The sequence below is a fragment of the Pseudomonas paracarnis genome, assembly GCF_904063055.1.
GTDB lineage: Bacteria > Pseudomonadota > Gammaproteobacteria > Pseudomonadales > Pseudomonadaceae > Aquipseudomonas > Aquipseudomonas paracarnis.
In genome coordinates this window covers 230687-344817 of record NZ_CAJFCN010000006.1, presented here as the reverse complement: position 1 = coordinate 344817, position 114131 = coordinate 230687, and the positions used below count along the sequence as shown (strand labels likewise).

The 114131-nt window shown below is 60.9% G+C and carries 97 protein-coding genes and 1 other RNA gene (2 of these 98 running past the window's edge); 48 read left to right on the top strand and 50 right to left on the bottom strand.

What is annotated here, in order from left to right:
* Together prpF and prpD are read left to right on the top strand one after the other, a co-directional pair.
* Positions 1-597: the 3' portion of a 2-methylaconitate cis-trans isomerase PrpF gene (prpF, locus tag JMV15_RS15690; RefSeq protein ID WP_020302624.1), read on the top strand. 594 nt of this gene lie to the left of the window's left edge; only the last 597 of its 1191 coding nucleotides appear in the window; its start codon lies off the left edge, out of view; the stop codon is at positions 595-597.
* A 155-nt stretch (positions 598-752) separates the two neighbouring features.
* On the top strand, positions 753-2237 hold the full coding sequence (prpD, locus tag JMV15_RS15685; protein ID WP_069868690.1) for a 2-methylcitrate dehydratase: 1485 nt from the start codon (positions 753-755) through the stop codon (positions 2235-2237).
* Positions 2238-2367: 130 nt separating this feature from the next.
* On the opposite strand, the gene JMV15_RS15680 is transcribed toward prpD, so the two are convergent.
* The 5 genes from JMV15_RS15680 to JMV15_RS15660 are packed head-to-tail and all read right to left on the bottom strand — an operon-like array spanning position 2368 to position 7890.
* Positions 2368-3096: an alanyl-tRNA editing protein gene (locus JMV15_RS15680; protein WP_014719495.1), complete on the bottom strand. Its 729-nt coding sequence runs from the start codon at positions 3094-3096 to the stop codon at positions 2368-2370.
* Between the two features lie 2 nt (positions 3097-3098).
* On the bottom strand, positions 3099-4091 hold the full coding sequence (locus tag JMV15_RS15675) for a serine O-acetyltransferase (RefSeq protein WP_069868688.1): 993 nt from the start codon (positions 4089-4091) through the stop codon (positions 3099-3101).
* Positions 4092-4128: 37 nt separating this feature from the next.
* Positions 4129-5043, bottom strand: a complete 915-nt coding sequence (locus tag JMV15_RS15670) for a PLP-dependent cysteine synthase family protein (protein ID WP_003193306.1) — start codon at positions 5041-5043, stop codon at positions 4129-4131.
* Between the two features lie 16 nt (positions 5044-5059).
* Positions 5060-6922 (bottom strand): molybdopterin-synthase adenylyltransferase MoeB, encoded by a 1863-nt coding sequence (gene moeB, locus JMV15_RS15665; RefSeq protein WP_019820550.1) that lies wholly within the window; start codon positions 6920-6922, stop codon positions 5060-5062.
* A 23-nt stretch (positions 6923-6945) separates the two neighbouring features.
* On the bottom strand, positions 6946-7890 hold the full coding sequence (locus JMV15_RS15660) for a DMT family transporter (protein WP_019820549.1): 945 nt from the start codon (positions 7888-7890) through the stop codon (positions 6946-6948).
* Between the two features lie 109 nt (positions 7891-7999).
* Here JMV15_RS15660 and JMV15_RS15655 point away from each other — a divergent pair, with 109 nt between their 5' ends.
* Complete coding sequence (locus JMV15_RS15655; protein ID WP_014719490.1) at positions 8000-9424, top strand: aminotransferase-like domain-containing protein; 1425 nt, start codon at positions 8000-8002, stop codon at positions 9422-9424.
* 140 nt (positions 9425-9564) lie between these two features.
* On the opposite strand, the gene ppsR is transcribed toward JMV15_RS15655, so the two are convergent.
* The gene (ppsR, locus tag JMV15_RS15650) at positions 9565-10383 is read right to left on the bottom strand and encodes a posphoenolpyruvate synthetase regulatory kinase/phosphorylase PpsR (protein WP_003193298.1); all 819 of its coding nucleotides are present in this window, start codon (positions 10381-10383) and stop codon (positions 9565-9567) included.
* Positions 10384-10561: 178 nt separating this feature from the next.
* Between ppsR and ppsA the strand changes: the two genes are divergently transcribed.
* The 8 genes from ppsA (at position 10562) to JMV15_RS15610 (ending at position 18700) form a co-directional block, all read left to right on the top strand.
* Positions 10562-12937: a phosphoenolpyruvate synthase gene (gene ppsA, locus JMV15_RS15645; RefSeq protein ID WP_003193296.1), complete on the top strand. Its 2376-nt coding sequence runs from the start codon at positions 10562-10564 to the stop codon at positions 12935-12937.
* Positions 12938-13043: 106 nt separating this feature from the next.
* On the top strand, positions 13044-14033 hold the full coding sequence (locus tag JMV15_RS15640; protein ID WP_019820545.1) for an alpha/beta fold hydrolase: 990 nt from the start codon (positions 13044-13046) through the stop codon (positions 14031-14033).
* A gap of 229 nt (positions 14034-14262) precedes the next feature.
* Positions 14263-14754 carry a ribonuclease E activity regulator RraA gene (gene rraA, locus JMV15_RS15635; protein WP_019820544.1) on the top strand — a complete coding sequence of 164 codons (492 nt, stop codon included), beginning with the start codon at positions 14263-14265 and terminating at the stop codon, positions 14752-14754.
* Between the two features lie 25 nt (positions 14755-14779).
* Positions 14780-15775 carry a zinc transporter ZntB gene (locus JMV15_RS15630; RefSeq protein ID WP_014719487.1) on the top strand — a complete coding sequence of 332 codons (996 nt, stop codon included), beginning with the start codon at positions 14780-14782 and terminating at the stop codon, positions 15773-15775.
* Between the two features lie 86 nt (positions 15776-15861).
* A complete protein-coding gene (locus tag JMV15_RS15625) occupies positions 15862-16107 on the top strand; it encodes a hypothetical protein (protein ID WP_014719486.1) in 246 nt (81 codons plus the stop codon).
* A 2-nt stretch (positions 16108-16109) separates the two neighbouring features.
* The gene (locus tag JMV15_RS15620) at positions 16110-16934 is read left to right on the top strand and encodes a mechanosensitive ion channel family protein (protein WP_003193288.1); all 825 of its coding nucleotides are present in this window, start codon (positions 16110-16112) and stop codon (positions 16932-16934) included.
* A gap of 87 nt (positions 16935-17021) precedes the next feature.
* Positions 17022-17612, top strand: a complete 591-nt coding sequence (sigX, locus tag JMV15_RS15615) for an RNA polymerase sigma factor SigX (protein WP_003193286.1) — start codon at positions 17022-17024, stop codon at positions 17610-17612.
* Positions 17613-17719: 107 nt separating this feature from the next.
* On the top strand, positions 17720-18700 hold the full coding sequence (locus JMV15_RS15610) for an OmpA family protein (protein ID WP_019820540.1): 981 nt from the start codon (positions 17720-17722) through the stop codon (positions 18698-18700).
* A gap of 60 nt (positions 18701-18760) precedes the next feature.
* Here the strand turns inward: JMV15_RS15610 and cobA are convergent, their stop codons facing one another.
* The 8 genes from cobA to JMV15_RS15570 all read right to left on the bottom strand — a co-directional run bounded on the left by cobA (position 18761) and on the right by JMV15_RS15570 (position 30164).
* Complete coding sequence (gene cobA / locus JMV15_RS15605; protein WP_019820539.1) at positions 18761-19504, bottom strand: uroporphyrinogen-III C-methyltransferase; 744 nt, start codon at positions 19502-19504, stop codon at positions 18761-18763.
* A gap of 10 nt (positions 19505-19514) precedes the next feature.
* Positions 19515-22223 carry a nitrate reductase gene (locus JMV15_RS15600; RefSeq protein WP_201491732.1) on the bottom strand — a complete coding sequence of 903 codons (2709 nt, stop codon included), beginning with the start codon at positions 22221-22223 and terminating at the stop codon, positions 19515-19517.
* Positions 22223-22540: a nitrite reductase small subunit NirD gene (nirD, locus tag JMV15_RS15595; RefSeq protein ID WP_014719483.1), complete on the bottom strand. Its 318-nt coding sequence runs from the start codon at positions 22538-22540 to the stop codon at positions 22223-22225. The genes JMV15_RS15600 and nirD overlap by 1 nt, the downstream gene beginning before the upstream one ends.
* Positions 22537-24990: a nitrite reductase large subunit NirB gene (nirB, locus tag JMV15_RS15590; RefSeq protein WP_038451125.1), complete on the bottom strand. Its 2454-nt coding sequence runs from the start codon at positions 24988-24990 to the stop codon at positions 22537-22539. The genes nirD and nirB overlap by 4 nt, the downstream gene beginning before the upstream one ends.
* 234 nt (positions 24991-25224) lie before the next feature.
* Positions 25225-26892, bottom strand: coding sequence for a bifunctional protein-serine/threonine kinase/phosphatase (locus JMV15_RS15585; protein WP_201491730.1), 1668 nt, complete (start codon positions 26890-26892; stop codon positions 25225-25227).
* Positions 26892-28103, bottom strand: a complete 1212-nt coding sequence (locus JMV15_RS15580) for a nitrate/nitrite transporter (RefSeq protein ID WP_014719480.1) — start codon at positions 28101-28103, stop codon at positions 26892-26894. Before JMV15_RS15580 ends, JMV15_RS15585 begins: the two co-directional genes overlap by 1 nt.
* A gap of 272 nt (positions 28104-28375) precedes the next feature.
* Positions 28376-28951, bottom strand: a complete 576-nt coding sequence (locus JMV15_RS15575) for an ANTAR domain-containing response regulator (protein WP_003193274.1) — start codon at positions 28949-28951, stop codon at positions 28376-28378.
* 13 nt (positions 28952-28964) lie between these two features.
* Positions 28965-30164: a CmpA/NrtA family ABC transporter substrate-binding protein gene (locus JMV15_RS15570; RefSeq protein ID WP_014719479.1), complete on the bottom strand. Its 1200-nt coding sequence runs from the start codon at positions 30162-30164 to the stop codon at positions 28965-28967.
* 246 nt (positions 30165-30410) lie between these two features.
* Here JMV15_RS15570 and JMV15_RS15565 point away from each other — a divergent pair, with 246 nt between their 5' ends.
* From JMV15_RS15565 to JMV15_RS15545, 5 genes are all read left to right on the top strand, one after another.
* Entirely contained in the window at positions 30411-31142 is a 732-nt protein-coding gene (locus tag JMV15_RS15565; protein ID WP_014719478.1) for a secretin N-terminal domain-containing protein, read from the top strand.
* Positions 31143-31157: 15 nt separating this feature from the next.
* Positions 31158-31373: a FliM/FliN family flagellar motor switch protein gene (locus JMV15_RS15560; protein WP_014719477.1), complete on the top strand. Its 216-nt coding sequence runs from the start codon at positions 31158-31160 to the stop codon at positions 31371-31373.
* Positions 31374-31537: 164 nt separating this feature from the next.
* Entirely contained in the window at positions 31538-31927 is a 390-nt protein-coding gene (locus JMV15_RS15555; protein WP_014719476.1) for a winged helix-turn-helix domain-containing protein, read from the top strand.
* The gene (locus JMV15_RS15550; RefSeq protein WP_014719475.1) at positions 31914-32381 is read left to right on the top strand and encodes a transglycosylase SLT domain-containing protein; all 468 of its coding nucleotides are present in this window, start codon (positions 31914-31916) and stop codon (positions 32379-32381) included. The genes JMV15_RS15555 and JMV15_RS15550 overlap by 14 nt, the downstream gene beginning before the upstream one ends.
* A gap of 85 nt (positions 32382-32466) precedes the next feature.
* Positions 32467-33486 carry a quinone-dependent dihydroorotate dehydrogenase gene (locus tag JMV15_RS15545; RefSeq protein ID WP_014719474.1) on the top strand — a complete coding sequence of 340 codons (1020 nt, stop codon included), beginning with the start codon at positions 32467-32469 and terminating at the stop codon, positions 33484-33486.
* A gap of 121 nt (positions 33487-33607) precedes the next feature.
* Here JMV15_RS15545 and rmf read toward each other — a convergent pair whose 3' ends face one another.
* On the bottom strand, positions 33608-33823 hold the full coding sequence (rmf, locus tag JMV15_RS15540; protein WP_002553055.1) for a ribosome modulation factor: 216 nt from the start codon (positions 33821-33823) through the stop codon (positions 33608-33610).
* 532 nt (positions 33824-34355) lie between these two features.
* Here rmf and rlmKL point away from each other — a divergent pair.
* Positions 34356-36620, top strand: a complete 2265-nt coding sequence (gene rlmKL / locus JMV15_RS15535; protein ID WP_014719473.1) for a bifunctional 23S rRNA (guanine(2069)-N(7))-methyltransferase RlmK/23S rRNA (guanine(2445)-N(2))-methyltransferase RlmL — start codon at positions 34356-34358, stop codon at positions 36618-36620.
* A gap of 200 nt (positions 36621-36820) precedes the next feature.
* The gene (locus JMV15_RS15530) at positions 36821-39205 is read left to right on the top strand and encodes a sensor domain-containing diguanylate cyclase (protein ID WP_201491728.1); all 2385 of its coding nucleotides are present in this window, start codon (positions 36821-36823) and stop codon (positions 39203-39205) included.
* A gap of 130 nt (positions 39206-39335) precedes the next feature.
* Here JMV15_RS15530 and dacB read toward each other — a convergent pair whose 3' ends face one another.
* The gene (dacB, locus tag JMV15_RS15525) at positions 39336-40796 is read right to left on the bottom strand and encodes a D-alanyl-D-alanine carboxypeptidase/D-alanyl-D-alanine endopeptidase (RefSeq protein WP_014719471.1); all 1461 of its coding nucleotides are present in this window, start codon (positions 40794-40796) and stop codon (positions 39336-39338) included.
* A 236-nt stretch (positions 40797-41032) separates the two neighbouring features.
* Between dacB and JMV15_RS15520 the strand changes: the two genes are divergently transcribed.
* A complete protein-coding gene (locus tag JMV15_RS15520) occupies positions 41033-41377 on the top strand; it encodes a YggL family protein (protein WP_003193255.1) in 345 nt (114 codons plus the stop codon).
* A gap of 37 nt (positions 41378-41414) precedes the next feature.
* Here the strand turns inward: JMV15_RS15520 and JMV15_RS15515 are convergent, their stop codons facing one another.
* On the bottom strand, positions 41415-42605 hold the full coding sequence (locus JMV15_RS15515; RefSeq protein WP_019820510.1) for a benzoate/H(+) symporter BenE family transporter: 1191 nt from the start codon (positions 42603-42605) through the stop codon (positions 41415-41417).
* Positions 42606-42827: 222 nt separating this feature from the next.
* On the opposite strand from JMV15_RS15515, the gene JMV15_RS15510 reads away from it, so the two are divergent.
* A complete protein-coding gene (locus JMV15_RS15510; protein ID WP_014719469.1) occupies positions 42828-43592 on the top strand; it encodes a GntR family transcriptional regulator in 765 nt (254 codons plus the stop codon).
* A gap of 154 nt (positions 43593-43746) precedes the next feature.
* Here the strand turns inward: JMV15_RS15510 and guaD are convergent, their stop codons facing one another.
* The 4 genes from guaD to xdhA form a co-directional block, all read right to left on the bottom strand.
* Positions 43747-45051 carry a guanine deaminase gene (gene guaD, locus JMV15_RS15505; RefSeq protein ID WP_014719468.1) on the bottom strand — a complete coding sequence of 435 codons (1305 nt, stop codon included), beginning with the start codon at positions 45049-45051 and terminating at the stop codon, positions 43747-43749.
* 12 nt (positions 45052-45063) lie between these two features.
* On the bottom strand, positions 45064-45903 hold the full coding sequence (gene xdhC, locus JMV15_RS15500; protein WP_014719467.1) for a xanthine dehydrogenase accessory protein XdhC: 840 nt from the start codon (positions 45901-45903) through the stop codon (positions 45064-45066).
* 123 nt (positions 45904-46026) lie between these two features.
* Positions 46027-48426 (bottom strand): xanthine dehydrogenase molybdopterin binding subunit, encoded by a 2400-nt coding sequence (gene xdhB / locus JMV15_RS15495; protein ID WP_019820507.1) that lies wholly within the window; start codon positions 48424-48426, stop codon positions 46027-46029.
* Positions 48419-49867, bottom strand: coding sequence for a xanthine dehydrogenase small subunit (gene xdhA / locus JMV15_RS15490; protein WP_014719465.1), 1449 nt, complete (start codon positions 49865-49867; stop codon positions 48419-48421). Before xdhA ends, xdhB begins: the two co-directional genes overlap by 8 nt.
* 279 nt (positions 49868-50146) lie before the next feature.
* Between xdhA and JMV15_RS15485 the strand changes: the two genes are divergently transcribed.
* The 9 genes from JMV15_RS15485 (at position 50147) to JMV15_RS15445 (ending at position 63306) form a co-directional block, all read left to right on the top strand.
* The gene (locus JMV15_RS15485; protein WP_014719464.1) at positions 50147-50806 is read left to right on the top strand and encodes a GntR family transcriptional regulator; all 660 of its coding nucleotides are present in this window, start codon (positions 50147-50149) and stop codon (positions 50804-50806) included.
* A gap of 2 nt (positions 50807-50808) precedes the next feature.
* The gene (gene smc / locus JMV15_RS15480; protein ID WP_038451120.1) at positions 50809-54297 is read left to right on the top strand and encodes a chromosome segregation protein SMC; all 3489 of its coding nucleotides are present in this window, start codon (positions 50809-50811) and stop codon (positions 54295-54297) included.
* Between the two features lie 259 nt (positions 54298-54556).
* Complete coding sequence (gene zipA, locus JMV15_RS15475; RefSeq protein WP_038451118.1) at positions 54557-55420, top strand: cell division protein ZipA; 864 nt, start codon at positions 54557-54559, stop codon at positions 55418-55420.
* An 87-nt stretch (positions 55421-55507) separates the two neighbouring features.
* Positions 55508-57874 (top strand): NAD-dependent DNA ligase LigA, encoded by a 2367-nt coding sequence (gene ligA / locus JMV15_RS15470; RefSeq protein WP_020302651.1) that lies wholly within the window; start codon positions 55508-55510, stop codon positions 57872-57874.
* Between the two features lie 161 nt (positions 57875-58035).
* Entirely contained in the window at positions 58036-59202 is a 1167-nt protein-coding gene (locus JMV15_RS15465; protein ID WP_014719460.1) for a zinc-binding metallopeptidase family protein, read from the top strand.
* Between the two features lie 98 nt (positions 59203-59300).
* Positions 59301-59397: signal recognition particle sRNA small type (ffs, locus tag JMV15_RS15460), an RNA gene on the top strand.
* Positions 59398-59547: 150 nt separating this feature from the next.
* Positions 59548-61509, top strand: a complete 1962-nt coding sequence (locus tag JMV15_RS15455) for a hypothetical protein (RefSeq protein ID WP_038451116.1) — start codon at positions 59548-59550, stop codon at positions 61507-61509.
* A 158-nt stretch (positions 61510-61667) separates the two neighbouring features.
* Entirely contained in the window at positions 61668-62714 is a 1047-nt protein-coding gene (locus JMV15_RS15450) for an N-acetylmuramidase family protein (RefSeq protein WP_014719458.1), read from the top strand.
* A gap of 1 nt (position 62715) precedes the next feature.
* Positions 62716-63306: a hypothetical protein gene (locus JMV15_RS15445; protein ID WP_014719457.1), complete on the top strand. Its 591-nt coding sequence runs from the start codon at positions 62716-62718 to the stop codon at positions 63304-63306.
* A gap of 18 nt (positions 63307-63324) precedes the next feature.
* Here JMV15_RS15445 and JMV15_RS15440 read toward each other — a convergent pair whose 3' ends face one another.
* Complete coding sequence (locus JMV15_RS15440) at positions 63325-64188, bottom strand: LysR family transcriptional regulator (protein WP_014719456.1); 864 nt, start codon at positions 64186-64188, stop codon at positions 63325-63327.
* A gap of 98 nt (positions 64189-64286) precedes the next feature.
* Between JMV15_RS15440 and JMV15_RS15435 the strand changes: the two genes are divergently transcribed.
* The 6 genes from JMV15_RS15435 to JMV15_RS15410 all read left to right on the top strand — a co-directional run bounded on the left by JMV15_RS15435 (position 64287) and on the right by JMV15_RS15410 (position 70972).
* Positions 64287-65228, top strand: coding sequence for a DMT family transporter (locus JMV15_RS15435; RefSeq protein WP_038451114.1), 942 nt, complete (start codon positions 64287-64289; stop codon positions 65226-65228).
* A 77-nt stretch (positions 65229-65305) separates the two neighbouring features.
* Complete coding sequence (dnaX, locus tag JMV15_RS15430) at positions 65306-67387, top strand: DNA polymerase III subunit gamma/tau (protein WP_014719454.1); 2082 nt, start codon at positions 65306-65308, stop codon at positions 67385-67387.
* Between the two features lie 43 nt (positions 67388-67430).
* Positions 67431-67769 (top strand): YbaB/EbfC family nucleoid-associated protein, encoded by a 339-nt coding sequence (locus JMV15_RS15425; protein WP_003193199.1) that lies wholly within the window; start codon positions 67431-67433, stop codon positions 67767-67769.
* Positions 67770-67908: 139 nt separating this feature from the next.
* Positions 67909-68943, top strand: coding sequence for an NADP-dependent oxidoreductase (locus JMV15_RS15420; protein WP_003193196.1), 1035 nt, complete (start codon positions 67909-67911; stop codon positions 68941-68943).
* Between the two features lie 66 nt (positions 68944-69009).
* Positions 69010-69612 (top strand): recombination mediator RecR, encoded by a 603-nt coding sequence (gene recR / locus JMV15_RS15415; RefSeq protein ID WP_014719453.1) that lies wholly within the window; start codon positions 69010-69012, stop codon positions 69610-69612.
* A 211-nt stretch (positions 69613-69823) separates the two neighbouring features.
* Complete coding sequence (locus JMV15_RS15410; RefSeq protein ID WP_201491720.1) at positions 69824-70972, top strand: acyl-CoA dehydrogenase family protein; 1149 nt, start codon at positions 69824-69826, stop codon at positions 70970-70972.
* Positions 70973-71081: 109 nt separating this feature from the next.
* Here JMV15_RS15410 and JMV15_RS15405 read toward each other — a convergent pair whose 3' ends face one another.
* Positions 71082-71630, bottom strand: a complete 549-nt coding sequence (locus tag JMV15_RS15405) for an adenine phosphoribosyltransferase (RefSeq protein ID WP_003193191.1) — start codon at positions 71628-71630, stop codon at positions 71082-71084.
* Between the two features lie 76 nt (positions 71631-71706).
* On the bottom strand, positions 71707-72441 hold the full coding sequence (fnr, locus tag JMV15_RS15400; protein WP_005790290.1) for a fumarate/nitrate reduction transcriptional regulator Fnr: 735 nt from the start codon (positions 72439-72441) through the stop codon (positions 71707-71709).
* Positions 72442-72596: 155 nt separating this feature from the next.
* On the opposite strand from fnr, the gene JMV15_RS15395 reads away from it, so the two are divergent.
* Positions 72597-73058, top strand: coding sequence for a hypothetical protein (locus JMV15_RS15395; RefSeq protein ID WP_014719451.1), 462 nt, complete (start codon positions 72597-72599; stop codon positions 73056-73058).
* A 6-nt stretch (positions 73059-73064) separates the two neighbouring features.
* On the opposite strand, the gene hemN is transcribed toward JMV15_RS15395, so the two are convergent.
* From hemN to ccoN (JMV15_RS15325), 14 genes are all read right to left on the bottom strand, one after another.
* A complete protein-coding gene (gene hemN / locus JMV15_RS15390) occupies positions 73065-74447 on the bottom strand; it encodes an oxygen-independent coproporphyrinogen III oxidase (RefSeq protein ID WP_019820495.1) in 1383 nt (460 codons plus the stop codon).
* A 103-nt stretch (positions 74448-74550) separates the two neighbouring features.
* Positions 74551-75234, bottom strand: coding sequence for a sulfite exporter TauE/SafE family protein (locus tag JMV15_RS15385; protein ID WP_038451110.1), 684 nt, complete (start codon positions 75232-75234; stop codon positions 74551-74553).
* Positions 75227-75439, bottom strand: a complete 213-nt coding sequence (ccoS, locus tag JMV15_RS15380; protein ID WP_014719448.1) for a cbb3-type cytochrome oxidase assembly protein CcoS — start codon at positions 75437-75439, stop codon at positions 75227-75229. The genes JMV15_RS15385 and ccoS overlap by 8 nt, the downstream gene beginning before the upstream one ends.
* 22 nt (positions 75440-75461) lie before the next feature.
* On the bottom strand, positions 75462-77912 hold the full coding sequence (locus JMV15_RS15375) for a heavy metal translocating P-type ATPase (protein WP_038451108.1): 2451 nt from the start codon (positions 77910-77912) through the stop codon (positions 75462-75464).
* A 125-nt stretch (positions 77913-78037) separates the two neighbouring features.
* Positions 78038-78577 (bottom strand): FixH family protein, encoded by a 540-nt coding sequence (locus tag JMV15_RS15370; protein WP_014719446.1) that lies wholly within the window; start codon positions 78575-78577, stop codon positions 78038-78040.
* Between the two features lie 14 nt (positions 78578-78591).
* Entirely contained in the window at positions 78592-79995 is a 1404-nt protein-coding gene (ccoG, locus tag JMV15_RS15365) for a cytochrome c oxidase accessory protein CcoG (RefSeq protein ID WP_019820489.1), read from the bottom strand.
* Between the two features lie 429 nt (positions 79996-80424).
* The gene (gene ccoP, locus JMV15_RS15360; RefSeq protein WP_014719444.1) at positions 80425-81402 is read right to left on the bottom strand and encodes a cytochrome-c oxidase, cbb3-type subunit III; all 978 of its coding nucleotides are present in this window, start codon (positions 81400-81402) and stop codon (positions 80425-80427) included.
* Complete coding sequence (locus JMV15_RS15355; RefSeq protein ID WP_003193169.1) at positions 81399-81584, bottom strand: CcoQ/FixQ family Cbb3-type cytochrome c oxidase assembly chaperone; 186 nt, start codon at positions 81582-81584, stop codon at positions 81399-81401. The genes ccoP (JMV15_RS15360) and JMV15_RS15355 overlap by 4 nt, the downstream gene beginning before the upstream one ends.
* A gap of 5 nt (positions 81585-81589) precedes the next feature.
* The gene (gene ccoO, locus JMV15_RS15350) at positions 81590-82198 is read right to left on the bottom strand and encodes a cytochrome-c oxidase, cbb3-type subunit II (protein WP_003193167.1); all 609 of its coding nucleotides are present in this window, start codon (positions 82196-82198) and stop codon (positions 81590-81592) included.
* On the bottom strand, positions 82198-83640 hold the full coding sequence (gene ccoN / locus JMV15_RS15345; RefSeq protein WP_014719443.1) for a cytochrome-c oxidase, cbb3-type subunit I: 1443 nt from the start codon (positions 83638-83640) through the stop codon (positions 82198-82200). The genes ccoO (JMV15_RS15350) and ccoN (JMV15_RS15345) overlap by 1 nt, the downstream gene beginning before the upstream one ends.
* A gap of 353 nt (positions 83641-83993) precedes the next feature.
* The gene (gene ccoP, locus JMV15_RS15340) at positions 83994-84941 is read right to left on the bottom strand and encodes a cytochrome-c oxidase, cbb3-type subunit III (RefSeq protein ID WP_014719442.1); all 948 of its coding nucleotides are present in this window, start codon (positions 84939-84941) and stop codon (positions 83994-83996) included.
* Positions 84938-85138 carry a cbb3-type cytochrome oxidase subunit 3 gene (locus JMV15_RS15335; protein WP_003193161.1) on the bottom strand — a complete coding sequence of 67 codons (201 nt, stop codon included), beginning with the start codon at positions 85136-85138 and terminating at the stop codon, positions 84938-84940. The genes ccoP (JMV15_RS15340) and JMV15_RS15335 overlap by 4 nt, the downstream gene beginning before the upstream one ends.
* A gap of 3 nt (positions 85139-85141) precedes the next feature.
* Positions 85142-85750, bottom strand: a complete 609-nt coding sequence (gene ccoO, locus JMV15_RS15330; protein ID WP_003193159.1) for a cytochrome-c oxidase, cbb3-type subunit II — start codon at positions 85748-85750, stop codon at positions 85142-85144.
* A 10-nt stretch (positions 85751-85760) separates the two neighbouring features.
* The gene (ccoN, locus tag JMV15_RS15325) at positions 85761-87185 is read right to left on the bottom strand and encodes a cytochrome-c oxidase, cbb3-type subunit I (protein ID WP_019820482.1); all 1425 of its coding nucleotides are present in this window, start codon (positions 87183-87185) and stop codon (positions 85761-85763) included.
* Positions 87186-87264: 79 nt separating this feature from the next.
* On the opposite strand from ccoN (JMV15_RS15325), the gene JMV15_RS15320 reads away from it, so the two are divergent.
* Positions 87265-87957, top strand: a complete 693-nt coding sequence (locus JMV15_RS15320; RefSeq protein ID WP_014719441.1) for an alpha/beta family hydrolase — start codon at positions 87265-87267, stop codon at positions 87955-87957.
* 102 nt (positions 87958-88059) lie between these two features.
* On the opposite strand, the gene JMV15_RS15315 is transcribed toward JMV15_RS15320, so the two are convergent.
* Positions 88060-89625 (bottom strand): methyl-accepting chemotaxis protein, encoded by a 1566-nt coding sequence (locus JMV15_RS15315; protein ID WP_014719440.1) that lies wholly within the window; start codon positions 89623-89625, stop codon positions 88060-88062.
* A gap of 108 nt (positions 89626-89733) precedes the next feature.
* Positions 89734-90525 (bottom strand): CPBP family intramembrane glutamic endopeptidase, encoded by a 792-nt coding sequence (locus tag JMV15_RS15310; protein WP_019820478.1) that lies wholly within the window; start codon positions 90523-90525, stop codon positions 89734-89736.
* A 419-nt stretch (positions 90526-90944) separates the two neighbouring features.
* On the opposite strand from JMV15_RS15310, the gene JMV15_RS15305 reads away from it, so the two are divergent.
* Entirely contained in the window at positions 90945-91805 is an 861-nt protein-coding gene (locus JMV15_RS15305) for a DMT family transporter (protein ID WP_014719438.1), read from the top strand.
* A gap of 32 nt (positions 91806-91837) precedes the next feature.
* Here the strand turns inward: JMV15_RS15305 and JMV15_RS15300 are convergent, their stop codons facing one another.
* The gene (locus tag JMV15_RS15300; RefSeq protein ID WP_038451105.1) at positions 91838-92722 is read right to left on the bottom strand and encodes a DMT family transporter; all 885 of its coding nucleotides are present in this window, start codon (positions 92720-92722) and stop codon (positions 91838-91840) included.
* A 162-nt stretch (positions 92723-92884) separates the two neighbouring features.
* Here JMV15_RS15300 and aceK point away from each other — a divergent pair, with 162 nt between their 5' ends.
* The 5 genes from aceK (at position 92885) to JMV15_RS15275 (ending at position 101007) form a co-directional block, all read left to right on the top strand.
* Entirely contained in the window at positions 92885-94594 is a 1710-nt protein-coding gene (gene aceK / locus JMV15_RS15295) for a bifunctional isocitrate dehydrogenase kinase/phosphatase (protein WP_014719436.1), read from the top strand.
* A 205-nt stretch (positions 94595-94799) separates the two neighbouring features.
* Positions 94800-98711 (top strand): ATP-dependent RNA helicase HrpA, encoded by a 3912-nt coding sequence (hrpA, locus tag JMV15_RS15290; protein WP_069868686.1) that lies wholly within the window; start codon positions 94800-94802, stop codon positions 98709-98711.
* A 184-nt stretch (positions 98712-98895) separates the two neighbouring features.
* Positions 98896-100017, top strand: a complete 1122-nt coding sequence (locus tag JMV15_RS15285; RefSeq protein WP_201491712.1) for a beta-ketoacyl-ACP synthase III — start codon at positions 98896-98898, stop codon at positions 100015-100017.
* 145 nt (positions 100018-100162) lie between these two features.
* On the top strand, positions 100163-100777 hold the full coding sequence (locus JMV15_RS15280) for an RNA polymerase sigma factor (RefSeq protein WP_014719433.1): 615 nt from the start codon (positions 100163-100165) through the stop codon (positions 100775-100777).
* Positions 100771-101007 carry an anti-sigma factor family protein gene (locus tag JMV15_RS15275; protein ID WP_020302662.1) on the top strand — a complete coding sequence of 79 codons (237 nt, stop codon included), beginning with the start codon at positions 100771-100773 and terminating at the stop codon, positions 101005-101007. The genes JMV15_RS15280 and JMV15_RS15275 overlap by 7 nt, the downstream gene beginning before the upstream one ends.
* 32 nt (positions 101008-101039) lie before the next feature.
* Here JMV15_RS15275 and JMV15_RS15270 read toward each other — a convergent pair whose 3' ends face one another.
* On the bottom strand, positions 101040-102362 hold the full coding sequence (locus JMV15_RS15270; protein ID WP_003193136.1) for a putative porin: 1323 nt from the start codon (positions 102360-102362) through the stop codon (positions 101040-101042).
* A 285-nt stretch (positions 102363-102647) separates the two neighbouring features.
* Between JMV15_RS15270 and JMV15_RS15265 the strand changes: the two genes are divergently transcribed.
* On the top strand, positions 102648-103781 hold the full coding sequence (locus JMV15_RS15265; RefSeq protein ID WP_014719431.1) for a GNAT family N-acetyltransferase: 1134 nt from the start codon (positions 102648-102650) through the stop codon (positions 103779-103781).
* Between the two features lie 44 nt (positions 103782-103825).
* Here JMV15_RS15265 and aqpZ read toward each other — a convergent pair whose 3' ends face one another.
* The 5 genes from aqpZ to JMV15_RS15240 all read right to left on the bottom strand — a co-directional run bounded on the left by aqpZ (position 103826) and on the right by JMV15_RS15240 (position 108926).
* Positions 103826-104527 carry an aquaporin Z gene (aqpZ, locus tag JMV15_RS15260; RefSeq protein WP_019820470.1) on the bottom strand — a complete coding sequence of 234 codons (702 nt, stop codon included), beginning with the start codon at positions 104525-104527 and terminating at the stop codon, positions 103826-103828.
* A gap of 175 nt (positions 104528-104702) precedes the next feature.
* Positions 104703-106535: an ABC transporter ATP-binding protein gene (locus tag JMV15_RS15255; protein ID WP_019820468.1), complete on the bottom strand. Its 1833-nt coding sequence runs from the start codon at positions 106533-106535 to the stop codon at positions 104703-104705.
* 82 nt (positions 106536-106617) lie between these two features.
* Positions 106618-107181: a peptidylprolyl isomerase A gene (locus JMV15_RS15250; RefSeq protein WP_014719428.1), complete on the bottom strand. Its 564-nt coding sequence runs from the start codon at positions 107179-107181 to the stop codon at positions 106618-106620.
* Between the two features lie 3 nt (positions 107182-107184).
* Positions 107185-107988, bottom strand: a complete 804-nt coding sequence (locus JMV15_RS15245; RefSeq protein ID WP_020302664.1) for an alpha/beta fold hydrolase — start codon at positions 107986-107988, stop codon at positions 107185-107187.
* 14 nt (positions 107989-108002) lie between these two features.
* A complete protein-coding gene (locus JMV15_RS15240) occupies positions 108003-108926 on the bottom strand; it encodes a LysR family transcriptional regulator (RefSeq protein WP_014719426.1) in 924 nt (307 codons plus the stop codon).
* A 49-nt stretch (positions 108927-108975) separates the two neighbouring features.
* Between JMV15_RS15240 and JMV15_RS15235 the strand changes: the two genes are divergently transcribed.
* The 3 genes from JMV15_RS15235 (at position 108976) to JMV15_RS15225 (ending at position 111113) form a co-directional block, all read left to right on the top strand.
* Positions 108976-109290, top strand: coding sequence for a 3-phosphoglycerate kinase (locus JMV15_RS15235; RefSeq protein ID WP_038451101.1), 315 nt, complete (start codon positions 108976-108978; stop codon positions 109288-109290).
* Between the two features lie 151 nt (positions 109291-109441).
* The gene (locus tag JMV15_RS15230) at positions 109442-110041 is read left to right on the top strand and encodes an FMN-dependent NADH-azoreductase (protein ID WP_014719424.1); all 600 of its coding nucleotides are present in this window, start codon (positions 109442-109444) and stop codon (positions 110039-110041) included.
* Between the two features lie 202 nt (positions 110042-110243).
* A complete protein-coding gene (locus JMV15_RS15225) occupies positions 110244-111113 on the top strand; it encodes a carboxylate/amino acid/amine transporter (protein ID WP_034136149.1) in 870 nt (289 codons plus the stop codon).
* On the opposite strand, the gene JMV15_RS15220 is transcribed toward JMV15_RS15225, so the two are convergent.
* Together JMV15_RS15220 and JMV15_RS15215 are read right to left on the bottom strand one after the other, a co-directional pair.
* Positions 111070-112098, bottom strand: a complete 1029-nt coding sequence (locus tag JMV15_RS15220; protein WP_038451097.1) for an NADP-dependent oxidoreductase — start codon at positions 112096-112098, stop codon at positions 111070-111072. The two genes, JMV15_RS15225 and JMV15_RS15220, sit on opposite strands and share 44 nt — an antisense overlap.
* A 62-nt stretch (positions 112099-112160) precedes the next feature.
* Positions 112161-112949 carry an SDR family NAD(P)-dependent oxidoreductase gene (locus JMV15_RS15215; RefSeq protein ID WP_014719421.1) on the bottom strand — a complete coding sequence of 263 codons (789 nt, stop codon included), beginning with the start codon at positions 112947-112949 and terminating at the stop codon, positions 112161-112163.
* A 125-nt stretch (positions 112950-113074) separates the two neighbouring features.
* Between JMV15_RS15215 and JMV15_RS15210 the strand changes: the two genes are divergently transcribed.
* Positions 113075-113641, top strand: coding sequence for a TetR/AcrR family transcriptional regulator (locus JMV15_RS15210; protein WP_038451095.1), 567 nt, complete (start codon positions 113075-113077; stop codon positions 113639-113641).
* A gap of 16 nt (positions 113642-113657) precedes the next feature.
* Here JMV15_RS15210 and JMV15_RS15205 read toward each other — a convergent pair whose 3' ends face one another.
* Positions 113658-114131, bottom strand: partial view of a mechanosensitive ion channel family protein gene (locus JMV15_RS15205; protein ID WP_014719419.1) — the final stretch only. Its footprint extends 819 nt past the window's final position; 474 of the gene's 1293 nt are visible here — the last part of the coding sequence; its start codon lies off the right edge, out of view — the gene reads right to left on this strand; it ends in the stop codon at positions 113658-113660.

Here is a 114131-nt window from a genome sequence, read left to right as displayed (position 1 = left end):
GTCGACGACCTGGAGGTACCCGGCGTCGGTACCTTCAAGGCCACGTTGATCAACGCCGGTATCCCGACGATTTTCATCAACGCCCAAGACCTCGGCTACACCGGTACCGAGCTGCAAGGCGCGATCAACAGCGACCCCAAGGCCCTGGCGATGTTCGAGACCGTGCGGGCGTATGGCGCGTTGCGCATGGGCCTGATCAAACACCTGGACGAAGCCGCCCAGCGCCAGCACACGCCCAAGGTGGCATTCGTGGCCAAACCTGCCGATTACGTGGCCTCCAGCGGCAAGGCGATCAAGGCCGGCGATGTGGACCTGCTGGTGCGCGCCTTGTCGATGGGCAAACTTCACCACGCGATGATGGGCACCGCGGCGGTAGCGATTGGCACCGCCGCGGCGATTTCCGGCACCTTGGTCAACCTGGCGGCGGGCGGCGTAGAGCGCAATGCCGTGCGCTTCGGGCATCCGTCCGGCACCTTGCGCGTGGGGGCTGAGGCCAGCCAGGTGGACGGTGAATGGGTGGTGAAGAAAGCCATCATGAGCCGCAGCGCACGGGTGTTAATGGAAGGCTATGTGCGCATCCCCGGCGACGCTTTCTAGCTTGATCGTTCCCACGCTCCGCGTGGGAACGCCGCCTGGGACGCTCTGCGTCCTGCTGTGACGCAGAGCGTCACGGGATGCATTCCCACGCGGAGCGTGGGAACGATCAAACCCTGACCCTGAGGATGGAACAACCAACTTTTAGGAGAACCGCCATGAGCGCCAACGTCGACCAGAACAACCGTCCCGACTACGACCCGGTGTTGCAGGACATCGCCGACTACGTCCTCAACTACCGCATCGACTCCCAGGACGCCCTGGATACCGCCCGCAACTGCCTGATGGACACCCTCGGCTGTGGCCTGCTGGCCCTGCGCTTCCCCGAGTGCACCAAGCACCTGGGGCCGATGGTAGAGGGTACCGTGGTGCCGTTTGGCGCACGGGTGCCGGGCACTTCGTTCCGCCTGGACCCGGTCAAGGCCGCCTGGGATATCGGTTGCATCGTGCGCTGGCTCGACTACAACGACACCTGGCTCGCTGCTGAATGGGGCCACCCTTCGGACAACCTGGGCGGCATCCTCGCCGTGGCCGATCACCTGTCGCAAAAGCGCCTGGCCAATGGCGACGCGCCGTTGACCGTGCGTGCAGTGCTGGAAGCGATGATCATGGCCCACGAAATCCAAGGTGTGATTGCCTTGGAAAACTCCTTCAACCGGGTAGGCCTCGACCATGTGTTGCTGGTGAAAGTCGCTACCACGGCGGTCACCGCCAAGCTGATGGGCGCCAACCGCGAGCAACTGCTATCGGCGTTGTCACACGCTTTTGTCGATGGCCAGGCGCTGCGCACCTATCGCCATGCACCGAATGCCGGCTCGCGCAAATCCTGGGCCGCAGGCGATGCATCGAGCCGCGGCGTACGCCTGGCAGACATCGCCTTGCGTGGCGAAATGGGCATCCCCGGTGTATTGAGTGCGCCGCAGTGGGGCTTCTACGACGTGCTGTTCAGCCACACCAACAAGGACTTGGCGCTCAAGCCCGAGGATAAGCGCGCGTTCAGCCTGCCCCAACCCTACGGCACCTACGTGATGGAGAACGTGCTGTTCAAGATCAGCTTCCCGGCCGAGTTTCACGCGCAAACGGCCTGTGAAGCGGCAGTCGCCCTGCACCCGCAGCTCAAGCATCGCCTGCATGAAATCGAGCGCATCGTGATCACTACCCACGAGTCGGCGATTCGCATTATTTCCAAGGTCGGCCCGTTGGCCAACGCCGCTGATCGCGACCACTGCCTGCAATACATGACCGCCGTGCCGTTGGCGTTCGGCAACCTGGTGGCCGAGCAGTATGAAGATGATTTCCACGCGGCCCACCCGATCATTGATCAGCTGCGCGACAAGATGGTCATCGTCGAAGACCCGCGCTACAGCCGCGAATACCTGGAGGCCGACAAGCGCTCCATTGCCAATGCGGTGCAGGTGTTTTTCACGGATGGCACCTGCACCGAGCAGGTGGCGGTGGAGTATCCGATTGGCCATCGTCGCCGTCGGGTGGACGGCATTCCACTGCTGGAAGACAAGTTCAAGGCCAACCTAGCCACGCGGTTCACTGCGCAACGCAGCGCCGAAATCTTTGCGTTGTGCAAGGATCAGGCACGGCTTGAGGCGACGCCAGTCAACCGTTTCATGGACCTGCTCACGATCTGAAAAACAACGCGGTTAATGTGGGAGCTGGCTTGCCTGCGATAGCGGTGTGTCAGCCCCACATGAATTGACTGGATGTCAGCTATCGCAGGCAAGCCAGCTCCCACAGTTGATTGAAGTTCTGCTTCAGAATCTATTCAAACCGCAGTATCACCCGGCGGTTGTGCTTGCTCTTCTTCTCGATCTTTTCGCAGAACACCCGGCCGATTTCCTCGGTATTGAGCACATGGGTACCGCCGCAGGGCTGGATATCGATGCCGGGGATTTCAATCACCCGGACCGAACCGGAGACCACCGGCGGCGCAACCGCCTGGGTGCGGGTGATCTGCAGCAGGGTCGCGTACTCGGTGGCGGGCATCGACAGAGTTTTGACCGCGTGGGCTTGTTCGATAAGGGCGTTGAGGTCTTGGGTGAGGCGGTCTTTGTCCAAGGTCATTTCTGGCAGGTCGAAATCCAGGCGGCCTTTATCTGCGCTGATGCTGCAACCGGTCACGGGCGCGTCGATGAGCGAACACAGCAAGTGCAGGCAAGTGTGCATCTTCATGTGCTGGTAGCGCCGCTCCCAATCCAGCCCAGCGTCGACCTGGACGCCAGCGGCCAACTGTTCGGGGTAGTGGTCCACCTGGTGCCAGATGATCGAGCGCAACACCGGATCGCGCACGGTGCCGGTCACTTGCACCCGTGTGCCATCGGCCAGAGTGAGGTGACCGGTATCGCCTGGTTGCCCGCCGCCGGTGGGGTAGAACAGGGTGTGCTCCAGGGCGATACCCTGTTCGCTGATGGCAATCACCCGGGCGCTGAAGGCGTTCTGGTAGGGCGCGCTGTCAAACAGCGCCAGGGTTTCCATGGTATGCACAGACATGTTCAACCTCCGACGATCAATGGGGTGGCTTGCAAGAGGTGGCGCACCAGTGCGCTCAAGCCAGGGGGAGAGAGCAGGGTGATTTCAAATTCCGGCCCGCATACCTTCAGGTTCAGCGGCAGGCGTGGCAGTTGTTCGCCGGTGTCGAGGCGACGCAGACGAAACTGCAGGTGATGCCGCTCTTTCACCGTGGGTTCAAGCATCAGCCCTTGCAGGGGATGAAAGTCGGCGTCCAGCACGGTGACCTTGTGGCCGGCACTCACTTCGCCCACCACGTGCAAGCGCTCATCCAGGGCAAAGGCGCCGAGGTAGTTGCTGTGGTCCGATTCATCGTTTTTTTGCAGTTGGATCTGGTTGACCACCTTGACCTTGGTGCCTGCCGGCACGTCTTGGGTAATCACGCAGGAGGGGCTGATAAACACGTTATCGCCGATCGAAACATAGCCCAGCACCCGGGCGCCGGCGCCGACTTCGACGTTGTTGCCCAGGCGCGGGTGGCGTTTGCCGTCCGGGTTGTTGGCAATACCGCGCGCACCCAGGGTCACGCCGCAGAGGATGTAGCAGTCGTTGCCGATCACGCAGGTTTCGCCGATGACGGTGCCGTAGCCATGGTCCAGCACAAAGCGGCGGCCGATGCGCGCTGCCGGGTGAATCTCGGCACCGGAGAGGATCTTGCCCTGGTTACTCAGCTTGAGGGCCATGCGCGAAAAATCGCCGTGGTCTGCGCCCTGGAAATGCCAGACCAGGTGCGCAAGGCGGTAGAACAGCACGGCCTTGAACGAGGCGTAGGATTCCAGGATCAACTCACCGCGCCCACGGGACGCGGGGTCGCGATAGGCATAGGCAATCAGGTCCTCGGCCACCGCCTGGGCGGCGTTCTGAATCAACGGCGCCAGGTGCGGCTCCAGCTGCTTCATCTGTCTGGGCGTGAGGGTGGTGATGAGGTGGGTGAGCAACTCATCGTGCAGCTGTTGCATGTCGATAAAGCCCCCCATGGAGACACCCCCGTATGTTGGATGGTTAAAAACCCGGTTACTCGAAACTGGGCAGGTAGCTGTCGGCATTGTCGTAGACCATGGTCAACACCACCGTTTCAGGCGGCAGTTCGGGGGCGAGTTGGGCGATGGCGACCATGTTGGCGGCCGAAGACAGCCCCAGGCTGATGGCATCGGTGCGCATGATGCGTTTGATCATGTCCAGGCAATCGGCGTGCGACACCTTGAGCATGCCGTCGATCACGTCCAGGTTGAGGATGCTGGGGATCAGGCCGATCGACAGGCCCTGGATCCCGTGCGCCGCGTGCCGGTCTTTGAGCAGGTCGCATTCTTCCGGTTCTACGCCCATCACTCGCAGCGCGGGCCAGGCGGCCTTGAGGGTTTCGCCGATACCGGTGATATGGCCCCCGGTGCCAATGCCGCTGACGAAGTAATCCACGCGCTGTTCACCGAAGGCGCGAAGGATTTCCGGGGCGGTGGTGTCACGGTGGGTTTGGGGGTTGGCGCCATTGCGTTGCTGGTTGAGCATCACATAGTTGGGGTTCTCCAACTGCAGCTCCATGCACTTTTCGCCGTGGGAGTTATTGCCCAGGCGACTGTCGGACAGCACTACCCTGGCGCCGTACAGACGCAGCAGCTTCTGTTTTTCCGGGCTGTAGTTGTCAGGGATCACCAGCACCACTTTGTAGCCCAGCACATTGCCGGCCATTACCAAGCCAATGCCGGTGTTGCCGCCACTGGGTTCGATGATGGTCTGCCCGGAATCACGGATCAGCACACCGCGGCGCTCGGCATCCAGAATCATGCCCAGGGCGATGCGCGCCTTGTGGCTGCCACCGGGGTTGAGCGACTCCAGCTTGGCGTAGACCTCGATGCCGAGGTCTTCGGAAAACTGGGCCAGACGCACGATCGGCGTCTGGCCGATCACGTCGAGAATGGAGTTATGCAGCATCAGCACGTCCCCACTCTCAGTACAGCGGCATGTCAGGTTCGACGTCGCGAACCCAATGTTTCATGCCACCCTGCAGGACTTTGGTGTTGGCAAAGCCAGCGGCCAACAGGGTGCTGGCGGCTTGCTCGGCGCGGGTGCCTGCGTAGCAGATCAGGTAGTGGGTGTTGTCGCGGCTCAGACTGGCGAGCTGCCCATCCAGTTCTGCCAGCGGGATATGCACCACGCCCGGTAATTTGCACACTTCCAGTTCGCTGGCGTCGCGCACGTCCAGCAATACATCGGCGCTGCTAGGGTGTTCGAGCACTTGCTTGAGCACCTGGGGCTTGATGTAGCGTTCCGCGGCCAGGGAGGGCTGGCTCGGTAAGGCATCGGCGCAGGTGGCCGGCGCGACGGTTTCGCTGTGGCGCAGGTCCGAGCAGCAGGGGCAGTCAGCGCGGCGCTTGAAGCGGATCTCGCTGAACTTCATCGCCAGCGCGTCGAAGCGCATCAAGCGGCCGGACAAGGGTTCGCCAATGCCGATCAGTAATTTGATCGCCTCGGTGGCCTGGATCATACCGACCACGCCCGGCAACACGCCGATCACACCGCCCGCGCTGCAATTGGGCGCCAGCTCTGCGGGTGGGGCCTTGGGGAACAGGCAGCGATAGCACGGCCCACCTTTATAGTTGAGCACGCTGATCTGCCCGTCGAAACGGTAGATGGCGCCGTACACCAAGGGTTTACCCAGCTGCACACAGGCGTCGTTGACCAGGTAGCGGGTGTCGAAATTGTCGGTGCCGTCGATCACCAGGTCATAGGCGCCCACCAGTGCCAGGGCGTTGTCGCTGTTGAGCGCGGTGTTGTACGCGTTGATCTGGATATGCGGATTGAGGTCCAGCAGGCGCTGCTTGGCGGACTCGACCTTGGGCATGCCCAGGGTGCTGTTGCCATGTACGATCTGGCGTTGCAGGTTGCTGCTTTCCACCACATCAAAGTCCACCAGCCCCAGGGTGCCGATGCCGGCCGCCGCCAGGTACAGGCTGATGGGCGAGCCCAGGCCGCCGGTACCGATGACCAGCACCTTGGCTTTCTTCAGGTTCAATTGGCCTTCGCGGCCGACGCCTGGCAGGGTGATGTGGCGCACATAGCGCTGCACTTCTTCGTTGCTCAGGGCATCGATGTCCATGCCACCTGAAGTGGCGAGCAACACTTCGATCCGGGCTTTTGCTGGCAGGGGTTCATCGGCGTCGATCAACGCCTCCTCGGCGGTAAACAGGAAGTGTTCCTTGAGCTGGTCGTTCTTTTCATGGAACAGGTGCTGACGCAATTGGGGGTGATGGGTGCAGAGATTTTCAATGACTTCGCGCAATGTCGATCCGGCGCCCTCAAGGGTCGATTCCGGCAGCTTGGCCACGCGAACCAGAATGTCGGGGAAAGAGACAGCGTTCATGGACAACTCCGTGTGCAGGTCGTTGAAAGGTTGAAGGGAGAAATGCTTGCCATCCCAGGCAAACAGCTTGGAGCCCAGGGCCTGGCCCTGGCGGACATCCACCACCAAGTAGCTGACGGGGAAGATCGGCTCGCCCAGGAACAGTGCCTTGTCCTGGTCTTCGTCACTGAAATAGGCGCCCACATCCGGGTGTGAGTGGTAAATCACTACCACCGGGTTGTCACTGCGAAACGCCTTGTTCATCAGCAGGGTGTCGGCCACCGAAAAGGTGTAGCCATTGGCCGCGCTGCGTGGGTACATCTCGGGGTTCTTGCGGTGCAGTTCATTCTGGATATTGCTGCCCAGGTACACGCTGCCGTCGGCGAAGACGAAACCACAGCACTCCTCGGGGTAGCTGCGGCTGGCGTGGGCGTAGATCTGTTCCAGGGCGATGGGGCGGAGGACGTCCATGTTTCTCTCGCGTTGGTTGAGGGTCACTTTTTCTTGGCCATGAGTTTTTCAATCGGCAACTTGGTGATCGCAAAGCCGGCCAGCAGGATCGCCGAGTACAGCATCAGGTCGCGGGAAATTTCCACGCCTTCGTACCAGGCACCGATGATGACCGCGAACACCGGGAAGATGATGAACACGAACGACAGGATGATCGGGCTCAGGCGCTTGAGCAGCATGAAATACACAATGAACCCGCCCACCGAGGCCACCAGCCCCAGGTAGAACAGCGCGCTCCAGGAGCGCAGGGTAATGGCGTCGAACGTCGGTGTTTCAAACCACAGGCCGGCCAGGAACAGCATCAGCCCGGCAATGCCGATGGGCAGGGTGTTGTAGGTGATGACGCTGATGGCGCTGCCTTTTTGCTTGGTAATGACATAGCACAAGGCGTGCATGATCGCGGCGCTCAGAATGGCCAGTACCCCGAAGAACTCGGCGTGGTCCAGGTGCAGGCCCTGGCTCTTGATGATCATGTAAAGGCTGCCGAAACCGATGCCTATGCCGACCACCTGGGAAAAATAGATGCGCTCGCGCAGGAACAGCGCCGAGAAGATCAGGATGAATACCGGCATGCAACTGAACAGCAGGGCGGTGAGGCCCGACGACACATGCATTTCGCCGTAGTTGAGCAAATAGTAGGGAACGCTGAAGTAAGACAGGGTCACAAACACGAAGAACCAGCGGCTTTCCCGGGGAAACAGGATCGGCTCACGGCGCACCATGGCAAAACACAGGAACAGCGGAAACGCGATGAGAAAGCGCAGGCCGGCGGATGTCAGCGGCGGCACGCTCTCGACGGCGATCTTGATGCCCAGCCACGTGGTGCCCCAACTCAGGCACACGATCAGGAACATCACGCTGGTCACCAGCCCGGCGAGCCACTGTTTTTGCGTTTTTGTTTTTGCAGTGTTTTCGAGAACGGCGGACATTGGCATCGTTTATTGCTTCCCTGAGCCGGAATTGAACTCTATATTGAACTTGTAATGAGTTATGTTTATCGGCGATTGAACCCGTAAAAGCACACTATTAGGGCGAAAGATGGCTGTCAAAACAAATATTGACATGGTGTCAATTATGCGTGAGGGCTTGTCCAACGGGCAGGGCGTGAAGTACAAGCGCCTGTCCGATGTGATGGAACGGGGCATCCTCGAAGGCTTGATTGAACCGGGACGAAAACTGCCGCCCCATCGGGTGCTTTCCGACAATTTAGGCGTGACCATCGGCACCATCAGCCGGGCTTACGGTGAATTGGAGCGCCTGGGCCTGGTGGTTGCACGGGTGGGTGACGGCACCTTCGTGCGCAAGCGTGGGATGGAGCGCCAGCGTGATGAGGGCTTTCGTAATTTCAGCGAGGAGCCGCGCCAGTACTTCGACATGAGCCGCAACATGCACATTCCCGGGCAAGAGACGGTGTTTCTCGCCCAGAGCTTTCAAACCCTGTCGAATAATGCCAAGTTCCTCCAGGACATCAGCGCCTACACCCCCGACGCCGGCCTGCCGCGTTACCGTGAAGCGGGCGCGCAATGGCTGGTGCAGCGCGAGTTTCATCCGATTCCCGAGCAGGTCATCTGCGTCAACGGCGGTCAGCATGGCTTGCTGTGCGCGATGATGGCGCTGCTGCGTGCTGGCGATACGGTGGTCACCGAGCAGTTGACTTATCCCGGGCTGATTACCGCTGCGCGTATGCTGGGGGTGCGGCTGATCGGCCTGGAGATGGACGAGGAAGGTGTGCTGCCCACGGCGCTGGATGAGGTCTGTCGCAATCACCGGATTTCGGCGTTGTATTGCACGCCGACTATCCAGAATCCGACCACCGCCGTGTTGTCGGTGGCGCGCCGCGAAGCCTTGGCCAGGGTGTGTCGCGAACATAACCTGCTGATTCTGGAGGACGAAGCCCACGGTGTGCTGGTGGAGGACCGTCCGCCGCCCCTCAGCTACTTCGCGCCTGAGCGTACGATCTTGATCAGCAGCCTGAGCAAGGCGGTGTCGGCTGGTTTGCGGGTGGGCTACGTGCATGCGCCGCCGGCGCTGGTCAGTCGCATCTCGGCGGCGCTACGTTCGACCTGCTGGATGGCCACACCTGTGACTCTGGAGTTGGCGACCCAGTGGATTGAAAACGGCACGGCGGAATATTTGTTGCGTCAGCAGATCAACGAGATCAGCCGCCGCAAGACGTTAGTCGAAGATTTATTGAACGGCTTGGCCTATCGCACCCACCTCAACAGCCCGCACTTCTGGATCGAAGTACCGGAGCCCTGGCGGGCCTCGGAAATCGAGGCGGAGCTCAAGCAGAACAATTACCTGATCGCCACCGCCGAGGCTTTTGCCGTGGGGCAGACGGCGGTGCCGCAGTTTATTCGGGCGAGTATCTGCAACACGTCGGGCGATGATCAGTTATTGCGCGAGGGGTTTGACGCGCTGGCGACGGCGCTGGGGCAGGGGGGCGGGCGGTTTCATCTGTAAATCCGCGTTACCGTTGCTCGTTCCCACGCTCTGCATGGGAATGCATCTTGCGACGCTCCGCGTCGCTATTGCGGGACGCGGAGCGTCCCAGGCGGCGTTCCCACGCAGAGCGTGGGAACGATCAGATCAGGCGACAGAGATCACTTGAAGCGCCGCTCCACACCCTTCTCCACCAGAATCTTCGCCGAAATCTCTTCCACCGAAAAATGCGTGGAATTGATGTGCGCAATATTTTCGCGACGGAACAGATTTTCTACTTCCCGCACTTCAAATTCGCACTGGGCATAGCTGGAGTAGCGGCTGTTGGGCTTGCGTTCGTTGCGGATGGCGGTCAGCCGGTCCGGGTCGATGGTCAGGCCGAACAGTTTGTGTGAGTGCGCGCGCAAGGCGGCGGGCAGGGTCAGGTGTTCCATGTCATCTTCGGTCAGCGGATAGTTGGCCGCACGAATACCGAATTGCATGGCCATGTACAGGCAGGTGGGGGTCTTGCCGCAACGCGACACGCCCACCAGGATCAGGTCGGCCTTGTCGTAGTAGTGGGTGCGGGCGCCGTCGTCGTTGTCGAGGGCGAAGTTCACCGCCTCGATGCGCTCCATATAGTTGGAGTTATGCCCGATGGAATGGGACTTTCCGACGGAATAGGAGGAGTGTTCACTCAGCTCCTGTTCCAACGGCGCCAGGAAGGTAGAGAAAATGTCGATCATGAAACCATTCGACGTTGCGAGAATCTCACGAATGTCTTGATTGACGATGGTGTCGAAAATGATCGGGCGAAAACCGTCTTTTTCAGCCGCCAGATTGATTTGTTGTACCATGGCCCGCGCTTTATCCACGCTGTCTATATAAGGCCGGGTGAATTTGGCGAAGGTAATGTTTTCGAACTGCGCGAGCAGGCTCTGGCCCAATGTTTCGGCTGTGATGCCGGTGCCGTCGGAAATAAAGAAAGCAGATCGTTTCATTTGAGCCCTGGGCCTTAAGCTGATGGCGAATCTTGGATATGATAGGCGCGATTTTGCCGTCCCGCAGTGGGCCGCATTCTCACTTATTTTCCAGGTCCAGGCCACAAGCGCTGGCGTTAGCTCCTACTGAGCAACCCGCGTCCTGAGCTTTTCCAACACAGAAAGTGGAGAGATCACCTTGGTAGAGTACGTAGTTTCCCTCGATAAGCTCGGCGTCCATGATGTAGAGCATGTGGGGGGCAAGAACGCATCCCTCGGCGAGATGATCAGTAATCTTGCAGGCGCTGGTGTCTCGGTGCCCGGTGGTTTCGCCACCACGGCCCAGGCTTACCGCGACTTCCTAGAGCTGAGCGGCCTCAACGCCCAGATCCACGCCGCGCTGGACGCCCTGGACGTCGATGACGTCAACGCCCTGGCCAAGACCGGCGCCCAGATCCGCCAGTGGATCATGGAAGCCGAGTTCCCCGAGAAGCTCAACGAAGAAATTCGCACCGCCTTCGCCACCCTGTCGGCCGGTAACCCGGACATGGCCGTCGCCGTGCGTTCCTCGGCCACCGCCGAAGACTTGCCGGACGCCTCCTTTGCCGGCCAGCAGGAAACCTTCCTCAACATTCGCGGCGTCGAAAACGTGATCCGCGCGGCCAAGGAAGTGTTTGCCTCCCTCTTTAACGACCGTGCGATCTCCTACCGCGTACACCAGGGTTTCGACCACAAGCTGGTGGCCCTGTCTGCCGGCGTGCAGCGCATGGTGCGTTCGGAAACCGGCACTGCCGGTGTGATGTTCACCCTGGATACCGAATCCGGTTTCCGTGACGTGGTGTTTATCACCGGCGCCTACGGCCTGGGCGAAACCGTCGTACAAGGCGCGGTCAACCCGGACGAATTCTACGTACACAAGGGCACCCTCGAAGCGGGCCGCCCGGCCATCCTGCGCCGTAACCTGGGCAGCAAGGCCATCAAGATGATCTACGGCGACGAGGCCAAGGCCGGTCGCTCGGTCAAAACCGTTGAAGTCGACAAGGCCGAGCGTGCGCGTTTCTGCCTGACCGACGCTGAAGTCAGCGAGTTGGCCAAACAAGCGATGATCATCGAAAAGCACTACAAGTGCCCGATGGACATCGAGTGGGCCAAGGACGGTGACGACGGCAAGCTGTACATCGTGCAGGCTCGCCCGGAAACCGTGAAGAGCCGCACTTCGGCCAACGTCATGGAGCGCTACCTGCTCAAGGAAACCGGCACCGTGCTGGTAGAAGGCCGTGCCATTGGCCAGCGCATTGGCGCAGGCAAGGTGCGGATCATCAAGGACGTGTCCGAGATGGACAAGGTCCAGCCGGGTGACGTACTGGTTTCCGACATGACCGACCCGGATTGGGAACCGGTGATGAAGCGCGCCAGTGCCATTGTCACCAACCGTGGCGGGCGTACCTGCCACGCGGCGATCATTGCCCGTGAGCTGGGGATTCCGGCAGTCGTGGGTTGCGGCAACGCCACCCAACTGCTCAAGGATGGCCAGGGTGTGACCGTGTCCTGCGCCGAAGGCGATACCGGCTTTATCTTCGAAGGTGAGCTGGGCTTCGATATCAAGCAAAACTCCATCGACGCCATGCCCGACCTGCCGTTCAAGATCATGATGAACGTCGGCAACCCGGACCGTGCCTTTGATTTCGCCCAGTTGCCGAACGCCGGCGTGGGCCTGGCCCGCCTGGAATTCATCATCAACCGCATGATCGGCGTGCACCCCAAGGCACTGCTGAACTATGACGGCCTGCCGCTGGACATCAAGGAAAGCGTCGACAAGCGCATCGCCGGCTACAACGACCCGGTAGGTTTCTACGTCGAGAAACTGGTCGAAGGCATCAGCACCCTGGCTGCGGCGTTCTACCCGAAAAAGGTGATCGTGCGCCTGTCGGACTTCAAGTCCAATGAATACGCGAACCTGATCGGCGGCAAGCTCTACGAGCCGGAAGAAGAAAACCCGATGCTGGGTTTCCGCGGCGCCTCGCGTTACATCAGCGAAGCCTTCCGTGACTGCTTCGAGCTTGAATGCCGTGCGCTCAAGCGCGTGCGCAACGAGATGGGCCTGACCAACGTCGAGATCATGGTGCCCTTCGTGCGCACCCTGGGCGAAGCGAGCCAGGTGGTGGACCTGCTGGCAGAAAACGGCCTGACCCGTGGCGAGAACGGCCTGCGCGTGATCATGATGTGCGAATTGCCGTCCAACGCCATCTTGGCTGAAGAGTTCCTGGAGTTCTTCGACGGTTTCTCCATCGGCTCCAACGACCTGACGCAGTTGACCCTGGGCCTGGACCGCGACTCGGGGATCATTGCCCACCTGTTCGACGAGCGTAACCCAGCGGTCAAGAAGCTGCTGGCCAACGCCATCCAGGCCTGTAACAAGGCTGGCAAGTACATCGGTATCTGCGGCCAAGGCCCTTCGGACCACCCGGACCTGGCCAAATGGCTGATGGAGCAGGGGATCGAGAGCGTCTCGCTGAACCCCGATTCCGTGCTGGAAACCTGGTTCTTCCTGGCTGAAGGCCAAGCGTCCGCCTAAGATCGCGTGGTCAAAAGTGCCGGTCACTCGTTGCGGGTGACCGGCATTCTTATCTGTACAGGGCGGGAATCCTTGCGGACGCCGCCCTTTTTTGTGCAAGAGCATTATGCAAAGCAGCAGCCATCTGTTTCCTGTCGCCCTGATCAGCGCTGAACGTCGGGGCGACCTGAGTGAAGACGTCTACCGACTCAAACCCGGTAACAGCCCGGACGGCACCGTCGAGCTGGCGGTTACCCGTTTGGGCCTGGCCGATGTCCCGGAAAACCGGGGCACGCCGATTATTTTGTTGCATGGCAGTTTTTCCAATCGACGTTTCTGGTATTCGCCAAAAGGAATTGGCCTGGGGGCTTACCTCGCACGTCGCGGATTTGATGTGTGGATCCCGGAAATGCGCGGCCATGGTTTGTCCAAGCGCAATCACGACTACGCCAGTAACCGCGTCGCCGATTATGCGCGCTACGATTTGCCGGCCGTGGGGGCGTTTGTGTGTGAGCAAAGCGGGCAGATTCCGCACTGGATCGGGCATTCCCTCGGTGCCACCACCCTGGCTGCGGCCTTGGGTGGGCAGCACTTGGATGCATCAGCGGTGGCGTCGGTGGCGTTGTTCGGCTGCCAGGTCAGTCGCACCCACTGGCCGTTGAAAATTCCACCGGTGGAGTGGGGCGCTCGCTTTATCCTCAAGCGCCTTGCCCATCTGTCGGGCCCGCGCTTCAAGCGTGGGCCCGAGGACGAGCCGGCCGGCGTGATGATCGAAGCGATGCGTTGGAACGGCCTGTTCGGCCGGTTTGGCGATGCCGAGCATGACTGGTGGAAAGGCTTGGCGCAGGTCGATGTGCCGCTGTTGGCGGTGAGCGCAGCGGGCGACCGGCAAGACCCGGACTGGGCCTGCCGCAAGCTCTTCGAGCAAGTGGGCAGCGAGCATCGCCAGTACCTGTGCCTGGGACGTCAGCAAGGTTTCAGCGAGGATTTCGGCCATGTGCAGATGCTGGTCAGTAAAGCGGCCCAGGCCCAAGTGTGGCCTTTGGTCGAGCGCTGGTTGAACGACCCGCTGACACCCTTATTCGGTACGCAATCCGAAGTGTCCGCAGCGGTTTGACGAAACGCTCTACCAAGGGCGTTTCACTCTTGAATGGTTGCGGCTAAGATATGACGCGCCACGCGGTTCTGGTCATATTCAGTCGCGCAACGTGTATTGCGTTACGCTGAACCGGGTTTGATCATGGCCGCCGCCAACGCCCAGGCACTTAAAGAATGCCTGTCGCGGGGCGTTTTCTTGATGTACACCGTGGATGTTCGACCTCTTCTTTGATGACAGGAGTTTCTCGATGAACCATTACGTGACCCCCGACCTGTGTGACGCCTACCCGGAGCTGGTGCAGGTAGTGGAGCCGATGTTCAGCAACTTCGGTGGCCGAGACTCCTTTGGTGGCGAGATTGTCACCCTCAAATGCTTCGAGGATAACTCCCTGGTCAAGGCGCAGGCTGACCTGCCGGGCGTTGGCAAAGTGCTGGTGGTCGACGGTGGTGGTTCCCTGCGCTGCGCGTTGCTGGGTGACATGATTGCCGAGAAAGCCGCGAAAAATGGTTGGGAAGGGCTGGTGATCTACGGGTGCATCCGTGACGTCGACGTCATCGCTCAGACCGACCTGGGTGTGCAGGCCCTGGCCTCTCATCCGAAAAAAACCGACAAGCGCGGCCTTGGCGACCTGAACGTGCCGGTGACATTCGCAGGCGTGACGTTCCGCCCCGGTGAGTACATTTATGCCGATAACAACGGGGTGATCGTGTCACCCAGCCCGCTGAAAATGCCTGAATAAACTGCCGCAACCGATCGGGGTGAGGATGTTCGAAGAAGAAAACGCGCAATGGGGGCTGGTGCATGCCCTGGTGCTGGACGGTAAAGGCGGTGCGCGTTCGATTGCCCGGACTGAGCTCGACGATTTGCAGTTGCAGCCCCAGGAAAGCCTGTGGCTGCACTGGGATCGCAGCCATCCTCAAACCCAGACCTGGCTGCGCAAATCCAGCGGCCTGAGCGAGTTTGCCTGTGACCTGCTGCTGGAGGAAAACACCCGTCCACGGCTGTTGCCGCTGCCGGACGCCGAATTGCTGCTGTTTCTGCGCGGGATCAATCTCAACCCAGGCGCGGAGCCGGAAGACATGGTGTCGGTGCGCATTTTCGCCGCCGCCAACCGAGTGATTTCCCTGCGTTTGCGCCCCTTGCGCGCTACCGATGAGTTGCTGGTGCAACTGGCAGACGGCAAAGGCCCCAAGACGGCGTCTGAACTCATCCTTTATATGGCTCAGTACCTGACCAACAAAGTGCAGGATCTGGTCGCCGGCTTGTCTGAAATCGTCGATTCCGAGGAAGAAAAACTCGATGCCGACGAACGGTATACTCCGGAGCACGGCAGCGTTTTGCAGATCCGTCGAAGAGCCGCCGGACTCAAGCGCTTCCTGGCCCCCCAGCGGGATATTTTCGCCCAGCTGACACGAATCAAATTGGCGTGGTTCTGCGACGACGATGCGGACTATTGGAACGAACTGCACAACAGCCTGACCCGTTACCTGGAAGAGCTGGAATTGGCCAGAGAGCGCGTGGGGCTTGTGCTGGAGGCTGAAGACCGGCGCTTGAGCCTGCGCATGAACCGCACCATGTACCGCTTCGGGATCATCACCGGGATCTTCTTGCCGATGAGTTTTCTTACCGGTTTGCTCGGTATCAATGTGGGCGGCATTCCGTTCTCTGCCAGCCCTTATGGATTCATGATCGCGTGCCTGTTGATGGTGTCTGTGGCACTGGGGCAATGGTGGTTATTTCGACGATTGCGCTGGGTTTGACCTGAATATGACCTGAACGTAAGAAAGGGCCGATGTGACCCGATGAATTTTACCCTCGTCTTTTAAATCACTTGCGAGAGGTCTCTATGCACGATCCGTTCGAACAGTCTTTGCGTGACATGCTCAATGCTTCGCCATCCAACCGTGATGACGATGCCTGCCTGGGCCGCGTACTGAAAACCGCCAACCGTCAGGTAGGGGCGGGTGACCTGTTCGGTCTGCTCGGGCGTTGGTTGCCGGCGTTGATGATGGCCCTGAACAACGGTTCGGCCCATGTGTCACCGGTTTCCCGTCGTAAACCTCTTGCTAGCACTGCTGATAAGGCTGATTGAATATGGAACTTGATCTCTGGACCCAGAGCCTGGTCACCGCGATGACCGCATTGTGGACCAAGGTGGCGAATTTCATTCCCAACCTGTTTGGTGCCCTGGTCCTGGTATTGCTGGGTTTTGTCGTGGCCAAGCTGCTCGATACCCTGCTGTCCAAATTGCTCGCCAAACTGGGGCTCGATCGCCTGATGGCTGGCACTGGCCTGACCAAATTGCTCGGCCGCGCGGGGTTGCAAGTACCGATTTCGACTCTGATCGGCAAGATCGTCTATTGGTTCGTTCTACTTATTTTTCTGGTTTCTGCAGCGCAGTCCCTTGGACTTGAGCGAGTTTCAGCTACGCTCGACATGCTGGCACTGTATTTGCCGAAAGTTTTCGGCGGCGCGCTGGTGCTGCTGGTGGGGGTTCTACTCGCGCAACTGGCCAACGGGCTGGTGCGCGGGGCCGCCGAAGGCGTGGGGTTGGACTACGCAGCGGGCCTGGGACGAATTGCCCAGGGGCTGGTGATCATCATCAGTATTTCCGTCGCGATCAGCCAGCTGGAGGTCAAAACTGACCTGCTCAACCACGTGATTGTGATTGTTTTGATTACCGTTGGTCTGGCAGTTGCGCTGGCCATGGGGTTGGGAAGCCGGGAAATTGCCGGTCAGATTCTTGCGGGAATCTATGTGCGTGAGCTGTATCAAGTTGGGCAACAGGTGCGTGTGGGCGAGGTCGAAGGGCAAATCGAGGAGATCGGCACAGTCAAGACGACCGTGCTGACCGATGACGGGGAACTGGTGTCGCTGTCCAACCGGATTCTCCTGGAGCAGCAGGTCAGTAGCCGCTAATCCGGCAAATCCTGCTAATGTACGCCGCCGCAAACCCGGGTGACCGGGTTGCAGCGGACATTGACCTGACTGTCGGCACGACTTGTTTTGAATAAAGCCCAAACGCTGTCCACGCGCTATGACCCCCGTGAGCTCTCTGATGAGGAGTTGGTCGCGCGCTCGCACACGGAGCTGTTTCACGTAACACGCGCGTACGAAGAATTGATGCGCAGGTATCAACGCACTCTGTTCAACGTTTGTTCAAGGTATTTGGGGAACGATAGAGACGCGGATGATGTCTGTCAGGAAGTGATGCTCAAGGTGCTATACGGCCTGAAGAACTTCGAGGGCAAATCGAAGTTCAAGACCTGGCTGTACAGCATCACGTACAACGAGTGCATCACGCAGTATCGGAAGGAACGGCGAAAGCGTCGCTTGATGGACGCTTTGAGTCTGGACCCCCTTGAGGAGGCGTCTGAAGAGAAGGCGCCGGCACCCGAGGAAAAGGGCGGACTTGATCGCTGGTTGGTGCATGTGAACCCGATTGACCGCGAAATTCTGGTGCTTCGATTTGTCGCAGAGCTGGAATTTCAGGAAATCGCTGACATCATGCATATGGGTTTGAGTGCTACAAAAATGCGGTACAAGCGTGCTCTTGATAAATTACGTGAGAAATTTGCGGGCGAGACTGAAACTTAGTGCGTAGCAAATATCTCTTACGTGTAGGCAAGTTCTGTTAGACTTGTCGCCGAGTTGTCCCCCGGTTTGTGGGACTGCTTTACAATCACCAGATGGGGATTTAACGGATGAAACTGAAAAACACCTTGGGCTTGGCCATTGGTTCTCTTATTGCCGCTACTTCTTTCGGCGTTCTGGCACAAGGCCAAGGCGCAGTTGAAGGCGAGCTGTTCTACAAGAAGCAGTACAACGATAGCGTTAAGCACATCGAAGACGGCTTCAACCCAGGCGCTCGCATTGGTTACTTCCTGACCGACGATCTGTCGTTGAATCTGTCGTACGACAAGACCAACCACACCCGTTCGAACGACGGCACTGGCAACCAGAAGATCAAAGGTGACACTGGCAGCCTCGTTGCTCAGTACCACTTCGGTCAGGCTGGCGTTGATAGCCTGCGTCCATACGTTGAAGGCGGTTTCGGCCACCAGAGCCGTACCAACGTTCAGGCTGACGGCCACAGCGGTCGCGACCAGACCACTTTCGCTACCATCGGTACCGGCGTGAAGTACTACTTCACCAACAACCTGTACGCTCGTGCTGGTGTTGAAGCTGACTACGGTCTGGACAACGGCAAGTGGGACTACTCCGCACTGGTTGGCCTGGGCGTGAACTTCGGCGGTAACGCTGGCGCAGCTGCTCCAGCTCCTACCCCAGCACCAGCTCCAGAGCCAGTTCCAGAGCCAGAAGCTCCGGTTGCTCAGGTTGTTCGTGTTGAGCTGGACGTTAAGTTCGACTTCGACAAGGCCGTTGTTAAGCCTAACAGCTACGGCGACGTTAAAAACCTGGCCGACTTCATGGCTCAGTACCCAGCTACCAACGTAGAAGTTGCTGGTCACACTGACTCCGTAGGTCCAGACGCTTACAACCAGAAGCTGTCCCAGCGTCGTGCTGACGCTGTTAAGCAAGTCCTGGTTAAAGACGGCGTTGCTCCTAGCCGTGTAACTGCTGTTGGTTACGGCGAATCCCGCCCAGTTGCTGACAACGCAACTGAAGCTGGTCGCGCTGTTAACCGTCGCGTAGAAGCGTCGGTTGAAGCTACCGCTCAGTAATTACTGAGTAGTAAAGAAAAGCCCGGCTCAGGCCGGGCTTTTTTTCGCCTGCGATTTGCCTCAGGCGCTTGCCGCAGCGGCGATGCTAGCCATCTGTGCGGCGCCGGCAACCTGGCCAATCACCAGGATGGCCGGGCTCTTCAGCGCAAAGGTTTTTGCCGCTTCATGCATGGCCGCCAGGGAGCTGCGGCATTCGCGTTGCTGGGGCAATGAAGCGTTTTCGATCATTGCCACCGGCATATCCGCAGCCATGCCGCCGTTGAGCAGCTGTTCGCGGATTTCTTCCAGCTTCGCCACACCCATATACACCACCAGCGTGGTTCCACCCTCCGCCAGCGCACGCCAGTTCAAGCTACTGTCATCCTGGGTATGCGCGGTGACCAAGGTCACTCCACGGCTCACCCCGCGCAAGGTCAACGGGATATCGCACTGGGTTGCTCCGGCCAGCCCTGAGGTGATGCCATTGACCAATTCCACCTCGACACCACGCTCGCGCAGCCAGGTTGCCTCCTCGCCACCGCGGCCAAAAATACACGGGTCACCGCCTTTAAGGCGTACTACGCACTTGCCCTGGCGTGCATAACGCAACATCAGGCGGTGAATGAAATCCTGCGGGGTAGAACGACATCCCCCGCGCTTGCCGACGGTAATCACCCGAGCGCTGGTGCAGTGTTCCAGTACTGCCGGGTTGACCAGATCATCAATCAGCACGACGTCCGCTGCCTGCAGGGCCCGGACCGCTTTCAGGGTCAGCAACTCCGGGTCACCCGGACCTGCGCCTACCAGCCACACTTTTGCGCTCATGTTGTTCCCCTTACACACTGATGGCGATTGGCTGCGGGTTGCTGGCCAAAAGACGTTTGATTTCCGGCACGCAGGAGCCGCATTGGGTGCCGCAGCCCAAGGCCTGTTTGAGGCCATCCAGGTCCAGGCCGCTGCCGATACCGGCACACACGGCGTTTTCGCTGACGTTCTTGCAGTTGCACACAATCTTGTTGCTGGCCGTGGTACCGCCCGGTGGCGCGCTCAAGGGCGCCAGCAACCAGCGCCGCAGTTGCTCGTCGGCCCGGCCTTCCAGCCACAGGCTTTGCAGCCAGTGACGGGCCAGGGTTTCGCCGGCCAGGCGCAGGGCGGTGATGCGGCCTTTCTCGATCTTCACGCGCTTGCCGATTGAGCGGCGCGGGTCGTCATAGGCCATTACCGGGCCGTCGTTGAGGCCCAGCAGGTGGTCGATACGGGTCAAGAGTTGCAGGTCGGGCGCCTCGGTATGCGCGGCGCGCACCAGCAGCGCGGGGCTTTCACGGCCAGCCAGGCTCAGGCTGACGTAGGCAAAGGTTTCACACAGTGGGCGCAAGGCTTCGAAGTGTTGCTGTACATCGCCTTCGATCAGCGCAAACAGCTGCCACGGCAGTTGCACGGCTTCCAGGCGCACGCCGCTGTGCTTGAGCTCCGGCTGCTTGGACAAAGGGTCGAACGCCGGTTGAGTGAGGGTATTGACGCCGCCCTTGAGAAAGCGGTCGCCCCAGTGCATGGGCAGGAACGCTTGGCCGGGACGCACACTGTCATCGCTGCCGACGGCGACGATCACGCTGCCGCGACGGCTTTTCAGGCTGACCAGGTCACCCTCTTTGAAGCGGTGGCGGCGTAGCTCATCCGGATGCAGGCTCAACAATGCTTCACTGACATGCCCGAACAACTGCGCTGCCGTGCCGGTGCGGCTCATCCCATGCCATTGATCACGCAGGCGACCGGTGATCAGGGTCAGGGGAAATCGCGCATCGCGCTGTTCCTTGGCGGCGCGATAAGGCTCGGCGACAAACTGCGCCCGCCCAGTGTCAGTGGGGAAAATGCCGTCGGTGTACAAGCGCGACGTACCCGCTTGCGCACCCTCGGGAAACGGCCATTGCTGCGGGCCGAGCTGGTCGAGCAGGGCGTGGCTGATGCCGGACATATCCAGGTCACGGCCTTGAGTCAGTGGCTTGAATTCATCAAACAGCTGCGCCGCGTGCTCAAAGGCGAACAGGCTCGGCAACCCCGGCCGTAGACGGCGCTCCAGGCGTTGTGCGAAATCCACGGTGATCGCCCAATCCGCGCGTGCTTCACCCGGTGGGTTGATGGCGCGGCGCACGTGGGAAATACGTCGCTCGGAGTTGGTCACCGTGCCGTCTTTTTCACCCCAACTGGCGGCGGGCAGTAGCAGGTCGGCATAGGCGGCGGTTTCGGTGGTACGAAAGGCTTCCTGCAACACCACGAACGGGCACGCTGCCAAAGCGGCGCGCACCGCGTTCTGGTCGGGCAGCGATTGGGCCGGGTTGGTACAGGCGATCCACAACGCCTTGATCTTCCCCGCCTGCACCTGTTCAAACAGTTCGATGGCGGTAAGGCCGGTGGTCGCGGGCAGTTGTTCCACGCCCCAATAGGCCGCCACTTCAGCGCGGTGTTCAGGGTTGGCCGCTTCGCGGTGGCCCGGCAGCAAATTGGACAGGCTGCCGGTTTCGCGCCCACCCATGGCGTTCGGTTGGCCGGTCAGGGAAAACGGCCCGCAGCCCGGCCGGCCAATGGTCCCCGTGGCTAAATGCAGGTTGATCAGTGCACTGTTTTTGGCGCTGCCAGCGGTGGATTGGTTAAGCCCCATGCACCACAGCGACAGAAAGCTGCTGGAGGTGCCCACCCACTGCGCGCACAGGCGCAACTGTTCGACGCTGATGCCGCACAGCTGCGTGACCATCTGCGGCGTGTAGTCATGCACCAGGCGCTTGAGTTCGGCCAAGCCGTCGGTGTGGGCCTGGATAAACGCGCGGTCGACCCAGTCTTCCCACAGCAACAGATGCAAAATCCCGTGGAACAACGCCACATCCGTGCCCGGCAAGATCGCTAGGTGCAGGTCGGCCAAGTCGCAGGTGTCGGTACGCCGAGGGTCAATCACCAGCACTTTCATCTGCGGGCGTTGCGCCTTGGCTTGCTCCAGGCGCCGGAACAATACCGGATGGGCGTAGGCCATATTGCTGCCGACGATCATCACGCAGTCGCTGTTTTCCAGGTCTTCATAGCTGCACGGCGGCGCATCGGCGCCCAGGCTGCGCTTGTAGCCGACCACTGCCGAAGACATGCACAGCCGGGAGTTACTGTCGATATTATTAGTGCCCACCAACGCCCGCGCCAACTTGTTGAAGCTGTAGTAGTCCTCGGTCAACAGTTGCCCGGAGATATAGAACGCCACGCTGTCGGGCCCGTGTTCGGCAATCGTCTCGGCAAACACGTTGGCCGCGTGTTCCAGGGCGGTGTCCCAGTCGGTGCGAGTGCGTGCCAGTGCTTTGCCCAAGCGTAATTGCGGGTACAGGGCGCGGGCGCTCACGTCGCCGGTCAAATGCAGGCTGGCACCTTTGCTGCACAACTTGCCGAAGTTGGCCGGATGGCTGGGGTCGCCTTGCACCCCCAGGATCTGTTCGCCGTCATGCTCGATCAGCACGCCGCAGCCCACCCCGCAATAACAGCAGGTGGACGCGGTGGTCTGGCGGTTCATCAACCCGCGTCCCGCAGGGCCAGCATCACCCGGCCGTTTTCGACCCGGGCCTGATGATGGTGGGCGCAGCCGATATCCGGGGCCTGGGCTTGGCCAGTCGCCAGGTCAATCTGCCAGTTGTGCAGCGGGCAGGCCACGCGCTTGCCGTAGATCAAGCCTTGGGACAGCGGCCCGCCCTTGTGCGGGCAGCGGTCGTCGAGGGCAAAGACTTCATCGTCACTGGTGCGAAAAATCGCGATGTCACCTTTGGGCCCGCTGATGATGCGCGAGCCCAGGGCGTTGATTTCATCGAGGGCGCAGATATCCAGCCAGTTCATAGCGAGACCTCCAGTTGTTTGACGGGGATCACGTCGAATTCCTTTTTCAGCAGCGGCTGCTCCAGGCGTTCCTTCCACGGGTCCTGCTCGAATGACAACGAGAACTGCAAACGCTCATTGAGGGCTTGGCGGCGCGCCGGGTCTTCCAATACGGCCTTCTTGATATGCTCCATGCCCACTCGCTGCAGGTAGTGCACGGTGCGCTCCAGGTAGAAGGCTTCTTCGCGGTACAACTGCAGGAACGCGCCGTTGTATTCACGCACTTCCTCGGCGGTTTTCACCTTGACGAAGAACTCCGCGACTTCGGTCTTGATCCCGCCGTTGCCGCCGATGTACATCTCCCAGCCCGAGTCGACACCGATAATGCCTACGTCCTTGATGCCCGCTTCCGAGCAATTGCGTGGGCAACCGGACACCGCCAACTTGACCTTGTGGGGCGACCACATGTTGAACAGGTCATGCTCCAGCTCGATGCCCAGTTGTGTGGAGTTCTGCGTACCAAACCGGCAGAACTCGCTGCCCACACAGGTTTTGACGGTACGGATGGATTTGCCATAGGCATGCCCGGACGGCATATCCAGGTCCTTCCATACCCCAGGCAAGTCCTGCTTCTTGATACCGAGCAAGTCGATACGCTGGCCGCCGGTGACCTTGACCATCGGCACGTTGTACTTGTCGGCCACATCGGCGATGCGGCGCAGCTCCGAAGGGTTGGTCACGCCGCCCCACATCCGTGGCACCACAGAATAGGTGCCGTCTTTTTGAATATTGGCGTGGGCCCGTTCGTTGATCAGCCGCGATTGCGGGTCGTCCTTGGCTTCGCCGGGCCAGGTGGAGATCAGGTAATAGTTGAGCGCCGGGCGGCAGGTGGCGCAGCCATTGGGGGTGCGCCAGTTCAGGTAACGCATGGTGCTGTCGATGGTCAGCAGGTGCTGCTCGCGGATGGCCTGGCGGATCTGCCCGTGGTTGAGGTCGCTGCAGCCACAGATGGCTTTTTCACTTTTGGGTTTGACGTCGGCGGCGCCGCCCACGGTGTTGATCAGGATCTGCTCGACCAGCCCGGCACAGGAGCCGCAGGAACTGGCGGCCTTGGTGTGTTTTTTCACCTCATCGACACTGAACAGCCCTTGTTCCTGGATCGCCTTGACGATGGTGCCCTTACACACGCCGTTGCAGCCGCAGACTTCGGCGCTGTCGGCCATGTTCATGGCTTTGTCCTGGCCTTGGTGGCCGACATCGCCGAGTGCATTTTCACCGAACATCAGATGATCGCGGATTTCACCGATGGCGTGGTTCTCACGGATCTGGCGGAAATACCAGCCGCCATCGGCGGTATCGCCGTACAGGCAGGCGCCGACCAGGATGTCGTCCTTGATCACCAGCTTCTTGTACACGCCGCCAATCGGGTCGGAGAGCGTGATGGTTTCGGTGCCTTCGCCGCCCATGAAGTCGCCGGCGGAGAACAGGTCGATGCCGGTGACTTTCAGCTTGGTGGAGGTCACCGAGCCCTTGTAAGTGGCAAAGCCCAATTGGGCCAGGTGGTTGGCGCAGACCTTGGCCTGTTCGAACAAGGGTGCCACCAGGCCATAGGCGATGCCGCGATGGCTGGCGCATTCACCGATCGCATAGATACGCGGGTCGTAGGTTTGCATCGTGTCGTTGACCAGGATCCCACGGTTGCAAGGGATGCCGGACTTTTCCGCGAGTTCGGTATTGGGGCGGATGCCGGCAGCCATCACCACCAGGTCGGCCGGGATGATGTCGCCATTTTTGAACTGCACCGAGCCGACGCGGCCATTGCCGGCATCGTGCAGGGCCTGGGTCTGCTCGCACAGGCGAAACACCAGGCCGCGACTTTCCAGTTCGGTTTGCAGTAGCTGGCCGCTGGTCTTGTCCAGTTGCCGCTCCAGCAGCCATTCACCGATGTGCACCACCGTCACGTGCATGCCGCGCAGCATCAAGCCGTTGGCCGCTTCCAGGCCGAGCAGGCCGCCGCCGATCACCACCGCATGCTTGTGGGTCTTGGCGGTGTCGATCATCGCCTGTGTATCGGCAATGTCACGGTAGCCAATCACACCCTGCAACGTGTTGCCGGGAATCGGCAGGATAAACGGCGTGGACCCGGTGGCGATCAGCAGGCGGTCATATTCGGCCTCGGTGCCGTCTTCGGCGATGACTTTGCGCTTGACCCGGTCGATCTGCACCACTTTGCGGTTGAGCAGCAGTTTGACGTTATTGTTCAGGTACCAATCCAGGTCGTTGAGCACGATCTCTTCGAAGGTTTGCTCACCGGCCAGTACCGGCGACAGCAGGATGCGGTTGTAGTTGGTGTGAGGCTCGGCGCCGAACACGGTGATGTCGTATAGCTCGTTGCTCAGCTTGAGCAGTTCTTCCAGGGTGCGAACCCCGGCCATACCGTTGCCGATCATCACCAGTTTGAGTTTTTTCATGTCGTTCTCCGCAATGGCTCGACAAATCGTGCGCAAACAAAAAAGGCATCCCCGCTAGTCAGCTAGCGAGGACGCCTTTGTCCTGGTCCCGTTCTCTCGGGAAGCTCGGCCCTTCGTCGTTGAAGGAGCGGCTATATGTGGGGTGTTGGCAAAAGCTAATGCAGCAGCTGTGCCAAGTCCCTATAGCCCCAGTTTTACTGGGCGTTAACACAGAGAGTCGGTGGATTCTGCCCGTTAGTGGTGCATCAACCAGTACAACAGCACCAGATTGAGCAAAAGCGAGGCCATCGCCAGGGTCTGCCAGACTTTCAAGGGGTCGCGTTCGAGCAAAGGCCGTGGGCGTAGGCTCAATTCGCGGCGGTCGGCCTGCTCCAGCACCAACAGCCATTCTTCGGCGGTTTCATAGCGTTGGCCCGGGACAGCGAACAGCGCTCGTTCCAGACTGTATGGCAACCACTCCGGCAAGTCGGGGCGATAACGGCTGGCGCTGACGGGCTGGGAAAACCTGGGCCGTTGGAAGGCCTCGATTTCACCGTAGGGGTAATGCCCGGTCAGCAGGTAATACAAGGTCACGCCGACGCTATACAAATCCTGTTGTACCGTAGGCTGCTCGCCAGCGAACGCCTCGGGTGCGATAAAACTTGGGGTACCAGGCAGCAGGTGCGCACGGTCCTCGGAGAGCCCGGGGCAATAGGCCAGGCCGAAGTCCAGCACTCGCAGTTCGCCATCTTCTCCCAGCAGCAGGTTTTCCGGCTTGATGTCGCGGTGCAGGATCTGCCGGCGATGCAGCAGGCCCACGGCGCGCAGCAAGCGTTCTGCAATCGACTGCCATTGTGCCAACGGAAGAGGGCCCTGTTGTAGGAACAGTTGGGCCAGGGTTTGCCCGGCGTATTCGCGCATCACGTAGTACAAATGCTGACGGCCACTGGCGGCATGCACTTCGGGAAAGGCACGGCCGGCGACCCGGCGCAGAAACCATTCCTCCGATAACAAGGCCTGGGCCGCATCGGTATCGTCGCAACGCAACGGCAAGGTCTTGAGCAGCCAGGGGTGCCCCTGGGCGTCGTGCACGCGGTACAGCAACGACTGCCGACTCTGCGCCAGCACGCTTTGCACCTGCCAGCCTTCAAAGATTTGTCCGACTTTCAGCGGTGGCGGCAGTGGCCATTGCTGCAACTGCACCAGGGCGTCGCCGAGGGTGGCCGCGCCGAGTTGATCGATGCGCACCAGCAAGGCGCTGGCATTGTCTTGGCTACCCGCCAGGTGGGCGGCGCTGACCAGAGTGTTGACGGCCAGGTCGAGGTCGCTTTGCTCGCGCAGGATCGCGCCGATGCTGTGATCGCCCAGCGTGGCCCACACCCCGTCGCTGAGCAGCAGGAAACACTCGCCCTCGCGCAATGGACCATCGAGGAAGTCCAGCACCAGGTGCTGATCCAGGCCGAGGGCGCGCTTGAGCACATGCTGCATCCCCGGTTGTTCCCACACATGGTCTTCGCTGATGCGTTGCAACTCGCCGTCAAGCCAACGATACGCCCGGCAATCACCGACATGGGCCAGGGTGAAGCGTTGGCCGCGAAACACCAGGGCGCTGAGGGTGGTGAGCAACGGTTGGCCGCCGCCGTTGGCTTGCAACCAGCGATTCTGCGCGACCAACAGACGTTCGAGCGACTGGGCCACGCCCCAAGTCTGCGGCGTGGCGTAGTAGTCCACGGCCAGCGCCTGCAAGGTCGAGCGTGCGGCCAGGCCGCCGTCGGCGCACTGGCTGACGCCGTCGGCCAGCGCGCACAGGTAGCCTTTGCTCGCGGCCAGTTCCGCCATGGGCGTGACCACCCGCAGCGCATCCTGGTTCTCGCTACGCGGGCCGATGGCACTGGCCTGGGCGATGCTCAGTTGTAAGCTCATCAGACGCGTGCGGCGGTCACGGCGGCCGAACCCCAGGTGGTTCTCCAGCGCCGTTTCACCCCATGCAGGCCGAACCAGGCCAACACACCGAGGCTGGCGAACAACCACAGGGCCAGTTGATAGCTGCCAGTACTCTGCTTGATGGCGCCCATGCCTGCCGCGAGGGCGAAGCCGCCGATGCCGCCGGCCATGCCGATCAGGCCGGTCATGACGCCGATCTCACTGCGAAAACGCTGTGGCACCAGTTGGAATACCGCCCCATTGCCAGCGCCCAGGCCGAGCATGGTGCAGACGAAAAGTGCCAGCGCCGCGTAGGAACTGGGCAGGTTGAACCCCACTGCCGCAATGCAGATCACCGCCACGCTGTACATGCCGAGCAGAGTCTTGATCCCGCCGAACCGGTCTGCCAGGGCGCCACCCAATGGGCGCATCAGGCTGCCGCCGAACACACAGGCGGCGGTGTAATAGCCGGCGGTCACCGGGCTCAGGCCGTACTGGTCGTTGAAGTAGCCGGGCAGGGCGCTGGCCAGGCCGATAAACCCGCCGAAGGTCACGCTGTAGAAGAACATGAACCACCAACTGTCGCGGTCGCCCAAGGCCTTGAAGTAGTCGGCCATGGCTTTGGCTTTCGGCCGTTCAGGCGCATTGCGCGCAAGCCAGGCGAATACGATCAGGGTCAGCACCAGTGGGATCAGCGCAAAGCCGAATACATTGCTCCAACCAAAGGCGGCCGCCAGCACGGGCGCCAGCAACGCCGCAAACACAGTGCCGGAGTTACCGGCGCCGGCGATGCCCATGGCCTTGCCCTGGTGCTCCGCCGGATACCACTGTGATGCCAAGGGCAGGGCGACGGCGAAGGACGCACCGGCCATGCCCAGGAACATGCCCAGCAGCAGCGCTTGTTCGTAGCTGTGGATCCCCAGTTTCCAGGCGCAGAACAGCGCCACGATCACAATCACCTGGCCAATCAGCCCGGCGGTCTTGGGCGACAGCTTGTCGGCCAGCATTCCCATCAAAAAGCGCAGCACCGCGCCCGCCAGGATCGGGGTGGCCACCACCAGGCCGCGCTGTTGGGTGGTCAGGTGCAAGTCAGCGGCAATCTGCACCGCCAGGGGGCCCAGCAGGTACCAGACCATGAAGCTCAGGTCGAAATACAGGAACGCGGCAAACAGGGTCGGGGTGTGCCCGGATTTCCAGAAGCTTGATTTCATCACGCACCTCAACGGTTGGGGGTCTAGAAACGAAAAAACGCCGCCACCGGGTTCGCAAGGGCAAACCGGGTGGGCGACGTCTTTGTCGTGAGGGGGCAACCGCCGTTGGCTACCTGTGGTGAATGCTTAGCAAATCCTGCGCCAACCCGAATTATTCACACCTGTCGCTTGGACCTCTGGCGCTTTGCGTCATCAGCGGCGCATGGCGGGACGCGGAGCGTCCCTGGCGGCGTTCCCACGCAGGAGCGTGGGAACCATCAAGCTGAGCCAGATCAGCCGAGCAACTCGCTCATGGCAATAATCTGCTCCGCCACCTGGATCAGTTTCTGTTGACGGCTCATGGCCTGGCGGCGCATCAGGGTGTAGGCCTCTTCCTCGTTACAGCTTTTCATTTTCATCAGCAGGCCCTTGGCCAACTCGATGCGCTTGCGTTCGGCCAGTTGCTGGTCGCGGGCATGCAGCTGGGCGCGCAGGGCCTGGTCACTCTCGAAGCGCGCCATGGCCACATCGAGGATCGGTTGCAGGCGCTGGGCCTGGATGCCTTCGACGATATAGGCACTGACGCCGGACTTGATGGCCTGGCGCATCACATTCGGGTCGTGCTCGTCGGTGAACATCACGATGGGCCGGGGCTGATCGCGGCTGACCAGCACCACTTGCTCCATCACATCGCGCCCGGGTGACTCGGTATCGATCAGGATCACATCAGGACGCACTGTTTCGACGCGTGCGGGCAGGTCGATGGTCAAGCCGGACTCATCGATCACCTCGAAGCCGGCCTCGGTCAATGCGGCCTTGAGGCGCCCTACCTTGCGCGGGGTGTCGTTGATCAACAGGATTCGCAGCATCGTCCGGCTCCTGTCAGCGCAGCGCTTGGCGATTGGCGTCATCGGCCAAGGCGTGAAGGTGGAAGCTGCGGGCATAGCCGGCGGGATCGCTGCCGTCCCAGGTCTTGCCGTCGAGCAACTGGCTGCGGCGCATGTCCGAGTTGCCCGGGGTAATGCCCAGCGTCTCGGCCGCCTGGCGGTACAGCGCCAGTTGCTGCACCTGCCGGGCGACGCCCAGGTAGTCCGGGTCTTCACGCAGCAAGCCCCAGCGCCGAAACTGGGTCATGAACCACATGCCATCGCTGAGGTAGGGCAGGTTCACCTCGCCGTCGGCGAAAAAGCGCAGTGCATGGGGATCTTGCCACTGGTTGCCCAGGCCATCGTCATAGTCCCCCAGCAAGCGTGGTTCGATGCAAGCCACAGGCGCATCGAGGTATTCAGGGGCACTGAGCAACTGGGCGGTAGAGCGGCGGTTTTCACGGCTCTGCTCGATAAACCGGCTGGCCTCCAGGATCGCCATGACCAGCACGCGTGCGGTATTGGGGTAGGCGTCAACGAAGGCTTGGGTGCAGCCCAGGACTTTTTCCGGGTGGTCCGGCCAGATCGCCTGGCTGGTCGCCAGGGTAAAGCCCTGGTTCTGTTGCACTGCGCTGGCGCACCAAGGTTCACCCACGCAAAGGCCGTCGATGCGGCCGGCTTGCAGGTGCGCCACCATTTGTGGCGGCGGCACTACTACGCTGTTCACATCCTGCAAGGGATGAATGCCTTGGCTCGCCAGCCAGTAATACAACCACATGGCGTGGGTGCCGGTGGGAAACGTCTGGGCGAAGGTGAGTTTTGTCCGGCTTTGGTGCACATGGCGCTTCAACGCCTCAGGAGTGATCATCCCTTGCTGTTGCAGGCCATGGGACAGGTTGATGCCCTGGCCATTCTGGTTCAGCCCCATCAGCACCGCCATGGGGCTGGGGGCGACGCCGCCGATGCCCAGGTGTACGGCATAGATCAGCCCGTAGAGACTGTGGGCGGCGTCCAATTCACCGCTGACCAGCTTGTCGCGCAGGTTGGCCCAGGACGCCTGGCGCTTGAGGTTGAGTGTGAGGCCGTAGGGTTGGGCGAAGCCCTGGGTGGCGGCGACCACCAGCGAGGCGCAATCGGTCAGGGCCATGAACCCCAGGTCCAGGCTGCTCTTTTCTGGGGCATCGCTGCCGTTTACCCAAGCCAGCGGATCGTTCATCAATACCTGCCTTTTTCTAAAAAAAAGCGCCGTTTCCCTGGTTGGCGTATAGGCCATTGCAGGGGAACGACGCCTTTGTCCGTAGGCCCGTGCCGCCTTTGGTGCGAGCCTGATACAGAGTGCAAAGCAAGGCACATGCCATGGGTGGGGCGGTTGCAACAGGCCGTCAGCTTTCGATCATGATTGAACCTCGTGCGCCTCGCAGTATGGCCGCTTCTTCAGGCCAGACCGCCAGGCATACCCACGGTGCACGCTGATTACCTCGCAACCCTCAATTGCCGCTGGCTGTACAGCGCGCTGCTGTGCGCCGTGCTGGTACTGGGCAGTGCCACGGCCCGTGGCGAGGAGTTGCCGCTCTACGGCGCCGAAGACGAGAGAAGCTCGGCGGTGGTGCTGCGGCATATTTCCGTCAATAGGCTGCGCGGCATCATGCGGCGTGCGGGGCTGGATGAGCCGCGCTACCCCCTGCGTGAAAACGGCGCGCGTACGTTCTATGTAACCGGGCCTTCCCGTTATGTCGACCAGGTATTGCGCCTCGCTCAACTGATGGACCGCCCCCCACGCAAGGTGCCAGAGCATGCGTCGTTATTCGGCGTGGTGAAAGTGATCAACGTCCTCGTGGACGATCACCTGCAGGGCGCAGGTGCCAACAGGGTCCTTGTACCGGGCATGGCTTCAATGATCAAAGCTCGGTTATCCCAGGCGCAGAAGGACCAACTGGCCGATGGCCGCCTTGTGTTAATGGCTTATCCGGATACCAACAGTCTGTTGATCAAGGGTTCACCTGCCCAAGTGAAGGTTATCGAAAAACGGGTGGCCGAGTTGGATGTCGCCCAGCCGCTGGATGAAGCCTCGCCGGGGCCGGCGCAGGCTGTCGGTGGAGACGTGCAACTGGTCGGCGCACCTCAGTTGACCGCCGCGCAATATGAGTACGTGCGACGTGCGTTCCTGCGAGCGGACCCTGAGTCTTCCCCCTGAAAAAGGCGTTTGTCCATGCACCTGGAAATATTGCTGCAGGAGCAACTGATCAGCCGCAAGCGTTTGGCCGCATTCGCACCGGGGAAGGTGCTGCCCTTGGACCCAGGCGTCACCCGCTGTGTGGAGGTGCGGGTCAATGGGCAACTGATGGCAGTGGGAGAGTTGGTGCAGTTGGAGGATCGGCTAGGGGTTGAATTGCAGGAAACCTTTCAGGAGTGGCTGCCGCAATAAGGGTGCGAGCGAATTATCTGACCGGCTTCGGCCCAAAAAAGGCAAATGAATGGGTTTTTTCCTAACGCAGGTACGGGGCGCGGTTTTTATAGTCATGCCAATGGCAGATGAATTGGTTCACACAGTATGGATTTGAATGTCAGTAGTCGACTACAGAGGTGCGTATGGCCGTCGTAATGGATGAAACGACGACGTCCCTGGTCTTCGCTCGTTGGACCTTGCATGGCGATGGCCGGTTGACGGGTGTGGAGGCGGATATTCAGTTGGCTCCCAAGGAGGGGCATGTGCTGCGGTTGCTGCTGGCTTCCGGCGGCGCGCTGATGACCAAGGACCGCTTGCTGGAACTGGCCTGGCCTCGGGGGGAAGTGGCCGATGAGTCACTCACGCGGTGTATCTATTCCCTGCGCAAGCACTTGAGGGCCGACAAAGGCTTTATCAAGACGATTTATGGCAAGGGCTATCGCTTTACCTGCCCGGTGCGCACAGGTGATCAACCCAGGGCAGTGGCACACGTGTGCGCCGTCTGTGGTCAGGCCAGCAATGTCCAGAGTTAAGGCATGGGGCAAAGGCCTGGTGCTCGGGGTATTGATGGGCAGCAGCCAGGCCTGGGCCTTTTGCTGGGAAGAGGCGGCCAGCCGCCACGACCTTGAGCCGGAGTTGCTGCAAGCTATCGCCTCGGTCGAATCGGGTTACCGGGCGCAAGCGATGAACTACACCAACCGCAATGGCACGCGGGATATCGGCTTGATGCAAATCAACAGCATCCATTTGCCGCGCTTGCTCAAGCAGGGCATTACCGAAGAACGGCTGTTGAGCGAGCCCTGCCTGTCGGTAGAAGTAGGCGCCTCGATTCTTGCCGAGTTCATCCAGCGTTTTGGCTATAACTGGACGGCGGTGGGGGCTTACAACGTGGGGCCGGGGCCCGGGCCACAGCGTGAGGCATTACGCCTGCGCTACGCCGAAAGGATCTGGGTGCGTTATGAGGCGTTGACGGCGCAACGTCAATGAGATCAGGTGGCACGCCTCGCATGCAGGCCGCCACCCCGGCTATAATCAGCGTCACCTTTTGCCGCCATCCGAGTCTAGCCCGCCCATGTATACCCTGGCCCGCCAGCTGTTGTTCAAACTCTCCCCGGAAACCTCCCACGATCTGTCCCTGGACCTGATCGGTGCCGGTGGCCGTCTGGGGCTCAATGGCCTGGTATGCAAGGCACCGGCGAAAGTGCCGGTGTCGGTGATGGGGCTCGACTTCCCCAACCCGGTCGGTCTGGCTGCCGGCCTGGACAAGAACGGCGCGGCCATCGACGGGTTTGCGCAACTGGGGTTCGGCTTTGTCGAAATCGGCACCGTGACCCCACGGCCGCAACCGGGCAACCCCAAGCCTCGCATCTTCCGGCTGCCGGAAGCGGAGGCGATCATCAATCGTATGGGCTTCAACAACCTCGGCGTCGACCATCTGCTGTCGCGGGTTCAGGCGGCAAAGTACACCGGCATTCTGGGTATCAACATTGGCAAGAACTTTGACACGCCCGTGGAACGTGCGGTGGATGACTACCTGATATGCCTGGACAAGGTCTACGCCCACGCCAGCTATGTCACCGTCAACGTCAGCTCGCCCAACACCCCGGGGCTGCGCAGCCTGCAATTTGGCGATTCCCTCAAGCAACTGCTCGAAGCCTTGCGCCAGCGCCAGGAAGACCTGGCCGTGCGGCATGGCAAGCGTGTGCCGCTGGCCATCAAGATCGCGCCGGACATGAGCGATGAAGAAACCGTCCTGGTGGCCCAGGCCCTGGTGGATTCTGGGATGGACGCGGTGATTGCGACCAACACCACCCTCAGCCGCGTGGGCGTCGAAGGCCTGGCCCATGGTGACGAGGCCGGCGGCCTGTCGGGCGCGCCGGTGCGGGACAAGAGCACCCATATCGTCAAGGTGCTGGCGGCCGAGTTGGCTGGGCGTTTGCCGATCATCGCGGTGGGCGGTATCACCGAAGGCAAACACGCGGCTGAGAAGATCGCGGCCGGCGCCAGCCTGGTGCAGTTGTACTCCGGCTTCATCTACAAAGGCCCGGCATTGATTCGCCAGTCGGTGGATGCCATCGCTGCCTTGCGCTGATCAGGCAATAAAAAGGGCTCCATAAAGGAGCCCCTGGGCCGAAGCCCGCCGCCCGGATGGGGCGCGCGTGGTTAAGTCGCTACAAATTCAAAGATGTGTGTGTCGCAATTAAATCCCCTGATTAGCCGACGGCGTGAAGTTCGTTGAGTCTGTGGATGCCCGCAGTGCCAGTCATACCGTCCCAGTTGTCGCCGCGTCCTTCTCGCCAGCCGTTGATCCAGGCTTGGCGTACCGACGGTAGAGTAAATGGGCAAAGCTCACGGGATTTTCCATGAACGCCATATTGATATCCGCGTAAAAATGCTCTTTCCAACGGATCACGCTTAAGTCTTCTCATAGGGTGTTTCCCTCACTTGTTGACTGTCTAGATATCCTTCGGCCTTGTCCAAGGCCGGGCAGAGTTTTTCTGCCGTTGGTGGGCTCGCTGCCGGCGTGGCGAGCCAATGTGTTGGCACCGTTACGGCGCCAACCTGTGTTGAGTTCTAACCAATAGGTCACATGTATTCAATGATCGTTTTGTCATAAGCACGTAACGATAACGATGCTATAGCCATAAGCTGGGCTGGTTATTCGCCCCTTTTATAGGGCAAAGCCAGCTATGATGTGCCCTGTAAAGAGGAAAGGTTTAATTCCTTAGTGAGAATGCCCGCCTATTGCAGTCGGTTATTATTCGACGAAGGGTCGGAATATTTCTTTTTGTTGCGCAACATTCTTCTTCTGCCTCGCCAATAAAGGCTCAAGAGCCCGCCAGACGGGGTGGAACGGCACATTCGTGCCACGCGAGCACTCTTCGAGAAAAGTGCTTGATTGAAAACCGAACCGGCGATGCGTCGCCGGTTCACTTATTGCTGAAAAGCCTGGAATGCCCCATGTCGGACCGTTTTGAACTCTTCCTCACCTGCCCCAAGGGCCTCGAAGGCCTGCTGATCGAGGAAGCCGTCGGGCTTGGCCTTGAGGAAGCCCGCGAGCACACCTCGGCCGTGCGCGGCATGGCCGACATGGAAACCGCCTACCGCTTGTGCCTCTGGTCGCGCTTGGCCAACCGCGTGTTGCTGGTGCTCAAGCGTTTCCCGATGAAAGACGCCGAGGATCTTTACCACGGCGTGCTGGACATCGAGTGGGCTGACCACATGGTCCCCGACGGTACCCTCGCGGTAGAGTTCAGCGGGCACGGCTCGGGCATCGACAACACCCACTTCGGCGCGCTGAAGGTCAAGGATGCGATCGTCGACAAACTGCGCACCCCGACCGGCGAACGTCCGTCCATCGACAAGATTAACCCTGACCTGCGCATTCACCTGCGCCTGGACCGTGGCGAAGCGATCCTGTCCCTGGACCTTTCCGGCCACAGCCTGCATCAGCGTGGCTACCGCCTGCAGCAGGGCGCGGCACCCCTGAAGGAAAACCTGGCAGCGGCGATCCTGATTCGCGCCGGCTGGCCACGTATTGCCGCCGAAGGCGGCGCGCTGACCGACCCGATGTGCGGTGTCGGCACCTTCCTGGTTGAAGGCGCAATGATCGCCGCCGACATGGCCCCCAACCTTAACCGCGAGCTGTGGGGTTTCACCACGTGGCTGGGTCACGTCCCGGCGTTGTGGAAAAAGCTGCATACCGAGGCGACTGAGCGGGCGGCCATCGGCATGAACAAGCCGCCGCTGTGGGTACGTGGCTACGAAGCCGACCCGCGCCTGATCCAGCCCGCACGCAACAACATCGAACGCGCCGGCCTGAGCCACTGGATCAAGGTGTACCAGGGCGAAGTGGGCACGTTCGAGCCGCGCCCGGATCAGAATCAGAAAGGTTTGGTGATCTGCAACCCACCCTACGGTGAGCGCCTGGGTGACGAAGCCAGCCTGTTGTATCTCTATCAGAACCTCGGCGAACGCTTGCGCCAAGCCTGTATGGGCTGGGAAGCCGCAGTGTTCACCGGCGCGCCGGACCTGGGCAAGCGCATGGGTATCCGCAGCCACAAACAGTATTCGTTCTGGAACGGCGCATTGCCGTGCAAGTTGCTGCTGATCAAGGTCAATCCGGACCAGTTCGTCACCGGCGAGCGCCGCACCCCGGAACAGCGCCAGGCCGAACGTGAGCAGGCGGCTTACGACCAGGCCCCGAGCGAGCCGGCAGAGCGTCAGTACAACAAGAACGGCAACCCGATCAAGCCCGCCCCGGCCCCCGTGGTGGAGCAGGCGCGCCTGAGCGAAGGCGGGCAGATGTTTGCCAACCGCCTGCAGAAGAACCTCAAGCTGCTGGGCAAATGGGCCAAGCGCGAAGGGGTGGATTGCTACCGTGTGTATGACGCCGACATGCCTGAGTACTCCATGGCGATCGACCTGTACCACGATTGGGTGCACGTGCAGGAATACGCGGCGCCAAAATCCATCGACCCGGAAAAAGCCTCGGCCCGCATGTTCGATGCCTTGGCGGCAATTCCCCAGGCACTGAACGTCGACAAGAGCCGTGTGGTGGTCAAGCGTCGTGAGCGTCAGAGCGGCACCAAGCAATACGAGCGTCAGAGTGCCCAAGGCAAGTTCACCGAGGTCAGTGAAGGCGGCGTTAAGTTGCTGGTCAACCTCACCGATTACCTGGACACCGGCCTGTTCCTCGACCATCGCCCGATGCGCATGCGCATCCAGAAGGAAGCGGCGGGCAAGCGCTTCCTCAATCTGTATTGCTACACCGCCACAGCCAGTGTGCATGCTGCCAAGGGCGGCGCGCGCAGCACCACCAGCGTCGACCTGTCCAAGACCTATCTGGACTGGGCGCGTCGCAATTTCTCCCTCAACGGCTTCTCCGACAAGAACCGCCTGGAACAGGGTGACGTGATGGCGTGGCTGGAAGCGAGCCGCGATGAATTCGACATGATTTTCATCGACCCGCCGACCTTCTCCAACTCCAAGCGCATGGAAGGCATCTTCGACGTGCAGCGTGACCATGTGCAGTTGCTCGACCTGGCCATGGCACGCCTGGCGCCGGGTGGCGTGCTGTACTTCTCCAACAACTTCCGCAAGTTCCAGCTGGAAGACAACCTCAGCGAACGCTATGCGGTCGAGGAAATCAGCGACAAGACCATCGACCCTGATTTTGCGCGCAATGCCAAGATCCACCGCGCCTGGAAAATCACCGCACGCTGATTTTTCTCTGTAGGAGCGAGCTTGCTCGCGAAGATCGTCAACGATAGCGCTGCGTATCCGGTTTAACGCAGCGCTCTCAGGTTCTTCGCGAGCAAGCTCGCTCCTATTGTTTTTGCACTGGTCAAACCCATGACCGATGGCTATAACTTAAGCCCTAGCCAAAGTGACACCCCCGCACACTGGCGCTGTGAGTGTTGCCTATGCCGATGCAAGTCGTTCGCCCGAAAATCCTTGGTTTTATCAGTGAGCAGGCATCGGCTTGGCTGGTGGCATTGGTGGTGTTACTGGTCGGTAGCGCGCTGACGGTGGTCGTCGCGTGGGCGGCTTCGGACCTGTATCAGCAGCAGGTGCGCCAGCGGTTCCAGTTGCTGGTCAACGAACGCTACAGCCGCATCCAGGAACGTTTTGAAGATCAGGAACAACGCCTGGGCAGCCTGCAGCGTTTCTTCGTCAATTCCGCAGAGGTATCCCGCGCCGAGTTCGACGGTTTCGCCAAACCGCTGTTGTTGCATGCCCGTGCCTATGCCTGGGCACCACGGATATTTCGTACGCAGCGCAGCTTGTTTGAGCAGGACATTTCTCGCCAGCGTGGCATTCCCTTCAGTATCCGCGAACTGAATACTGCAGGTGAGTTGGCGCCCGCGGCCGAGCGCGATGAATACGTACCGGTGCTGTACAGCCAGACCCAAAGTTTGCTGGGCTCGCCGCTGGGCTTTGATCTGCTGGCCCAGCCCCTGCGCCGGTCAGCGCTGGCGCGTGCGCAAGAAAGCGGCCAGTTGGCGGTGTCACAGCCCATGCAATTGGTGGGTGTGGAGCCCGCTTATGCGGCAGGCGTGTTGTTGGTGGCGCCCGTGAGCAAAGTCGCAGATGCCGAGCCTTACGGCTTTGTGATGGCGGTGATCAGCATGCGCCAGCTGGTGGCCGAGGGGTTGCCCAGGCCCAACCGGGACAACCTGGTGATGCAGATCGTAGACACCTCCGACACCCAGCAACGGGTGTTGTACGCGTCCAGTAACGCCTTGGGCAGCAGTGGCTTGACGGCTGCACGTCGCCTCACCCTGGGCGATCATGTCTACGCCCTGAGCCTGAGCGCCAGCGAAGTGTTCGACAAGGCCAACCATTCTTCGATGCACGCCATTCTGGCGATGGGCGTGTTGCTCAGCGCCTTGCTCAGTGCGCTGCTTTACATGCTGGTCAGCCAGCGCCAGCGCGCACTGAAACTGGTGGAGCAACGCACCGTTCAATTGCGTGCCCGTGAGCAGGAGTTGCGCGGTGCCCATGGGCAACTGCGCAGCGTGCTGAATGCGGCGACTCAAGTGGCGATCATTGCCACTGACCTGCGCGGTGTGATCAACACCTTCAATGCCGGTGCCGAACAGATGTTGGGCTTTACGGCCGAGGAGGTGCTGGGGCATATGACCTTGGACCGCCTGCACGTGGCCGCGGAACTCGACGCCCGCGCTGAGCCGTTGAGCAGGGCGCTGGGCAAGCGCATTCCAGCGAGCCAGGCGATGCTGGTGGAGAGCCCGGACAGTCAACATGAAGGGCGTGAGTGGACGCTGGTGCGCAAGGATGGCAGCCAACTGACGGTCAACATGTTGCCGACCGTGCTCTTGGATGACCATGGCCTGTGGGTCGGGCACTTGGCGATTTACCTGGATGTCACCGAGCAAAAGCGCGCCTATGAGGCCCTTGCGGTACGCGACCGCCTGCTGAAAAAACTCAGTGCCCATGTACCGGATGGAATCTTCCAGTTCACTTTGGAACCACAGGACAATTGGCGTTTCATCTATGCCAGCGAAGGCATGCGCGATATCTATGAAATCGAACTGGGCGTGCTGCAGCAGGATGCGGGCAAGGTGCTGGAGCGCATTCACCCTTTGGACCTGGAGCGAGTGCGTGCCTCGATACGCCTTTCTGCGTTGCAACTGAGCCATTGGCGCGAAGAGTACCGCGTGCAATTACCTCAGCGAGGCCTGCGCTGGATTCGCGGCGAAGCGACGCCGGAAGAATTGCCGGGAGGCGGTACGCTTTGGCACGGTTATGTATCGGATATTTCTGATCTCAAACGGGTCGAGGATGAACTGCGCGCACTGTCCATTACCGACTCCCTGACAGGGATCTATAACCGGCGCTATTTCCAGGATCGTCTCAAGGGCGAAATGCTCCGGCTCAACCGTACCTCTGGCGCGCTGTCGTTGATCATGCTCGATATCGACCACTTCAAGCGCATCAACGATCAGCACGGCCATGCCGTGGGCGACGGCGTGTTGCAGGAGTTGTGCAAGCGTATCGGCCAACGCTTGCGCCGTACCGATGTATTTTGCCGGCTGGGTGGGGAAGAGTTTGTGGTGCTGTGCCCCAACACTGATGGCGCACAGGCTTACAGCCTGGCGATGCAGTTGTGGCAGTCGTTGCGTGATGCGGCGATGGAGCCGGTGGGGGTGGTTACCGCCAGCTTCGGCGTAGCCAGTTGGCGGATCGACGAAGGTATCGATGGCTTGCTGCTGCGCGCTGATTCGGCGGTGTACGTGGCCAAGCAGGCGGGCAGGGATCGCGTCGAGGAAGCCCTGACGCTTGAATGATCGTTCCCACGCTCTGCGTGGGAATGCATCCTAAGACGCTCCGCGTCACGCCTTGAGCGCGGACGCAGAGCGTCCAAAACAGCATTCCCACGCAGAGCGTGGGAACGATCAGACAGGGTGATGTGGTGCTTTAGAGAACCGGTGCGGCTGCAACGGCCTTCGGCTGGCGATACAGGTCCAGCAGCACCTGATCCAACACCGACGAGGCTCCCCAAGGCTTGGAGTCGTTGAGAATCGCCACCACCGCCCAGGTATTGCCATTGTTGTCGCGGCTGTAACCGGCAATGGCGCGCACGGTGTTCAAGGTGCCGGTCTTCACATGGGCTTCGCCGCGCAGGGCGGTGGTTTTCAGGCGTTTACGCATGGTGCCGTCGGTGCCGGCGATCGGCATCGAGCTGATGTACTCCGCCGCATAAGGGCTTTTCCACGCGGCTTGCAGCATGGCCGCCATCTCGCGGGCGCTGACCCGTTCGGCGCGGGACAGGCCGGAGCCGTTTTCCATCACCAGGTGCGGCGCGGTGATGCCTTTCTTGGCCAGCCACTGGCGCACGACGCGTTGCGCGGCCTTGGCATCGTCGCCATCGGCATCGTTGCGAAACTGCGCACCCAGGCTCAGGAATAACTGCTGAGCCATAGTGTTGTTACTGTACTTGTTGATGTCGCGGATGATCTCCGCCAGGTCCGGCGAGAAGGCGCGGGCAAGTACCTTGGCATCCTTGGGCACCGGTGCCTGGATGTCACGGCCCTGGATGGTACCGCCCAATTCCTTCCAGATCGCCCGTACAGCACCTGCAGTGTAGGTGGCGTGGTCGAGCAGCGACAGGTAAGTCTGCGAGCTGCAGCCATCACCCAGTTGGCCGCTGACGGTCACGGTCACGCTGCCGTCGGCAGCGGTCACCGGGCTGTAGCGCACGTCACCGGTGCACTGCTTGGCGTTGGTGACTTTCACCTGGTTGTCGATGCGAATGCTGGCAATCGGCGGCTCGACCGATACGATCACCCGCCCCGAATCATTGCGGGTCACGAAGCGCAGGGCCTTGAGGTTGACCAGCAAGGCGTCGGGCTTGACCAGGAACGGCTTGTTCTCATCGTTGCCGTCGTCGTTGAACTCGGGCAATTGCGGCTGGTTGAAGAAATTGCGGTCTAGCACCAGGTCGCCAGTGACTTGCTGCACGCCATTGGCACGCAGGTCGCGCATCAGCAACCAGAGCTTTTCCATGTTCAGTTTGGGATCGCCGCCGCCCTTGAGGTACAGGTTGCCACGCAGCACGCCGCCGCTGAGGGTGCCATCGGTGTAGAACTCGGTCTTCCACTGATGGTTGGGGCCGAGCATTTCCAGGGCCGCATAAGTGGTGACCAGCTTCATGGTGGAAGCCGGGTTCACCGAGACGTCGGCGTTGAAGACCGTAGGGGTACCAGGGCCGTTCAGGGGCAGCATCACCAGGGACAGCGCGGTATTTTGCAGCTTGGCCTTCTGCAAGGCCTGCGCAACGCTGGGTGGCAGGGTGTTATTGACGGGAGCGGCGCAAACGGAAAAGGCCAGGGGCAAGACAACACTGGCAAGTAACACTGAGCGCAAAGATTTGATCATAAGAAATAAAACCCTACTGCTGAGGAGGGTGAAAAAGGCGAGGGGTATGGAAGAAAATCCCTCATTGGTCACGAAAGTGTCGGCATTATGCCCCAAGCTGGCGCCACGTGTAGCTGAACGATAGCTGCTAATCATGGTTTTTTTGCGCGCATTTGCCCGTCGGTCCCAGAGAGTCGGGCAATTGCCGCCTTAAACTGCTAAAGTGCCGCCCGTTAATACTTATGAGGATTGTTCCAATGGCGACTAACCGTTCCCAGCGTCTGCGCAAAAAACTGTGCGTTGATGAATTTCAAGAGCTGGGTTTCGAACTGAACCTGGACTTCAACGAAGGCCTGAGTGAAGAAGCTATCGACGCTTTCCTCGAAGCATTCATCAAAGAAGCCATGGAAGCCAATGGCCTGGGCTATGTCGGCGGCGATGACTACGGTCTGGTTTGCCTGCAAAAGCGTGGCTCGGTCTCCGAAGAGCAGCGTGCTGCCGTGGAAGCCTGGCTGAAAACCCGTTCCGAGCTGACCAAGGCTGAAGTCAGCCCGTTGCTGGACGTGTGGTATCCGGAAAAGCCGATCAACGCGGCTAAGTGATACTGAAAAAAACGGCGACCTGAGGGTCGCCGTTTTTTTATGCCTTGCGCCAATTCAGAATCAGCAGCGTCAACACCCCCGCCACAATCCCCCAGAACGCCGAACCGATGGAAAACAACGTCAAGCCTGACGCCGTGACCATAAAGGTGATCAGCGCCGCTTCCCGTTCCTTCGGCTCATTCATGGCGATGCTCAAGCCATTGATGATCGAGCCAAACAACGCCAACGCCGCAATCGACAGCACCAGTTCCTTGGGCAGGGCTGCGAACAATGCTGCCAGCGTGGCGCCGAATACCCCGGCAATCCCATAGAACACCCCACACCACACCGCAGCGGTGTAGCGCTTGTTGCGGTCTTCATGGGCGTGCGGCCCGGTGCAGATCGCGGCGCTGATCGCCGCCAGGTTGATGCCGTGGGAGCCGAACGGTGCCAGCACCAATGACGCCAGGCCAGTGGTAGTGATCAACGGCGACGCCGGCACGGTGTAGCCGTCGGCTCGCAGCACGGCTACGCCGGGCATGTTCTGCGAGGTCATGGCCACCACGAACAGCGGAATGCCGATGCTGATGGTCGCCGCCAGCGAGAAGTGCGGCGTCGTCCAAACGGGCGTCGCCACCTCCAGATGAAAACCGCTGAAATCCAGCAGCCCCATCAGCCCTGACAAGGCGGTACCGATGAGCAAGGCGGCCAGCACGGCATAACGCGGCGACAGGCGCTTGATGATCAGGTAGGTGAAGAACATCCCCAGCACCAGCCCGGTACGATGCTGGGCGGCGACGAAAATCTCGCTGCCGATCTTGAACAGGATCCCCGCCAGCAACGCCGCCGCCAGTGACGCCGGAATCCGCTTGACCAGTTTCTCAAAGCTGCCGGTCAACCCGCAGAGCGTCACCAGTACCGCGCAGGTGATGTAGGCACCGATGGCCTCGCCATAGCTCACGCCGCCCAGGCTGGTGATGAGCAGCGCCGCGCCAGGGGTGGACCAGGCGATGGTGATCGGTGTGCGATAGCGCAGGGACAGGCCGATGCTGCACACCGCCATGCCGATGGAAATCGCCCAGATCCACGAAGAAATCTGCGCCGTGGTCAAGCCGGCGGCCTGGCCGGCCTGGAACATCAGCACCAGGGAGCTGGTGTAGCCGGTCATCATGGCGATAAAGCCGGCGACGACGGCCGACGCAGAAGTGTCGGCCAGTGGGCGCAAGGGCGCTTGGGTGGCGTCGGTCATGGAGAGGTGTTCCTTATTGCCGGGAATTTGCCGCTGGCGGCTCTGATTCAAGCCTAAACTCAAACGTAACGAGTCATTGCAATACAGCCGAGCCCGCAAACAGCCGTACAGTGTGTTGGCGCAGTGGGTTGTGTACAATGTGCGCTGTTTTTAGGTGATACTTGCCAGCGACACGCTGTTGCCGTATTACCGTTAATTCGCCGTTCTCAAACCCGAGTGCCCATGAACGAACAGTTGCAACCTCTCAAGAAACAACCGCGAGCCGGCAAGGCCGGTCGCAGCGGAACCCAGGACGATATCGTCTATGCGCATATCTTCGAGGCGATCCTTGAACAACGCCTGGCGCCCGGAACCAAATTGAGTGAAGAGGCACTGGGCGAGATCTTCGGCGTGAGCCGCACCATCATTCGCCGCGCGCTGTCGCGCCTGGCTCATGAAAGCGTGGTACTGCTGCGGCCCAATCGCGGTGCGGTGGTTGCCAGCCCAAGCGTCGAAGAAGCACGCCAGGTGTTCATGGCCAGGCGCCTGGTGGAGCGGGCGATCACAGAATTGGCGGTGCAGCACGCCACGGCCGAGCAGCTGGCCGAGTTGCGCCAGATGGTCAACGACGAGCGCGACAGCTTCTCGCGCGGTGACCGTGGCGCCGGTATCCGTCTCTCTGGCGAATTCCACTTGAAGCTGGCCGAAGCCGCGAAGAACGCGCCGCTGATCAGCTTCCAGCGCAGCCTGGTGTCCCAGACCTCATTGATCATCGCCCAGTATGAAAGCGGCAACCGCTCGCACTGTTCCTACGATGAGCACACCCAGTTGATCGACGCGATCGAAGCCCGGGATGCGACGTTGGCGGTGAACTTGATGATGCATCACATGGATCACATCGACAGCAAGCTCAACCTCGATGAAGAGAGTGCGTCGGATGATTTGCATGCGGTGTTTTCGCACCTTTTACAGACTAAAAAACCTGGGCGTTCGTCTGTAAAGTTGTAAATCCAATCAAATGTGGGAGCTGGCTTGTGTGGGAGCTGGCTTGCCTGCGATAGCATCACCGCGGTGTAACTGACATACCGCGGTGCCTGCATCGCGGGCAAGCCCGGCTCCCACACAAGCCCCTCCCACATTGGTTTTGTGGGGGGCTCTGAGATCAGCGCTGGTGAACGAGCTGCCCGGCTGCATAGGTTTGCAGCACCGTCCGGTCATCCCCCAACGTCATCAGTACAAACAACGTCTCGGCAATGTTATTGGCCTGTTTCAGGCGGTAGCTCAGCAGCGGCGTGGCGTTGTAATCCAACACCAGGAAGTCTGCATCGGTGCCTGGTTGCAACGTGCCGATCTTGTCTTCCAGGCGCAGCGCTCGAGCGCCGCCCAGGGTCGCCAGGTACAGTGACTTGAACGGGCTCAAGCGCGCACCTTGCAGCTGCATGACCTTGTACGCTTCGTTCAGGGTTTGCAGCAGCGAGAAGCTGGTGCCGCCACCCACGTCGGTGCCCAGGCCCACGTTCAAGTTGTGTTTTTCGGCCATCGGCAGGTTGAACAGACCACTGCCGAGGAAGAAGTTCGACGTCGGGCAGAACGCGACTGCCGAGCCGGTCTCTGCCAGCCGTGCGCATTCGTCATCGCACAGGTGTACGCCGTGGGCAAACACCGAGCGCTCGCCGAGCAGCTTGTAGTGGTCGTAGACATCCAGGTAGCCGTTGCGCTCCGGGAACAGCTCATTGACCCACTCGATTTCCTGCTTGTTTTCGCTGATGTGGGTCTGCATGTACAAATCCGGGTATTCGCCCAGCAACTGACCGGCCAGCGTCAATTGCTCCGGCGTACTCGTAGGGGCGAAGCGTGGCGTCACCGCGTAATGCAGGCGCCCCTTGCCGTGCCAGCGTTCGATCAGCGCCTTGCTTTCCTGGTAGCCGGATTCGGCGGTGTCGGTCAGGTAATCAGGCGCGTTGCGGTCCATCATCACCTTGCCGGCAATCATGCGCAGGTCGAGTTTCTCGGCCGCTTCAAAGAATGCATTCACCGATTGCGGGTGCACGCTGCCGAACACCAGCGCTGTGGTGGTGCCGTTGCGCAGCAACTCCTTGATGAAAATATCCGCGACTTCTTCGGCGTGAGCCTTGTCGGCAAACTGGCTTTCACAAGGGAAGGTGTAGGTGTTGAGCCAGTCCAGCAGTTGCTCGCCATAGGCGCCGACCATCCCGGTCTGTGGCAGGTGGATATGGGTGTCGATCAAGCCAGGGGTAATCAGCGCGTCCTGGTAATGGGTGATGTCGATATCGGCGGGCAGGCTCGGCAGCAGGTCGCTGGCGTGACCAAGGGCGCTGATCTGGCCGTTGTCGATCACCAGCAGGCCGTCCTCGAAATATTCATAGGAGGCTTCGATCCCGACCACGGCAGGGTCGGCGATGCTGTGCAGGATGGCGGCACGGTAGGCTTTGCGAGTCAAAGGCATGATCGTCTCGATTTAGATAGCTTGGCTGCGGCGTGAAGCCGGCAGCAGTTTGGCAATAGGTTCGGCGCCGGCAAGGTGCTGGCCGAAATTGGCGTTATAGGTGGCAATGATTTCGCCGGCGATGGAGATGGCGATCTCCACCGGGAGCTTGCCCTTGACCTCGGGGAGGCCCATGGGGCAGCGCATGCGTTGCAATTGCGCGGCGTCAAAGCCGCGATCACGCAGGCGGTGTTCGAATTTGACCCGCTTGGTTTTCGAGCCGATCAGGCCGAAGTAGGCGAAGTCGTTGCGCTTGAGCAGGGCGGCGGTCAGTTCCAGGTCCAGCGCGTGGTTGTGGGTCATGACGATGCAGTAACTGCCTGCTGGCAAGTCGGCAATTTCGTCGACCGGCTCTTCGCTGACGATTTTACGCACGCCTTGGGGGATGTGCTGCGGGAATTCCTGCTCGCGGGAATCGATCCAGCGCACCCGGCAGGGCAGGCTTGCCAGCAATGGCACCAACGCACGGCCGACATGGCCGGCGCCAAACACGGCGATGTGCGCCTGCGCCTGGCCCATGGGCTCGAACAACAGCACGGTGACGCCACCGCAGCACTGGCCCAGGCTGGCGCCGAGGCTGAAGCGCTCCAGATGAGTGTTCTGCTGGCCGCGCACCAACATGTCTCGGGCGATCTGCATCGCCTTGTATTCCAGGTGCCCGCCGCCGATGGTGTCGAAGGTGTGCGCGGCGCTGATGACCATCTTGGAACCGGCGTTGCGCGGGGTTGAGCCGAGTTCCTCGATGATGGTGACGAGCACGCAGGGTTCGCCCTGGTTGTGCAGGGTGGCGAGGGCGCTGATCCAGTTGTCCATGTCTACCTCAACATTTCTGCTGTTAGTTCGGCCGCTATCGCAGGCAAGCCAGCTCCCACATTTGATCGGGTTAGCACCTCAAAATGTGGGAGCCGGGCTTGCCCGCGATGGCAGCGCCTGGGTCTAGAGCGAAGCCAATTCAGTGTCAGCCTCGACAGCCTTCGCCGCCCGCAACTGCCGCATCTGCTCACACCCCCACAACACCCGCTCGGGCGTGGCCGGCGCATCGATCTTGGGCTGCTGGCGATAGTCAGCCAAACTCGCCACCGCGTCCTTGATCGCACACCACGACGCAATCCCCAGCATGAACGGCGGCTCGCCCACGGCCTTGGAATGGAACACCGTGTCTTCCGGGTTCTTGCGGTTCTCTACCAGCTTCACCCGCAGGTCCAGCGGCATGTCGGCCACTGCCGGGATCTTGTAGCTGGCCGGGCCGTTGGTCATCAGCTTGCCTTTGTTGTTCCATACCAGCTCTTCCATGGTCAGCCAGCCCATGCCCTGGATGAAGCCGCCTTCCACCTGGCCGATGTCGATGGCCGGGTTCAGCGAGGCGCCCACGTCATGCAGGATGTCGGTGCGCAGCATTTTGTATTCGCCGGTCAGGGTGTCGACGATCACTTCGCAGCAGGCCGCGCCGAACGCGTAGTAGTAGAACGGCCGCCCGCGTGACTGGCTGCGGTCGTAGAAGATTTTCGGGGTTTTGTAGAAACCTGTGCTGGAGAGCGATACCTGGGCGAAATACGCCTGCTGGATCAACGCCTCGAAGCTCAGGATCTGCTCGCGCACGCGCACATGGCCGTTGCGAAACTCCACGTCCGCCTCGCTTACGTCGTACTTGCGCGCCGCAAATTCCACCAGGCGCTGCTTGATGGTTTCGGCCGCATTCTGCGCGGCCTTGCCGTTCAGGTCGGCGCCGCTGGAGGCAGCGGTGGGCGAGGTGTTGGGTACCTTGTCGGTGTTGGTGGCGGTGATCTGGACGCGGTCGATTTCTACCTGGAATACCTCGGCCACGACTTGCGCGACCTTGGTATTCAAGCCCTGGCCCATCTCGGTGCCGCCGTGGTTCAGGTGGATGCTGCCATCGGTGTAGATATGGATCAGCGCGCCGGCCTGGTTGAGGAAACTGGCGGTGAACGAAATACCGAATTTCACCGGGGTCAGCGCCAGGCCTTTTTTCAGGATCGGGCTGTGGGCGTTGTACAGGCGGATCGCTTCGCGGCGCTCTGCGTATTGGCTGCTGGCCTCAAGCTCGGCGGTCATTTCTTCGAGCATGTTGTGTTCGACGGTCTGGTAGTAGTGGGTAACGTTGCGCTCGGTCTTGCCGTAGTAGTTGGCCTTGCGCACGGCCAGCGGGTCTTGGCCTAGATGGCGGGCGATGGCGTCCATCACCTCTTCGATGGCGACCATGCCCTGCGGGCCGCCGAAGCCGCGATAGGCCGTGTTGGAGGCGGTATTGGTCTTGCAGCGATGGCCGTTGACCGTGGCGTCGCCCAGGTAATACGAGTTGTCGGCGTGGAACATGGCGCGGTCGACAATCGAGTTGGACAGGTCCGGCGAACAACCGCAGTTACCCGCCAGTTCCAGGTTGATGCCGTGCAGTCGGCCGTTGTCGTCAAACCCTACGTCGTATTCGATATAGAAGGGGTGGCGCTTGCCGGTCATCAGCATGTCTTCGACCCGTGGCAGGCGCATCTTGGTCGGCTGGCCAGTGAGGCGCGCCACCACGGCGCACAGGCACGCCGGGCTGGCGGCCTGGGTTTCCTTGCCGCCAAAACCACCGCCCATGCGGCGCATGTCGACCACGATCTTGTTCATCGACACATCCAGCACTTCGGCCACCAGCTTCTGCACTTCGGTGGGGTTTTGCGTGGAGCAGTAGACGATCATGCCGCCGTCTTCGGTGGGCATCACCGAAGAGATCTGGGTTTCCAGATAAAAGTGTTCCTGGCCGCCGATATGCAAGGTGCCCTGTATGCGATGCTTGGCGCTTGCCAGCGCAGTGGCCGAGTCGCCGCGTTGGTGGGTGTGGCTGTCGAGCACGAAGTGCTTGTTGCGAAACGCCTCGACCACATCCAGCACTGGCTCCAGGTCTTCATATTCGATCACTGCCGCCATTGCCGCCTTGCGTGCGGTCTCCAGGTCGCGGGCGGCCACGGCCAGCACCACCTGGCCGACGAACTGAACGGTGTCGATGGCCAGCAGTGGGTCGCCGGGCATCAACGGGCCGATGTCTTTCAGGCCCGGTACGTCTTCATGGGTGATCGCAATGCGCACGCCGTCGAAGGCGTAGCAGGGCGCGGTGTCGATGCTGATGATCCGGGCGTGGGCGCGGTCCGACATGCGCGCATACAGGTGCAACTGGTTGGGAAATTCCAGGCGGTCGTCGATGTACTGTGCTTCACCGCTGACGTGTTTGGCGGCGCTGTCATGCTTGACGCTGCGCCCGACTCCGGTGGTGAGGTCCTGGGCAAACAGTGCGGCAAGTTCGGCCTGGGTTTTTACCACGGCGTGATGGTTAGACATAAGCGGTCACCCGAGTCTCGATGTGCGGCGTTTGCAGTTCGATGAAGTATTTGCGCAGCAGGTTCTGCGCGCTGAGCAGGCGGTATTCCTTGCTGGCGCGGAAGTCCGACAGTGGGGTGAAGTCGCCGGCCAGGGCGGTGCAGGCTTTTTCTACCGTGGCCGCATTCCAAGTGGCGCCTACCAGCGCAGCCTCGCAGCGGGTTGCGCGTTTTGGCGTGGCGGCCATGCCGCCGAACGCAACGCGCGCTTCGCTGACCACGCCGTTGTCGATCTTCAGGTTGAACGCTGCGCATACGGCGGAAATATCGTCGTCCAGGCGCTTGGACACCTTGTAGGCCCGGAACAGCGTGTGGCCCTTGGGCACGATGATGGTCTCGATGAACTCGCTGTCCTGGCGCGCGGTGACGCGGTAGTCGATGAAATAGTCTTCCAGCGCCAGGGTGCGGCGGGTGTTGCCCTTGCACAGTACTATCTGCGCGCCCAAGGCAATCAGCAGCGGCGGCGAATCACCAATCGGCGAAGCGTTGCCGATATTGCCGCCCAGGGTGCCTTGGTTGCGAATTTGCAGGGAGGCGAAGCGTTGCAGCAGTTCGCCGAAGTCCGGGTATTCATGGTGCAGCGCGGCGTAGCAGTCGGAGAGGGCGGTGGCCGCGCCGATTTCCAGGCGGTCGTCGAACTGCTCGATGCGCTTCATGGCTTCAATGTTGCCGACGTAGATCATCACCGGCAGGGTGCGGTGGAACTGGGTGACTTCCAGCGCCAGGTCAGTGCCGCCGGCCAGCAGCCGGGCTTGTGGGTAGGCGTCATAGAGGTCGGCCAGGTCGGCAACGGTCAGTGGCACCAGGCAGCGCTTATCACCACTGTTGAGTTCGCCGGTCTGGGTCGGCGCGATAGCCTTGAGGCGGGCGATGGTTTCAGCCTGGCGGCTGTCGAATTGATCCAGGGGCTTGTTGCAGCAGGCCTGTTCGGCGGCGGCGAGAATCGGGCGATAACCGGTGCAGCGGCACAGGTTGCCGGCCAGGGCTTCATGGGCTTTGTGGCTGTCGGGGGCGTCGCTGTTCTTTTGCAGGGCAAACAGCGACATCACGAAGCCCGGGGTGCAAAAGCCGCACTGTGAGCCATGGCACTCGACCATGGCCTGTTGCACGCTGTGCAGTTGACCCTTGTGCTTGAGGTCTTCAACGCTGATCAGTTGTTTGCCGTGCAGCGACGACACGAACGTCAGGCAGGAATTGAGGCTGCGGTAACGAATCTGCTCGGCGCCTTGCTCGTCGGTGTGCAGCTCGCCGACCACCACGGTGCACGCGCCACAGTCGCCGCTGGCGCAGCCTTCCTTGGTACCGGGTTTGCCCACATGCTCGCGCAGATAGTTGAGCACGGTCAGGTTGGGGTCCAGGGCGTGCTCGCTACGGAGTTCCTGGTTAAGTAAAAACTGGATCACGGAAGGCCTCGCAGACTCATTATTGTTGTTAACCGCTTTGCGCCGAATCTAGTCATGTCTGACTTTTCGGTCAATGGTTTTCTGACCTAAGGGTCAAGAAAATGCGGTCGCAACACTTTCAATTATGGTCCAGTCTTCTGGAACCGGCGTTTTTGGCGGCTTACAGGCTTCAACGTTGCTTATTTCATGCCAAATTCGCCACGGTGGGCGTAGCGCCATCAGCGGGCCAATGCGCTACACTGCCGCGCTTGTACTGATAGAAGATTTTGAAGGGAAAACATGACGTTCAAGGCGCCGGACAGTCTCGCCGAGCAAATTGCTCACCACCTCGCCGAACGTATCATTCGCGGCGATCTCAAGCCTGGGGAGCGGATCCAGGAACAGAAGGTCACGCTGGCGCTCAACGTCAGCCGTGGTTCCGTGCGCGAAGCTTTGCTGATCCTTGAGCGCCGCCATTTGATTGCGATCCTGCCGCGCCGTGGCGCTCACGTCACCGAACTTACCGCGCACAAGGTGCAGAGCCTGTGTACGTTGATGGGCGAGATGTACATCCTGCTCGGCAATGCGGTTGCCGAAGGCTGGCAGACCCAGGCCGACATGGCGCCGTTTCTGCAGATCCAGCAACGCCTTCAATTGAGCCTGGAGCGTGAGGACATCCGCGCTTTCGTCGAAGAAAGCTTCAGCGTGATGCGCGCCGCGTACCCCTTCGCCAACAACCCTTATTTGCAGGAAACCGTCGAAAACCTGCAGCCGGCGATGAACCGCGCTTATTACCTGGCCCTGGATCAGCGCAAGGCGTCCATGAGCGAGTTCCTGGCGCTGTTCGAGCAATTGCTCGCCGCAGTACTGGCCCGTGACCTGGTGCAGATTCGCCTGGTGCTCACAGCCTATTGCCAGCGCAGCAGTTCGCTGGTCATCGCAGCCTTGGCGGACGCCTAAGCGTGCGGCTCAAGTGCATCAAGTTGGCGGGGTTCAAATCCTTCGTCGACCCCACCACCGTCAACTTCCCCAGCAACATGGCGGCGGTGGTGGGGCCCAATGGCTGCGGCAAGTCGAACATCATCGACGCCGTGCGATGGGTGATGGGCGAGAGCTCGGCGAAAAACCTGCGCGGCGAGTCGATGACCGACGTCATTTTCAACGGCTCCACCAGCCGCAAGCCGGTGAGCCAGGCCAGTATCGAACTGGTATTCGATAACTCCGACGGCACCCTGATCGGCGAATACGCCGCCTACGCGGAAATTTCCATCCGTCGTAAAGTCACCCGCGACAGCCAGAACAGCTACTTCCTCAACGGCACCAAGTGTCGCCGTCGCGATATCACCGATATTTTCCTCGGCACCGGCCTGGGCCCGCGCAGCTATTCGATCATCGAGCAGGGCATGATCTCCAAGCTGATCGAAGCCAAGCCCGAAGACCTGCGTAACTTTATCGAAGAAGCGGCCGGCATCTCCAAGTACAAGGAGCGCCGTCGCGAGACTGAAAACCGTATCCGTCGCACCCACGAAAACCTCGCCCGCCTGACCGACCTGCGCGAAGAGCTGGAGCGCCAGCTCGAACGCCTGCACCGCCAGGCGCAGGCCGCCGAGAAGTATCAGGAATACAAGGGCGAAGAGCGCCAGCTCAAGGCGCAACTGTCGGCCCTGCGCTGGCAGGCCTTGAATGACCAGGTGGGCCAGCGCGAAGCGATTATTGGCACCCAGGAAGTCAGCTTTGAAGCGCTGGTGGCCGAGCAGCGCAATGCCGACGCCATCATTGAGCGCCTGCGTGACGGTCACCATGAGTTGTCCGAACGCTTCAATCTGGTGCAAGGCCGCTTCTATTCGGTGGGCGGTGACATTGCCCGGGTCGAGCAGAGTATCCAGCACGGCCAGCAGCGTTTGCGCCAGTTGCAGGATGACTTGAAGGAAGCCGAACGCGCACGCCTGGAAACCGAATCGCACCTGGGCCATGACCGTACCTTGCTGCTGACCTTGGGCGAAGAGCTGGACATGCTCACCCCCGAGCAGGAAATCACCAGCGCCGCCGCCGAAGAGGCCGCCGCCGCCCTGGAAGAATCCGAAGCCACCATGCACGGCTGGCAGGAGCAGTGGGACGCCTTCAACCTGCGATCCGCCGAGCCACGCCGCCAGGCCGAGGTGCAGCAGTCGCGCATCCAGCAGCTGGAAACCAGCATGGAACGCCTGGCCGAGCGCCAGCGCCGGCTGCAGGAAGAGCGCGTACTGCTCGCCGCCGACCCGGAAGACGCGGCGATCATGGCGCTGAGCGAACAACTGGCCGAAAGCGAAATGACCCTGGAAGAGCTGGAGGCCAGCGAAGAGCAGCAAGTGGAGCGCCTGGAGCAACTGCGTCAGCAATTGCACACCGCGACCCAGGCGCAGCAGCAAGCCCAGGGCGACTTGCAGCGGCTCAATGGTCGGTTGGCTTCGCTGGAGGCCTTGCAGCAAGCCGCGCTCGACCCCGGTACCGGCACCGCCGAATGGCTGCGCGACCAGCATTTGGCCGAACGCCCACGCCTGGCCGAAGGCTTGAAAGTCGAAGCCGGCTGGGAATTGGCGGTGGAAACCGTGCTGGGCGCCGATCTGCAAGCTGTGCTGGTGGATGATTTTGGCGGCTTCGACCTGGCCGGGTTTGCCCAGGGCGATTTGCGCCTGCTCAGCCCGGCGCCCGAGGGTGCGCGGGTGCCGGGTAGTTTGCTGGACAAGGTCGAGGCGGCGATGGATCTGTCGCCTTGGCTGGGCCAGGTCAGGCCGGTGGAGTCTCTGGAGCAAGCCTTGGCCCAACGCGGCCAATTGGCGGCCGGCGAAAGCTTGATCAGCCGCGATGGTTATTGGGTCGGCCGCCACTTCCTGCGCGTGCGCCGCGCCAGTGAGGCGGAAAGTGGCGTATTGGCCCGTGGCCAGGAAATCGTCAACCTGAGCGCTGAGCGTGAAGAACGCGAAGCCACACTGGAAAGCCTGGAAACCGAACTGCAAACCCTGCGTGCTACCCAGCGTCAGCAGGAAACCGGCCGCGAACACCTGCGTCGGCTGTTGCAGGACGAAGCGCGCCAGCAAGGCGAATTGAAAGCCCAGTTGTCTGCGAGCAGGGCCAAGGTGGAGCAATTGACCCTGCGCCGCACCCGTCTTGACGAAGAAGTGGCCGAGATGGGCGAACAGCGCGCCCTGGAACACGAACAGATCGGTGAAGCGCGCCTGCACTTGCAGGAAGCCCTCGACAGCATGGCCTTGGACACCGAACAGCGCGAGTTGCTGCTGGCCCAGCGCGACAGCCTGCGTGAGCGCCTTGACCGCGTGCGCCAGGAAGCCCGGCAGCACAAGGACCACGCCCATCAGTTGGCCGTACGCTTGGGCTCGTTGCGCGCCCAGCATGATTCCACGCGCCAGGCCCTTGAGCGCCTGGAGATGCAGTCCGAACGCCTGACCGAAAAGCGCGAGCAACTGAGCCTCAACCTGGAGGAGGGCGAGGCGCCGCTGGAAGAGCTGCGCCTCAAGCTTGAGGAATTGCTCGACAAGCGCATGACCGTCGATGTCGAACTCAAGACCGCCCAGATCGCCCTGGAAGACGCCGACCGTGAACTGCGCGACGCCGAAAAGCGTCGCACCATGGCCGAGCAGCAATCGCAGTTGATCCGCGGCCAGCTCGAACAACAGCGTATGGAATGGCAAGCCCTCAGCGTGCGCCGCAAGACCTTGCAAGACCAATTGCTGGAAGATGGCTATGACCTGCACGGCGTGCTCAACACCCTGACCGCCCAGGCCAACGAGAAACACGCCGAAGAAGAACTTGAGCGAATTGCCGTACGTATTCAACGCCTGGGCGCGATCAACCTCGCCGCTATCGATGAGTACCAGCAGCAGTCCGAGCGTAAACGTTATCTGGATGCCCAGGACGCTGATCTGGTTGAAGCCCTGGACACCCTGGAAAACGTGATCCGCAAGATCGACAAGGAAACCCGCAACCGCTTCAAAGATACCTTTGATCAGATTAATGGCGGTTTACAGGCGTTATTCCCAAAAGTTTTCGGTGGTGGCAGCGCCTACTTGGAACTGACGGGCGAAGATCTACTCGATACAGGGGTGACGATCATGGCGCGGCCTCCGGGCAAGAAGAACAGCACCATCCATTTGTTGTCCGGCGGCGAGAAAGCCCTGACCGCATTGGCCCTGGTATTTGCCATCTTCAAGTTGAACCCGGCGCCGTTCTGCATGCTCGACGAGGTTGACGCGCCGCTGGATGACGCTAACGTTGGACGCTACGCTCGGTTGGTCAAAGAGATGTCCCAGACGGTGCAGTTCATCTATATCACCCACAACAAGATCGCCATGGAAATGGCCGACCAGTTGATGGGGGTGACGATGCATGAGCCGGGCTGTTCGCGATTGGTCGCGGTGGATGTGGAAGAGGCGATGGCGATGGTGGAATCCTGAACCACGCCGGGAGAGAGAATTTACAGCACGCTGTAGCGCGATTTACCGGTCTGGGGAAAGTGGCAAATGGACATATTTGTTCAAGGCATTTTGACAGACGGTGTAAAGTTATCTTTGGTCGTGCTAGTTTAATGTCAATTTTTCGTGTGCGTGGGCAAAACGTCAGTCAGAACATAGAGTTGGCGCCACGTTTTAAAGCGGTTTGCACGGTGCTAAACCCCTTATTTTTCAGCATTTTTTATTAGAGGCACGGGATTACATGGAAATCGGTCTGCGCGAGTGGCTGATCGTCATCGGCATCATTGTCATTGCCGGTATTCTTTTCGATGGCTGGCGCCGTATGCGCGGTGGCAAGGGCAAGCTCAAGTTCCGTCTGGACCGAAACCTGTCCAACTTGCCTGACGACGACGGCGCCGCCGAGCTGCTTGGGCCGCCCCGTGTGCTGGATACCCATAAAGAGCCGCAACTGGACGAGCACGACCTGCCGTCGATGAGCGCCCCGCTGCGTGAAGCCCGCGAACCGTCCTCCAAGCGCGGCAAGCGTGGTGGCGCGGCGGTTGCCGAGCCACACCAGGGCGACCTGAACCTCGACGTTGACGACGGCCCGAGCTTCAGCAGCCGTGATGATGATTTCCCGGACGAGACCGCGACCAAAAGCGCGGCGCGCCAATCGGTGAACGATCAGCCGGCTGCCGAAGAAGTGCTGGTCATCAGCGTGATCTGCCGCGACGCCGGCGGTTTCAAAGGCCCGGCACTCTTGCAGAACATCCTCGAAAGCGGCCTGCGTTTTGGCGAGATGGATATCTTCCATCGTCACGAAAGCATGGCCGGTAACGGCGAAGTGCTGTTCTCCATGGCCAACGCGGTCAAGCCGGGCACGTTCGATCTGGACGATATCGACCTGTTCAGCACCCCGGCGGTGAGTTTCTTCCTTGGTCTGCCAGGCCCGCGTCACCCCAAACAAGCGTTCGACGTGATGGTGGCCGCCGCCCGCAAGCTGTCCCAGGAACTCAACGGCGAGCTCAAGGACGACCAACGCAGCGTGCTCACCGCCCAGACCATCGAACACTACCGTCAGCGCATCGTCGAGTTCGAGCGTCGCGCCCTGACACAGAAACGCTGAGGAACGATCTTAAGCGTTGTCTGTAGAATCCGTGCACTAACATATTGAGCAGCTTCGGCTGCTCTTTTGCTTTATGAGAGAACACCCATGACCGCCGCCCATACCCGCATCCTCGAACTGCGCGCTGAACTGGATCAGCATAACTACCGCTACCACGTCCTCGACGAGCCGAGCATCCCGGACGCCGAATACGACCGCCTGTTCCACGAGCTCAAGGCCCTGGAGGCCGAGCACCCGGAGCTGGTGACGCGTGATTCGCCGACGCAGCGGGTCGGCAGTGCGGCATTGTCGGCGTTCACCCAGGTCAAGCACGAGATCCCGATGCTCAGCCTGGGCAACGCCTTCGATGAAACCACCATGCTGGAGTTTGATCGCCGGGTCACCGAGGGCCTTGACCTGCCGGTGGGCGATCTGTTTGGCGCTGGCGCGGCGGTGGAATACAGCTGCGAGCCGAAGCTGGATGGCCTGGCGGTCAGCCTGTTGTACCAGGATGGCGAGCTGGTGCGCGGTGCCACCCGGGGCGACGGCACCACGGGCGAGGACATCAGCGTCAACGTGCGCACCGTGCGCAATATCCCCCTGAAACTGCACGGCACGGGCTGGCCAGCCACCCTGGAAGTGCGCGGTGAAGTGTTCATGTCCAAGGCCGGTTTCGAGCGGTTGAACGCCTCGCAACTGGAAGTGGGTGGCAAGACCTTCGCCAACCCGCGCAACGCTGCGGCGGGCAGCCTGCGCCAACTGGATTCGAAGATCACCGCCAGTCGCCCGCTGGAGTTCTGCTGCTATGGCATCGGCCAGGTGACCGCGGATATCAGCGACACCCATATCGGCAACCTCAAGCAGTTGCAGAAGTGGGGCATGCCGATCAGCCACGAGTTGAAGCTGGCCAAGGGCATCCAGGAATGCCTGGACTACTACCGCGACATCGGCGAGCGCCGCAATGCGCTGGGCTATGAAATCGACGGCGTGGTGTTCAAGGTCAACAGCATTGCCTACCAGCGTGAACTGGGCTTCCGTGCCCGCGAGCCGCGCTGGGCGATCGCGCACAAATTCCCGGCCATGGAAGAACTCACCGAGCTGCTCGACGTGGAATTCCAGGTCGGCCGCACCGGTGCGGTCACGCCGGTGGCGCGCCTCAAGCCGGTCAAGGTGGCCGGTGTGACCGTGTCCAATGCCACCCTGCACAACATGGACGAAGTGGCACGCTTGGGGCTGATGATCGGTGACACCGTGATCATCCGCCGCGCCGGTGATGTGATTCCGCAGGTGGTCTCGGTGGTCACCGAACGCCGCCCGGAAAACGCCCGCGCTGTGCAGATCCCGCAAAATTGCCCGGTGTGCGGTTCCCATGTGGAGCGCACGCAGTTGGTCAAGCGCAGTAAGGGCAAGGAAACCGTCAGCGAAGGCGCGGTGTACCGTTGCGTCGGGCGTCTGGCCTGCGGTGCGCAACTCAAGCAGGCCATCATTCATTTCGTCTCGCGCCGGGCCATGGACATCGACGGCCTGGGCGACAAGACCATCGAGCAACTGGTGGATGAACAGCTCATCGGCTCGCCGGCCGATCTCTACAAGCTCAAATACGAACAGATCATCGACCTGGAAGGCTTTGCCGATACCTCCAGCAAGAAGCTGATCAGCGCCATCGAAAACAGCAAGACCCCGACCCTGGCACGCTTTATCTACGCCTTGGGCATTCCCGATGTGGGCGAGGAGACGGCCAAGGTGCTGGCGCGCTCGCTGGCGTCCCTGGAGCGTGTTCAAAAGGCGTTGCCAGAGGTGCTGACGTACTTGCCGGATGTTGGGCTGGAAGTGGCCCATGAGATCCATAGCTTCTTTGAAGACGGGCACAACCAGCAGGTGATTGGCGCGCTGTTGTCGCCAGACGAATGCGGCCTGCAATTGCAGGAGCAGGGCGAACTCAGCGCGGAATTCGCCGCCAGCACCACCTTGGGCGGTTTGCTCGACAAGCTGCACGTGCCTTCGGTGGGACCGGGCGCGGCGCAGAAGCTCGCGGACAAGTTCGGTTCGCTGGAGGGCATCATCAAGGCTGACTGGCTCGATATGCGCCAGGCGCTGCCCGAGAAGCAAGCCAAGGCTGTACGGGAGTTTTTCGACAATGCCGACAACGCCAACCATGCCCTGGCCATCGAGCAGCAGCTCAAGGACTTCGGCATGCACTGGCAGAGCGAGAAAAAGGTCGTTGAAGGCTTGCCCGAAGCCGGGCACACCTGGGTACTCACCGGCTCCCTGGAGTTGATGAGCCGCGATGTGGCCAAGGACAAGCTCGAAAGCCTGGGGGCCAAGGTGGCCGGTTCCGTTTCGGCGAAAACCCACTGCGTGGTGGCGGGACCGGGCGCCGGCTCGAAATTGGCCAAGGCCAATGAGCTGGGCCTGAAAGTACTGGACGAAGAGGCCTTCGTCGCCTTCCTGGCCAAGCACAACATCACCGTCTGATTGATCGTCCCCACGCTCCGCGTGGGAACGCATCCTGTGACGCTCCGCGTCACGGCCTTCGCGCAGACGCAGAGCGTCCAAGGCGGCATTCCCACGCGGAGCGTGGGAACGTTCTCTCCCGAGAAATGATCTAGTCTCTGTCACCCCAGGGAGAGATCGCCATGTTCCGCTACTTCGAGCAACTCAGCACGCGCATCGCCGCTCCGTTCATGGCCGAAACCTCGCGCAACAGCAAGGTGTGGCGATGCCGGTGTGGCCAGTCGCTGTTCTTTCGCAACAGCCAATGCCTGGCCTGCCAGGCGGCGTTGGGTTACCAGCCGCAGCAAAGCCGCCTGTCGTCCCTGCAACCTGGGCCGGTGGTCGGTACTTGGCTGGCCGACGACAATCTTGATGCTGGCGCTTTTCGGCGCTGCGCCAACCTCGACTCACCGGCTGCGTGCAACTGGCTGATTCCTGCCCACAGCACCGCGCCGTTGTGCGTGGCCTGTAGCCTGAACCGCACCATTCCTGACCTATCAATTGCGGAAAACCCCGAACGCTGGCGCAAGGTCGAAACCGCCAAGCGCCGCTTGGTCGCGCAACTGATCAGCCTGGGTCTGCAAGTGGTGCCCAAGAGCGTTGACGAAGAGACTGGCCTGGCCTTCGACTTTATCGGTATCGACCTGGAAGGCAACGCGCCCACCACCGGCCACGCCAATGGGCTGATCACCCTGGACATCAAGGAAGCCGATGACGCCCACCGCGAAAAAGTCCGCGTACAGATGCGCGAGCCGTACCGCACCTTGCTCGGCCATTTTCGCCATGAAGTCGGTCATTACTACTGGGACCGCCTGATCGCCAACAGCCACTGGCTCCCTCATTTTCGCAACCTGTTCGGCGACGAACGCGCCAGTTATGCCGAGGCCCTCGACCAGCACTACCAGAACGGCCCGCGCCCCGACTGGCAGCTCACCTGCGTGAGCGCCTACGCCACCATGCACCCCTGGGAAGATTGGGCTGAAACCTGGGCCCACTACCTGCACATGATGGACGCCGTGGACACAGCCCTGGGCTTTGGCATGAGCGCCCGCGAGATGGACCTGGATTACCAGCCATTCCCCCTGACCACGCTCTACGACCCCCAACACCCTGGCGGTCCGGCATTTCTATCCTTCGTCAATGCCTGGATCGAACTGGCCGGCATGCTCAACGAACTGTCCCGCGCCATGGGCCAGCCGGATTTCTACCCCTTCGTGCTGCCACCCGCGGTGATTGCCAAGCTGCACTTTATTCACCTGGTCATCCAGGAAGAAGGCGGCAGGGCTGATGGGGTTATGGCAAGTGCTTGAGCCTTCTCATTTTTTAATCCGGAACCAACGGTTGTAACTTCCGATGAGATGGGTACAATGGCGCGGCTTGCCGAGAGGCAGCGTCGTTATGGTGACCCCATCGGTCCCCCCGCAACGATTACCCGTGAACCTGGTCAGAGCCGGAAGGCAGCAGCCACAGCGGGAACATTGTGTGCCGGGGTGTGGCTGGTGGGGTTGCCTCCATAACGCTCCCTTCTGCAGTCCCTTCTAAATCTCAAGTTATTTTCAGCCCGTCATCTGTGATGCTTCCTGCACAGTGCATGACGGTCATTTCCCGTCTAGTGGCATACTCCCAAGCGTCTCTTCCCCTGGCTACGAGGCTCTATGCACTCGGAACATTTCAATTTATCCAGCCCTGTTTTCTTGCCGATCACCGAGCACACCTGTGCGGGGTTGTTGGGCAGTGAGGGTTTCGATGCGCTTGTAGCCCTGAGTGAGCCCCAATTGGCGGCGGTGTTGGTGATCCAGAACCTGGCGCAGGTGCCGGAAAGCGACCTTAGCGCCAACGGTGCTGAAAAAGTGTTGGCCAAGCTGATTGACTGGGCAGTCGATGCCCGCCATTCGGCCAGTGTGTCCCTGCTCTCTGAAGCGCAGCGGCTGTTCGATCAGAGGAAGCTGTACTTCGGCCTCAATGTGGTCAAAAGCCTGAAGCTGCGCTTTCTGCTGGAGGAGGAAGTCCAGGCGCAGGACTACCTGTTACCCAGTGGCAAATGGGACGTCGAGTATAAAGTCCGCCATCTCAAGGCCAATGATCCGTTCAGCCAGCAGGTGATCACGCCCAGGCATCGCGAGCGCTGGTTGAGCGCCGAGCAGGACAAGCTGCTCAGAACCTTCCGTGCCAACCTGAACGAAGACCTGCATGTGCAAGGCTACGCAGGCATTGGCAAGAGTCACCTGCTGGTGGCCTTGCTGGAGCACCTGCGCCCGGAAAAGACTTTGCTGCTGGCACGCACCCCGGCAAAACTCGAAACCCTGCGTGCTCGCATGGTGGGAGCGCGGGAGCGTAAGGCCGGGCATACCTTTCAGGACTTCGCCCATGCTCTATTGCATGGCCCCAGGCCAAAGCCGCTGAATGCGCCGGTGAGGGTGCCGACCAAGCAGGCGCTCGCCCAAGAACTGAATATCTTTGGTTTTCGTCGCCTGGAAGGGCAAGCGGTAGTGGAGGTGTGCCTCAAGGTGCTTGAAGCCTACTGCCGCTCTTGGGAGTACAGCTTGTCGGCCCAGCATTTGCCGCATTTCAAGCAACCGCTCGCCGGCGTCGATGCCAGGGTGCTGCTCGAATATGCCAGCCGGTTGTGGGGCTACCTTGAGGCGAACCCGGCCTGGGGCCGGCATACCGGGTTTGAAGCCTTGTTGATGATCAAGCGCGCCAGCCTTGCAGGCTGCGTCGTCCCCGAGCGCTATACCCACGTGCTCATCGATGAGAGCCAGGACATCCCCGCGCCGTTGCTGCAAATCATCGAGCGCGGCCGCCAGGTGCTGATCACTTTGGGGGATGAGTATCAGCAGGCCAGTGGCGGCGTGGTCAAACGCGCCCGTGAGGTTCGCCATACCGACGTGTGCTACTCCGTGCGTTCCGGGCGCAATGTCGAGCGCCTGGTCAACCCGTTGATCAGCTTGCACTCGGAAAAAAGCAAATCGCTTTTCGAGGGCGCACGCGATGCCGATGTCGGCATTGAGTTTTATCCGCAGGGTTTTGTACCCCCGCAAGGTTGCGTGGTGTTGACCGCTTCCCATTGGGACACCATGCAGTGGGCGATCCAACTGAGCCACGCCCGTTGTGCGTTCGGCCTGGCGAGCAAAGAGGCCCAGCAGTCGCTCAAGCATTTCATGGACACGGTCATCGCGTTGTTCAAACCCGATTTCTATAGCAATGAGTTCAATGACCTCGGCCCCCATGCGTTTTTCAGTGACATGGCCGATTGGCAGCAGGTGCGCGAAGCCTGCCAGTTCGATGAGGCGTTTCTGTGGGTCGAGGCCGAACTGGAAAAAGGCTTTAACGTGGCGGATGTCACGCGTTTGAACAGGTTGATCGGCCATCCGGACGAGCGCGTCCTGTTGATGCTGGCGCAGGATGCGGGCGGCATGGAGTTCGACCGGGTATTGCTTACGCCGGAACTGTTGACCAACGTGAAGTTCCAGGACGCCTACGCGTTCGATCAAAGACTCTGTGCGGTGTATATCGCGATTTCACGGGCCAGGGTGCAGTTGTACCTGCCCTACGATGTGGTCGAGTGGCTCGACTACCACAAGTATCAAAAGACCCGTGAATCCCTCGGTTACTGACGGATTTAATCCGGCTGTTTCACAACTTTCATAAAGCCCTCTGGACAACCCGCAGACCGCCTTGTTAGCTTGCGCCGGCCACTTGTTTCAGAGTATGACAAGGGCATGGATTTGATATTGAAGTGCTATCGCTTCTTTCACTCACAAGGATGTCTGTCATGAAAAGCCTGCAAGGGTTGCCTCGTCTTATCAGTGCTTCGGTAGGGACGCCCGGCAAAGCCCGCAACTTGCCCGCCGATGTTCAGTGCATCCAGTATCTATTCAATTTGATCATTCCCAAGATGGGGTTTGCCTTGCTGGAAAACGGCAAGTGCGACGGCCAGTTGGTGCAGTGCATCAGCCAGTATCAGTTTCGCCATCTCAAGTACGCCCATCCCGATGGCGTGATCGACCCCACCGGGCGAACGTTCAACAGTCTGATCGAAGAGGCGTTGAAGGTGCCGGTGCGGGCTTTTCCTAACACGCGCATTCCGACGTTTCTAAACATTTTCGGCAATAACAACATCGATGCGGTACAGGCCACGGTCAATGTGTACCTGGACCGCGTGCGTGCGGTGATCGAGGCCGAGCGGCGTAACCGGCAGTTGATGATGCAGTCCACCTGCGATGGCGGGACGACCTTGAGCGATACGGATTTCCAGAACGCCGCCAAGCAATTGGGCAACGGTATTTCGGTGAATGTGGTCAAGGCGTTCGCCACGGTGGAGTCGGGCGGGAAGGTGGGGTTCGGGCCTGCCAAGTTGCCGATCATCGCCTTTGAAGGGCACCACTTTCGCAAGTACACCAAGCACATCTACGACCAGTCGCAGCCGCTGCTGTCGTATGTCTACAAGAAAAAAGCCGGCCCGCAATGGCAGACGAACAACAAGGATCAGGTCAAGGCCTGGGAGACCATGGCCACTGCCTTTGCGCTGGACCAGGAAGCGGCCTTGATGTCGGCCTCCTGGGGCATGTTTCAAATCATGGGGTTCAATTTCGCGGCGTGCGGGTTCAAGACGGTGTTTGAGTTCGTGGCGTCATTGAAGGTCAATGCCGGTAATCAACTCAAGGCCTATCTCAGCCTTTGCAGCCACAACTCGGCGTTGTTGAGCGCGATGAAAAACAAGGATTTTACCGCCATGGCCCGAAACTATAATGGCGACGATTACGGCAACTATGACGTCCTGATGAAACAAGCCTACGAAGCCTTTGAAGGGAAGAAATAAGATGATTCGTTATCTGGCGATGGGAGTGTTGTCGTGGTGCGCCGTGGCGCCCGCGTTGGCCGGCTCGGCGGCGTTGCATTCAGGTAAATATGAAGGGCTGATGCTGGCGGTGACGCCTGGGCATCAGGTCGAGGGGTTCTATCAGGAATCGATGGGCGAGGGTGTGGCCCGTGGTTGCACGTTCTACCTGCAAGGCAAGCCCGAAGCGCTCACCACCTGGCGGGACGCTGCCTACCCAGGCAGTGTAGCCGCGGCGCCCGACGGGGTGACCCTGACCGTGGCGCAGGGCCGCCAACACCCTGGCTGCATCAATGTGCTGATGCCGGAAATCGCCACGGGCCTGGAGCTGAGCCAGACCGCCAGCAAACAATGGATCGGCTTGGTGACGGTGTCTGCCGACAAGGCTTACCTGCTTAAAACGCCGGGCGCCAAAGCGGCAAAGCGGCCCTACATCGTCAAGCATGACGTGGTGGGCGTACTGGCGTTCAAGGACGGTTGGGCGCAGGTGGAATTCATCAACGCTGACGACCGCTCCTTCACGGGCTGGATCAGCCAGGGCCAGTACGCACGGTTGGCTGCCCCGAAGCCCTAAATTGTAGGAGCGAGCAAGTCAGCCAAAGGTCTCGCGCAGTAGCCCGGCGAACGCATCTCGCGCCAGGTGCCGCTGGGTGTCCGTATGCCAGAACAACAGGTTGTCCACGGGCGTCAGCGCTTCAAAGCGATAAGACGCCAACTGATTGGCCTGTTCATAGCGCGCCAGGATCCCCTCGGGTGCCAACGCCACGCCAATCCCCGCGCTGACGCAACCGATGATCGTGCCCCAGCTTGCATAGCTGGCAATCGCTGGCTTGACGTTATGGGGCTTGAGCCAGTTTTCCAGGGCGGCGCGATAAGGGCAGCCCGGCGGCCATACCAGCAATGTACGGCCGGCCAAGTCTTCGGCGCTATTGATAGGCGCGCTGCACGCGCTGGCGATCAGCACCAGGCGTTCGCTGTAGACCACGCTCTGTTCCAGCTTCGTGCGTTTGCCGCCGGCGGCCACCAGCGCCACGTCCAGGCGGTGGTGCTGCAGGTCGTCCAGCAGTTGCGCCCAGGCACCGGTGACCAGTTCCAGGCTGACATTGGGATAACGCCGGTGGTATTCCGCCAGCAGCGGCGGCAAGCGCCCGCTGGCACTGGATTCCACCGCACCGATGCGCAAGGTGCCACGGGGAATGGCGCTGGCATCCACCGCGCGTTTGGATTCATCCACCAAGGCCAGGATACGTTCGCAGTAATCCAGGAAGATTTCTCCCGCAGCGCTGATCGCCAGCCCTCGGCCAGCACGGATAAACAGCGGCGTGCCCAACTCGCTTTCCAGCTGCTTGATGCGCGTGGTGATGTTGGACGGCACACAGTGCAATTGCAGTGCTGCCTGGGCCACGCTGCCGGTTTGCGCCACGGCTCGCACCATTTTCAGTTGGGCCAGTTCCATTGCTCAGTTCCAATGATTTCAGAAGTCAGAAACGCTTAATTGTCCTATGCCTGGCCTGGGCCAAGACTGGCAGCATTCCTTTTGCGTGGATGCTGTCGATGAATACTCCGTCACCTCTGAAGCTTACGCTAGTCATTGCCAGCGTCATCCTCTGCTGGGCGTATTCGCCCATCGGCGTACACATGGGGTTGCACAGTTATAGCCCCGGCCAATTGGCGCTGCTGCGGTTTTTGATCGCGTCGGTATTCATGGGCTGCGTGGCCTGGGGGGTGGGAATTGGACGGCCACCATTGCGCGACCTGCCGTGGTTGTTCGTGCTGGGCTTTTTCGGGGTGTTCCTGCACCACACCAGTCTCAATCATGGGCAGCAATGGGTGACGGCGGCAGCGTCGAGTGTGTTGGCACAGTCGGCGCCGTTGTTCAGTGTGTTGATCGCGTTTTTCTGCCTGAAAGAGCAGGTCAGCGCCTGGCGCTGGGGTTGCGTACTGTTGGGGTTGGCTGGCGTACTGGTGGTGATCTGGGGCGACCAGGGCATGGGCGATCTCAACCCACGGGGTTTGCTGATCTTGTTGGCGGCCTGCTCATGGAGTGTGTACTTCGCCATCCAGCGACATTACGCCCATCGCTACAGCCCGTTGACGATGGCGTGCTACATGGTGTGGTCCGGCACGCTGATGCTGTGCGTGAACCTGCCGGGACTGCCCGCCGCCATCGTGCAGGCACCGATGGGGGAGAATCTCGCCGTGCTGGTGCTGGGTATTTTTCCCAGTGCCTTGGCCTATCTGGCCTGGGGTTACGTGTTGAAGCACGTCGAGGTCAGTCGTGCGTCGGTGGCGATGTACCTGATTCCACCGGTTGCCATGCTGATGGCCGCCACGCTGCTTGGCGAACACGTCACCCTGCAGGTGATGCTGGGCGCAGTGGTCGTGCTGGCCAGCGTCGCCGCTATCAGTCTGGAAGGGCGTTGGCGCTCCAAGGTGCCAGCAAAACGTCCTCAGGTGCCCTCTGGGAGGCCAATCGAACAAGCTTCGTCAGATTAGACGAGCGTGCCGGATGCAATTTCCCCCTTGCTCCGCTAGCATTACCGGCTTCTGCTTCCCAGTTGCGACGGTTTTCGATGAGTTATCAGGTTCTTGCACGTAAATGGCGCCCGCGCTCGTTCCGCGAAATGGTCGGCCAGACCCATGTGCTCAAGGCTCTGATCAATGCCTTGGACAGCCAACGGCTGCACCACGCCTACCTGTTCACCGGTACGCGCGGGGTGGGCAAGACCACGATTGCGCGCATCATCGCCAAATGCCTGAATTGTGAAACCGGTATTACCTCGACGCCTTGTGGCACCTGTTCGGTGTGCCGTGAGATCGACGAAGGGCGTTTCGTCGACCTGATCGAGATCGACGCCGCGAGTCGTACCAAGGTCGAAGACACCCGCGAACTGCTGGACAACGTGCAGTACGCGCCGAGCCGTGGCCGCTTCAAGGTCTACCTGATCGACGAAGTGCACATGCTGTCCAGCCACTCCTTCAACGCCTTGTTGAAAACCCTGGAAGAGCCGCCGCCCTACGTCAAATTCATCCTGGCCACCACCGACCCGCAGAAACTTCCGGCAACGATTTTGTCGCGGTGCCTGCAGTTCTCCCTGAAAAACATGACCCCCGAGCGTGTGGTCGAGCATTTGACCCACGTGCTGGGCGTCGAGAACGTACCGTTCGAAGACGACGCGCTGTGGTTGCTGGGCCGTGCCGCCGATGGTTCGATGCGCGATGCCATGAGCCTCACCGACCAGGCCATCGCGTTTGGTGAAGGCAAGGTCATGGCCGCCGACGTGCGCGCCATGCTCGGTACCCTGGACCACGGCCAGGTGTTCGACGTGCTGCACGCGCTGATCGAGGGTGACGCCAAGGCGTTGCTCGAAGCGGTGCGCCACCTGTCGGAGCAAGGCCCGGATTGGAATGGCGTGCTTTCGGAAATCCTCAACGTATTGCACCGCGTCGCCATCGCCCAGGCCCTGCCGGAAGGCGTGGACAACGGTCATGGCGACCGTGATCGCGTATTGGCCCTGGCCCAGGCCTTGCCGGCCGAAGACGTGCAGTTCTACTACCAGATGGGCCTGATCGGTCGCCGCGACTTGCCCCTGGCACCCGACCCGCGGGGTGGCTTTGAAATGGTGCTGCTGCGCATGCTGGCGTTCCGGCCGGCAGATTCGGCAGACGCACCGAGACAGCCGCTAAAGCCAGTGGGGATCAGCCAGGCCACAGTTGATTCCGCCAAACCCGTGGCTGGGGCGGCCGTTGTCGCGCCAGTAGTTGCAGCGCCTGCGGTTGCTGTGCCTGAGCCGGTTGCGCCGGCACCTGAGCCTGAACCTGCGCCGGTTGCCGTCGCACCGGTGGTCGAGCCCGAGCCGGTCATTGAGCCCGAGCCCGAACCCGTGGTCGACTTGCCCTGGAATGACCCGGTCGAAGCGCAAGTAGAGCCCGAGCAACAGCCCGCCGTGGAGCCCGTGCTGGAAACCACCGGCGAGCAACCCGAGCTGACGCCGATGCCTACGCCGACTCCGGACAGCGTGGTGCCGGATGCCCCTGAGTGGGTATCGGCGCCCGTTCCTGAACCGACGGTCGCCCAGGTCGACGCGGCCACGCCGGGCATTGACCTGGATGACGAACCGCCGCTGGACGAAGACTACATCGAGCCGGACATGGATTCGGCCTACAGCTACCTGGACGAACTGGCCAGCGAGCACACCGCGGAACCGGCGCCCGAGCCCGAGGCAGAACCTGCCGCGGCCCCGGCTACCGGTCTGGCCCTCCAGTGGCTGGAATTGTTTCCGAAATTGCCGATCTCCGGCATGACCGGCAGTATCGCCGCCAACTGCACCCTGATTTCCATCGAAGGCGACCACTGGCTGCTGCACCTGGACCCGGCCCATAGCGCCTTGTTCAACGCCACCCAGCAGCGCCGGCTCAACGATGCGCTCAACCAGTACCATGGGCGCACGCTGACCATTGCCATCGAGCTGATCAAGCCCGAGCAGGAAACGCCGGCCCAGGCCGCGACCCGTCGGCGCCTTAACCGCCAGCGCGAGGCTGAGGATTCGATCCACGCAGATCCGCTTATCCAACAAATGATGCAACAGTTCGGTGCGGTCGTCCGCCACGATACTATTGAACCTGTCGAAGCCCCGGTGCCCCAAGCGTCATGACACCGGGCTATTCATTGATCCACGTACTTTTGAGGTGATTCCCATGATGAAAGGTGGCATGGCCGGCCTGATGAAGCAGGCGCAGCAGATGCAGGAAAAAATGGCCAAGATGCAGGAAGAGCTGGCCAACGCCGAAGTCACCGGTAAAGCCGGTGGCGATATGGTCAGCGTGGTGATGACCGGTCGTCACGACATCAAGCGTGTCAGCATCGACCCAAGCGTATTGCCGGGCGTGGGTGAAGATGACCTGGAAATGCTCGAAGCGCTGTTCGCCGCAGCCGTCAACGACGCTGTGCGCAAGATCGAAGCCAACAGCCAGGACAAAATGTCCGGCGTGACCGCTGGCATGCAACTGCCACCGGGCATGAAACTGCCGTTCTGATACACGCTTTAGCTAGACTCAAATGCCAGGCATCGTGCCTGGCATTTTTTTCGCCGGTCGAAACATCGAACCCCAAGCCTTCACCGATGGTCTGCACCCTATACCGTTGAAACCACTCACCGATAAAGGAGCCCCGCTGATGCCTCAAGAAATGACGCTCAACCAACGCATCGTTCTGGTCTCACGCCCTCAAGGCGCACCCACGCCGGAAAACTTTCGCCTGGAACGTGTCAGCCTGCCGGACCTGGCAGACGGCCAGGTGCTGCTCAAGACCCTGTACCTGTCTTTGGACCCCTACATGCGTGGACGCATGAGTGACGCGCCGTCCTACGCCGCACCCGTGGAAATCGGTGAAGTGATGACCGGTGGGGCTGTCAGCCGTGTCGAGCAATCGCGTAACCCGAAATTCGAAGTGGGCGACCTGGTGGTCGGCGCCACTGGCTGGCAAAGCCACTGCATTTGCGAAGGCCATAACCTGATCCCACTGCCCAAGGGTCTGCCGAGTCCGTCGATGGCCTTGGGCGTACTGGGTATGCCGGGCATGACGGCCTATATGGGCTTGATGGATATCGGCCAGCCCAAGGCCGGGGAAACCCTGGTGGTGGCGGCTGCGTCGGGCGCGGTGGGGTCGGTGGTGGGCCAGGTGGCCAAGCTCAAGGGCTTGCGCGTGGTGGGCATTGCCGGTGGCGCGGACAAATGCCGCTATGTGGTGGATGAGTTGGGCTTTGACGCCTGTATCGACCACAAGAGCGAAGACTTTGCCCATGAACTGGCCCTGGCCTGCTTCAAAGGCGTGGACATCTACTTTGAAAACGTCGGCGGTAAAGTCTTCGATGCTGTGCTGCCTTTGCTCAACCCCAAGGCGCGCGTGCCGCTGTGCGGGTTGATCGCCGGCTATAACGCCCATGAAGCGCCCAGCGGCCCTGACCGTTTGCCGGCGCTGCAACGCACCTTGCTAACCAAGCGGGTACGTATCCAGGGCTTTATTGTGTTCGACGACTATGGCGACCGCCAGCCGGAGTTCCTCAGCGCTATGGCGCCTTGGGTGCGCGAGGGCAAGATCAAGTTCCGCGAGGACGTGGTCGATGGCCTGGAGCAGGCGCCCGAAGCCTTTATCGGCCTGCTCGAAGGGCGCAACTTCGGCAAGTTGGTGGTGCGCGTCGCGCAGGATTGAGTATTTGACGCTAATCCGGGGCGCGGGTATAAACCGCGTCTCGTTGTTTTGTCGGACCCTTCGCCCATGAGCTTCAGCCCCCTGATTCGCCAACTGATCGACGCCTTGCGCACTTTGCCCGGCGTCGGCCAGAAAACTGCCCAGCGCATGGCGCTGCAACTGCTGGAGCGTGATCGCAGCGGCGGCACTCGCCTGGCCCAGGCCCTGAGCCAGGCCATGGAAGGTGTGGGCCATTGCCGCCAGTGCCGCACCCTTACCGAAGAAGAACTCTGCCCGCAATGCGCCGACCCGCGTCGCGACGACACGTTGCTGTGCGTGGTGGAAGGGCCGATGGATGTGTACGCCGTGGAGCAGACCGGTTACCGCGGGCGTTACTTCGTGCTCAAGGGCCACCTGTCGCCGCTCGATGGCCTGGGGCCGGAAGCCATCGGTATTCCACAACTGGTGGCGCGAATCGAAGAGCAGGGCACCTTTACTGAAGTGATCCTGGCGACCAACCCGACGGTGGAAGGTGAAGCCACGGCGCACTACATCGCTCAGTTGCTGACCAATAAAGGTTTGATTACTTCACGGATCGCCCATGGCGTACCGTTGGGTGGCGAGCTGGAATTGGTGGACGGCGGCACCCTGGCGCACTCGTTCGCAGGCCGAAAGCCGATCGCGCTTTAAAACCCACTGCAGTCCCAATGTGGGAGCTGGCTTGTCGGGTCGCCGCATCGCTGCGATAGCATCACCACGGTGTACCTGAAAAACCGAGGCGTCTGCATCGCGGGCAAGCCCGGCTCCCACATTGGTTTTGTGTGACGGTAAAAAATGTATTCGGCTTGATAACCAAGCAAGCGCTTGGTAAGTTCGCTCCATCCCGCCATGGAGCTTGCCGATGTCTGCCTTTCAGGAATACTTCGATCCCAGCCGCCAATTGGTCCGCGACAGCGTGCGCCGCTTCGTCGAACGCGAGATGTTGCCCGGCATCGAGCAATGGGAGGAAGCGGAAAGTTTTCCCCGCGAGCTTTACCTCAAGGCCGGTGCGGCGGGCGTTCTGGGCATCGGCTACCCCGAGGCGCTGGGTGGCAGCCACGAAGGCGATCTGTTCGCCAAGGTCGCCGCCAGCGAAGAGCTGATGCGCTGCGGCTCCGGTGGCGTGGTGGCCGGGCTCGGCTCCCTGGATATTGGCCTGCCGCCCATCGTCAAATGGGCCCGGCCCGACGTGCGTGAGCGCATAGCGCCTCTGGTGCTCGCCGGCGAGAAGATCATCGCCCTGGCGGTCACCGAGCCCAGCGGCGGCTCGGATGTAGCCGACCTGCAAACCCGCGCCGTACGTGAAGGCGAGCATTACCGCGTGAGCGGCGCCAAGACCTTTATCACCAGCGGCATTCGCGCTGATTTCTACACCGTGGCCGTGCGCACAGGTGGGCCGGGCTTTGGCGGTATCAGCCTGCTGCTGATCGAAAAAGGCATCCCGGGTTTCACCGTCGGCCAGCCGCTGAAGAAGATGGGCTGGTGGGCGTCGGACACCGCCGAGTTGTTCTTCGACGATTGCCGCGTGCCTGTGGGCAATCTCATCGGTGTCGAGAACATGGGCTTTGCCTGCATCATGGGCAACTTCCAGAGCGAGCGCCTGGCCTTGGCCCTCATGGCCAACATGACCGCGCAACTGGCCTTGGAGGAAAGCCTCCAGTGGGCCGCCCAGCGCGAAGCATTCGGCAAACCCATCGGCAAATTCCAGGTGCTCAAGCATCGCCTGGCGGAAATGGCTACCGCCGTGGAGGTTTCCCGCGAGTTCACCTATCGTCAGGCCGCGAAGATGGCCGCTGGCAAGAGCGTGATCAAAGAGATTTCCATGGCCAAGAACCTGGCCACCGATACCGCTGATCGGGTGACGTATGACGCGGTGCAAATATTGGGGGGGCAGGGGTATATGCGTGGCAGCCTGGTGGAACGGCTTTATCGCGATAACCGGATTCTGTCGATTGGTGGCGGGACGCGCGAAGTGATGAATGAAATCATCAGTAAGCAGATGGGGTTGTAAACCGGGGTGTTCTTTCGGGCCTCATCGCGGGCAAGCCCAGCTCCCACAGGGGAATGCATTCCAAGGTGGGAGCTGGGCTTGCCCGCGATGACGGCAGTACTGACGACCCTTATCTCTCAGTCAGCCCAAATTGCGTCAGGCAAAACGTCGGAATCCCCATGTCTGCCAAGCGCTGCGAGCCACCCAGCTCTGGCAAATCAATAATCGCTGCAGCCTCAAAAATCTTTGCCCCCATGCGCCGCACCAGGTTCGCTGCAGCAATCAGGGTGCCGCCGGTGGCGATCAGGTCATCGAACATCAGCACCGAATCGCCTTCGCACAGGCTGTCGGCGTGCACTTCCAGGAAGGCTTCGCCGTACTCGGTCTGGTAACCCTCGGCCAGCACGTCCGCCGGCAGCTTGCCTTGCTTGCGAAACAGGATGAGCGGCTTGTTGAGCTGGTAGGCGATGATCGAGCCGATCAGGAAGCCACGGGCATCCATCGCACCGATATGGGTGAAGTCGGCTTCGACATAGCGTTGGGCAAAGCTGTCGGCCACCAGGCGCAGGGCGCGGGGCGATTGGAACAGCGGCGTGATGTCACGGAAGATCACCCCAGGCTTGGGGAAGTCGATGACGGGGCGAATCAGGGATTTGATGTCGAACGAATCAAAAGTCATCGTCGAGGAGTCCAGAGCGGAAAACGGACTCGAAGTATACCTGCGGCCTCGCCGATTGGCGCGGCCGCAGCCTGGATCAGACCTCCAGGGAACCGCCAGCCAATGCACACAGCTGGATCGGGTCGAGGATATGCACCTCTTTGCCCTCGGCGGCGATCAACTGGTTCTGCTGGAAACGAGTAAACACGCGGGACACGGTCTCAACCGCCAGGCCCAGGTAATTACCGATCTCATTGCGCGACATGCTCAGGCGGAACTGGTTGGCCGAGAACCCACGGGCGCGAAAGCGCGCCGACAGGTTGACCAGGAAGGTGGCAATGCGCTCATCGGCGGTTTTCTTCGACAGCAGCAGCATCATTTGCTGGTCGTCACGAATCTCGCGGCTCATCACGCGCATCAATTGGCGGCGCAATTGCGGCAGTTGCAGGGCCAGTTCATCCAGGCGCTCGAATGGGATTTCGCACACCGAGGTGGTTTCCAGGGCCTGGGCCGACACCGGGTGAATCTCGGTGTCCATCCCCGACAGCCCGACCAACTCGCTTGGCAGGTGGAAACCGGTGATTTGCTCTTCGCCGCCGTCGCTGAGGCTGAAGGTCTTCAACGCGCCAGAGCGTACTGCATAGACGGAATCAAACTTGTCGCCCTGGCGAAACAGAAACTCGCCTTTTTTCAGCGGGCGGCCGCGTTTGACGATGTCGTCCAGCGCATCCATGTCTTCCAGATTCAATGAAAGTGGCAGGCAGAGGGGAGCCAGGCTGCAATCCTTGCAATGGGCCTGGCTGTGAGCGCGCAGTTTGACTGGCTCGGACATTTCTTAAATCCTTGTGGGAAAACACACATAAGACGTAAGGGTAACGCACTGGGGGGCACGGAGGCCAGCGTGTACAAAAAACCGACCGGTATATAAAGATTTGGCTAAAACCGCCGATAGTACTGCTATCGACTACAAATACGGCGGCTCAGACCATGTTAGCCCTCACTGCTCAACTCGCTTCGCGCACTCAGATCCAGGCACTGCCCGAACCCAAGAAAGCTGCCGAACCGGATGTTGCCGCGATCCCGACGACCGACGAAGCCAAGCCTGCCGTTTCGGTGACCATCTCCGGCGCCGCGATGAAAGCTGCTGCGGCGGAAAAAGCCACAAACAGTGACATCGACGACAGCGGCCTGGCGGACAACGTCAAGAATCTGCTCAAGATGATTCGTGAGATCAAAAAGCAGATTGCCGAGAAACAAGCCGAGATGGCTGCGGTAATGGCCGACAGAAATCTCAGCCCAGAACAGGCCCGTGCCCGACTCTCCGGGCTGCAGTCAGCGTTGAGCGCACTGCAAGCCAGCTTGACCAGCGCCCAGGCGTCCCTGACCAAGGCGATGAAAGACATGAGTGCCGGTGATGCAGTCAAGGCTGCCAGCCTGGCCATGAAGTAAGTACGTCTAGATGACCCGCGAAAATCGTTGCCTGTTCTGGTGCTCCAGGTAGGCATCGAACACCATGCACACTGAACGCACCAGCAAGCGCCCGGCCGGGAGCACACGAATGCCCTGGGCGTCCAACGCGATCAGGCCGTCGGCGGCCATCGTTTCCAGCTGCGGCCATAACTCGGCAAAATAGCCGCGAAAATCGATGTTGTACGCCTGTTCGATCCCCTCGAATGCCAGGCTGAAATTGCAGATCAACTGCTGGATTACAGCCCGTCGCAACCGGTCGTCCGTAGTGCAGACCAGGCCGCGGCTGGTCGCCAATTGCGCACCCGCCAAGGCATTCTGGTACTGGTTCAGATCACTGCTGTTCTGGCAATACAGGTCGCCGATCTGACTGATCGCTGACACCCCCAGCCCAATCAAGTCGCAGTGCCCGTGGGTGGTGTAACCCTGGAAGTTGCGCTGCAGTTTGCCTTCTTCCTGGGCGACGGCCAATTCGTCGTCCGGCAGGGCAAAGTGGTCCATGCCGATGTAGCGGTAACCGGCTTGGGTCAGTTGTTCGATGGTGGTTTGCAGCATCAGCAGTTTTTCCGCTGGTGAGGGCAGCTCGTCAGTGTTGATCCGCCGTTGGGGCATGAAGCGTTCCGGCAGGTGCGCGTAGTTGAACACGGACAGGCGGTCAGGCTGTAAGCGGATGACTTCTTCCACGGTGCGCGCAAAGTTCAACGGCGACTGCTTGGGCAGGCCGTAGATCAGGTCGATATTGATCGAGCGAAATTGCAAGGTGCGCGCTGCATCGATCACGGCGCGGGTTTCTTCCAGGCTTTGCAGGCGGTTGACCGCCCGTTGCACCTCGGGGTCGAGGTCTTGCAGGCCGATGCTCACGCGGTTAAAGCCCAGTTCGCGTAGCAGGCCCATGGTGGCCCAGTCGGCTTCGCGTGGGTCGATTTCGATGCCGTAGTCGCCCGAATCGTCATCCAGCAAATTGAAATGCTGGCGCAGGCATTTCATCACCTGGCGCAGTTCATCGTGGCTGAGAAACGTGGGCGTACCGCCGCCCAAATGCAGTTGCTCCACGGGCTGCTGCGGGTCGAGGTGGCAGGCCACCAGCTGGATTTCCTGCTCCAGGCGCTGCAGGTAGGCCTGGGCGCGGCCACGGTCCTTGGTGATCACCTTGTTGCAGGCGCAGTAGTAACAAATGTTGGCGCAGAACGGCACATGCACATACAGCGACAGTGGCCTTACGGCCTTGCGGCTGTCACGCAGGGCGTGGAGCAGGTCGAAGGTGCCGACCTGGCTGTCAAATTGTACGGCGGTGGGGTAGGACGTGTAGCGCGGTCCCGCCAAGTCGTAGCGGTGAATCAGATCTGTGTCCCAACGAATGGCGTCGAGCATGCGGGCGGTCCCCCGGATTGGCTAGTGGGCCGAGTCTAGGGGCAGGGCGGTGCAGGCATCTTGATTTGCATCAACGGGGAGCGGCGCTATGCCACAGGGCCTGCTAATGCCCCATTAGCCAGTGCTGATGGGGGCCGGGCAAGGTCCAGAGGCCGAAGATCATCACCAGCACCCCACCGGTCACCCGCACGCTGCGCTTGCGCAATAACGCCGTCACCCGTTCGGCGGCCAGCCCGGTGGCCAGTAGCACCGGCCAGGTGCCCAGCCCGAACGCCAGCATCAGCAAGGCGCTGTCCAGTGCATTGCCCTGGCTCGCCGCCCATAGCAGGGTGCTGTAGACGAGCCCGCACGGCAACCAGCCCCACAGCGCGCCTAGCAGCAAGGCACGGGGCAGGCTGGACACCGGCAGCAAACGGTTGGCGACCGGCTGCAGATGCCGCCACAGGCCGCGTCCCAGGCTTTCGATACGGGTGAGGCCGCTCCACCAGCCGGCCAGGTACAGGCCCATGCAGATCAGCAGCAGCCCGGCAAGCACTCGCATGAACATCACCGCGGGGCTGTTGGCCACCGCCCAACCGGCCAGGCCGATCAATAAACCGGCGGTGGCATAGCTGAGGATGCGCCCCAGGTTGTATGCCAGCAGCAGGCGAAAACGGCGGCTGCGCTGTTCCTTGGGGATCGCCAGGGTCAGCGCGCCCATCAGTCCGCCGCACATGCCCAGGCAATGGCCGCCGCCAAGCAGGCCTAGGATCAGCGCCGAGACCAGCAAGGGCGCCAGCTCAAGCATGGGGCGGCTCTTTGGGCGCTTGCTCAGGGTTGTTGGCTTCATCGATGGCGGCCAGGTGGTTCGGGTCCTGGTCGTCGAACAGCACGCTGTGGGCCGGGCCATCGAGGTCTTCGTACTGGCCGCTGTCCACGGCCCAGAAGAAGATGTAGATGGCCACGCCCACTAACAGCAGTGCCGCCGGAATCATTACATAGAGAGCTGGCATCTGTACTCCATGCCCACGCGGCTCAGGCCGGCAGCGAGCGGGTTACTGGGGCGGTGCCCGAGGCTTGCGCGCTCGGCAGGCGAGTGAGGCGCAACGCGTTGAGCACCACGGTCAACGAACTGAGGGACATGCCGATCGCCGCCCAGATCGGAGTGATCCAACCCAGGGCCGCAAACGGCAGCATAAGCCCATTGTACAACCCGGCCCACAACAGGTTCTCGATGATCACTCGGCGAGTGCGCCGCGCCAGGCTGAAGGCCTGCACCAGCGCATCCAGGCGGTTGGACAACAGCACCGCATCGGCGCTGGTTTTCGCCAGGTCCGTGGCCGAGCCCATCGCCACGCTGATATCAGCGGCGGCCAGCACCGGCACATCATTGACTCCATCGCCCAGCATCAGCACTTTGCGACCTTCTTTGTGCAGGTTTTGCAGTACCTTCAGCTTGTCGTCAGGGCGCAGGCTGCCGTGGGCTTCGTCGATACCCAGCTCAGAGGCGACACTGGCCACCATCGGCGAACTGTCGCCGGAGAGCAACAGCGTGCGCCAGCCCCGCGCCTTGCATGCGGCCAGCAAGGCAGGTGCGTCGCTGCGCAGGCGGTCATCCAGTACGAACCAGGCCAGCGCCCCGCTGCGGTCGCCCAGCAGCAGCCATTGCCCGGCTTCGTCCGGTGAGGCGGGAATCGCACAGCCACTGAGTTCACAGACAAAACCCGGCTGGCCGATGCGCAACAAACGTTCGCCCACACGACCTTCCAGGCCCAGGCCTGGGGTGCTCAGCACTTCATCGGCGGCCAGCGGCGCACGGCCGAAGGCACGGGCAATCGGGTGTTCGGAACGGTTCTCCAGGGCGGCGGCAAGGCCCAGGCACTGGTCGCCGTCCAGCGCACTCAAGGGCCGAATGGCGCGCAACGCCAGGCGCCCTTCGGTGAGGGTGCCGGTCTTGTCGAAAATCACCGTATCAACCTGGTTCAGGCCCTCGAGCACATGGCCGCGAGTCAGCAGCAACCCAAGGCTGTGCAAGGTGCCAGTGGCGGCGGTGAGCGCGGTGGGCGTGGCCAGCGAGAGGGCGCACGGACAGGTCGCCACCAGCATCGCCAGTACAATCCAGAACGCCCGGGACGGGTCCAGCTCCCACCACAGCAGGCCGATCAGCGCAGCGGCGATCAGCGAGCACAACAGGAACCACTGTGCAGCGCGGTCGGCGATCTGCGCCAGGCGCGGCTTCTCGGCCTGGGCGCGCTCCAGTAGGCGCACGATGGCGGACAAGCGCGTGTCATGCCCCAGGGCGCGCACCTGAACGGTCAGCGCGCCTTCGACATTCAGCGTGCCGGCCGTGACGTTGTCGCCCGTGCGCCGAGGTTGCGGCAGGTACTCGCCGGTCAGCAGGGATTCATCGATGCTGGATTGGCCGTCGAGAATCACGCCATCCGCCGGCAGTACGGAGCCGGGGTGTACCAGCACGCGATCACCCAGCGCCAATTCGCTAAGCAGGATGCGCTCGCTCTGGCCATCGTCTTTGAGGCGCAGGCAGGAGGCGGGCAACAGGTTGACCAGTTGGGCGGTGGCTGCGGCAGTGCGCTCCCGGGCGCGGCGCTCAAGGTAGCGCCCGGCCAGCAGGAACAGGGCAAACATGCCCACGGCATCGAAATACAACTCGCCTACGCCAGTGATCGCGGTCCAGATGCCGGCCAGGTACGCGCCGCCAATCGCCAGCGACACCGAGACGTCCATGGTCAGGTGGCGTGTGCGCAAGTCACGCAGGGCGCCTTTGAAGAACGGTGCGCAGCTGTAGAACACGATGGGCGTTGTCAGAAACATCGCAACCCAGCGCAGGATGACGTGCAATTCCGGGCTCAGGTCGATATTGAATTCCGGCCAAGTGGCCATGGTTGCCATCATGGCCTGGAACCACAGCAAGCCGGCGACTCCCAGTTGTCGCAGGGCCAGTCGATTCTCGCTGGCCAATTGTTCGGCTGCGCGGTCGGCCTGGTAAGGGTGGGCGGCGTAACCGATATGGCGCAGCTCGCTGAGCAGTTGGCTCAACGGCAATTGCCCATCGGCCCAGCGCACGTGCAGCCGGTGGTTGGACAGGTTCAGTCGCGCTTCGGCCACGGCAGGCAGGCTGCGCAGGTGTTTCTCGATCAACCAGCCGCAGGCGGCGCAACTGATGCCTTCCATCAGCAGGGTGGTTTCGGCCAGCTCGCCCTGATGGCGTACAAAGGGTTTTTGCACATCGGCGCGGTCGTACAGCGCCAGCTCGTCCACCAACTGCACGGGCAGCGCCTCGGGGTTGGCCGAGGCTTCGCTGCGGTGTTGGTAATAGCTTTCCAGCCCGCCGGCCACTATCGCCTCGGCCACGGCCTGGCAGCCCGGGCAGCAGAGTTCACGGCGTTCGCCGAGGATCTGGGCGGTGAACCGACTGCCGGAGGGGACGGGTAGGGCGCAGTGGTAGCAGGGGGTGGGTTGGGTCATTGCTCAGTTCCGTAGATCGTTCCCACGCTTTGCGTGGGAATGTTGCCTGTGACGTTCTGCGTCACAAAGCAGACGCAGAGCGTCCAGCAAGGCGTTACCACGCAGAGCGTGGGAACGATCATCGTCTACTTCTTCAGGTCCTCGGCGCCCTGCAACGGTTCGTCACCCAGCAGCAAGTCCTTGTCGTGGCTGACCTCTTCTTCTTCGAACAGGCGCCAGGTGTTGCCGCCCTCCACGCCAAGCAGTTCCACGAAACGGCGACCTTCGACCTTGTCGGTGACCTGGCCGATGTAGCGACCGGGCTCGCTGTCGCTGCGGGTGAGGTTGATCTTGCGATCCTTCTCTGGCTGGGTCGGGGAGATCAGGTTCAGCTCCAGAGTATTTGGATTGCTGTAGCCAGTCAGTTGCAGCTCGACCTCGCCGGTCAGTTCGTCCAGGTGCAGCTTGCCGCGCAGTTGCAGGGTCTGGGCCAGGCGTTCGCGGTCCAGGGAGCGGTTGATGCCTTTGCCGGCCTCGTAGTAGTTGTCGTTGACCAGGTTGTCCGGGTTGTTCACTGCGATGGTCACCATGGACAAGGTCAGGGTCACTGAGCAGGCCAGAATCGCGATGATGATCCAGGGCCAGAGGTGTTTGTACCAAGGGCTGGCGGCAGTAGTTGCAGGCATGCGTGTGTTCCCTGTTAACGAACTTGTGGGCCGATGAATCGGCTCTTGGCTTCAATATGGACGCTGGTGTCATCGGCGTCCTTGAGGATGAAGGTCACCTCGTTGGTGCTCGACGGCAACTGCTCCGGCGCACTCGACAACTCCACCGGCATGCTGACGATATCGCCCGCGGCCACTTTGATTTCACGTCGGCCTTGCAGCTTGAGGTCTGGCAGGCCAGCGGCGTCGAGCACGTAGGTGTGGTCGCGCTGGTCTTTGTTCATGATCTTCAGGCTGTAGACGTTTTCGATGCGTCCTTCGGCGTTTTCACGGTACAGCACGCGGTCCTTGCTGACGTCGAAACCCACCAGCGAGCGCATGAAGAAGGCGGCCACCAACAGGCTGATCATCGCCAGCAACACCAGGGCGTAACCGATCAGGCGCGGGCGCAGCTTATGGGTTTTCTGCCCCGACAGGTTGTGTTCGGTGGTGTAGCTGATCAGGCCGCGTGGGTACTCCATCTTGTCCATGATGTTGTCGCAGGCATCAATACAGGCGGCGCAACCGATGCACTCGATTTGCAGCCCGTCGCGGATATCGATACCGGTAGGGCACACCTGCACGCACATCGTGCAGTCGATGCAGTCGCCCAGGCCCTGGGCCTTGTAGTCGGTACCCTTTTTACGTGGGCCACGCACTTCGCCACGGCGGGGGTCATAGGACACGATCAAGGTGTCTTTGTCGAACATCACGCTCTGGAAGCGCGCATAGGGGCACATGTAGATGCACACCTGCTCACGCAGCCAGCCGGCGTTGCCGTAGGTGGCGAGGGTGAAGAAACCCACCCAGAAATACGACCAGCCATCGGCCTGGCCGGTGAAGAAATCGAATACCAGTTCACGGATCGGTGAAAAGTAGCCGACAAAAGTGAGGCCGGTGGCAAAGCCGATCAGCAGCCACAGGCTGTGCTTGCTGAATTTGCGCAGGAATTTGTTGGCGCTCATGGGCGCCTTGTCGAGCTTGATGCGCTGGTTGCGGTCGCCTTCGGTGACCTTTTCGCACCACATGAAGATCCATGTCCACACGCTTTGCGGGCAGGTATAGCCGCACCACACGCGCCCGGCGTATACGGTGATAAAGAACAGGCCAAAGGCCGCGACAATAAGAATGCCCGACAGCAGGATGAAATCCTGAGGCCAGAACGTTGCACCAAAAATAAAGAATTTACGCTCCGGCAGGTTCCACCATACCGCCTGGTGACCGCCCCAGTTCAGCCACACGGTGCCGAAGTACAGCAGAAACAGAGCGGCACCGCCGACCATGCGCAGATTGCGGAACAAGCCAGTGAAGGCGCGGGTGTAAATCTTCTCACGCGAAGCGTAGAGGTCGACGGTTTTGGCAGGCGGGGTAACGTCATGTACCGGTATCTGGTCGCTCATCATTGCATCCCACGGCGGTGGAGATTTGCCTCGGCCAGTACGTGCCAGCCGGGGTCAAATTAAGGGTGTTGCAGTGGCCTAATGATACGCCCCCGATGGTGCGCAAAGGGTGCGACCTTTGGTCGCGTTGGGGGAAATCAATTGATGGTGTACGTGACCTGGATCAATTGACTTGGCAAGTATGGTCGGTTTTTGTGGTTGTGGTGACGCGGCAGGTCTCAAGGCCATCCCGTCAACAGGCCCGGTCTTGAATGTGCAGGAGGACAAATGTGGGAGCTGGCTTGCCTGCGAAAGCGATGGGCCGGTCAGCCTATTTGTGACGGACAGAGCGCTTTCGCAGGCACGCCAGCTCCCACCCCGGATCTAAGCTTTTCAAGAAATGACCCCGCCGCTCTCTCAGTGGCGAGGCCATGGCGTGCTCAGCTAACTTTACTGCTCCTCAGCCTTCTTATCCCCATGAGACAAGCTATACACATACGCCGCAAGCAAGTGCACTTTGTCATTGCCCTGCAACTGCTCCTGCGCCGGCATCTGGCCCTGGCGGCCATAACGGATGGTCTGCTGCAGTTGCGCGAAGCTTGAACCGTAGATGAACGCACCCGGATGCGTCAGGTCGGGCGCGCCCATGGCTGGGGTGCCTTTACCAGCCGGGCCGTGGCAGGCCACGCAGTTGGCGGCGAAGAGTTTCTCACCGTTGGCCACATCGGCCTTGGCGCCTTCCGGCAGTTTGCGGCCATCGAGTTGGGTCACCACAAAGCCTGCTACGTCAGCCACGCCTTGCTCACCGATGACTTCGGCCCAGCCCGGCATCACCGCGTGGCGGCCCTTCATGATGGTTTCCTTGATGGTGTTGGGTTCACCGCCCCAGCGCCAGTCGGCGTCGGTCAGGTTGGGGAAGCCGTAGGCGCCTTTGGCGTCGGAGCCGTGGCACACCGAGCAGTTGGAGGCGAACAGGCGGCCGCCCATCTTCAAGGCTTGCGGGTCCTTGGCGACTTCTTCAATCGGCATCGACGCGAATTTGGCGAAGATCGGCCCGAACTTGGCCTCCGACCTGGCCATTTCCTTTTCCCACTCGTGCACGCCGGTCCAGCCGGTCTGGCCGTTGGCGAACGGGGTTTGCTTGTCGTTGTCGAGGTAGTTGTAGCCTGGCAGCAGGCCCTTCCAGTTGCCGAGGCCAGGGTAGAGCACCAGGTAACCAAGGGCGAAGACGATGGTGCCGACAAACAGCATGAACCACCACTTGGGCAGCGGGTTGTCGTACTCCTCGATGCCGTCGAACGAGTGGCCGACGGTCTCGTCCGTCTGCTCGGTGCGCTGGCCCTTGCGGGTCGACAGCAGCAGCCAGGTCAGGGCGAAGATGGTACCCAGACTGAGGACTGTGACGTACAGACTCCAGAACGTAGTCATTCTTTGTTACTCCTAGAAGCTTGCTCGACGTGCTTGATGGCTTCGGGGTCATCTGCGAAGGGCAGCATGGTCGCGTCGTCAAACTCCGACTTGCGCCGTGGGCTGAACACCCACAACGCCAGGCCGATAAAGGCCACCATCACCACAACGGTGCCCAGGCCACGAATCATCCCGATATCCATGTAGGTCACCGTTTGCTTTTGATGATGGTGCCAAGGCCTTGCAGGTAGGCCACCAATGCGTCCATTTCGGTCTTGCCCTTCACGGCGGCGGCCGCACCGGCGATGTCTTCGTCGGTGTAGGGCACGCCCAGGGTGCGCAAGACTTCCATCTTCTTCGCGGTGTCCTTGCCGTCGAGCTTGTTTTCCACGAGGAACGGGTACGCCGGCATTTTCGACTCAGGCACGACGTTGCGCGGGTTGTACAGGTGCGCACGCTGCCAGTCATCGGAGTAACGCCCGCCCACACGGGCCAGGTCCGGGCCGGTGCGCTTGGAACCCCACAGGAACGGGTGGTCCCACACGCTTTCACCGGCGACCGAGTAGTGGCCGTAGCGTTCGGTTTCGGCGCGGAAGGGGCGGATCATCTGCGAGTGGCAGCCCACGCAACCGTTGGCGATGTAGACGTCGCGGCCTTCCAGTTCAAGGGCGGTGCGCGGCTTCATACCTTCGACCGGCTTGTTGGTCACGTCCTGGAAAAACAGTGGGACGATTTGGGTCAGGCCGCCAATGCTCACGGCGATGACCATGAAGAAGGCCAGCAGGCCGATGTTCTTCTCGACGACTTCATGCTTCATCAGTGAGCTCCCACAACGGCGATCTTGGCGGCGGCTTCGGCTTCTACAGGGTCGCTGGCACGCACGGTGCGCCAGACGTTGTAGGCCATCAACAACATGCCACTGGCAAAGAACGCACCGCCCAGGGCACGTACGATAAAGCCCGGGTGGCTGGCTTGCAGCGCTTCGACGAAGGAATAGGTGAGGGTGCCGTCATCGTTGATCGCACGCCACATCAGGCCCTGGGTGATGCCGTTGACCCACATCGAGGCGATGTAGAGCACGGTGCCAATAGTGGCCAGCCAGAAGTGCGCGTTGATCAGCCCGACGCTGTGCATCTGCACGCGGCCGAACAGTTTGGGGATCATGTGGTACAGCGCGCCGATGGAGATCATCGCTACCCAGCCCAGAGCGCCGGCATGTACGTGGCCGATGGTCCAGTCGGTGTAGTGGGACAGCGAGTTGACGGTCTTGATTGCCATCATCGGCCCTTCGAAGGTCGACATGCCGTAGAACGCCAGGGACACCACCAAAAACCGCAGGATCGGGTCGGTGCGCAGCTTATGCCAGGCGCCCGAGAGGGTCATCATGCCGTTGATCATGCCGCCCCAGCTTGGCGCCAGCAGGATGATCGACATCGCCATGCCCAGGGACTGTGCCCAATCCGGCAAGGCGGTGTAGTGCAAGTGGTGAGGGCCGGCCCAGATGTACAGGGTGATCAGCGCCCAGAAGTGCACGATGGACAGGCGATAAGAGTAGATCGGACGCTCGGCCTGCTTGGGCACGAAGTAGTACATCATCCCCAGGAAACCGGTGGTGAGGAAGAAGCCTACGGCGTTGTGGCCGTACCACCACTGGATCATCGCGTCCGTTGCGCCGGAATAGGCCGAATAGGACTTGAACAGGTTCACCGGCAGGGAGGCGTGGTTGACGATGTGCAGCATCGCCGTGACCACGATAAAGGCCCCGTAGAACCAGTTGCCTACGTAGATGTGCTTGGTCTTGCGCTTGACGATGGTGCCGAAGAACACCAGGCCGTAGGTCACCCACACAATGGCAAGCAAAATGGCGATCGGCCATTCCAGCTCAGCGTATTCCTTGGTGGTGGTGTAGCCCAGGGGCAGGCTGATGATGGCGCCGACGATGACCGCCTGCCAGCCCCAGAAGGTGAAGGCGGCAAGACCATCGGAAATCAGTCGCGTCTGGCAGGTGCGCTGCACGACATAGTAGGAGGTGGCAAACAGTGCACATCCGCCGAAGGCGAAGATCACCAGGTTGGTATGCAGCGGGCGCAGGCGGCCGAAGGTCGTCCAGGGCAGGTCGAAATTCAATTGCGGCCAAACCAGTTGCGAGGCGATGAACACCCCGAGCCCCATGCCAAGGATCCCCCAGACCACCGTCATGATGGCGAACTGGCGGACTACCTTATAGTTATAAGCAGTCGGACTGATTGCTGTGCTCATTCTAAGGTTCCACGGTTTAGGTTTTTTTATAGGTAAAATCGGCCGCAAGTATGTAGAAACCGAGGGGCCATTGCAACGCAATGGCTGACCTGTATCAATGCGTTCCACGCCAGATTCTGCGCCCTTTCCATGTTTGGTGTAAGGATAAATACCGAAATAGAAAGCTGATCAAGTGGACAGGAATTTTAGGGGGCGCAACGAATACCGTCGCCTACGCCAGAATTGCTCCACTGTGGGAACAAGCGTAGACCCGAATAGGAGGAGGGGAAAGTTGGGTTTGGAAGGGGTGCGACACTTGGTCGCGACTTGTGCCTGTGGCGAGGGAGCAAGCTCCCTCGCCACAGATAAGGCTTTTACTGCGGTTGGCTATCTGGCGTTGCACCATCAGCGTTATGGGACAGGCTGTACACGTAAGCCGCCAGCAGGTGCACCTTGTCATTGCCTTGCAGCACGTCCTGGGCCGGCATCTGGCCCTGGCGACCATGGCGGATGGTCTGCTGCAACTGTGCCAGGCTGGTGCCGTAGATAAACCCGGCAGGCTCGGTCAGGTTGGGCGCGCCCATGGCTTCCACGCCGTGACCTTGCGGACCATGACACGCCACGCAGGTGGTGCTGAAGGCGGCTTGGCCGGCTGCCAGGTCGGCGGTGTTGTCGGCGGGCAACGGCAACTTGGCCAGGTCGTGGCGCACGTAAGCGGCGACGTTTTTCACCCCGTCCTCGCCCAGCACTTCACCCCAGGCCGGCATCGCCGCGTGGCGACCGTTCAGGATGGTGGCCTTGATGGCCTCGGCCGAACCGCCCCAGCGCCAGTTGCTGTCCGCCAGGTTGGGGAAGCCATAGGCGCCCTTGGCGTCCGAGCCGTGGCATACCGCGCAGTTGGAGGCGAACAGGCGACCGCCCATCTTCAGCGCTTGCGGGTCCTTGGCCACTTCTTCTACCGGCATGGCCGCGAACTTGGCGAAGATCGGCCCGAACCTGGCGTCGGCCTTGGCCATTTCCTTGTCCCATTCCTTGGTCTGGGTCCAGCCGTCCTCATAGCCCGGCAGTACACCTTTCCAGTTGCCCAGGCCCGGGTAGAGGATCAGGTAGCCGACGGCAAACACCAGGGTGCCGGCGAACAACATGAACCACCACTGGGGCAGCGGGTTGTCGTATTCCTCGATACCGTCGAAGGCGTGGCCCATGGTCTGGTCGACGCTGCCCTTGGTCTCGCCCTTGCGAGTGCCGACCAACAGCCAGGTCAGGCCGATGAGGCTGCCCAGGGTCAATACGCAGATCCATGTACTCCAGAACGTAGTCATGGCCGAGTGCTCCTTGTGGCTGGCTCTGCTTGAGCGTCGGGTGGGGAAGGTTCATCGGCAAACGGCAGCAGGCGCGCCTGCTCGAATTCCGCGTTGCGGCGGTTGTTGAACACCCACAGCGACAGGCCGATAAAGGCGATGGCGACCACCAGTGTGCCAAGGCCGCGGATGGTGCCCGCATCGAATTCAAATCCCATGGCTCACCTCTTGCTCTTGATGGCAGTGCCGAGCACTTGCAGGTAGGAAACCAGCGCGTCCATCTCGGTCTTGCCCTTGAGGCTGGCGACGGCGCCGTTGATGTCGTCGTCGGTGTACGGCACGCCGAGGGTGCGCATCACTTTCAACTTGGTCTCGGTGTGGCTGCTGTCGACGGCGGCGGTGACCAGCCATGGGTAGGCCGGCATTTTCGACTCCGGCACCACGTTGCGCGGGTTGTACAAGTGCGCGCGGTGCCAGTCGTCCGAGTAGCGTGCGCCGACGCGGGCCAGGTCCGGGCCGGTACGCTTGGAACCCCACAGGAACGGGTGGTCCCACACGCTTTCGCCAGCCACCGAGTAGTGGCCGTAGCGCTCGGTCTCGGCGCGGAACGGGCGGATCATCTGCGAGTGGCACTGTACGCAGCCTTCGCGGATGTAGATGTCGCGGCCTTCCAGTTGCAGCGCGGTGTAGGGCTTCATGCCTTCGACCGGCTTGTTGGTCACGTCCTGGAAGAACAGCGGGACGATCTGGGTCAGGCCGCCGATGCTCACGGCGAGCACCATCAGCAGCATCAACAGGCCGACGTTCTTTTCAATCGTTTCGTGTTTCATCATCGACTCCTCAGGCCATCTGCGCGGCAGCGGTGACTTCGGCAGGTTGCGCCGAACGCACGGTGCGCCATGTGTTGTAAGCCATCAGGAACATGCCGCTGAGGAAGATCGCACCGCCCACCAAACGCACGATGAAGCCAGGGTGGCTGGCCACCAGAGTTTCGACGAAGGAGTAGGTGAGGGTGCCGTCTTCGTTGACCGCACGCCACATCAGGCCCTGGGCGATGCCGTTGACCCACATCGACGCGATGTAGAGCACGGTGCCGATGGTGGCCAGCCAGAAATGCGCGTTGATCAGGCCGAGGCTGTACATCTGCTCGCGACCGAAGATTTTCGGGATCATGTGGTACAGCGCGCCGATGGAGATCATCGCCACCCAGCCCAGCGCCCCGGCGTGTACGTGGCCGATGGTCCAGTCGGTGTAGTGGGAGAGGGCGTTGACGGTCTTGATCGCCATCATCGGGCCTTCGAAGGTCGACATGCCGTAGAAGGCCAGGGAGACGACGAGGAAGCGCAGGATCGGGTCGCTGCGCAACTTATGCCAGGCACCCGAGAGGGTCATCATGCCGTTGATCATGCCGCCCCAGCTTGGCGCCAGCAGCACCAGTGACATCACCATGCCCAGGGACTGCGCCCAGTCCGGCAAGGCGGTGTAGTGCAAGTGGTGAGGGCCGGCCCAGATGTACAGGGTGATCAGCGCCCAGAAGTGCACAATCGACAAGCGATAGGAATACACCGGGCGTTCGGCCTGCTTGGGCACGAAGTAGTACATCATGCCGAGGAAACCCGCAGTCAGGAAAAAGCCTACCGCGTTGTGCCCATACCACCACTGCACCATGGCATCCGTCGCACCGCCGTACAGCGAGTAGGACTTGGTCAGGCTGACCGGGATTTCCAGGTTATTGACGATATGCAAGATGGCCACTGTGATGATGAACGCGCCGAAGAACCAGTTGCCCACATAGATATGCTTGGTCTTGCGCTTCATGATCGTGCCGAAGAACACGATGGCGTAGGCGACCCAGACGATGGTGATCAGGATGTCGATCGGCCATTCCAGCTCGGCGTATTCTTTGGAGCTGGTGTAGCCCAGTGGCAGGCTGATCGCGGCCAGCAGGATCACAAGCTGCCAGCCCCAGAAGCAGAACGCGGCGACTCTCGGCGCGAACAGCTGCGTCTGGCAGGTGCGTTGCACCGAGTAAAAGGAGCTGGCGAACAGCGCACAGCCACCGAACGCGAAGATCACCGCGTTGGTGTGCAAAGGGCGCAGGCGACCGAAGCTGGTCCAAGGCAAATCGAAGTTGAGCGCAGGCCAAACCAATTGGGCAGCGAGAAAAACCCCGAGCCCCATGCCGACGATGCCCCACACCACCGTCATAATGGCGAATTGGCGGACCACCTTGTAGTTATAGGCGGTACTTAAAGTAGTGTTCATGGTTCCCCATCCACGGTTCAACCCAAGCAAGTGCGGCACTTGGGCTGGAGTTATAGGCAGACTAAAAAGCGAGGCAAGCATGGGCAAAGAGCACAAGGCCAGTATTGACGGGGATCAATGGGCGCAGTGTGTACGGGAACATGGCTGGTTGTGGGATGTCGCCACCGGCGCGACGTCGGGTGAGCCGGTCACGCTGATCCTGGCCCACGGCGCTGGCGCACCGATGGACTCGGCGTTCATGAACGATATGGCCGCACGCCTTGCCGGGCATGGCGTGAGCGTGTTGCGCTTCGAGTTTCCGTACATGGCCCAGCGTCGCGTGGACGGCGGCAAACGCCCCCCGAATCCGGCGCCGAAACTGCTGGAGTGCTGGCGCGAGGTGTATGCCGAGGTGCGACGTCATGTCGCTGGGAAACTGGCGATGGGTGGCAAGTCCATGGGCGGGCGGATGGCCAGTTTACTGGCCGATGAACTGGGCGCCGATGGGTTGGTGTGCCTGGGCTATCCGTTCTATGCGGTGGGCAAGCCAGAGAAACCCCGGGTGGAGCACTTGGCTGCGCTTACGACGCCCACCTTGATTGCGCAGGGCGAGCGCGATGCCTTGGGCAATCGTGCGGCGGTGCAGAGTTATGACTTGTCAGAGAGCATTGAGGTGATGTGGTTGGCGGCGGGGGACCATGACTTGAAGCCGCTGAAGGCTTCGGGGTTTAGCCATGAGCAGCACTTGGAGGCGGCGGCGGTGCAGGTGGCTGAGTTTCTCCGGACCTGTTAGCGCCCTATCGGGGGCAAGCCCCCTCCCACATTGGGCTGGGTTCACCTATTTCTATCGGTGAATACCGTCCAGTGTGGGAGCTGGCTTGCCTGCGATAGCAGTTTATCGGTTAAAACGCTCTACCAGCGAATACTGGGTATTGGCGGTATGCGTCAACTCTTCACTCAGTTGCGCCGAGTTCATCGCCTGCTCCGAGGTCTGGTCCGCCAACAGCGCAATGGTGCTGATGTTGCGGCTGATCTCCTCGGCCACCGCACTTTGCTCCTCGGTTGCGGCTGCGATCTGGGTGGTCATGTCGGTGATATTGGCCACCGCCTCACTGATACCCACCAAGGCCTGGTCTGCTTCCATCACCCGTGCCACACCTTCTTCGGCCTGGCGGTGCCCGGCGTCCATGGTTTGCACGGCCGCAGCCGCGGTGTGTTGCAGCTTGGCGATCAGGGTATGGATCTGCCCGGTGGATTCGGCCGTACGCTGCGCCAGTTGGCGCACTTCATCGGCGACCACTGCAAAACCACGGCCCATCTCACCGGCACGCGCGGCTTCGATAGCGGCGTTAAGTGCCAGCAGGTTGGTCTGGTCGGCAATGCCTTTGATCACATCAACCACGCCGCCGATTTCATCGCTGTCTTTGGCCAGTTGCGTGACGGTCACGCCGGTCTCTCCAACGGCTGCCGAAAGACGCTGAATCGCCTCGCGGGTTTCCCCGGCGATATCGCGGCCGCGGCCGGTCAGGCGGTTGGCTTCCTGGGTGGCGTCGGCGGTGCGCTGCACGTGGCTGGCCACTTCTTGGGTGGTCGCCGCCATCTGGTTTACCGCAGTGGCCACCTGTTCGGTTTCCACGCGCTGGCGTTCCAGGCCGCTGGAGCTGTTGTGCGCCAGGGTGTTGGATTGCGCGGCCTGGTCGTTGAGGTGCTCGGCGGTGTCCTGCAGGCGGGTAAGACAGGTCTTCAGACGCGCTTCCTGGCTGAGGATCGACATTTCCAGGCGCGCTTGTGCGCCACGGCTGTCGGTGTACATCTGCGCGATCAACGGGTCGGACGTGGTCTGTTCGGCCAGGCGCAGCAAACGCTTGAGACCGCGCTGTTGCCAGCTCAAGCCCAGCAGGCCCAACGGCACCGACAGCGCCGCTGCCAGGGCAAAGCCCCATTGGGAGGTGAGGGTGGCGCCGATCATGAAGCTTAACTGGCTGACCAGGATAAACGGCAGCCAGTCCTGCAACACCGGCAGCCACTTGTCCCGTTGGGGGACGGCCGACTTGCCTTGGTTGATGCGTTGATAGAGCGCCTCGGCCCGGCGGATCTGCTCGGCGGTGGGCTTGATGCGCACCGATTCGTAGCCGATCACCTGGTTACCGTCGAAGACCGGCGTCACATAGGCGTTAACCCAATAGTGGTCACCGGTCTTGCAGCGATTCTTGACAATGCCCATCCATGGCAAGCCTTGTTTGAGCGTGGACCACATATGCGCGAACACGGCCGGCGGCACATCCGGGTGACGCACCAGGTTGTGTGGCGCGCGCACCAGTTCTTCGCGGGTGAACCCACTGATTTCGACAAAGGCGTCGTTGCAGTAGGTAATCACACCCTTGGCATCTGTGGTGGAGATCAACCGTTGCTGAGCGGGGAAGGTACGTTCGCGCTGGGTAACGGGTTGGTTATTACGCATGATTGTTCAATCCGCAAGGCTTTCAGGGGGTATCGGCCATGCGGGGCATTTATTTAACTTATTTTTGCAACAATCCTGCGAACAGCGTTGCCTCTGTAGAAGGCAGGCTTAGCCGGCGAGCATCGGGTAGGTAAACAACCCGAAGTGCAGCAGATTCAAGCCAAAATGCGTGGCAATCGCCGCGCCTAGCCCGCCGAACCGATACGCCAGGCCGTAGCCCACGCCCGCAATACCCGCCAGCAACATCCACTGCCAACCCGCAGCAAAATGCACCAGGCCGAATAACAGCGAGGCCAGCAGCAGCGCGAGGTTCTCGCCATAGGGCAGGTGTTTGAAGCGTTGGCTCAGGCCGCCCTGGATATACCCGCGAAACAGCGCTTCTTCGACCAACGTCACCAGCAGCAGGTTGTTCAACACCCACAGCCACGCCTCGTCCGGCCACTTGGGCGCCCAACTGATCATCCCCAGCAGGGCCGCGCCACCCAAGGCGGCGATAGCGGCCAGAGTCAGGGCCATGGCTGTGACGCAGATCGACAGGCGCAATGAGCGCCGCGCCACAATCCACGGGCAGGCCAGCAACAGCCAGAAGCCGATCAGGGGTTTGTCCTGGTTCAGGTACATCGAGAAGGGCACGGAGTCCGGAGTAAATCGCTGGGGCGCAATACCGCGGCCGTTATAGAAGCCCGGTAGCCAGTGCATCGCCAGGCCCAGGGCCAGGACAATAAACAAGCCGTGGCCAAGGTAGCGTGCCCAAGGGTTGCGTTGCTGGCGTACGGCATACCCGGCCACCAGCAACAGTGCGATGGAGACCGCCGCCAGTACGCCCAGTTGGCCGTAGATCAAAGCCACGACATAGCCAATGGAAAGTAGGGTGAGGTACAGCCAGGGCAAAGCAATCATGTGAAATCCTTGAAAAAAACTGGGCGGCATTATAGCGAGCGGTCTGCCTGGACGGCATGAAAACTCCTCCACCCACAGGGTGAGGGGAAAGGATTGCAAAATGTATTTGCGGCTGGTTATAGTCATCGCGTCTTTATCCCTTCAAAAAGATCAGCACATGCCAGCTTCCCAGCGCATAGCGGTAGTCGATTCAGCGGTCAACGCTGTGGTCGTGCCGTGCCGTGGCAAGCAGCCTGCGCAGATCAGTCACTACCCCCCACCTGTCAGTAGCACGCCGGTGTACGCAGTCGTATCACCGCCGGGTGTTGGCATTTCGGGCTGATCAGCGATTCGCTGTTGCCCCGTGCCTGCCTGAAAAAAACCTACTGAAATTCAGTTTTTACTGAGTCGGCTTTTTAGCCTGATAACAGGTGGTAACCATGTCTGTGCTTTCGAAACAATCCGTGGCCGCGGCGGCCTCGACGAGCGTGTTTGTCCTGCTGTGGAGCAGCGGGGCGATCTTCTCCAAGTTGGGCTTGGCCCATGCTTCGCCCTTTGCCTTTCTGCTGATCCGCTTTGCCATCGCCCTGATGGGGTTGGTGGTGTTGGTACCCATCCTCAAGTTGAAGCTGCCTCGTCCCGGCAAACCCTTGCTGTATGCGGCGGCGACGGGCCTGGTTTTGCTGGGGGCCTACCAGATTTTCTATCTGCTGGCCCTGGACCTCAACGTCACCCCCGGGGTGATGGCGACCATCATGGGCGTGCAGCCGATCCTTACCGTGGTACTGATGGAGCGCCAACGCTCCTGGCGCCGGTTGTTCGGCCTGGGGTTGGGGTTGGCGGGCTTGATCATGGTGGTGTACCAGGGCATCGGGTTGGCGGGCATGTCTCTGGCCGGGATGGTGTTCGGGCTGCTGGCGCTGGCGAGCATGACGTTTGGCTCTATCATGCAAAAGCGCATCACCGACAACCCCTTGGGCACGCTGCCACTGCAATACCTGGCCGGGTTGCTACTGTGCGCGGTGTTCGTGCCGTTCCAGCCGTTCCACTTTGAACACAGTGCGCGTTTTTACCTGCCGGTCCTGTGGATGGGGCTGGTGGTGTCCGTGCTGGCGACGTTGTTGCTGTACCGCCTGATCGCTCGGGGCAACCTGGTGAATGTCACCAGCCTGTTCTACCTGGTGCCAGCAGTGACGGCGGTGATGGACTACCTGATCTTCGGTAATCGCCTGGCCTTGTTGAGCGTGCTGGGAATGGCGTTGATCATCGTCGGCTTGGTGTTTGTATTCCGTAAGCAATAAACCCACCCCTGTAGGAGCGAGATTGGTCGCTCCTACAGTTTTTGCGGGCGCAGCACCAACCACAACGCCCCGGCAATCAGCACACCGCCATACAGGTGGGCCATGGACAGCTGCTCATCCAACAGCAACGCACCCCACAACACGCCGAACGGCGGAATCATGAAGGTCACGGTCATCGACTTGACCGGGCCGATGGACGACAGCAGGCGGAAGTACAGAATGTAGGCGAACGCCGTACATACCAGCCCCAATCCCAGCAGAGACGACCACACCTGCCAGCCGCCCCAGCTCGCCGGTGGATGGCTGATGGCGCTGTAGGCAAAGAACGGCAACAGAAACAACGTCGCCCCCAACATGCTGCCCAAGGCCGAGAGACGGCTGTCCAACCCGCCGCGCTGGTCCAGCCAACGCCGCGCCAGGAAACCGGCAAAGCCATAGCACGTGGTTGCCAGCAGGCACGCCAGTGCGCCCATCAATAATTCCAGATCAAAGGCCACCGGCCCCGCACGCGTGAGCACGGCAACGCCAAACAGCCCCAGGGCGACCCCTGCGATTTTCGATGGCGTCAGGCGCTCACTGAAGAACAGCCCGCCAATCAGCACGCCCATCAGCGGCGTGGTGGCGTTGAAAATCGCCGAATAACCTGCCGGCAGTACCTGTGCCGCCACCGAGTACATCGTCGCGGGAATCCCCGAGTTGATCACGCCCAGCAACAGGACCGTCTTGAACTTGCCCTTGAAATCCCAGCTCACGCGCATCATCGCCAGGATCACTAATAAGCCCGCGGCGGCAATCGACACGCGGAAAAACGCGGTGGGCACTGTGCCGATTTCCGGGGCGATGATGCGCATAAACAGGAAACTCGCGCCCCAAATGGCGGCCAGCCCCAGCAGATACAGGGTGTCAACAGGTCTCACGGAAAACTCCTACGCCAAATGGGGCGCAGAAGTGTTGCCCAGCGGGCAGGTCGGCACAATGGCTAATTGCAGTCAGTTCACCCCTGCGCAAAATCATTCTTCTCCTGCCTCGGTTCACTGGCTAAGCTCTGGGCTTCCAGATACCCGTTCGAGGTTTCCCGCATGTCGCAGTCCGCCCTCGCTATCGCCCGGATGATCCTCGACGGTTTCGACGATTACCGTGAACACTTCCGCCAGATCACCGATGGCGCCCGTGAGCGTTTCGAGAAGGCCCAGTGGCAGCAGGGGCAGGCCGCGTCGGCCGCGCGCATCAACCTCTATGAAGAGAAAGTCGCTGAGGTCACGACCCGCCTGCGCGCCAGTTTTGACCCTGCGCCGTTGCATGACATCGGCCAGTGGCCCCTGGTAAAAAGCGCCTATATCGGCCTGATCGACCTGCGCTTTGACGATGAACTGTCCGAGACCTGGTACAACTCGATCTTCTGCGGCCTGTTCAGCCATGACCTGATCAGCGACGGCTGCATGTTCATCCACACTACCCGGCCGAGCCTGCGCCGGGCGCGGGCGGCGCAAACCCGTATCTACACGCCGGCCGGTAAAATAGCGGACATGCTCGCGCAGGTTTTCTCTGACTACCGCTTCAGCGAGCCCTACGCCGACCTGCCCGCCGACCTGCGCCGCCTCGAAGCCCAGTTGCGGGAAAACCTGCCGGATTGGGTGTGCAAGGACCCGGACCTCAAGGTCGAGTTGTTTTCCTCGGTGCTGTATCGCAACAAAGGCGCCTACCTCGTGGGGCGCATCTACACCCGCGACGAACAATGGCCGTTGGTGATTCCGCTGCTGCACCGCGAAGGGCGTGGCATTCAGATCGATGCGTTGATCACCGACGAAGCCGACGTGTCGATCATCTTCTCGTTCACCCGTTCCTATTTCATGGTCGACGTGCCCGTGCCAGCGGAATTCATTGGCTTTCTCAAGCGCATTCTGCCGGGCAAGCACATTGCCGAGCTGTACACCTCCATCGGTTTCTACAAGCACGGCAAATCCGAGTTCTACCGCGCGCTGATCAACCACCTGGCCACCACCGATGACCAGTTCATCATGGCCCCCGGCGTGCGCGGCATGGTCATGAGCGTGTTTACGCTGCCGGGTTTCAATACGGTGTTCAAGATCATCAAGGACCGCTTCTCGCCGTCGAAAAACGTCAACCGCGCCACGGTGATCGAAAAGTACCGCCTGGTGAAAAGCGTCGACCGGGTAGGGCGCATGGCCGACACCCAGGAGTTCGCCGACTTCCGCTTCCCCTTGAGCAAGTTCGAGCCCGAGTGCCTGGCCGAGCTGCTGGAAGTCGCCGCCGGTACTGTCGAAGTGGAGGGCGATACCGTGCTTATCCGCCACTGCTGGACCGAGCGACGCATGACCCCGCTCAACCTCTACCTCGACAACGCCAACCCCGCCCAGGTGCGCGAAGCATTGGAGGATTACGGCCTGGCGATCAAGCAACTGGCGGCAGCGAATATCTTCCCCGGCGACATGCTGCTGAAAAACTTTGGCGTCACCCGCCACGGCCGCGTGGTGTTCTACGACTACGACGAAATCTGCTTTCTCACCGAAGCCAACTTCCGCCATATCCCCGCGCCGCGCACCCCCGAGGATGAAATGGCCTCCGAGCCCTGGTACTCCATCGGCCCGCTGGATGTGTTCCCCGAGGAATTCCCGCCGTTCCTGTTTGCCGACGCCGGCCAGCGCAAGTTGTTCGACGAGTTGCATGGCGAGTTGTACAACGCCGATTACTGGAAGGGCCTGCAGGACGCGATTCGTGCCGGTAAGGTGATCGACGTATTCCCCTACCGCCGCAAAGACCCGCTATAACCTATTGCCCCTGTGGGAGCGGGCGTGCTCGCGAATACGCTGGTTCAGTTGATACATCTGTGACTGACACACCGCTTTCGCGAGCAAGCCCGCTCCCACATTTTGGTTCGGTTTACACCCGTTGAAGCTCAACTGCCTGCCAGATGGGCTGCTTTTCTGCCACACTTGCCGGCCGTGCATAAATAGATGACCGTCGAAATAGCTGATGACAGACCAAGCACCCACCCTCGACCAACTGCTCAAAGCCCTCGATCACGCCATGCTCGCCGACCGCCACCGCTTGCGCCGGCAGTTGCTTGAGCTGCGCAAGAAGCCCGATGAGGACAAGCTGGCGCAGTGGGTGGCGCGCATGCAGGCATCGTGCGCCCAGGTCACGGCGCGGCGCGCCAGCCTGCCGGTGATTCGCTACGACGACAGCCTGCCGATTGCTGCCAAGCGCGATGAGATCAAAGACGCGCTGAACAAGCACCAGGTGCTGATCATTGCTGGCGAGACCGGCTCGGGTAAAACCACGCAGTTGCCGAAAATCTGCCTGGAAATCGGTCGCGGCCAGTACGGTCTGATCGGCCACACCCAGCCACGCCGGATCGCAGCGCGCAGTGTCGCCAGCCGTGTCGCTGAAGAGCTGGCCACGCCATTGGGTGCGCTGGTCGGTTACCAAGTGCGCTTCGAAGACCAGAGTGACTCCAACACCCTGATCAAGCTGATGACCGACGGCATCCTGCTGGCCGAAACCCAGAACGACCGTTACCTCGAGCGCTACGACACGATCATCGTCGACGAAGCCCACGAACGCAGCCTGAACATCGACTTCCTGCTCGGCTACCTCAAGACCCTGTTGCCGCGCCGCCCCGACCTGAAGGTTATCATCACCTCGGCGACCATCGACCTGGAGCGCTTTTCCAAGCACTTCGACGATGCGCCAATAGTCGAGGTGTCGGGCCGTACCTTCCCGGTGGACACCTGGTATCGCCCCCTCACCCTGGAACAGGACGAGGAGGGCAACCGCGTCGAGGACGACCTGACCGTCGACCAGGCGATCCTCGCCACCCTCGATGAAATCGCCGCCTATGAGCGCAGCGAACGGCGCAGCCCTGGCGACGTGTTGGTGTTCCTGCCCGGCGAGCGCGAGATTCGTGATGCGGCCGACATGCTGCGCAAGGCCCAGCTCAAGCACACCGAGATTTTGCCGTTGTACGCACGGCTGTCACCGGCCGAGCAACAGCGCATTTTCCAGTCCCACCCAGGCCGGCGCGTGGTACTGGCGACCAACGTTGCGGAAACCTCGCTGACGGTGCCGGGCATTCGCTATGTGATCGACAGCGGCACGGCACGCATCAGCCGCTACAGCTACCGCGCCAAGGTGCAGCGCCTGCCCATCGAGGCGATTTCCCAGGCCAGCGCCAACCAGCGTAAAGGCCGTTGCGGCCGGGTTGAACCGGGTATTTGCGTGCGCTTGTACAGCGAAGAAGATTTTATCGGGCGCCCGGAATTTACCGACCCGGAAATTCTGCGCACTAACCTCGCGGCCGTGATCCTGCAGATGCTGCACCTGCGCCTGGGCGAGATCACCGATTTCCCGTTTATCGAACCGCCGGATGGCAAGGCCATCAGCGACGGTTTCAACCTGCTGCAAGAACTCTCGGCGGTCGACCGCAACAGCCAGCTCACGCCGTTGGGCCGCCAGCTCGCCCGCTTGCCGGTGGACCCGCGCATGGGCCGCATGTTGCTGGAAGCGGCCAAGCTCGGCAGTTTGCAGGAAGTGTTGATCGTCGCCAGCGCCATGTCGATCCAGGACCCGCGCGAGCGCCCACCAGAGCGTCAACAAGCGGCCGACCAAGCCCACGCACAGTGGAAAGACCCGGATTCTGACTTCGCCGGGTTGGTCAACCTGTGGCGCGGTTTCGAGGAGCAGCGCCAGGAACTGACCGCCAGCCCGTTGCGCAACTGGTGCCGCAAAAACTTCCTCAATTACTTGCGCCTGCGCGAGTGGCGCGACTCCCATCGTCAATTGAGCCTGATCTGCCGCGACATGCAGCTGAGCCTCAACAAAGAGCCCGCCGACTATCCGAAGCTGCATAAAGCGGTACTGTCCGGCCTGCTCAGCCAGATTGGCCAGAAGACCGAAGACGGCGATTACCTCGGGGCGCGCCAGCGTCGCTTCTGGATTCACCCGTCTTCGGGCATCGGCAAGAAGCGCCCGCAATGGCTGATGACCGCCGAACTGGTGGAAACCACCAAGCTCTATGCACGCATGGTGGCGAAAATCGACGCCGACTGGATCGAGCCGCTGGCCGGGCATCTGATCAAGAAGAACCACTTCGAACCCCATTGGGAGAAGAAGCGTGGCCAGGTGGTGGCCTTTGAGCAGATCACCCTGTTCGGGCTGATCGTGGTCGGGCGCCGGCCGGTGCATTACGGGCCGATTGACCCGGTGGTGTCCCGTGAGTTGTTTATCCGTGAAGGCCTGGTGCGCGGCGAGATTCAGTCCCGGGCCAAGTGCCTGACGGCCAACCAGAAACTGCTGGAGCAACTCGACGAGCTGGAAGCCAAGGCCCGCCGTCGCGACATCCTGGCCGACGAAGAAACCCTGTACGCCTTCTACGATGCGCGCCTGCCCGCAGAGATTCACCAGACCGCCACCTTTGACAGTTGGTACAAGGTCAACAGCCAGAAAGACCCGCAACTGCTGATCATGCGTGAAGAAGACGTACTGGCCCGCGAGGCCAGTGAAGTCACCGCCGCGCATTACCCGGACACCTTGCACCTGGGCGACCTGGCCCTGGCCTTGAGTTACCACTTCGAACCCAACCACCCCCGTGACGGCGTGACCCTGCGGGTGCCGGCGCCGTTGTTGCCGGCGTTGCCAGCCGAGCGCCTGGAGTGGCTGGTGCCGGGGTTGATCGAAGCCAAGTGCATCGCTCTGGTGCGCAACTTGCCCAAGGCGCTGCGCAAAAACTTCGTGCCGGTGCCGGACTTCGTCAAGGCTGCGCTGCAACGTATCGAATTCGGCCAGGGCTCTCTGCCCCAGGCGCTGGGGCGTGAATTGCTGCGCATGACCGGTGCGCGGGTCAGCGATGAGGCGTGGGCCGAGGCGGCGCAACAGGTGGAAAACCACCTGAAGATGAACCTGGAAGTGGTCGACGGCCAGGGCAAGTTCCTCGGCGAAGGCCGTGACTTGGCCGAGCTGACCGCACGGTTCGCCGAAGCCAGCCAGGCCGCCTTGGCGGTGCCGCAAACCGCGAAAAGCCAGCAGCCGGTAGAGGCCAAGGTGTTTGCGGCGGTGGCGGAAAAAACCCAGCAGAACATCGCCGGCCTGTCGATGACGGTGTATCCGGCACTGGTGGAAGAGAACGGCACGGTCAAGGAGGGGCGCTTCTCCACCGCTGCCGAAGCCGAGTTCCAGCACCGTCGCGCCTTGCAGCGCCTGCTGATGCAGCAATTGGCGGAGCCGGCGAAATTCCTGCGCGGCAAATTGCCGGGCCTGACCGAACTGGGGTTGATGTACCGTGAACTGGGGCGAATCGACGCGCTGGTGGAAGACATCCTGCTGGCCAGCCTCGATACCTGTGTACTTGAAGGCGAAGCCAGCCTGCCACGCGATGGCGCTGGCCTGGCGGCCTTGGCTGAACGCAAGCGCGGCAGTTGGACTGAGCACGCCGAACGCCTGGCGCGCCTGACCCTGGAAGTGCTGAAACTTTGGCACGGCCTGCAAAAACGCTTCAAGGGCAAGATCGACCTGGCCCAGGCCGTGGCCTTGAACGATATCAAGCAGCAACTGAGCAACCTGGTGTATCCAGGTTTTGTGCGGGAAACCCCGGCCCAGTGGTTCAAGGAACTGCCGCGTTTCCTCAAGGCTATCGAACTGCGTTTGGAAAAACTGCCGAGCCAGGTGCAAAAGGACCGCGTGTGGAGCAGCGAATTGGGCGGCCTGTGGGCGCAGTACCAGAACCGCGTGAACAAACATACCCAGGAAGGCAAGCGCGACCCGCAGTTGGAGCTGTACCGCTGGTGGCTGGAGGAGTACCGGGTGTCGCTGTTTGCCCAGCAGTTGGGTACCAAAGTGCCGATTTCCGATAAACGCCTGAGCAAGCAGTGGAGCCAGATAGAGCCCTGAAGCCCTTGCCGCAAGGTGTTTGTTTGGCCTATAGCGCCAAATCCCCGGTGTTGTGGCAAACTTCGCGGTCACAAGATTGAATAAAAGCATTGCCAGTTTGATGCCCGCTGGATGACATCAAACGACTTTAATTTTGGTACGACGGTACCAATATCTTCTGCCTGACAGATTTAGAGGAACGACCGTGCATAACGTCGTCATCAGCGGCACTGGCCTGTACACCCCGGCCAACAGCATTTCCAACGAAGAGCTGGTGCAGTCTTTCAATGCCTACGTACAACAGTTCAACGCCGACAACGCCGCCGCTATCGAACGTGGCGATGTGCAGGCGCTGACCGAGTCGAGCGCGGCATTCATTGAAAAGGCATCCGGCATCAAGAGCCGTTTTGTGATGGACAAGGACGGCATCCTCGATCCACAGCGCATGGCTCCGCGCCTGCCCGAGCGCAGCAACGACGAATGGTCGGTGCTTTGCCAGATGGCCATCGGTGCCGCCGAACAAGCCCTGCAGCGCGCCGGCAAGACCGCCGCCGACATCGACGGCGTGATTGTCGCCTGCTCCAACCTGCAACGCGCCTACCCGGCGATCGCCATTGAAGTCCAGGAAGCCTTGGGTATCCAGGGTTTCGGTTTCGACATGAACGTGGCGTGTTCCTCGGCCACCTTCGGCATCCAGAACGCGGCCAACAGCATCCAGTTGAGCCAGGCCCGGGCGATCCTGATGGTCAACCCGGAAGTCTGCACCGGCCACCTGAACTTTCGTGACCGTGACAGCCACTTCATCTTCGGTGATGCCGCCACGGCGGTGATCCTGGAGCGTGCTGACCTGGCGACGTCCGAACATCAGTTCGACGTGGTGAGTACCAAGCTGCTGACCAAGTTCTCCAACAACATCCGCAACAACTTTGGCTTCCTCAATCGCACGGCGGAAGAGGGCATCGGCGCCCCCGACAAGCTGTTCGTGCAGGAAGGCCGCAAGGTGTTCCGTGATGTCTGCCCGATGGTGGCCGAATTGATCGGCGAGCACCTGGCAGAAAACCAGCTGAGTGTTACTGATGTGAAGCGTTTCTGGCTGCACCAGGCCAACCTGAGCATGAACCATCTGATCGTGAAGAAACTGCTGGGGCGCGACGCGTCAGTAGAAGAAGCACCGGTGATCCTCGATACTTACGCCAATACGAGCTCGGCCGGCTCGGTGATTGCGTTCCACACTTATCAGGATGACCTGCCCAAGGGCGCGGTTGCCGTACTCAGCTCCTTTGGCGCCGGGTATTCGATTGGCAGTGTGATCCTGCGCAAACGCTGAGTATGTGGCCGGACGCGGTCAACTGTGGGAGCTGGCTTGCCTGTGAAGGCATCGGCTCGGTGTGCCTGAATCACCGAGTTGTCTGGATCGCAGGCAAGCCAGCTCCCACATTGAGCGTATTTCCACGGCAAGATTGAGGTAAACGATGGCCGCAGCGGACGATGCGCACCTGCTTGAACGCCTGCTCAAGGGTGAGCAGCGGGCTTATAAGGATTTGGTCAACACGTACCAGAGTGCGATGCGGGCAGTGGCGTATGCCATCGTCGGCCAGCGCCATGCCGATGAGGTGGTGCAAGATGCCTGGCTCTCGGTGGTGCGCAACCTGGCCAAGTTCGAAGGGCGATCTAGCCTCAAGACATGGTTATTGACGATCACTGCCAATTCCGCAAAGAGCCGTTACAAACAAAATCGTCGGGAAGTCCTTCTCGACGATTTACCCTCGCCTCACGGCACTATCGGCGATGACCGCTTCAGCCCGGATGATGGCCATTGGGCTGTCGCCCCTTACGCTTGGCACCAGGACACCCCGGAAGCGCTGCTGACCGAAGATGAATTGCGCAAGTGCCTGGAGCATACGATTCTGAGTTTGTCCGAATTGCAAAGCAGTGTGCTGGTACTGCGTGAACGCCAGGGCCTGGAATTGGAAGAAATCTGTAATCTTCTGACCCTTTCACTCTCCAACGTCCGTGTGCTGTTGCATCGAGCGCGGCTTAAAGTCTTCGCCACGGTGGAGCATTTTGAGGAAACGGGTGAATGTTGACCTGTAAAGAACAAGTAGCGCGTTCCAGTGACTACCTCGATGGGCAATTGACCTTTCGGGAGCGTCTGCTGGTGCGTCATCACTTGATGTTCTGCCCGAACTGCCGACGCTTTATCCGTCAGATGCGCCTGATGCAGGCAACGCTCAAGCGTATGCCGCAGGAGCCGGTGGAGGGGGTTGATGCGCTGGCCGAACAACTGGCCGCCGAGCGGCTTAAAGACATCATGTAGGAGCGAGCTTGCTCGCTCCTACATGTTAAGCGTTAGAACTTGGCTTCAGCATCCAACTGCAAGGTGTTGGTGTCGGCATCGCGCTGGGTCCGGCTGGCAAAGTCAGCCTTGGTCAGGAAGTAGGTGGCGCCGATGGCGAAGTTCTTGTCGATGTCGTAGCTGACTTTCATCTTGTGACCGCGCGAGCCGGTGGTGCCGTTGGCGAAGTCCGAATCGGTGAAGGCGCCGACGACGGCATTACGTTGAACGTCGCGGTAGTTGTAGTCCAGGTTCAAACCGAACACCTTGGACTTGGCACCCAGCAACCAGGCGGTGTCCTGGTCGGTCACCGCATCGTTGTTTTTTACGTACTGGCCGTAGAACGACAGCGGCACGGCCAGGCCACCGATGTCTGCTTGCGCAAAGCCTTCGTACAAGCGGAATTCATTGTTGGCCGAGTTGCCGTTGACCGCCAATGCGCAAGGCGTGGTGGTGGTTGTGCAGCGGCTGTCTTCGTCGTTCTTGTAGGCGTAGATGCTGCCGCCCAAGGTCATTTTCAGGTTGTCGGTGACCGAGAAACGCGTACCCAACTGGCCGGACGTCAGGCGCAGGTCATGGCGAAATTGCACGCCGTCACCGTCGACGTTGTCCTTGAGGTTGTAGTTACCCAGGCTACCGAACAGCTCCGCGCTGCTACCCAGTGGGTATTTGTAGGTGACGGCCAGGCCTTCAGGGTTGATGTCGCTATCCCAGATCACATCGCCCATGTTCACCCACGGCTGCAGCATCTTGCCGCCGATCACGTGCAGGTTCTTGATCTGGTCCGGGTGGTAGTCGATGTAGCCGAGGTCCAGCCAGATCGACTTCTTATCGAAGTAGCCATCCTGGTCCTGGTTGGTGGAGCGTGCATCATCGCCGCCGCCGGTGGCGATACGGATACCGGTGTCCACCTGCGGGTTGATTTCGGTGTAGGCACCCAGGCGGGCACGAATGCGTTGACGGTCCTTGTCACGCCCACCGTTGTTGGGTTCGCCGTCGATCTTTATGGTTTCCTGGCGGAAGCGCACGTCACCCTTGAACTGGGTCTTGGCTGCCCAAGCCAATTTCTGGTCGAAGCTGCTCAGCTCGTTGGTTTTTTTCGCGGTGGCCGCGATCTGCTCGTTGGTCTCTTGTTGAGCCTGGCGTGCGATCTGCTGCTCTTTCTGATCTCTGGCCAGTTCCATTTGCAGTTCGGTGTACTGCGCCGCGGTGATCTGGCCGTTGGCCTTGAGCATGTCGAGCAATTTAGCGTCGACTGCAGCGCTGGCCGGAACGCTCAGTGCCAGCAACAGGCCGCCACACAGGACCGCCGCAGTTTTAGTGGAAGCAAGACGCATATCAATCTCCGAAAGTGAGGAGGGAGGGCAACACCCTCCAGGACACAACCGACCCATGACGGACGGAAAAAATGTCGCCCGGTAGACCCGGACGCTCTAAAAACTGGCGTCAGTATCGCGACCGTTTATGACGGAGTAGTGGCTAAGTGATTTCACCTAGATGACAAATCGTTACGCTACGGAACTAAGGGTTTTGAGCCCTGTCCGCGTGTTTTGAGGATGTGCGCGCGGCTGTGATCAGCGATACTCGCCAGGTTTTCATGCCAAGAAACAATGAGGATGCCGATGCCGCTGCAACGCCTGGACAGCTTGTCCGATATCGCTGCGCACACGTGGGATGCCCTGATGCCACAGGCCCAGCCGTTTATGCAGCATGGGTTTCTGAGTGCGCTGGAAGACAGCGCCAGCATCGGCCCGCATTCGGGCTGGCAGACGGAGCACTTGCTGCACTGGGAAGGCGACCGGTTGATGGCGGCATTGCCGGGTTATCGCAAATGGCATTCTTATGGCGAGTACGTGTTCGATCATGGTTGGGCCGACGCCTGCGAGCGCGCCGGCATCGACTATTACCCCAAGTTGCTGACGGCCGTGCCGTTCAGCCCGGTCGGTGGGCCGCGGGTATTGGCTGCCAGTGCCGCCGACGCTTTTGAGTTGCTCAATAGCCTGCCGGGTTATCTGCAGATCGAAGGCCTGTCGAGCGCCCATATCAACTTTACCGATGCCCTCGCCGATCAAGCCATGGCCCAACACCCCGGCTGGTTGCAACGCTTGGGTTGCCAGTTTCATTGGCAAAACCGAGGCTACCGCGACTTCCAGGATTTCCTCGACGCCCTGAGTTCACGCAAGCGCAAACAGATGCGCAAAGAACGTGAACAAGTGGCAGGGCAGGGTATCGAGTTCGAGTGGTTGCAAGGCCATGAGCTGAGCGAAGCCCAGTGGGATTTTGTCTATGCCTGCTACGCCAACACCTACGCGGTGCGCCGGCAATCGCCCTACCTGACCCGCGCATTTTTCAGCCTGCTGGCTGAGCGCATGCCCGCAGCCATCCGCGTAGTCTTGGCCAAACAAGGCACGCGCCCGGTGGCCATGGCCTTCAGCCTGCTTGGCGGCGACAGCTTCTATGGCCGCTACTGGGGCTGCCTGGCGGAATTCGACCGCCTGCATTTCGAGACCTGTTTCTACCAAGGCATGGACTACGCCATCGCCCACGGCCTGCAACGCTTCGATGCGGGTGCCCAGGGGGAGCACAAATTGATTCGCGGGTTTGAGCCGGTGATTACGCGGTCATGGCACTACTTGCGCCACCCGGGGTTGAAGAGTGCCGTGGAGGATTTTCTTGAGCGAGAGCGGGTGGGGGTTCTGGCGTATGCCGAAGAGGCGAGGGCGGCCCTGCCTTATCGGCACTCTGACGGCACGTGAAACACCCTGTAGGAGCGAGCAAGCTCGCTCCTACAGGGATTGGGTCAAGCTGTTTTTTCTGCACCCAACCATCGGTACGTAATGCCGCCGATCACCGCGCCGAGGATCGGCGCGAGCCAGAACAGCCACAATTGTTGCAGCGCCCAGCCGCCGACAATCAACGCAGGCCCTGTGCTGCGGGCCGGGTTGACCGAGGTGTTGGTCACCGGGATGGAGATCAGGTGGATCAGCGTCAGCCCCAGGCCAATGGCGATGGGCGCGAAGCCTGCCGGGGCTCGACGGTCGGTGGCGCCAAGGATGATCAGCACGAACATCGCCGTCATCACCAGCTCACAGACAAAGCCTGCCGCCATTGAATAACCTCCGGGTGAATGCTCGCCATAACCATTGCTTGCCAGCCCGGAGGCCAGTTCGAACCCGGGTTTGCCGCTGGCGATGAAGTACAGCAGTGCGGCGGCGATGGCGCCACCGATCACTTGCGACACGATGTAGGCCGGCAACTCCCTGGCCGGGAATCTGCCGCCCACCACCAACCCCACCGAGACGGCCGGGTTAAGGTGACAGCCGCTGATATGCCCGATGGCAAATGCCATGGTCAGCACCGTGAGCCCAAAAGCCAGGGACACCCCGAGCAGGCCGATGCCAACGTTGGGGAACGCTGCGGCCAATACCGCACTCCCGCAGCCACCCAACACCAGCCAAAACGTACCCAGTCCTTCCGTTACGGAACGTTTGAACAGTGACATGAACACTTCCTTAGATTGCTCTATCTGATTAACGGTCTGTGTGGCTTCCCTGCCGCCTTAAATCAGGGCCCTCCTGGGGCCTGATTGCAGTACAGCAGGATTGTGTCGCAAGACCAGCCAGATAGAGAAAGCTGTCAGAATTGTTCGGAATTGAGCGGGGCTTTACCCAGCGAAATCAGTCTATGCCGACAAAACCCCCGGTCTGATGCTGCCATAACCGCGAATAAAGCCCGCCGTATGCCAGCAACTCGGAATGGCTGCCGCTCTCGGCAATCTGGCCTTTTTCCAGCACCACCAGGCGGTCCATTCGTGCGATGGTCGACAACCGGTGTGCAATTGCGATCACCGTCTTGCCCTGCATCAAGGTTTCCAGGCTCTCCTGGATCGCCGCTTCTACTTCCGAGTCCAGCGCGGAGGTGGCTTCGTCCATGATCAGGATCGGCGCGTCCTTGAGCAGCACGCGGGCGATAGCGATACGCTGGCGTTGCCCGCCGGAGAGTTTCACCCCGCGTTCACCCACATGGGCATCCAGCCCGGTGCGGCCCTCGGAATCCGACAGCAGCGGGATGAACTCATCGGCGCGGGCCTTGTGCACCGCCGCCCAGAGTTCTTCGTCAGTTGCGTCGGGCTTGCCATACAGCAGGTTGTCGCGGATCGAGCGGTGCAGCAACGAGGTGTCTTGGGTGATCATGCCGATCTGCGCGCGCAGGCTTTCCTGGGCCACTTCGGCGATGTCCTGGCCGTCGATGAGGATGCGCCCGCCCTGCAGGTCGTAAAGGCGCAGCAGCAGGTTGACCAGCGTCGATTTGCCCGCGCCGGACGGGCCGATCAAGCCGATCTTTTCCCCGGCCTTGATCTCAAGGTTGAGGCCGCCAATGATTCCGCTCTTCTTGCCGTAGTGGAAGTCCACCTGCTCGAAGCGCACCTGGCCGTGGGGCACCGTCAGGCGGGGAGCGTTTTCACGATCGACCACGGCCAGTGGCTGGGCGATGGTCTTCAGGCCGTCCTGCACGATACCGATGTTTTCGAAGATGCCGTTGACCACCCACATGATCCAGCCGGACATGTTGACGATGCGGATTACCAGGCCGGTGGCCAGGGCAATCGCGCCCACGGAAATCAGCGACTGTGTCCACAGCCACAGGGCCAGGCCGGTGGTGGTGACGATCAGCAGGCCGTTCAGAATACAGATTACGGTGTCCATGCTGGTGAGCACGCGGGCGGCCAGTTGGGTTTTTTCGGTCTGCTCGATGATCGCTTGCTTGGCGTATTCCTGTTCATTCTGGGTATGGGCGAACAGCTTCAAGGTGGTGATATTGGTATAGCCGTCAACAATTCGGCCCATCAACTTGGAGCGCGCCTCCGAGGAGACCACCGAGCGTTCTTTCACGCGAGGCACGAAGTAACGCAGGGCCAGGCTGTAGCAAACGATCCAGGTGATCAGCGGAATCATCAGCCGCCAGTCGGCCTCGGCAAACAACACCAGGGCACTGATGGCGTAGATCGACACGTGCCAGATAGCTTCTGCGGTCGCCACCGCCGAGTCACGCAAGGAGTTGCCGGTTTGCATGATCCGCTGGGCGATGCGCCCGGCAAAGTCGTTCTGGAAGAAATTCAGGCTCTGTTTGAGCACGTAGCTGTGGTTCTGCCAGCGAATCAGGCTGGTCATGCCGGGATTGATGGTCTGGTGCACCAGCAAGTCATGCAGGCCGTTAAAGAGCGGGCGCAACAACAGGGCCACCACGGCCATCCAGATCAGCTCGGCGCTGTGGGTCTGGAAAAAATTCGCCGGTGGCGTGCCCTGGGCCAGGTCGATGATGCGGCTCAGGTAGCTGAACAACGCAACTTCGATCAGGGCGCCGACCAGCCCCACCACCAGCAGTGCGGCGAAGCACGGCCACACCTGGCGCAGGTAATAGAGATAGAAGGGCAGGACTTTTTCGGGAGGGGCCGCGCTGGGGGCGTCGCGGAAAATATCGATCAGTTGTTCAAAACGACGATAGAGCATTAGGTTTGACGCCCGCCGGGCGGGCTCTCCTTTCAAAGGTGCACGGTGCCATGCGGGCACCGTGCAAAGCTGCCTGCGGACCTCAGTCGATGCGCTTGGCCGACTTGATGATCACAGGATCGATAGGCACGTTCTGCATGCCTTGCTTGGTGGTGGTCTGGGAGTTGACGATGATGTCGACCACGTCCATGCCCTTGACCACTTTGGCGAACACGGCATAACCGGCATCGCGGCCCGGGTCGAGGAAGGCATTGTCAGCCACGTTGATGAAGAATTGGCTGGTGGCCGAGTTCGGGTCATTGGTGCGAGCCATGGACAAGGTGCCACGCACGTTATGCAGGCCATTGCTGGCTTCGTTCTTGATCGGTGCTTCGGTCGGCTTTTGTGACATTTGCTGGGTGAACCCGCCGCCCTGGACCATGAAGCCCGGGATCACGCGGTGAAAGATCGTATTGGTGTAGAAGCCCTTGTCGACATAGGCCAGGAAGTTCTTGGTGCTGATCGGTGCCTTGACCGGGTCCAGTTCGATTTCAATCTGGCCGTTGGTGGTGTCGAGCAAAACATGTGGCGCCTTGGCCGGCTCAGCTGCCATCAGGTTGGCAGCAAACAAGGCGGAACCGGCAAAGAAGGCGATTTTTTTCAGCATGGGTCAGTGGTCCTGGGTAGTGGTTTCGACGGTCTTTAGAAAGTCGAGCAAGGTCGCGTTAAAGACCTCGGGTTGATCCAAGGGCGTGGCATGGCGGGAATCTTCGATGACCACCAGCCGCGCATCGGGCAGCAGTTTTACATAGATTTCTTTCTGCGCCACGGGGGTGTAGTCATGGTCGGCGCTGATGACCAGGGTTGGACAGGTAATTCTCGACAGTTGTTCCTGCACGCCCCAGCCCACAATGGCGTCGAAGCTGGCGAGATAAGCACGTTTGTCGTTTCTTGCCCAGCGCTCGGCCATCTTGCGGCGCAGGTCGGCCTGCTCAGGTTTGGGGAACAGCCGATCGCCCAGGGCCTTGCCGATGGTGCCCAGGCTGAGCACACGGGCCAGGGTCCAGCGTTTGGCCCACTGCCAATAGTCATCGGCACTGCGCACCTTGACCTCAGGCGTGCTGTTGACGATGCACAGGCTCTTGACCCGCCGGGGTTCATCCACCGCCAGTTGGAAGGCGATCATGCCGCCCATGGATAAACCCACCACGTGGGCCGCTGGCAGGTCGAGGTGTTCGATCAGCGCGATCAGGTCGAAGGTGAACCCCTTGATGCTGTAGCGCTCCCGGGGTTTGTCCGAGCGACCATGGCCGCGCACGTCAACCACGATCAGGTGGTAGTGTCGGGCGAGTACCGGTACTTGCAGTTCCCAATCCTGGCTGCTGGAGCCCAGGCCGTGGATCAGGATCAGCGGGTTGCCATGGCCATATTCTTCGTAATGCAGGCTGCAGCCTTCATGGTCGAACCAGGCCATGGATGAACTCCGTTTCAGGCTTGTTGAGGGGCGGCGAAGGGCGCGTCCAGGGGAGCGGTGTCAAAGGTGCGCAGCAATTCCACGAGGATCTGCGTGGCGGGCCCCAAGGGTTTGTCTTTGTTGGAGTACAGGTAAAACGTCGGGTTGCGACTGCCACCTTTTTCCAGGGGAAGCTGCTTGAGCACGCCCTCCTTGAGTTCGCGCTCGATCATGTGCCGGGGCAGCCAGGCAAAGCCCAGGCCGCTGGCGACGAAGGTGGCCGCGGTAGCGAGGCTGCCGACGGTCCAGCGCTGTTCGGCGCCGAGCCAGCCGACGTCGCGCGGTTGTTGGCGGCCGGAGTCACGGATCACCACCTGCATCTGGCTCTCCAGGTCGTGGAAACTCAGCTCACGGTTGAGGCGATGCAGCGAGTGATCGGGGTGGGCCACGGCGACGAACTCCACATCGCTCATTTCCGTGCCCAGGTAGCCCGGGATGATAAAACCGCAAATGGCCAGGTCCGCCATGCCGTCGAGCAGCAACTCTTCGACGCCGGACAGTACTTCTTCGCGCAGGCGCACCCGGCAGCCACGGCTTTGCGGCATAAAGGCGGTTAATGCGCGAACGAGACGTGCGCTGGGGTAGGCGGCGTCCACCACCAAGCGCACTTCGGCTTCCCAGCCCTGTTCCATATGATGAGCGAGGTCCTCCAGCTGGCTGGCGTTTTTCACCAGTTGGCGGGATCGGCGCAGCAGCACCTCACCGGCCTCGGTCAGCACCGCCTTGCGCCCGTCGATACGCAGCAAGGGGACGCCGAGTTGGTCCTGCATGCGCGCCACGGTGTAGCTCACTGAAGATTGCGAACGATGCAGCGCTTCGGCAGCTTGGGCAAAGCCGCCATGGTCGACCACGGCTTGCAAGGTGCGCCATTGATCGAGGGTAACGCGGGGCGCTTTCAAGATGAGCTCCTCTTGTCCTAAGCTGGCGGTCCTTATTGGAGACTGCCGAATGAGAAAATTGTGTTGTGTGTTGCTGGCGCTGCTGCCGATGAGCGCGTTTGCCTATCCTATCGACGTGACGAAAAAGATCGATGGCGTGAGCATTGATTACACCGCCTCCGATGTGGACGGCGACATCAGTTCGATCCAGCTGAACAACTACGGCGCCAAGGACGCGGTGTGCAAGGTCACCTTTACCAACGGCCCGGAATCGCCACGCCGTCGTACCGTGACCGTGCCTGCTGGCAAAAGCACTAACACCACGGTCAAGTTCAACCGCGCCATCATCAAGATGCGTATTGCCCTAGACTGCGCGCCAAAATAAAGCAACAGCGGAGCGTGCTCACAGGAATACTCCGCTTATAAACAAATTTCTAGATGGGTTGTAGCAGTTTTTTGCGCTTTTTTATCGAATAGGCCCTGGTTAACCTTCTCTCCATCGACTTACAGCAATTACCGATGGAGCCTACGAAGCCATGTCCAATGTCCTGATCATCGAAAGCAGTGCGCGCCAGCAGGATTCCATTTCCCGCCAGCTCACCCAACAGTTCATCAGCCAATGGCAAGTCGCCCATCCGGCAGACCGCATCACCGTGCGCGACGTAGCGCTCAATCCGGTACCCCATCTGGATGCCAACCTGCTGGGTGGCTGGATGAAACCGGCGGAGCAGCGTAACGACGACGAACAGGTGTCCCTGGACCGCTCCAACGAGTTAACTGACGAACTGCTGGCCGCCGACGTGTTGGTGATGGCCGCGCCGATGTACAACTTCGCCATTCCGAGCACCCTTAAAGCCTGGCTGGATCACGTGTTGCGGGCCGGTGTGACCTTTAAATACACCGCCACCGGGCCCCAGGGTCTGTTGACCGGCAAGCGCGCTATCGTGCTCACCGCACGCGGTGGTATCCACACTGGCGCCACCTCGGATCACCAGGAACCGTACCTGCGCCAGGTCATGGCATTTATCGGCATTCATGACGTTACCTTCATTCACGCCGAAGGCGTCAACCTGGGCGGCGACTTCCAGGAGAAGGGCGTCAATCATGCCAAGGCGCAACTGGCCCAGGTCGCCTGAGGCGTTAATCGTCAGATAATCCCGTGCTGCTTATATAGCCCCACGCAAACCCTTCAAGTACGCGTATCGAACCTCCCTTTGCACTTTTGCTCCTGAGTGCTCCCGCCCGACTGCCGCTTTAGCGAGGTCGGGTTTTTTTTCCGCCGAGTTTCTTCAAAAACCAAAAAGCTTTAATGTCGCGCCCATTCGAAACGAGGCGCGCATGGGCTATCTACTGGTTGTCACCCTGATTCAGGCATTTTCCTTCAGCTTGATTGGCGAATACCTCGCCGGTCACGTCGACAGCTACTTTGCGGTGCTGGTGCGCGTGGTGCTGGCCGGGCTGATCTTTATCCCGCTGACGCGCTGGCGCTCGGTGGAGCCCGCGTTCATGCGCGGCATGTTGGTGATCGGTGCATTGCAGTTCGGCGTGACCTACGTATGCTTGTACCTGAGCTTTCGCGTGCTGACGGTGCCGGAAGTGCTGCTGTTCACCATCCTCACGCCGCTGCATGTGACCCTGATCGAGGACGCGCTTAATCGTCGCTTCAATCCCTGGGCACTGGTGGCGGCCCTGGTGGCGGTGGGGGGGGCGGCGGTGATTCGTTTCGATCAGATCACCCCGCATTTCCTGATGGGGTTCTTGCTGCTGCAATTGGCCAATTTCACCTACGCCGCCGGGCAAGTCATGTACAAGCACCTGGTGGCGCGTTATCCCAGTGACCAGCCGCACTTCCGGCGTTTCGGTTATTTCTACCTGGGCGCCTTGTTGGTGGTGTTGCCGGCGTTCCTGCTGTTCGGCAAGGCTGACTTCCTGCCGCAAGCGCCGCTGCAATGGGGTGTGCTGGTGTTCCTCGGGTTGGTCAGCACCGCGCTGGGCATGTACTGGTGGAACAAGGGCGCCTGCCTGGTCAATGGCGGCACCCTGGCGGTGATGAACAACCTGCATGTGCCGGTGGGGTTGCTGCTGAACCTGCTGATCTGGAACCAGCACGAACCGCTGGGCCGTTTGGCCCTGGGCGGTCTGGTGATTCTGGGGGCGGTGTGGATCAGCCGGCTGGGTGTGCGTCGGGCGGTGCCGTCTCCATCGTGATCACCACTTTGCCTTTGGCACGGCCTTGTTCGACGTAGTCCAGGGCCGCGGCTGTGGATTCGAAAGGGAAGGTTCGGTCGATGACCGGCCGGATAATCCCCGACTCGACCAGCGTGGTGATTTCATCCAGTTGCGCGCCACTGGCGCGCATGAAGACAAAGTCATAGCTCACGCCTTGCTTGCGCGCTTTCCTGCGGATACCGCTGCTCAACACACCCATGACCAGGCCCAATAACCAGGGCAGGTTCTGGGCGCGGGCGAAGGCGGGCGTCGGTGGGCCGGAGATGGAGATGAGCTGACCGCCGGGCTTGAGAATCTTCAGTGACTTGGCCAGCGCATCTGGGCCCAGGCTGTTCAGCACCACATCGTAATCCCGCAGCACGGTCTCGAAGGCTTGCTGTTTGTAGTCGACCACCACATCTGCGCCCAACGCTTTGACCCACTCCACATTGGCGGTGCTGGTGGTGGTCGCGACAAAAGCGCCCAAATGCTTGGCCAACTGGATGGCGATACTGCCCACCCCGCCTGAGCCCGCATGAATGAACACTTTCTGGCCTTTCTTCAGCTTCGCGGTTTCCACCAGCACCTGCCACGCCGTGAGCGCGACCAGGGGCAGGGCCGCGGCTTGCTCCATGGTGATGTTGTCGGGTTTGCGCGCCAGTGCGTCTTCGTGCACGGCAATCCGCTCGGCGAAGGTGCCGATACGTTGCTGGGGCGGGCGAGCGTAGACTTCGTCCCCCGGCTTGAAGCGTCGTACCGCCGCGCCGACGCTGAGCACCACGCCGGCCAGGTCATTGCCCAGTGTCAACGGCAACGCATAGGGCAGGATCAGTTTGAATTCGCCCTTGGCGATCTTTGCATCCAGCACATTGACGCTGCTGGCCCGCACCTGAACCAGCACGTCATGCTCACCCACAACAGGCGCGGGGGCCTCGGTGAGGCGGCCGGGCTGTTTGCCGTACCGTTCGATGGAAAATGCCTTCATGGTTCAACGCTCGTTGCTTCGGTGAGAAGGGGCAGGCGCGCAGCACGCCTGCTACCGGTTGTTCAGGCGTTGGCCAGGTAACGCTCGGCAACCTGGGACTGCTTGATCTGTGCCAGCAAGCCTTGCCGCGCAGCCTGCAACGCGTCCCAACGGGCGCCGTCCTGCAACGGCGGAATGGTCACCGGCTCGCGGCGATCAAAACCCACCAACGCCGCGTCCACCAGATCGCCCACTTCCATCACGTCCGTGAGGGTGTTGATGTCAATGCCCGCCCGCTCCCAGATCTCGGTACGCGTGGCGGCGGGCAGCACGGCTTGCACGTACACGCCTTTGGGCGCCAGCTCCAGGCTCATGCCCTGAGACAGGAACAGCACGAACGCCTTGGTCGCGCCGTATACCGTCATGCCGAATTCCGGGGCCAGGCCCACTACCGAGCCAATGTTGATGATAGCGCCGTTGCCCGCTGCCGCCAGGCGCGGGGCGATGGCACTGGCCAGGCGCACCAGTGCAGTGGTGTTGAGGGCGACCAACTGCGCGACGCTGTCGGTGGACTGTTCGATAAAACCGCCAGACTGCGCGGCGCCGGCATTGTTGACCAGGGTGCCAATGTTGGCGTCCTCGCGCAGGCGCGCTTCAACTGCTGCCAGGTCAGCGGTCTGGGTCAGGTCGGCGGGGAGGATATCAATGCTGACGGCATGCTGTTCGCGCAGTCGGGCAGCGAGCGCTTCCAGGCGCGTGATGTCACGGGCGACCAGTACGAGGTCGTGGCCGCGTGCGGCAAAGCGTTCGGCGTAGGCGGCGCCAATGCCGGTCGAAGCGCCAGTGATCAGAACGGTGTTGGAAGTACTCATGGTGTGATGCTCTGTGAGTGCGAGGAGGTTTTATGATGTCGATCATAATCAAAGCTGTCAACGGTTTTGATTATGATCGACATCATAGTAATATGCCTATCTCGCACGCTGTCAGGACCACAGACATGAAGATCACCAAGGCGCAGTCACAGAGCAATCGGGCCCATATCGTCGCGACAGCTTCCGAGTTGTTTCGCGAGCGGGGTTTCGATGGGGTGGGCGTGGCCGAGTTGATGGCTGCGGCCGGTTTTACCCAAGGCGGCTTTTACAAGCACTTCGGTTCCAAGGCGGACTTGATGGCGGAAGCAGCCGCTAACAGCCTGGCGCAGTCACTGGCCGACAGCGCGGAGAGGGAGGTGGAGCAGTTTTTCGAGGTTTACCTGTCCAGGCAGCACCGCGACCATCGCGGCGGCGGATGCACATTGGCGGCGTTGTGTGCCGATGCCGCCCGTCAGTCGGACACGCTGAAGGCGACCTTTGCCGACGGTTTGGAAAATACCCTGCAGGCCCTGGAGGCAAAGTACAACGCGGCTCATGACGGGCCAAAAGAAGACGTGCGGGCGAAAATGCTCGACAGCATGGCCCATGCCATCGGCGCAATCATGTTGTCGCGGGCGTGCCCGGATGATTCCGCCCTGGCCGATGAAGTGCTTGAGGTGTGCCGCAAGGAGATTACGGCATCACTGCCGTAATCCCGCGTGCATCACCTCATGCCGTTTCGGCCACGGGTACCTGAGTGGCCCCGGCCAATGCAGGCAGCACGCCGGCCCGCAGGTCGTTGCCGCTCGGCTGTTGATACAGGCTCAGCCCGAACTCCGGCAACACTGCCAATAGATAATCGAAGATATCGCCCTGGATCCGCTCGTAATCGCCCCACGCCGTGGTGCGGGTAAAGCAGTAGATCTCCAGCGGCACGCCCTGGGCGGTGGTTTGCATCTGGCGCACCATGCAGGTCATGTTCGGCTGGATGTCCGGGTGGCTTTGCAGGTACGCCAGGGCGTAGGCGCGGAAGGTGCCGAGGTTGGTCATGCGCCGACGGTTGGCCGACAGTTGCGCGCTGTGGCCCTGGGCCTCGTTCCAGGCCTTGAGTTCGGCCTGTTTGCGGCTGATGTAGCCGCTGAGCAAGTGCACCTGGGTCATGCGCACTTCTTCCTCATCGTTCAGGAAGCGTACGCCGCTGGC

What these genes read in the sequence shown, in the direction of transcription:
- prpD (WP_069868690.1), top strand. Translation starts at nt 753, where the DNA reads ATGAGCGCCAACGTCGACCAGAACAACCGTCCCGACTACGACCCGGTG.
- JMV15_RS15680 (WP_014719495.1), bottom strand. Translation starts at nt 3,096, where the DNA reads ATGTCTGTGCATACCATGGAAACCCTGGCGCTGTTTGACAGCGCGCCC.
- JMV15_RS15675 (WP_069868688.1), bottom strand. Translation starts at nt 4,091, where the DNA reads ATGGGGGGCTTTATCGACATGCAACAGCTGCACGATGAGTTGCTCACC.
- JMV15_RS15670 (WP_003193306.1), bottom strand. Translation starts at nt 5,043, where the DNA reads ATGCTGCATAACTCCATTCTCGACGTGATCGGCCAGACGCCGATCGTG.
- moeB (WP_019820550.1), bottom strand. Translation starts at nt 6,922, where the DNA reads ATGGACGTCCTCCGCCCCATCGCCCTGGAACAGATCTACGCCCACGCC.
- JMV15_RS15660 (WP_019820549.1), bottom strand. Translation starts at nt 7,890, where the DNA reads ATGTCCGCCGTTCTCGAAAACACTGCAAAAACAAAAACGCAAAAACAG.
- JMV15_RS15655 (WP_014719490.1), top strand. Translation starts at nt 8,000, where the DNA reads ATGGCTGTCAAAACAAATATTGACATGGTGTCAATTATGCGTGAGGGC.
- ppsR (WP_003193298.1), bottom strand. Translation starts at nt 10,383, where the DNA reads ATGAAACGATCTGCTTTCTTTATTTCCGACGGCACCGGCATCACAGCC.
- JMV15_RS15640 (WP_019820545.1), top strand. Translation starts at nt 13,044, where the DNA reads ATGCAAAGCAGCAGCCATCTGTTTCCTGTCGCCCTGATCAGCGCTGAA.
- rraA (WP_019820544.1), top strand. Translation starts at nt 14,263, where the DNA reads ATGAACCATTACGTGACCCCCGACCTGTGTGACGCCTACCCGGAGCTG.
- JMV15_RS15630 (WP_014719487.1), top strand. Translation starts at nt 14,780, where the DNA reads ATGTTCGAAGAAGAAAACGCGCAATGGGGGCTGGTGCATGCCCTGGTG.
- JMV15_RS15625 (WP_014719486.1), top strand. Translation starts at nt 15,862, where the DNA reads ATGCACGATCCGTTCGAACAGTCTTTGCGTGACATGCTCAATGCTTCG.
- JMV15_RS15620 (WP_003193288.1), top strand. Translation starts at nt 16,110, where the DNA reads ATGGAACTTGATCTCTGGACCCAGAGCCTGGTCACCGCGATGACCGCA.
- JMV15_RS15610 (WP_019820540.1), top strand. Translation starts at nt 17,720, where the DNA reads ATGAAACTGAAAAACACCTTGGGCTTGGCCATTGGTTCTCTTATTGCC.
- cobA (WP_019820539.1), bottom strand. Translation starts at nt 19,504, where the DNA reads ATGAGCGCAAAAGTGTGGCTGGTAGGCGCAGGTCCGGGTGACCCGGAG.
- JMV15_RS15600 (WP_201491732.1), bottom strand. Translation starts at nt 22,223, where the DNA reads ATGAACCGCCAGACCACCGCGTCCACCTGCTGTTATTGCGGGGTGGGC.
- nirD (WP_014719483.1), bottom strand. Translation starts at nt 22,540, where the DNA reads ATGAACTGGCTGGATATCTGCGCCCTCGATGAAATCAACGCCCTGGGC.
- nirB (WP_038451125.1), bottom strand. Translation starts at nt 24,990, where the DNA reads ATGAAAAAACTCAAACTGGTGATGATCGGCAACGGTATGGCCGGGGTT.
- JMV15_RS15585 (WP_201491730.1), bottom strand. Translation starts at nt 26,892, where the DNA reads ATGAGCTTACAACTGAGCATCGCCCAGGCCAGTGCCATCGGCCCGCGT.
- JMV15_RS15580 (WP_014719480.1), bottom strand. Translation starts at nt 28,103, where the DNA reads ATGAAATCAAGCTTCTGGAAATCCGGGCACACCCCGACCCTGTTTGCC.
- JMV15_RS15575 (WP_003193274.1), bottom strand. Translation starts at nt 28,951, where the DNA reads ATGCTGCGAATCCTGTTGATCAACGACACCCCGCGCAAGGTAGGGCGC.
- JMV15_RS15570 (WP_014719479.1), bottom strand. Translation starts at nt 30,164, where the DNA reads ATGAACGATCCGCTGGCTTGGGTAAACGGCAGCGATGCCCCAGAAAAG.
- JMV15_RS15560 (WP_014719477.1), top strand. Translation starts at nt 31,158, where the DNA reads ATGCACCTGGAAATATTGCTGCAGGAGCAACTGATCAGCCGCAAGCGT.
- JMV15_RS15555 (WP_014719476.1), top strand. Translation starts at nt 31,538, where the DNA reads ATGGCCGTCGTAATGGATGAAACGACGACGTCCCTGGTCTTCGCTCGT.
- JMV15_RS15550 (WP_014719475.1), top strand. Translation starts at nt 31,914, where the DNA reads ATGTCCAGAGTTAAGGCATGGGGCAAAGGCCTGGTGCTCGGGGTATTG.
- JMV15_RS15545 (WP_014719474.1), top strand. Translation starts at nt 32,467, where the DNA reads ATGTATACCCTGGCCCGCCAGCTGTTGTTCAAACTCTCCCCGGAAACC.
- rmf (WP_002553055.1), bottom strand. Translation starts at nt 33,823, where the DNA reads ATGAGAAGACTTAAGCGTGATCCGTTGGAAAGAGCATTTTTACGCGGA.
- rlmKL (WP_014719473.1), top strand. Translation starts at nt 34,356, where the DNA reads ATGTCGGACCGTTTTGAACTCTTCCTCACCTGCCCCAAGGGCCTCGAA.
- JMV15_RS15530 (WP_201491728.1), top strand. Translation starts at nt 36,821, where the DNA reads ATGCCGATGCAAGTCGTTCGCCCGAAAATCCTTGGTTTTATCAGTGAG.
- dacB (WP_014719471.1), bottom strand. Translation starts at nt 40,796, where the DNA reads ATGATCAAATCTTTGCGCTCAGTGTTACTTGCCAGTGTTGTCTTGCCC.
- JMV15_RS15520 (WP_003193255.1), top strand. Translation starts at nt 41,033, where the DNA reads ATGGCGACTAACCGTTCCCAGCGTCTGCGCAAAAAACTGTGCGTTGAT.
- JMV15_RS15515 (WP_019820510.1), bottom strand. Translation starts at nt 42,605, where the DNA reads ATGACCGACGCCACCCAAGCGCCCTTGCGCCCACTGGCCGACACTTCT.
- JMV15_RS15510 (WP_014719469.1), top strand. Translation starts at nt 42,828, where the DNA reads ATGAACGAACAGTTGCAACCTCTCAAGAAACAACCGCGAGCCGGCAAG.
- guaD (WP_014719468.1), bottom strand. Translation starts at nt 45,051, where the DNA reads ATGCCTTTGACTCGCAAAGCCTACCGTGCCGCCATCCTGCACAGCATC.
- xdhC (WP_014719467.1), bottom strand. Translation starts at nt 45,903, where the DNA reads ATGGACAACTGGATCAGCGCCCTCGCCACCCTGCACAACCAGGGCGAA.
- xdhB (WP_019820507.1), bottom strand. Translation starts at nt 48,426, where the DNA reads ATGTCTAACCATCACGCCGTGGTAAAAACCCAGGCCGAACTTGCCGCA.
- JMV15_RS15485 (WP_014719464.1), top strand. Translation starts at nt 50,147, where the DNA reads ATGACGTTCAAGGCGCCGGACAGTCTCGCCGAGCAAATTGCTCACCAC.
- zipA (WP_038451118.1), top strand. Translation starts at nt 54,557, where the DNA reads ATGGAAATCGGTCTGCGCGAGTGGCTGATCGTCATCGGCATCATTGTC.
- ligA (WP_020302651.1), top strand. Translation starts at nt 55,508, where the DNA reads ATGACCGCCGCCCATACCCGCATCCTCGAACTGCGCGCTGAACTGGAT.
- JMV15_RS15465 (WP_014719460.1), top strand. Translation starts at nt 58,036, where the DNA reads ATGTTCCGCTACTTCGAGCAACTCAGCACGCGCATCGCCGCTCCGTTC.
- JMV15_RS15455 (WP_038451116.1), top strand. Translation starts at nt 59,548, where the DNA reads ATGCACTCGGAACATTTCAATTTATCCAGCCCTGTTTTCTTGCCGATC.
- JMV15_RS15450 (WP_014719458.1), top strand. Translation starts at nt 61,668, where the DNA reads ATGAAAAGCCTGCAAGGGTTGCCTCGTCTTATCAGTGCTTCGGTAGGG.
- JMV15_RS15445 (WP_014719457.1), top strand. Translation starts at nt 62,716, where the DNA reads ATGATTCGTTATCTGGCGATGGGAGTGTTGTCGTGGTGCGCCGTGGCG.
- JMV15_RS15440 (WP_014719456.1), bottom strand. Translation starts at nt 64,188, where the DNA reads ATGGAACTGGCCCAACTGAAAATGGTGCGAGCCGTGGCGCAAACCGGC.
- JMV15_RS15435 (WP_038451114.1), top strand. Translation starts at nt 64,287, where the DNA reads ATGAATACTCCGTCACCTCTGAAGCTTACGCTAGTCATTGCCAGCGTC.
- dnaX (WP_014719454.1), top strand. Translation starts at nt 65,306, where the DNA reads ATGAGTTATCAGGTTCTTGCACGTAAATGGCGCCCGCGCTCGTTCCGC.
- JMV15_RS15425 (WP_003193199.1), top strand. Translation starts at nt 67,431, where the DNA reads ATGATGAAAGGTGGCATGGCCGGCCTGATGAAGCAGGCGCAGCAGATG.
- JMV15_RS15420 (WP_003193196.1), top strand. Translation starts at nt 67,909, where the DNA reads ATGCCTCAAGAAATGACGCTCAACCAACGCATCGTTCTGGTCTCACGC.
- recR (WP_014719453.1), top strand. Translation starts at nt 69,010, where the DNA reads ATGAGCTTCAGCCCCCTGATTCGCCAACTGATCGACGCCTTGCGCACT.
- JMV15_RS15410 (WP_201491720.1), top strand. Translation starts at nt 69,824, where the DNA reads ATGTCTGCCTTTCAGGAATACTTCGATCCCAGCCGCCAATTGGTCCGC.
- JMV15_RS15405 (WP_003193191.1), bottom strand. Translation starts at nt 71,630, where the DNA reads ATGACTTTTGATTCGTTCGACATCAAATCCCTGATTCGCCCCGTCATC.
- fnr (WP_005790290.1), bottom strand. Translation starts at nt 72,441, where the DNA reads ATGTCCGAGCCAGTCAAACTGCGCGCTCACAGCCAGGCCCATTGCAAG.
- JMV15_RS15395 (WP_014719451.1), top strand. Translation starts at nt 72,597, where the DNA reads ATGTTAGCCCTCACTGCTCAACTCGCTTCGCGCACTCAGATCCAGGCA.
- hemN (WP_019820495.1), bottom strand. Translation starts at nt 74,447, where the DNA reads ATGCTCGACGCCATTCGTTGGGACACAGATCTGATTCACCGCTACGAC.
- JMV15_RS15385 (WP_038451110.1), bottom strand. Translation starts at nt 75,234, where the DNA reads ATGCTTGAGCTGGCGCCCTTGCTGGTCTCGGCGCTGATCCTAGGCCTG.
- ccoS (WP_014719448.1), bottom strand. Translation starts at nt 75,439, where the DNA reads ATGCCAGCTCTCTATGTAATGATTCCGGCGGCACTGCTGTTAGTGGGC.
- JMV15_RS15375 (WP_038451108.1), bottom strand. Translation starts at nt 77,912, where the DNA reads ATGACCCAACCCACCCCCTGCTACCACTGCGCCCTACCCGTCCCCTCC.
- JMV15_RS15370 (WP_014719446.1), bottom strand. Translation starts at nt 78,577, where the DNA reads ATGCCTGCAACTACTGCCGCCAGCCCTTGGTACAAACACCTCTGGCCC.
- ccoG (WP_019820489.1), bottom strand. Translation starts at nt 79,995, where the DNA reads ATGAGCGACCAGATACCGGTACATGACGTTACCCCGCCTGCCAAAACC.
- ccoP (WP_014719444.1), bottom strand. Translation starts at nt 81,402, where the DNA reads ATGACTACGTTCTGGAGTCTGTACGTCACAGTCCTCAGTCTGGGTACC.
- JMV15_RS15355 (WP_003193169.1), bottom strand. Translation starts at nt 81,584, where the DNA reads ATGGATATCGGGATGATTCGTGGCCTGGGCACCGTTGTGGTGATGGTG.
- ccoO (WP_003193167.1), bottom strand. Translation starts at nt 82,198, where the DNA reads ATGAAGCATGAAGTCGTCGAGAAGAACATCGGCCTGCTGGCCTTCTTC.
- ccoN (WP_014719443.1), bottom strand. Translation starts at nt 83,640, where the DNA reads ATGAGCACAGCAATCAGTCCGACTGCTTATAACTATAAGGTAGTCCGC.
- ccoP (WP_014719442.1), bottom strand. Translation starts at nt 84,941, where the DNA reads ATGACTACGTTCTGGAGTACATGGATCTGCGTATTGACCCTGGGCAGC.
- JMV15_RS15335 (WP_003193161.1), bottom strand. Translation starts at nt 85,138, where the DNA reads ATGGGATTTGAATTCGATGCGGGCACCATCCGCGGCCTTGGCACACTG.
- ccoO (WP_003193159.1), bottom strand. Translation starts at nt 85,750, where the DNA reads ATGAAACACGAAACGATTGAAAAGAACGTCGGCCTGTTGATGCTGCTG.
- ccoN (WP_019820482.1), bottom strand. Translation starts at nt 87,185, where the DNA reads ATGAACACTACTTTAAGTACCGCCTATAACTACAAGGTGGTCCGCCAA.
- JMV15_RS15320 (WP_014719441.1), top strand. Translation starts at nt 87,265, where the DNA reads ATGGGCAAAGAGCACAAGGCCAGTATTGACGGGGATCAATGGGCGCAG.
- JMV15_RS15315 (WP_014719440.1), bottom strand. Translation starts at nt 89,625, where the DNA reads ATGCGTAATAACCAACCCGTTACCCAGCGCGAACGTACCTTCCCCGCT.
- JMV15_RS15310 (WP_019820478.1), bottom strand. Translation starts at nt 90,525, where the DNA reads ATGATTGCTTTGCCCTGGCTGTACCTCACCCTACTTTCCATTGGCTAT.
- JMV15_RS15305 (WP_014719438.1), top strand. Translation starts at nt 90,945, where the DNA reads ATGTCTGTGCTTTCGAAACAATCCGTGGCCGCGGCGGCCTCGACGAGC.
- aceK (WP_014719436.1), top strand. Translation starts at nt 92,885, where the DNA reads ATGTCGCAGTCCGCCCTCGCTATCGCCCGGATGATCCTCGACGGTTTC.
- hrpA (WP_069868686.1), top strand. Translation starts at nt 94,800, where the DNA reads ATGACAGACCAAGCACCCACCCTCGACCAACTGCTCAAAGCCCTCGAT.
- JMV15_RS15280 (WP_014719433.1), top strand. Translation starts at nt 100,163, where the DNA reads ATGGCCGCAGCGGACGATGCGCACCTGCTTGAACGCCTGCTCAAGGGT.
- JMV15_RS15275 (WP_020302662.1), top strand. Translation starts at nt 100,771, where the DNA reads ATGTTGACCTGTAAAGAACAAGTAGCGCGTTCCAGTGACTACCTCGAT.
- JMV15_RS15270 (WP_003193136.1), bottom strand. Translation starts at nt 102,362, where the DNA reads ATGCGTCTTGCTTCCACTAAAACTGCGGCGGTCCTGTGTGGCGGCCTG.
- JMV15_RS15265 (WP_014719431.1), top strand. Translation starts at nt 102,648, where the DNA reads ATGCCGCTGCAACGCCTGGACAGCTTGTCCGATATCGCTGCGCACACG.
- aqpZ (WP_019820470.1), bottom strand. Translation starts at nt 104,527, where the DNA reads ATGTCACTGTTCAAACGTTCCGTAACGGAAGGACTGGGTACGTTTTGG.
- JMV15_RS15255 (WP_019820468.1), bottom strand. Translation starts at nt 106,535, where the DNA reads ATGCTCTATCGTCGTTTTGAACAACTGATCGATATTTTCCGCGACGCC.
- JMV15_RS15250 (WP_014719428.1), bottom strand. Translation starts at nt 107,181, where the DNA reads ATGCTGAAAAAAATCGCCTTCTTTGCCGGTTCCGCCTTGTTTGCTGCC.
- JMV15_RS15245 (WP_020302664.1), bottom strand. Translation starts at nt 107,988, where the DNA reads ATGGCCTGGTTCGACCATGAAGGCTGCAGCCTGCATTACGAAGAATAT.
- JMV15_RS15235 (WP_038451101.1), top strand. Translation starts at nt 108,976, where the DNA reads ATGAGAAAATTGTGTTGTGTGTTGCTGGCGCTGCTGCCGATGAGCGCG.
- JMV15_RS15230 (WP_014719424.1), top strand. Translation starts at nt 109,442, where the DNA reads ATGTCCAATGTCCTGATCATCGAAAGCAGTGCGCGCCAGCAGGATTCC.
- JMV15_RS15225 (WP_034136149.1), top strand. Translation starts at nt 110,244, where the DNA reads ATGGGCTATCTACTGGTTGTCACCCTGATTCAGGCATTTTCCTTCAGC.
- JMV15_RS15220 (WP_038451097.1), bottom strand. Translation starts at nt 112,098, where the DNA reads ATGAAGGCATTTTCCATCGAACGGTACGGCAAACAGCCCGGCCGCCTC.
- JMV15_RS15215 (WP_014719421.1), bottom strand. Translation starts at nt 112,949, where the DNA reads ATGAGTACTTCCAACACCGTTCTGATCACTGGCGCTTCGACCGGCATT.
- JMV15_RS15210 (WP_038451095.1), top strand. Translation starts at nt 113,075, where the DNA reads ATGAAGATCACCAAGGCGCAGTCACAGAGCAATCGGGCCCATATCGTC.